Source organism: Vibrio scophthalmi LMG 19158 (genome assembly GCF_000222585.1).
In the GTDB taxonomy this organism is placed as follows: Bacteria; Pseudomonadota; Gammaproteobacteria; order Enterobacterales; family Vibrionaceae; genus Vibrio; species Vibrio scophthalmi.
In genome coordinates this window covers 1-101,054 of the sequence record NZ_AFWE01000175.1, presented here as the reverse complement: position 1 = coordinate 101,054, position 101,054 = coordinate 1, and the positions used below count along the sequence as shown (strand labels likewise).

Genomic DNA, 101,054 nt, shown 5'->3' with positions numbered 1-101,054 from the left:
GCTCACACTTCTCGCCCATAAAGCGGCTGATGAGCCTTTGGATTTTCAAGATTTAGCCCTGATAATAGCCAGTTAAGTTGTTGAGTTGAGATGTGTATATGACCCGATACTGTCGGTTTTGGCCATTTAAATCGACCTTTTTCTAGTCGGCGATAATAAAGCCAAAACCCATTGGTATCCCAAAAGAGAATTTTGATTTTGTCTCGGCCACAATAAGAGACAGACCATCAATCGACTTCCTCATATCCGTAATGCCAGAGACAAGATAGATGGCACCACTTGGGATCATTGCAGTGCCTTCAGCCAGATTTGAATTTGGGTTAATGAAAGTGAGGTTGGCAACTCCGCTCTCAGTCCATTGGGTAGATGTAAAATCACAGCCTCCGAACCAAGAGATGGCAGATCACTCATGACCACTTGGTGGGCGACTTGTTCATCATCGGTTTGTTTGAGTTTTTTTAGCCAATAATGAAAAGTGGGATAGCTGATGTCGTGCTCTTTACAAAAATTGGGAACAGAAAGCTCGCTTTCTTGCTGCTTAGTGACGATAGCCGTCCAGTATTGGTGTTTTTCTGATTGAGTCATAGTTCCTCCAGTAGGTTAGAAAAACTATGACAAAGTCTTGCTGGGATTAGAATGTGGGGTTAATTGCGCGCTTACTTTTCAACGAGGATTTTGTCGAATGTTCACCCAAACCAAAAAACGTTCTTAGCCCCAAAATCGTAACTGTTCTCCTACGAGACCTTGACACCAAAGTTCTGTGACCTAGTTAACTTGATCCCATATCCAACTTGAGTGATCTTTTCGTGGGGGCAATCTGGAAAAAACAAGGAGCTCAACCCGGGCATAAAGGCCAATGCCGCAACCTCATCGCTGAAGATCCTATGCTCTGGCGTTTTATGGATGACTCCGAATGTCTAATTACGAACAATGCTGCAGGGCGAGTTCTTCGAAATTGCATATTGATGAGAAAGTGCTGTTATGTAACTCGTTCATATCGTGGAGGCCTGTTCCGTGGGCGGATGTTCTCACTTATCGAGACCGCTAAACTTCAACAGCTCTCAGCTTATAAATAGCTGCATGCAATCGTCGAACATCATATGCTCAAAGTGGATTATCAAACGCCAGCATTCTTATCGTAAACCGTCGTCAATAGCTCACGGATGAATAGTTACACTGAGCATTACAAATCCCAACAAAAGGTCGAGCGCGGGTCTCGCTTTTGGTAAAGCCCTGGGTTCCTAACTTCATCCATCTTTCTAAAGAAACCGCAGCGTATTGAGGTGCTACTGATGATATGAGCCTAAGCCTCCTCGTTTACGCAAGTTTAAAGCACAAAATCAGAGCGCAGCTCGACAAAGTGGAAGAGCTCTTCTCGAGTATGGTGAAGAAGAAAACAACAACTAAACCAACAGCGCGCTGGGTATTCTTAAAATTCGAAGGCATCTACGCACTCTAATTAGGAAGTCATTGCTTCATAACCGGACTCCAAGAGCATCAGACCCGGCTACTCAAATGACTTAATTCTTTATATGAGCAATTTATTCCTAAATTGGCTGCGGAAACTCGGATTTAAGCGACAACAGTATTAATACTAGCATTGTTATTCGATGTAAACGCAAGTTCCAACATAATAAATGAAGTAAAGTTAACGGTTTGATCAATCAAACTTTAACAATGTAATTAATAAGTTGCTTCATAGGAAGACGAAATAATATCCCAGGTATATCTTTGACTGGCAATATTTTTCATGTCTTCAGCCATAGCAAGCAAATTTTCGCGTTTCTCTGGATCTTCTAGCATTAACTCATACAAATCGTTTGCATCTTTAAAATAAAATGCTTTATCTCCTGTTGTATAACGATTAAACAAACAGTCAAAAGCATATATAGGCATTGAAAATTGCATAGCTTCTACAAGAGAAGGATTAGTCCCCCCTGCAGAGTGCCCGTGTACGTAGCCTGCACAACGTGCCCGGAGCTGAAATAGTTCAGTCAGGTCATATATAGGATCCAAAAGTTGAATATTACCAATCATTGAATATTTCGCTTTCAAATTCCGGCCATAAACACTGTTGTTCCAATTGCCTACGAACTTCAATGGGTAACCAGATTTTTCAAATGTTTTCAAAATCATATCAACATTATTCTCCGGCTCTATCCTACATATAGATAGATAATAATCTTCCTTCTTAACCCCTGCCAAGTCTCCAGTTATCACATGATCACCTCCATAAGCTATAGTCTTACTACTAACTTGATATTCTTTTGCTACATAGTCACCAATAGCCTGATTATCTGTGATGATAACGTCTGAAAATTTAACTGCTAATTTCTCGGATAATTTCAGAAATTTTCTAGCTAGAGAAGACCATTTATCACGCTTCCATTCTAACCCGTCGATATTAGTTACAATTTTAGATCTACTAAGTAGCTTAAAAACAGGCAAAAAAATGCAACCAGAGACACCAAGAATAAGGACTGTATCGGGTTTTTTTATCACACAAAGTAGCAAACTAAATATGTCATAAAAGACACTTTGTATTCCATTCGCTTTAATTGGGATGTAAGTCAACTTTACATTATTATAGCTTGGTTCCTTCTTGCCGTAAGCTGCGGACGAACAGAAAACTTCATAGCAAATATTATTCGATGAATTAAGTACTATATTCTCTACCAAAGTTTCGAAACCACCATAACATGCAGGAATACCAACGGTTCCTATAACTGCTACTCTTTTCATTTTTTCCCTTAACACAAATTTAAATTCAATGCAAAATTAGCCACTCATTTAACGCGCGACTTTAAAAAAAGACAAATTTTTATTTTAAAAAATTTCAACATTGACAACTCATATTCCTTGCACATTTCAAAATACATCTTTCTATTTTTAAAAAAATTATTAAAAATCTTTTTAAAAACATTTCGTATTGTATTTGAGTCTGCGCCCACAACATTACTACCATGCTGTCTGTAATAAACAAAAGTGTCATTTATATAAACAACTTCTCCATATTTCTTTGCTAAGACAGATAGCCACTGGTCATGAAAAAATGCATCTGGGCAATTAGTAGATAACGCAAGATTTCTCAGTTCACGATTAAAACACATAGTACAACCGGTAACCATGCTAAAGGTTAGAAAATTATGCCAATGAACAAAAAAAGATTCCTTTATTCCTCTTTTTCCCCAATATGTTTCATCAAGACTTCTACCAACCTCATTAACGAGAAGCAAATCAGTAAAAAGTAGACGCGGTATTACTGAATTCGATCTATCTGACTTCATAATTTCAACAATCGACTTTTGTATTTTATCCTTTCTCCAAATATCATCTTGATCGCAAAAGAAATAGTAATCTGCATCGACTTCAGACAACATTTTCAAAAAGCTATGTTTTGCTCCCATGTTTTGGCCGGAACTATTAGATATCTTTACATTAACATTATTTTTCCTGAGATTATCAATCATAAATGTAGTATTATCTATTGAACCGTCATCTCTTATATAAATGTCGAAATCAAAATTCGTTTCTTGATCAAATAAAGAGGAAACTTGCTCGAGCAAAAATTTCTCCCCATTATATGCTGACAACAGAATTGCTATTTTCATCCTAATTCCTAGTGTGTGCTTTGATTGAATCCGCCGAAAGAAAATTAATATAAATGATCATTACGACCATCAAAGAATACCCCGCCCCCAAATAAAAAGGCCTTTGTAGTAGCATCAAGCACATCAATAAAGATACAAATATTTCGTTTTTTACCCACACTTGTTTAAAAAAGCTTCTTAATAACATAGCAAACAAAAAAAACTGAACAATAAGCCCCATCAAACCAAATTGTAGTATTGGAGTAATAGGAGATGCCCCCATATCACCATAGATGTGCCATAGCATTTTCTCATTTCCAAATAAATTATCGTATCCAGTATATATAACTTCTGGTTTTTCGCTAATTAATGAAATAAAATTCAACACTTGCTTTACTCTATTGTTATCGAATATTGCTTCAGAAGAAAGTGAAAACCTATCGAGTAAATGATCTAAAAACACTTGCCCGCTAACAAAGTAAAAAATAAGAAAGCTTGAAATTAATAATATTGCAACCCCCCTTTGCCTACTAGTCAAAGATATTAAAACGAAGCTTACCAATACAATAAAGTGCATTACACTAAGAGTAATACACCCTAAAAATAAAATGAAAAAGCTATGTTTATTATCCATATTTAATAGTAGACGACCGAAGCAAACAAAACATAAGAAAAATGAATAGGCACCTGGCTCATCATAAATAAATCCCGGCCTAATTATATTACCGTTCCATACATTAGAAAAAGATGCTATGTGAAAATAACTAATTCTTCCATCTAGCAGAGGGAAAGAATAAGATGATTCTCCTCCAACGTATGCATAAACAAATGATAATATTGAACAAGCCAAAGAAAGATAGGAAAAGATGGTTAAGCATTTAAATATACACACACAATCTCGTCGACTGGGCTTTAATAAACAAAAAGTCAATGAAGATAGTAATATTAGTGAAAAGCTTTTTAGAAAAACCAATGATTCTTTAAACAATCCAAGACTCAAGGTGGAAATAAAAAAAATCAACACCATAAATATCGAATTAACATTAACCTTCGAGTGAAAAAGCAAATGACGTGACAATATAAACAAAAGAGAGGAACAAAACCAAACATTTCCTTTAATCTGGGTTAAATAGCCAAATGGCTGACTCCAGCTAATTGCAACTGCGAAAATCAACAAAAACATAGTAAATTTTGTTGTACTATAGTTTTCTTGAAGAATCATTTATAAACCCAAATCCCTAAGCAGGTTAGTTAAGTCAACTTTACCATTTATACTTAACTCAATTAGATTTTTTTTCAGCTCTTTATTGTCGAACGAATCTAATGCCAATTTATTGTAGTCAAAATTTTGGTAATGAATACTCTTCATTCCCAAATCTTCAAAATCACCAATTGAGCAATCCCCAACAATCGGCACCAAATCAGAATTTATATACTCTATCAACTTTGTTGGACATGCTACTTGGTTTATCACAACGTCATCACGGATTATTAAACCAAAATGAGACTTGTTATATTCCGTGAATATTTCTTCTGGGGTCCCTGTTGATATAGTAACATTATCCATCAGAGTAATATCTGGATAGCTCGTTATAAAATCGCTCGGCGAAGGAAAGTATAGTTTGTAATTTAACCTTTTTTCATTTCGAATAAAACTCACCATTTTATCTATACATTGCCATTTTTGCATGCCTCCAGCATAGATAGCGGTTAATTTAGAGTCCTTACCAAGAGATGACTTGGTAATAATAGAAAATATTGGGACAACTATGAACCTTTTCTCAGATTGTCGATATTTTTTAGAAAAATGACTAGCCATCTTTCTTGTCACAACAACGTTCATTTTACTCTTTTTTACCGAAATCATCTCTATCCACCTATATAAGATTGATTTCCCATTTTTATTTATAAGGTTCAACTCTTCGGGTACAACACCATGGAGGTCAAGTATAATATTGTTAGAAAAGAAAAAAGCAGGTATTACTTTTACTGACTCAAAAACCGAATGTACATATACAACAGGTTTCTTTAGGATAAGAAAAAGAGATACAAATAGAGAATAAAGAAAATAATTCAATCTAACTTCAATTACTCCTTCAGCAACATTGAGTATTCGAGGTATAAAATTACCTCTGACAGTTAAATCTATATAACAACGAGAAACATCACTAATAATTGAATCAATCGCTTTAACTCTTTGCTGTTTTCCTTCTTTTTCATTTTTAATTGATGGAAAAGAATTTATCACATAAACTTCGCTTTTCAACATAGATTGCCTTTGAAAATAATCTAACGGTTAATTTTTATTATTTGATCTTTATATTTTTTAAATAAATCCCACGACTTCAACAGGGAAATTTTATCATCTATTTTTTTAACATCTTTTAAGTATAGCTCGCAATCTAGAATAGCTTTTTCAACTTTATTAATTGCGGTTTCGATCGAATGATTCTCATCATGGTGTTTTTTACATCTCTCTCCAATCTCAGCACTATTTTCTTTAAGTTGACTTAGTATACTAGGCATGGTGTGACCTAAGCTATGCAACAAACTATCCTTATCGATTATATCCCCTAAGGAATAACCTTCGCGTTGAAAAATCCAGATGAACCTATAATTTTCTGGATAATCTGAAAGGCAGCCATCTATATTTACTGTTGGTATAGCTAAGCTTGCGCCATCTAAAGCAGATGTGCCATTAGCAAATAGAATATCAGCTTTACGTACAAGTAATTCTTTGGCTTCATGTGACGGCATTACGCCATAAAATTCCATGTCTAGCTCTAAACTTGATATGTATTTTTTTAGATCATCAAATAATACACCATCGCCAATAATGTTAACTTTTATGTTTTGGTTTAATTTAGACAACTCTTTGCAAGTGTACATTATTGGTGGAACCTTACAATCTGACAATCTAGAAAGGAAAAAAACTTCTATTTTGTCTGAACTATTATCAAAGGTCCTATATTCTAGCTTCTTTCCATCAGTAAACACCGGAATATAATTTTCATTGATTTTCAATTTATATTCCTTTTCAATAGACAGCCTGCTTGCAGAGTCCATACAATATAGGCCTTTTTTTCTATTAAAAAGTTCAATCCTTTCTTTCATTAACTTCCAATCTAACAGCAATATTTTTCGCAAAAAATTATTATATATTTTAGACAAGACAGGGAATTTGATAAATCGCTCAGAGAAGATATACATGTTATATACATGCACTGACCAGAATATAACTCTACTATTTTTTGTTGGCAAAATCCAATTGAAAATATCAGAATATTTATTCGCGGTAGTGATAAGTATGTCGAAATCCACCTCTTGCGGTGAATATTTTTCAGACTTTACAATCTTTATATTTTCATGTTCAACAATCTTAGAAATAGTTCCATTGTCAACATCTATAACGGTTATTTTACAACCCTTCCTGCTCAATATTATTGCTACCCTAGACAGCAGTAACTCAGCGCCACCATAAAGATGACTTGGATAAAAAAACGCTATGCTATTCACTTTTCACCTTTAATTTAACTTTAAACAGAGCTGATTAATATATACCTACGATCATTATATGTTCGAGTTTAGCAAAGCCGAAAAATATATACTATATATCATAAATCTATATATTTAGAGTAAGCACTTAAAATAGGCGTGTCTGCCATTAGTAATAGTCGAATCGAAATTCCTATTAAAGCGCATAATATCATGGTTATGTTACTAGACAATGAATGCTCATTAATATATTCATATGGTATTCAAAACTATTGTACGCACCACTTTTTTAATCATTAAGTATATATAGACTCAACTATCTGAGCCCTTAAAGTTCTCTAAACTTTCCCTTTCTCTCGTTTTCGGTCAGCATCTTGAACGCAAGTGTAGTCAGTCTAGACAAAAGTTAACACTTTACGTTCACCAATTTTTTAAACTTGATTTATCTTATCGAGTACATTTCCAATAGTAAGGTCTGGCTTTCAGTCATACCTCCCTTCCAGATACCCCCCCCCCGGTGCAGCATCGAAATAACACTACTTAGCTTCAATAAATTATCTAGACCTCAAATATAGTGGTATTAATCACTACCACTTTGAATATGCACCCTAATAAGATTCAGTAATAGGAAAGCTTCAGCAACATATATGGCATGTTGCACATTTCACGTTCAAATAACTAATAAGTTTTATGGCAAGTAGCCAAAAAACTTATTAATTTCTCTATGTTTATGAGCATCCAACTAAATGTGCAAATCATATGATAGATTTACAGTGAAAATATATATCAAATCATGTGTCATGACAAAACATACTAATCAATTTTATCTATTAGATGCTGACATATTAAGTTAGATAAAGTTAATTATATTTAGCCGACTTTATCTAACAACAAATAAAAGAAATGCATAAAATTAAAAAATAACACAATTAACCCTATATCATTCTGCGATTGCATCTAATATTTTATTACATGCAAAACCATCACCATAAGGGTTGTGTGCAAAAGATACTTTGTCATATTCTTCTTGATCTGTTAATAATACATTTAGACTTTCAACGATTTTTTCTACCTCAGTTCCCACTAATCTAACCGTACCAGCTTTAATCGCCTCTGGTCGCTCAGTAGTATCTCGCATAACCAATACTGGTTTTCCAAGAGATGGAGCCTCTTCTTGAATACCCCCAGAGTCAGTTAGAATTATATGTGAACGTCCCATCAAGTAAATAAATGACAGGTATTGTTGAGGTTCAATTAAGTAAATGTTATCTATCTTAGATAACATTCTATTAACTGGCTCTCGCACATTAGGATTCATATGCATTGGATATAATATCTGGATATCCGGATGTTTGTGCGCAACCTCAGCTAGAGCTTGACAAATTCTTTCAAATCCATCACCAAAACTTTCTCGTCGATGCCCGGTTACCAGTATTAATTTTTTATTTCTATCTAAATAGGGAAATTGACTATCTAAACTTTCACTTAACTTTTCATCTCGGTCAATCTTATCCTTAACCATAAGAAGAGCATCAATAACTGTGTTTCCAGTAATATATATATCATCTGGTGTTACGTTTTCAGAAATTAGATTATCTTTGGAGCATTTTGTTGGCGCAAAGTGATATTTTGTAATCACACTAGTTAAACGTCTATTTGCTTCTTCAGGCCAAGGGGAGTATATATTACCAGTACGAAGGCCTGCTTCTACATGGCCTACAGCTATTTTTGCATAGTAAGCAGCTAAGCTTGCTGCGAATGTTGTCGCTGTATCACCATGAACTAAGATAATATCAGGTCTAAAATCTTTAAATACAGACTCTAATCCCAACAATATTTGAGTGGTAACTTCATTCAGAGTCTGCCCTGATTTCATAATATTTAAATCATAGTCAGGAGTTATTTCAAAAAGATGCAATACCTGATCTAACATTTCCCTATGTTGTGCAGTAACACAACATTTCGCATCGAAACGTTCATCTTTGTTTAACATATCAACAAGTGGAGCCATTTTAATTGCTTCGGGTCTTGTGCCAAAGATTGTTAATATTTTTTTCATATTTTTACCGATTGAATTTAATTACGACTAATTTGATTTATAGCATATATAAATCAATTACTAAGTTTAAATGAATGGGTTTTTAAACTCAGTTTACGGAATTTAATTAAAAACTTGCTTTCTCATTAATAACATAATAAAAAACATATACAAAATGTAATTAAGTGCATAGGCGTATGTAGCGCCGACAATACCAAATTTGTCGATAAGTACAATTGATAAGATAACAAAGCTAAAAGAAAAAACGACTTCAGTTATGATAAACATTTTACTCATAGCTTTTGCCAGCATCAAATATGCAACCAGCCAAGACGATATCTTAAAAACATCGCCAATTAACTGCCACTTAAATAGCATCCGCATAGGTTTAAATTCATCGTTAAATAAAAACCATATGATAAAGTCCTTTAGGAGGTATATCGTACCTGAAAGAAGAATAACTAAAGGAATAAGGATAAAATACCCTTTTTTTAATTCACTCCTAAGCTCCATCTTGTTTTCTATTTCTGACAACCGGGGTAGGAAGTAAGTAGATAGAGCTGTTGTTATTACCATTAAATACATCGATGATATATAGTTAATAGCTTGCCAATAACCAGCAGCATTCCATGAAATCGACTCTGCAATATAATTCCTTACCACCATCAAAGATACTGGCGCAGTAAAAGCAGTGACCAATGCCATTAAAGAATAGCTAAATAATTTTTTTGATTGATTCTCGTTGAATTTATCTCTGAAATTTTCAAAAATAATAAACTTATGATTTCTTAGTTTCCAAAGAATAACAAAAAGAATTACTGACTGGTTGGTAACCATAGCAATTAACGCACCATCCAACCCAAGAAAAACAATGAACAACGTACTAAAAACTAAACTGTAGCAACTTTGAATTATATTAATGGATATAAATGTTTTTATTTCCTTTAATCCATTTAATATTGACAATAATAATTGATTTATTGAAAAAAGAACTATAGTAAAAGCTAGAACAAAAAAAACATAACTAAATTCACAAGTATTAAAAACATACTCAGATATATAACTAGAAAAGACAAAAAGAAATAAACTAATGATTGATGAACATATCAGCGTTATTTTTAATGCATTACTCCATAATAACCTTCTTACCGAGAGATCATTATTTTCTGCAGTGTATTTTACTACCCCTGAATTAATTCCTCCCTGAGATAATACTTGAATTATACCCAGACAGTTCTGCAATTGTCCAATTGTAGCTAGGCCTGATGGTCCAATGAATATGGACACAAATTTGTTTATCACAAGAGCTGATAAGAGCTTTACTCCAGTAGCAACGAATGAAAGAAATGATGTTTTTATTAAGTTCACAACAACCTATTCTACCTTAAAGAATCTAAGTTTTGGAGTTTCAATGATAGTGCGTTACTGTCTTTTAATGACAAAATAGGCTGGTCGGAAATCGGCCAATCAATATCAATACTTGGATCATCCCATTTTATTGAAGCTTCATATTTAGGATTATAATAATCCGTACATTTATAAACAAACTCGGCTTCATCGCTCGTCACATAAAAACCATGTGCAAAACCTTCAGGCACCCATAATTGACGTTTGTTCTCAGCAGATAAATACTCTCCTATCCATTGACCAAACGTTGGAGAACTCTTTCGAATATCTACTGCCACATCAAATACCTCACCGGACACTACACGAACAAGCTTACCTTGTGTGTTTTCGGTTTGGTAATGCAAACCACGTAAAATCCCTTGTCTAGATTTGGAATGGTTATCTTGTACAAAGTGCGTCGGCTTCCCCGTCACCAATTCTTCAAATTGCTTTTGATTCCAGGTTTCCATAAAAAAACCACGCTCATCACCAAATACACTTGGCTCTATAATTTTTACATCAGGAATGCGAGTATCAATCACTTTCATTTTATTAACCTGTATACGCTTGAATATTCTTTAGCGCTGCCTTCCAATTACTCGCTTCTACACAGAAACCAGCAATGATTTTTTCGTTACTCAAGCGAGAGTTACTTGGACGCTTTGCTGTTGTCGGGTACTCATCAGTAGTAATACTTGTTAAGGTTAGCTCTTTTTCAAGAACCTTTTGCTCAACAGCAGCACCAAAAATAGCCTTGGCAAAATCAAACCAACTTACATGTGGTAAACCTGAGTAGTGGTAAACACCGAATTCAACGACATCACCTTGATTAATACGCTTAGCAATCTGAATAAGTGTATTAGCAATATCGCCCGCATAAGTAGGTCCACCAAACTGATCACCAACAATACTTAATGCGTCTCTGTTTTCTCCTAAACGCAGCATGGTTTTCACGAAATTATTGCCGCTCTCACCAAATACCCATGCAGTGCGAAGGATAATGTGTTTATCACACGCTTGCGCCACGGCAATTTCGCCGGCGAGCTTGCTTTTACCATAAACCCCTTGTGGGTTCGTAGTATCAGTTTCCACATATTCGCCCTTTTTGTTACCTTCAAAGACATAATCAGTCGAGATATGCAGTATTGCAGCACCAACACTCTGAGCGGCTTTCGCTAAATATTTAGGACCATCACAGTTTATCGCGTAAGAAAGGTCGACTTCCTCTTCAGCTTTATCAACCGCGGTATGTGCCGCCGCATTGATAATAATAGTTGGTTGAAACTCGGTCACAGCAGAGTAGACCGCCTCTTGATCAGTAATATCAAGATGCTCTCTATCCAAAGCGCTTACTGTAATATTTTCGTTGTTGGTCAATTGCTGAGTTAGGCAAGATCCTACTTGACCATGGCAACCAGTAATGAGTACTCGCATCATTTTACCGCCTTGTTTGAGTTTCGCTAACTAGTCGTGTTAAGTATTGGCCATATTCATTTTTCATCATAGGCTTAGCCAGCGTCAATACTTGCTCATCACTAAGCCAGCCGTTGCGCCATGAGATTTCTTCTAGGCATGCGACTTTTAAACCTTGAACATTCTCAATCGTTTGTACGAAAGACGAAGCTTCATGAAGGCTTTCGTGCGTGCCTGTATCTAACCACGCAAAACCACGACCAAGTAGCTCTACATTTAATGAGCCGTCGTTTAAGTACATTTCGTTTAGTGTCGTAATTTCTAGCTCACCACGATGAGATGGCTTCACTTGTTTCGCCATCTCAACTACTCGGTTATCGTAAAAATACAAGCCTGTTACGGCATAGTTAGATTTTGGCGATTCTGGCTTCTCTTCAATCGAGATAGCCTTCATTTCATCATTAAATTCGACCACACCAAAACGTTCCGGGTCTTTTACTTGGTAACCAAATACGGTTGAGCCTGACTCTCGGGAAGCAGCGCTTTGTAGTGTTTTTGAAAAAGATTGGCCGTAGAATATATTATCACCAAGCACTAAACAGACGCTGTCATCACCAATAAACTCTTCACCAATAATAAAAGCTTGGGCCAACCCATCAGGACTCGGTTGAATCGCATACTCTAGATTAATACCGAAATGAGAGCCATCACCAAGCAGGCGCTTAAAACTGGCATTGTCTTCTGGCGTCGTGATGATTAAGATATCTTTAATTCCAGCGAGCATTAATGTTGAGATTGGGTAAAACACCATAGGTTTGTCGTATATAGGCAATAACTGTTTAGATACGCCGCGAGTCAATGGGTATAAGCGAGTGCCAGAGCCACCCGCAAGAACAATACCTTTCATTACTTCTTCACCTTTGATTCTGTTGTTTCTACACCCAAACGCTCACGATGGTAGCTACCATCTTGTACATTTTGGCACCATGTTGAATTGTCTAGATACCATTGCACCGTTTTACGGAGACCGGTTTCAAACGTCTCTTCTGGTATCCAATCTAGTTCACGTTGCATTTTCGTTGAGTTAATAGCGTAACGTCTATCATGACCCGGACGATCTTGAACATAAGTGATCTGGTCTGCATACGCTGACTCTTTCGGTACTAGCATATCTAGGATCTCACAGATCGTATTGACGACTTCGAGGTTTTTCTTTTCGTTGTGGCCACCAATATTATATGTCTCACCCACTTTACCTTCAGTCACTACTTTGTAGAGCGCTCGTGCGTGGTCTTCGACAAATAGCCAGTCACGAATTTGGTCGCCTTTACCGTAGATAGGGAGGTCTTTTCCTTCCAACGCATTTAGGATAACTAATGGGATCAGCTTTTCAGGGAAGTGATAAGGGCCATAGTTATTTGAGCAGTTAGTGACGATAGTTGGCAGGCCGTAAGTACGCAACCATGCGCGAACTAAATGATCACTTGATGCTTTTGAAGCAGAATATGGACTAGATGGCTCATAAGATGTCGTCTCCAAGAACATTGGAAGCTCTGTGCCCGTAGGAGCTTCATCAGGGTGTGGCAGATCACCATAGACTTCATCTGTAGAGATATGATGAAAACGAAACTCTGACTTTGCATTTTCTTCAAGTGTATTCCAATACTCTCGTGTAGCTTCCAGTAACGTGTATGTTCCAAGTATATTGGTTTCAATAAATGCAGCAGGCCCAGTTATAGAACGATCTACGTGCGACTCCGCAGCTAGGTGCATTACCGCATCAGGTTTGTGCTGAGAAAAAACACGCTCAAGCTCTGAACGATTGCAGATATCCACTTGCTCGAACACATAACGTTCGTTCGAATCAACCTCCACAAGTGATTCTAAGTTACCTGCATAAGTGAGTTTGTCGACATTGATTACGCTGTCAAACGTATTATTAATAATGTGACGAACAACAGCAGAACCGATAAAACCGGCGCCACCTGTAACAAGTATTTTCATTATTTATCTCTATTTTTATCAACTATATTTATGATGAGTTCTAAGTTGACCATTATTATCCAAGCTTCACTGCGTATAAAAGGCTTACAAACATTCAAGTGCTAGCACGACAGTATTCACTTCAAACCTTTACCTTTAAATGATATAAACACATTTAAACGTCCATAGATGCATAACTCGAAAGACCTATATTTACACAATAAAGCCAGTTTTACAGAACAAATATAACAACCCTATCAGTTAGAGAAGTTATTAATCAAGTCAATGCAATATTGAGCATCCTCATCTTTAAGAACAGAACTGATAGGCAAGCTTAAGACTTGATTATGTAAATTTTCACTAATAGAAAGCCGTTCATCACACCACTCAGAATATGCATCTTGCTTATGCGGAGGAATCGGGTAATGAATCAATACTTGAACACCATTGTCATTCAGATATTGATGCAACTCTTGACGATAGGCCGTTTTTATAACAAAAAGATGCCAAACGTGCCCATCAGTATTAATAACTTCAGGAAGTTTAATTAAAGGATTATTTATGCCTTCTAAGTATTTCTTTGCTATAGCTTGTCGTAATCTTGTTTCTTTATTTAAAAACCTAAGTTTAACACGCAACATAGCTGCTTGAATTTCATCCAGCCGACTATTTACGCCTTTATACTTATTTCTATATTTTTCATGTGAACCATAATTACGTAAAGCACTTAAAATCTCAAAAAGCTCGTAATCATCTGTTGTAATAGCCCCAGCATCACCTAACGCACCAAGATTTTTTCCTGGGTAAAAACTAAATGCTCCAGCATCTCCCCAAGTTCCAGATTTTTTTCCATTAATTGTTGCACCATGTGCCTGTGCACAATCCTCGAGTATTAATAAATCATATTTTTCAGCTAACAGTCGAATATCTTGCATCGGTGAAATTTGGCCATACAAATGCACAGGAAGAATTACTTTTGTTTTATCCGTAATTGCAGCTTCAATACCCTTGGCAGTCAAGTTAAATGTATTAGCATCTGGTTCAACAAGAACTGGTGTTAAATTATTTTCTGAGATTGATAGAATTGATGCGATATAAGTATTAGATGGTACAATCACCTCATCGCCATCACTAAGTTTACCCAATTCTTTCCATGCCCTCAGTGTTAAAATCAGTGCATCTAAACCATTAGCAACACCAACGCAATATTTACTTCCACAATAGTTGGCAAACTCTTTTTCAAACTCAGATAGCTCATTTCCCATAATGTACCAACCAGAATCTATGACTCTTGAGCAAGCATCTTTTAGTTCTTTATGATATTGTTGATTTATTTCTCTTAAATCTAAAAATGGGATCATATTTATACCAGTGAATAAAACTTATGACTAACCGAACCAGCTCCAAATTGTCTCTTAAAACGGTAAAGAGTTTGGTTCAAAACCTTGCCTTGCTCTTCATTTGACGTTCCAAATGCAAGGTATCGTAATTTTTCTTGTTTTTGTATAAAACTCATAGCATTCTCAAAGAGAAAGTCAAGAGCACCTAAATCATAACCACTAGGTGATGATGTTATATACTGAGCATGCATAGTATGATTGATAAAAAAGAACAGCACTCCAGCTATTACTTTTCTGTTGGCATCTAAAACAGACCAGAGGACTATGTTATCGGGAAAACGTTGGTGTAAATTCCTTATTTCATCAAGAGTATGGACTGGCTCCGCTCCATGTTTAGATGCTAAATTTGACAATAATATATTGTAAAAATCCTCTATTTTTTCAAAATCATAATTAACCTCCAATGAAGCCTTTACCGCCTTCTTATAGCATCTTTTTCTCTGGTTACTTACTTTTAAGCGAGCATCTTTATCAATAATGGCATTAATATCAACCCTATCCAAGTTTGCATTCATCCGAAATAATGCATAAATATCATCTTCATCATTGGTGGCTTGATAAACACTCGGGGTACATTTGTAAATCAAACTTTCGTAGCCATTGTCCTTATAAAAACCAACGATAGCTCCCAATATTTCTATAGTTTTCTCACCATAAACAGAGGGGTCACTAATTAAACCACCATAAGTAGCACCAACATGGCTAATGACTTGCTTATCATTATTTGGTGCTTCCGCAGCAGGCAGAACGGCCAATAACTTATTTTCTTCATATACCATAACAGACCGATCAATAAATCTACTTTTATGGTAGCTCAGAAAGTGACGGCTGTGTAAGAAAGTAGCTTTGTGAGATGTCCCAACAAAATTATCCCATGTGGTCAGGCGTTCTTCAGAGTAAAATTCTATGTTCATAAGATAATATCTTGTTTAGTAATCACCTTGCCCTCGATAACCTCAGCAACACCAACTCCACCAGCTCCCATAAAGTTGCCGCTGTAAAACATTAATTGCTTACCAGAGCCATTGTCAATAATCTTGGGATAAGCTGTATTTACCGAATCCCAACCATGGGCACTTTTTAGTTCTGGAAAGTCTTCATCATTTCGATTCCACTCAAAACCATCGGTAGAATAAGCTAAGCCTGGCTCATAGTAATCAAGATCGTCCGTTCTTCCTCGAGTGTAGAGCATGACATAACCATCTTCAGATTCATAAACTGTTGGTTTACCTAACCTATACTCACATCCTTTAGTACTCACACATATTCTTTCATCACTAAATGTCATTGCATCTAAGTTGAATTCTGCACAATATGTTTCGTATTGAGGATAGTAATTATCGCCAATTTTTTCCCATCCATCACCAACAGCGTAATAAGCGAGAAGTTTATTCTCTACTTTATTTACACTGTGGATCGCTTTGATGGTTGATGCATTATATGCCCTATCAAGTATTGGCGTTTTTCTAAATCTTTCGAAGCTATTTCCACCGTCTTTTGATATGGCTAGTCCAGAAAAAGCCAAGAACTTAGCTTTCTTAACCATCTGGAATCCAACATAAAACATAAACACTTGACCATCGATAACTTTGATATCACCTAATATCATTCCATTATCATCAAAACAACCGCCCTCACCAATATCTAACACTGGTGTTTTTGATATGTTTTTTATATGTTGTGGATTTTTTGAATCTACGTCTATAAATCCAATACGAGACACACCGTCAGCATCTCTAAATCCTACAAAAACCCTAATAGTATCTTTATCTAACAAAAAGGGGGTAGGGGTTATTATGCCATTTATTTGCCAATCAGCTATCGGTGAAAAATCTATTTTCCCTATTTTGTTTATTTTCATTCTTAGAGCTCCACATCAAATGCTGATTTACGAGGGAAAGGCTTTGCTGGATTGCCCACATAAATAGTTTCCGCTTGCTTCAAATGCTTAGTAACTACCGCGCCGGAGCCTAAAATACAGTTTTCAGCTAATGAAGTTCGATCATTGCATGTTGAGTTAACACCAACAAAACTCCCACTCCCGATTTCACAGTAACCTGAAATAACAGCGTGAGAAGTAATAAAACAATTTTCTCTTATAATTGTACGATGCCCAATATGATTACCACTCCATAAAATAACATTATCCTCTATAGTAACGAACGGTTGGACGGTGTTATTTTCGAAGATAAAACAGTTCTCACCAATAATAGCATTATGCCATACAAATGAATGGGAACTGACATATGTCGCAAAGGTATACCCTTTATTTTTCAATTCATTAAATAATTTAGTTCTAGTTCGATTCAAATCAGTTGCAGGTATAGCCACAAAAACTTCAAAATCAATTGGTGGATATTTATCACATAGCGTTTCAAGCTCTACTATTGGCTTGCCACATAGGCTAGTATTTTGAATAAAATCTTTATGCACCGAAAATGCAACCACCTCATAATCTGAATCATGAGTGAAATACTCATAAGCAATCAGAGCAAACTCCCCTGCCCCTACAATAACTAACTGTTTTCCTTTAGACATAAATTTCCCCCACCTTTTCTAAGAACATGTTGTAATTACGTATATAATCAGATTCATCAAAATAATCACTAGCTAAGACCATTAATACGCAATCTTCGGAGAAGTCATGCATCTCTCGCCACTTGTAATTATCTATATATAACCCAATATTGGGAGAATCTAGCACAATTGACTCTCGACATTTACTGTCATCTAAGATAAACCGACATGAACCTCTCAGACAAATAGCGACTTGTTGTAATTTTTTATGTGCATGAAAACCACGAGCTACACCTTGCTCAGTATTAAAGATATAGTAAACACGTTTGATATTAAAAGGTATGTTTTTATTTTGTTCAAGTGAGACCAAACTCCCTCGCTCATCACCCAACAAATCGAACTCTATCGTTTTTATTAAACTCATTATTCACCTTCATACAAATCGATAAAATATTGCCATAGTTGTTATTTAAGCACTCAACTCAAATGGCTATTACTTGAGGCAGAGCGAGATATTCAAGCCTATGTCCTCCGAAGGCTCGCGAAAACAAGAAAGGACTCTAACTCCCCTTTCACCGTTTTCTTTTTACCCTTGACCCCACCTTAGATGTTTCTAACATCAGTAGGTGTACGCCATATTCCGCATTGCAGCTAAGCTTTCAAGCATGGCAATTTAAAAATTTCATCGTCCATCATTCCCAAATACCTAATTTTACTTTAATAGGAATCGCACTTCCCCCCAAAAAAACAAAACTCTCTCGGAACTAAATATTTAACGCGCATTTTAATTAGCGCCGTTCTAATGCCCCTACCATGTCCACAAGCTTAATAAAGTTCATGCACACTTGACGAATTCGAGATAAATTTCTGGATGCGTGCTTGTAGGTAATTCGGCTATCGTCTTCATTCATTACGGTGTCCAACCACCAGTGCATACTTTCACCCCCCAGTGACCTCGACATAAAGCTCCAAATTCTTTCGCTTTCATTTTTTAGATGAAATGAAGTACCTAATGCCAACACTCCTTGAATCATCGCCTTTCTTTTGCTGGTAAGTTGCCGCCACACATAAGCTTTTTAAACCTTTCCATTTAACAGTAAAATCGCCAAACTTCTCTGTGAACAGGATAACTATATAGCTTCTAAGCACCTTACGACCACGTTTACCGATTTCTTCCTCTTCATAAGCATATTCAGAATAATCGCTTAATTGCCCCAATGAAAAGTTATCTGTGAAGACTTTATGAAGGCTAGGTTGGTTGTCTTTCACAGATATTACATAATCACCTTTTCTATCAACAATCAGCTCTGCTATCGAACATTGACAGCCCATAGCATCCAGACTAATTACTCTGCCTTTAACCCGGAGCAATTTGAGCAGCTCTTGAATGGTCGTTATTTCGTTCGATTTAGAGCTCGTTATGAGTTGCCCGAAAACCAAACCTGTATCGAAAGAATAAGCATTCACCATATGTGTCAGGCATTTCTTCTCTCTGTTATCATACGTACCTTTCAAGGACTTTCCGTCAATGGCTATATGTATGGTTTCTAATAACTTTTCATGTTGAACCTCATTACACCATCGAGTAAAACAAAGAGAAAATTCATCTGGGTCAACCAATCCAATAATCCGAGCCATTATATCTTGGCTTGGAATACCTGATAAATAAGGACTGAACTTTCTAAACCATTCTAAGTTCAAGAAAAAATCATGAACATCCCCGTCAATAAAGGCTTGCCAGAACCTTTAAAAGATACTCACAATTCATCGCACACATGGCTCTTTTATGTTTAGTACTCGCTTTGAGAATCGTTTCACTCTTCAGCATGTTGAAACATATTTGCCTGATCCTAGCTGACCACATTGAAAAATCGAGTGCCTAACAAGCCACGAAGCCTTTAAGCATAGGCATGTTGATGATTTTTTCCTAATTCTAAGTTCTCTTCACCAAACGCTTCTATTTCATCCCACATAGCATAGCGGTCACCACTTGGAACATCACTTCGAAGAAGTCATAAGTGATTTTTCGTTCCTGACGACTATCACTCAATATGTTAAAATGGTCTTTGAATCCGTCGTAATTCATCTTTTTAATCTCACTCTGTTACCTGAACAGTATAAGATCACGTCAGATCATCGCAACGTCATAAAGGTGGTCATGAGAGACTCTGTTGGAAAGGTAATTTTTTCCAAAAATGAAGTGCAAAATTTAACCGATTTCATCTCAGTCTTTTTTACTACCTGAGACACTTTTTATTCATTTTGAGACACTCTATTTTAGACTATCCCTTATAAAACCTAGATTTTGCGATCCTTTTTAAAACCGCCCCAATAGGCTCGTTTACTTTCAAAACACGCTACCGCCCTTAGGTTGCAACCCCTAAAAGCTGATAGTTTTACCGTATTGTTTTGACTGAATCTCGGTTTACTTAGCAACTAATTCAATAGAGCCATTATCAACGCTCAGTTTTACTTGTTTATTTAGCAACTCAATAAGCAAGATACTTCGCTGTTCACTTTCCGCTTCTAAAAAAATAGCAGCTACATCTTCATAGCTACCATCGCTGAACATGACTCGGTCACCATTTTGTATCGTTAAATCAATGGCATGATCTTTTAGGTTTTTGGCTTCTTCAATTAGGCTATAACCATCTGTGGCTTGCCAGCAAAATTAACAAAACCATAAACACCAAAGGTATTATTCACTTTTGATGCATAGTTTGAAGAAATATCTAAATGAACAAAAAGATAACCAGGAAACAACGCTTCTTGTTTAAGTGTCGTTTTACCGCGACTCGTTTTTAGAACGCCGATGGTAGGGTAGTAAGAGGTAATCATTTGATTGCTAAAGTTCAAGCTTGCACGCTGCTCCTGCTTCGATTTACAACGAACAAGAAACCAACGCTTACAATCACTTGATGCTGAATATATCTCATCCATTATTGCTGAGCTCGACATCCTGTTACTTACCCTTATGTCATTTACAAACTAAAAATCATCTACGTCACAGAACTAGCTCAATTTTACATGAAAGAAATTTAAAAGACCACCTTCCTCCCCTGATAGCGTATGTAAAAACACCAACAAAAAAAACACTATAAATACATGATTTTTAATAACTAAAATTACATATTTTCATCAATGGCTTATGTCGTCATGGTAATGATATACTTATATAAATAATATCATTTTCAGGTAATCCAATGATCATCGTAACTGGCGGCGCTGGCATGATTGGCAGCAATATTATTAAGGCACTAAACGAACAAGGCATAACTGACATTCTGGTTGTCGACAACCTTAAAAATGGCAAAAAATTTCAAAACCTTGTTGATCTCAACATCGCTGATTACATGGATCGTGATGATTTTCTTGTGCAGATTATGTCAGGTGAGAACTTCGGTCCAATTGACGCTATTTTCCATGAAGGTGCATGCTCAGCCACCACTGAGTGGGATGGCAAATACATGATGCTCAATAACTATGAGTATTCTAAAGAATTGCTTCACTACTGTTTAGAACGTGAAATTCCATTCCTATACGCTTCATCAGCAGCAACCTACGGCGAAACCGACACCTTTATTGAAGAGCCGCAATATGAAGGTGCGCTCAACGTATACGGCTACTCAAAACAGCAGTTCGATAATTACGTACGTCGAATCTGGCAAGATGCCGAAGTGCATGGTGAAACACTGCCTCAAATTACCGGTTTCCGCTACTTCAACGTTTATGGCCCTCGCGAGCAGCATAAAGGTTCGATGGCCTCAGTTGCCTTTCACTTAAACAATCAAATGAATGCAGGCGAAAACCCAAAACTGTTCGCTGGCAGTGCGACCTTCCAACGCGATTTCGTTTATGTTGGCGATGTTGCAGCAGTAAACCTCTGGTTTATGGAAAACGGCGTGTCTGGGATCTTTAACCTAGGAACTGGCAATGCGGAATCTTTTGAGGAAGTCGCTAAAGCGGTGATCAAGCATCACGGTAAAGGTGAAATGGAAAACATTCCATTCCCTGAGCATTTAAAAGGTGCATATCAAGAATTTACCCAAGCGGATTTAACTAAACTTCGTGCGGCTGGTTGTGATCATGAATTTAAAACGGTTGCGGAAGGCGTTGCAGAATACATGGCGCTGATTAATCGTTAATATCGATAGTGTAAAAACCGTTACTAACCGTAGAGGATCGAACAGTGAAAGTTGCTATCGCAGGTACAGGCTATGTCGGCCTATCAAATGCAATGCTATTGGCGCAAAACAATAATGTTGTAGCTCTGGATATCATTGAAGAAAAGGTTACTTTACTAAACAAAAAACAATCTCCAATTGCTGATAGTGATATTGAGCGTTTTTTGTCAACCAAAGAACTTAACTTCAAGGCAACAACCAACCAAGAAGAAGCTTATAGAGATGCTGATTTTGTTGTTATTGCAACCCCCACTGATTACGATCCTCAAACGAACTACTTCAACACATCATCGGTTGGAGCTGTTATTCGTGATGTAATCGCCATCGCTCCATCAGCGGTGATGGTGATTAAGTCAACCGTACCGGTCGGTTATACAGAGCGAATCAAACAAGAATTGAGCTGTGAGAACATAATCTTCTCTCCAGAGTTTCTTCGTGAAGGCAAGTCTCTATACGACAATCTGTACCCATCACGGATTATTGTTGGTGAACAAAGTGAGCGAGCGCGAGGTTTTGCCAACTTGCTTCTCGAAGGAGCAGAAAAGGAAGACATTCCTGTACTCTTCACTAACTCCACTGAAGCTGAAGCGGTAAAGCTATTTTCTAATACCTACCTAGCCATGCGGGTAGCCTACTTCAATGAACTAGATTCCTACGCGGAAGCGCACGGCTTAGATGCACGACAAATCATTGAAGGTGTCGGGTTAGATCCTCGAATTGGTAATCACTATAACAACCCATCATTTGGTTACGGCGGTTACTGCTTACCCAAAGATACCAAACAACTGTTAGCTAACTACCAAGAAGTACCCAACAACATCATTGGTGCGATCGTAGACGCTAATCGAACTCGTAAAGATTTTGTTGCTGAAAGTATTCTCAAACGTAACCCGAAGACGGTGGGAATTTATCGCTTAGTAATGAAATCAGGTTCTGATAATTTCAGAGCATCGTCGATTCAAGGCATAATGAAGCGCCTGAAAGCAAAAGGTGTTGAAGTGGTTGTTTACGAACCCGCACTGCAAGAAACGCACTTCTTTAACTCCCGGGTCATCAGTGATTTTAATGAATTCATTCATTGTGCGGATACCATCGTATCTAATCGCATGAATGATGAGCTATTACCATTTGCTGATAAAGTCTACACTCGTGATTTATTTGGTAACGATTAAACCCAGTTGAACTCCAAACTGGTGAGTAAACCTTCAAATTACTCACCTTATCTATCTGTACTCTAGGAAGGGCCTTTTGTTGCGTGGTACACTTGCCCAAAACACATTCGACTAACTATTGCGCTAAGCGCCTATTGAGCAATCTATGTCAGCAGCTCCTCGCAACGATTTTGATGAAAAAGCCTATAACCCTACTTTTGAGTGGCACTTCTTAGCGCCTAAGTACTGGCCTACTTGGCTCGGTGTCATACTCTCGCTGCCTATAGCACTACTACCATTGTCTTTTCATCAATGGCTGGCGAAAAAGATAGCGAGTAAACTATCAAAATCAAACAAAGGCCCTGCGCATCGTACGCGAGTCAACTTGCAACTCTGCTTTCCAGAGATGAGTTTTGAGCAGCGTGAAGCGTTAGTCTATAAAACGCTCTTCACCGCAGGGGTGTTTATACTTCGTTTCGTATTACTCTCCTTACGTTCAAAGACATGGCTACAGCAGCAGTGTGAATTTGTAAATGAACATAACCTAACTCAGCTAACCGATGCCGGTGAGAATGTTATCTTGCTTGTACCTCACTCCTGGGCAATCGACATCCCAGCAATTTTATTAGCTTCTTTAAACTTACCTGTCTCTGCGATGGCAAAAAAACAAAAAAATCCGGTGGCAGACTGGTTAATGCATCGACAGCGAGTTCAATATGGCGGTCGAGTTTATGAGCGGTCAGGTGGCATTAAGCCATTTATTAAGTCGATAAAATCGGGTTATTTAGGCTATTACCTACCAGATCAAGACCACGGTGCTGAACTGAGTGAATTTGTCGATTTTTTTGCCACAACTAAAGCAACACTGCCAGGCTTAAGCAAGTTAGCCAAACTATCTAAAGCTCATATCGTTCCTCTGTTTGCGTCTATCGATCCGCAAACAGGAAAATTCTCGATTGAAGTGCTACCTGCTTTAGATCTTCAAGCTTCCGATCAAGCCGATGCGCGCGCCATGAATAAAGCTATTGAGCATTTTGTTGAACCAAAACCTGAGCAATACATGTGGATTTTGCAACTTTTACTGACTCAACAAGATGACAGTAATTATTACAATCTTTTTAAATCTCGCTACGATAGTGATTGGAAGGTTCGTTAATGAAAATTTTTGTGGTTAGTCTTGCTCGATCCCAAGAGCGCAGACAGCGAATGTCACAGCAATTGCTCGATGCTGGTATTAAATTTGAATTTTTTGATGCCGTTGATGCATCAAAGGCTGGTTTTCTTTTTTCAGATAAAGCATCGCCAAAACAAACGCTAAAACGTAAAGGTTATCAGCTTAAACCTGGAGAGATTGGATGCTTTGCTAGCCATTACAGCTTGTGGCAAAAATGCGTCGAACTACAAGCGCCTATCGTCATACTTGAAGATAATGTTGATATCCAACCGCTAGCACGAGATATCCTTCAACTCCTTGAACCCTATATTAATAAATATGGCTACGTAAAACTCGCGGCAACACAACCTAGTAAATTTACTCCGATTGAAGAGATAGCAACTCGTACACAACTCGGTCAATATGCAAAAAAAAGCTGTGGTACCACCGCTTATGCGCTTTCGCCTCAAGCAGCACAGGCATTTATTGCCAATGCTGAGTACTTTATTGAGCCTGTAGACGACTACATGGAAAAGCCATGGCGCCATCAGGTAAAAACCTATAGCGTGAAGCCTTCTCTATTTGAACGTGCTGAAATCATTTCAACCATCAGTAGTCAAAATACGAAACGCAAAGAAAAACACAAATTAGATGTGCCGCAAAAGGTCTACATTGAGATCTATCGAAGCTACGAATCCATCATGAAAAAGCTGTTTTGGAATCACAAATCATGAATAAAATTTTAGTGATCGGCCCCTCTTGGGTTGGCGATATGGTGATGTCTCAATCACTCTATATCACCTTAAGGGAACTACACCCTAACGCCATTATTGACGTGCTCGCTCCCGCTTGGTGCAAGCCTATCTTAGAGCGCATGCCCGAGGTAAACCAAGCAATTGAAATGCCTCTCGGCCATGGTGATTTAAATTTATGCGCTCGTTTCGATATGGGTAAAAAACTTCGCCTCGAAAATTACGAGCACGCATTTGTGTTACCAAAATCAGCTAAATCAGCCTTGATCCCTTGGTTTGCTAAAATTCCAGTTCGTACTGGCTGGAAAGGCGAAATGCGCTTTGGTTTGCTCAACGACATTCGTTGCAATATGAAGGCTTTCCAATTCATGGTTGAGCGTTATGTTGCTTTGGCTTATTCAAAGGATATCATGCTTGGTTCTAGCTCACTTGGTGGTCTCGAAAGTTTACTTAGACCAAAACTAACAATTGATCAAGAAAGCCAACAACAAGCCATTACCAAGTTTGGGTTAAGTATGGCGCAGGAAAGCATTGGCCTTTGCCCAGGCGCTGAATTTGGCCCAGCCAAAAAATGGCCTGAAGAAAAGTATGCTGAGGTTGCCGACTATGTGGCCAGTCAAGGACAGCAAGTGTGGTTATTTGGTTCACAAAAAGATATCGATACCTGTGAGAAAATCAGAAGCCTTGTGAATGAGGAAAATCGAACCTCGATTCATGTGTTAGCAGGTAAAACATCATTAATAGAAGCTGTCGACTTACTGGCGGCATGCCGCACTGTTGTTAGTAATGATTCAGGTTTGATGCACGTTGCTGCCGCTGTCGGTTGCCATGTTATTGGTGTTTATGGTTCTACATCACCTAAATACACACCACCACTCGCTAACTCTGTTGATATCGTCTCGATTGAATTAGAATGCCGCCCTTGCTTTAAACGAGAATGCCCTCTGGGGCATTTGCATTGTTTAAAAGAACTCTCAAGTTCAGTTGTCACAGAAAAACTATGAACATCAACAATCACTATAAGAAAAACACAATCCAATTTCTATTCGCTCTTCCGACCATATGGGCTTTTTCTGGACTTTTTTTATACGAGAAATCCGACAAACACTTTTTTACACTTTGTATCATAGTGTTCTTTTTAGGGTTATTTCAATTAGGCTTTAATGCCATTGTAGAACAAATAAAAAACAGAAAGTTAACATGGATATTATTGATAGCTGTAATTTTTAGCGCTTTCACAAAACTAACCATGGGGGGAAGTTCATCAGAATTAAGGGTTCTTGGTGCTATAGCATTATATTCAATGGTGCTACCTAACTATGTAATTGAAAAAATAAAATCAAATCTAATATTTCTAATAGCTTTAGCTTCTATCATATCTGTTAGTTACATAAGCTATCAAACTTTCGCATTACAAATAGACCGAGAATATTGGTCTATAAACGCTATACCCTACACCACTTTCAGCGCGGCGATAACATCGATTGCAATCTACTTAGCTTTCATATCATCAAAAAATAAACAACGGATTACTTCATTATTTTCAGCATGCTTAGGGCTATCGAGCATCATAATTAGTCAGACTAGAGGGACTCTACTTGCTGTAACTATTGCAGCATTACTAATAGCAGCTTTAATGATTATTAAGTATAAAAAAAACAGCATATTCATTGTTGCATCCATTATTGCCATAAGTTTAGTTTCTTTTTTAAATCATGAGAAAATTGAACAACGCATTATACAAACAAAACATGAATATCACGCAATTACCAGTGGCAACCTCAATACCTCTATTGGTTACAGATTACAAATGTGGAAAGCCGGATGGGAGCTAGCTAAATCACCGACTATTTTTGGCTTAGGGAAAAACCACGTAGAAGCAAAGCAAGAATTATATGAAAAAGGATTAATATCAAAGGCATCAATTGGTTTTAAGCACTACCACAACCAATACATATCCAGCCTAGTAATGAAAGGGATTGTTGGATTAATGATGACATTGGCATTTCTTCTAATGCCTCTATTTTATTATTTCTGGCATAATGATAAGTCAATCCTCATCGCTATACTATGTTCTACTGTATATGCCGTTTCCGGGTTGACTGACATCCCCTTAATGCAACCGCATCCATTGGCATTTTACTTAATCATTCTTTTGCTATTTTGCACGCAAAAAAATTATGACTCGAATACTATATAGCACCCTACTTTTTATTATCTGTCCATTTTTTTTGTATGGTCTCTTTAAAAGTAAACAAGGTAAGCCCTCATACAATTTTCGCTGGAAAGAGTTATTTGGTATAACGATGCCAACCAACGGCATGAATCCTCTATGGATTCATGCCGTATCTGTTGGAGAGGTCATTGCTGTAACTCCTTTAATTAGACGAATTAAAACTAAATACCCAGAATTACCAATTGTAGTTACGACAACAACGACAACTGGCGCCGCTCAAGTAGAAAAATTAGGTGCACTAGTTGAACATCGTTATATGCCTTTAGACTTTAGTTTTGCCGTAAATAGCTTCCTAAAAGCTGTTCAGCCTAGCCAATTGTTAATTATGGAGACTGAACTTTGGCCTAATACCCTTCACTACGTTTCTCGTCGAAAAACTCCAATAACAATATTAAATGCTCGACTATCTCAAAAATCGGCAAATAACTATCGAAAGATACTTCCTTTATTCAATATTGCTGCTTCAGCAGTAACTAGATTTTTATGCCAAAGCACCAGTGATTCACAAAGATTCGTTGAATTAGGAGTCCCAAGTGAAAAAATTCACGTAACCGGATCAATAAAATTCGATATCTCCATTAATAATAGATGTATCGAAGATGCGAAACAATTACGGGAAAAGTTAGGACAACAAAGGAAAATCTGGATAGCGGCTAGCACCCATCAAGGTGAAGATGAGCAAGTTCTCAACGCTCACAAGAGGATCCTTGACCAATTCCCCGACGCTTTACTGATATTGGTCCCTCGTCATCCAGAACGCTTTGGTTCTGTACATGAACTATGCCAGCAAGCCGGATTTTCGACCGTTCGTCGCTCATGTAAAACAGCTCTAACAGGCAGTACTCAAGTATACTTAGGTGATACGATGGGTGAGATGATGTTACTACTTGGGGCTGCCGACTTGTGCTTTATGGGTGGCAGTCTCGCTGGAAATAAGGTTGGGGGTCATAACATCATAGAACCAATGGCTCTGGGTAAGTACACACTCACTGGCCCAAGTTATTTTAACTTTCAGGCCATTATCGATGAGTTTCTTACTGAGAGTTTAATAAGTGTAGTTGATGATGAAAACGAGTTAAGTGATAAATTAATCAAACTTTTTTCTCAACCAGAATTCGTCCCTACTTCAAGTACAATTAAGCAAGCAGTAGAAAAGCAAGTTGGCGCTATAGATAGAACCATTCAGTATTTGAATCTTTCTTAGATATTATGTTGACCAAGTACTAAACAGCATATTGAAACCACAATGGTCAAATTCATGGTTTGCTTTCTTTGCTTCTTTTATAAAAGAGCGCTTTAAGCGAGCCATATTTTCGCTCTTCCAGTCATAACCCTCTTGCTGGTGACACTTATCAAAATCGATAATCCATACCTTATCTTGCTTATCTAGCAGTATATTATGGATATTGAGGTCGGTATGATTCACGCCAGCGTCATGCATTTTCCGAATTTCTAGGCCAATTCGTTGATAGATTTCCGTTGGTAATGGTTTTTCCTGCAAAATACTCACCAGATCTCTTGCAGCAGGAATACGTTCGCTCAAGAGATCGGCTTGATAGGTTAACCCTGATTTAACCGCACGTGCGGCAATCGGCTTAGGCACATTGACACCCGCTTCTCTCAAACTGAGTAGCAACGAAAACTCGGCTGCGCTGCGTGTTTTATCCCAGCCAGAAAACCAGTAATGGTCTTCAACCAGTTTGCCGAATAAGCCACCGCGTCGGTAATGACGCAGTGCACCTTGCATAGAGTCGAGTTGGACAAACCAAGTTGTCCCTCGGCCTTTTGCACTACCAACCACTTTGTTATTTGCCTGCCAATAGTTAGCGTCAAAAATTTCAGCGTCACTAGCATCAATAATATCGCTATCGAACCAAATGCACTGGTTTTCTGTTTTAATCGTCTCAATCATCGTGCACTCCGGCAATGGCTTAAAATACGTAGCGAGTTAAAATACATAATGGCTTAAAAGGATATAGCACCAAGTAAAAGCGGCAAAAATCAAAGCCACTAGCACTGCGGCTGAACCGATATCTTTTGCTCGTCCACTCAGCTCGTGATGCTCAATACCAATTCGGTCCACGACGGCCTCTATCGCTGAATTGAGCAATTCAACAATCAGAACTAAACAGGCAACACCAAGCATAAGAATACGTTCAACAACACCAACGTCAAAAACGCACACTAGAATCGATGCTACCAATAACAACGCCAACTCTTGACGTATCGCCGCTTCATACTTAAAAGCCGCTTTTAATCCTTGTATCGAGTATCCTGTTGCTTTGAAAATACGTTTTATTCCTGTGTTGCCCGGCTTGCCTGTCATTCTATCGTCTCACTTAAGTAATCTATGATAGGCCTTATGGTATCTCAGCCTTCAACGTTGGATATTTTACATTTATCTTAGGTATCTGCATAATCTAGCGAGTCGGTATCTTTACTCTTCAGGCATTTAATATGTTCGCTGCTCCACCTAAATCTCTATGCATACTTCGCCTCTCTGCTATCGGTGATGTGTGTAATACCATCGCAACGGTGCAAGCCATTCAAAAGCAATGGCCCAATACCCAAATAACTTGGATCACAGGCAAGCTTGAGGCGCAGTTGCTGGCAGCAGTAGCAAACATTGAAATCATTGTGTTTGATAAGAAAGCCGGTTGGCAAGGCTACAAAGCATTGTGGCAACAGCTGAAAGGCCGAGAATTCGACGCCTTATTACACATGCAATATGCGATTCGTGCCAGCATCGCTACCCTTGGAATTAAGGCCAAATATAAGCTCGGTTTTGATAAACAACGCAGCCAAGACTTTCAAACGCTGTTTACCAACTGCAAGGTGCCCTCTCCATCATCCTTACATGTGGTCGATGGCTTAATGGCCTTTGCCACACAAATTGGTGTTGAGCTCAATGAACCTGATTGGTCACTGCATTACGCTAATGCTGACAAACAGTGGGCAGAGTCAAATATTAACCTCGATAAACCGAATCTATTGGTTGTACCTGGAGCAAGTAAAGCTTACAAAAACTGGAACGCCCAAGGTTATGTAGAAGTAATTCAGCATGCTCGCCAACTCGGCTGGAATGTCATTCTAGCGGGCAGCCCAGCTCAAGTAGAAATCGATTTAGCGCAAGATATTCAAACATTACTTTCTGAACCATGCCTTAATTTAGTGGGAGAAAGCAGCATCATGCAAATGCTGGCTTTAATCGATATTGTTGATATTGTGATAGCGCCAGATACAGGACCAGCTCACATGGCAAACGCCATGCAAACACCTATTATTGGTCTATATGCTCACCATAACCCTAAACGTGTCGGCCCTTATCGCTACCTAAACTACACCGTTTCTGTTTATGAAGAGGTTATCTTTGATGAAACAGGAAAATACAGCGTGGATTTAGATTGGCGTACCAGAGCGAAAGATGAAAAAGCGATGAATCGCATCACGAGTGCTCAGGTGATCACAATGTTTGATCGCGTTGTAGAAGATTTGCATCGTCAAACTCAGTAAACTTAACGCTCTCAAATTGACTCAAAAGGAAGACTTTCTTGTCTAAACCAACTTTAGCCGTTGCTCTCATTGTCAAAAATGAAGCAAAGCACCTACAAGCATGCCTAGATACCGTAAAAGGTTGGGTTGACGAGATTGTTCTGCTCGATTCTGGTAGCACCGATGCTACAGAAGAAATTGCGCGTCAATACACCGACAAATTCTACACCAATTCAGAGTGGCCAGGATTTGGCAAGCAACGTCAACTCGCCCAGCAATACGTCACTGCTGATTATGTGCTTTGGCTTGATGCCGACGAACAGGTCACTCCTGAATTAAAAGCCAGTATCTTAGCGGCGGTAGAAGCAAACAAACCCAATGTGCTTTATAAAGTGAATCGCCTTAGTGCCGCCTTTGGCAAATTCATTTATCACTCTGGTTGGTCGCCTGACTGGATCGTGCGTTTATATCGCACCGAATATACTCATTACAATGACGCACTAGTGCATGAGAAAGTCGAAGATGATGGCTTCCAAACCATTAAGCTGGATGGACGTTTAAATCATTACACTTATGAGCATTTACATCACTACATCAATAAAACCACAGGCTACCTAAAAGCCTGGACAGATGAGCGCGAAGGAAAGAAAAAATCCGGCCTGACGACCGCGATTGTTCACGCCCTTGCCAGCTTTGTTAAAATGTACATTATCAAGCGTGGTTTTTTAGATGGTAAGCATGGCTTTATCCTCGCATGGCTTTGCATGCACTCAACCTTCGTCAAATACATCGATCTCTATTTACGTGAACAGGCTAAGAAGTCATGAAAACCACTTTAATTATTACCACTTATAATTGGAAAGAAGCCCTTAAAGCGGTACTTGAGAGTGTAAAACGCCAATCTGTTATGCCTGATGAAGTGATTGTTGCTGATGATGGTTCCCGCGAGGACACAAAACAGCTCATTGACCAATTTAGCTCAGACTTCCCCGTTCCATTAATTCACAGTTGGCACGAAGATAATGGCTTCCAGCTCGCAATGAGTCGTAATAGAGCAATAGCAAAAGCGAGTAGTGATTATCTGATCATGGTCGATGGTGATATGGTGCTATCTCCTACCTTCATTCAATCCCACCAACAAGTCGCACAGGCTAATCGTTTTGTTCAGGGTGGTCGAGTTCTGACAGACGAAGCCTGCAGCCAAGAAATAATGCATCACGGATTAGTACCCTCTATATTCACAAAGGGTATTCGCAACCGTAAAAACTGCATTACCAACCGTCTACTCAGTAAAGTATTCTCATACGTACGCAATAACGACAAAGCGACTCGAGGATGCAACATGGCATTTTGGCGAGCGGATGTGATCGAGGTGAATGGTTTCAATCAGGACTTTGTCGGTTGGGGTAGAGAAGACAGTGAATTCGTTCATCGCATGCTCAATGCGGGTAAAGAACGCTTATATCTTAAATTCTCCGGCGTGGGCTACCACCTTTACCATAACGAAAACTCTCGAGCCTCGTTAGCTGAAAACGACGCCATCTTAGAAAACACCATCCACAATAAACTCACTCGCTGTGAGAACGGCGTTGATCAATTTACAACAGGGGTATGTGATGAGTAAAAATGTTATTTATCCTGGAACATTCGATCCCATCACCAATGGTCATCTAAATTTAATTGAGCGCACCGCCGGTATGTTTGACTCCGTCACGATTGGCGTCGCGGCAAGCCCTTCTAAGAAAACCATGTTCACGTTAGAAGAGCGGGTTGCGCTGGTTAAAAGCTCATGCGCCCATCTTAGCAATGTCTCTGTCATTGGCTTTAGTGGCCTACTGGTTGATTTTGCAAAAGAACAGCAGAGTGACGTACTGATTCGTGGACTGCGCACCACAATGGACTTTGAGTACGAATTTGGCCTAACCAGTATGTACCGTAAATTACTACCCGGTTTAGAGAGCATATTTTTAACGCCGGCGGAAGAGTTTGCTTTCCTGTCTTCAACCATTGTCCGAGAAGTCGCGACCCATGGTGGCGATGTCGCCCAATTTGTGCCAAATTCAGTAAACAGTGCCATTTTAGCTAAACTAAAATCAGTATGAAAAAACTAAAATACTACTTATCAAATGGATTGCTGCCCCATCTACCAGCCGCTTTATTTCGATTTGCTAGAGTAAAAGTTATCGCTCAACGCGGTAATTTCAATCAATCTTACTTAAATGACCGCGTTAACTATTACTGCAAATACAACACAAACTTCTCGTTAAGCGATGTTGATTTAGTCAAAGTTAAAAATTTCAAACAAACAGGAGGCAGCGCTTACTACTATGATTTACTCAAAGTGATTCAGTGCTTCCCACAAAAATTCACCTTTAAGTATGTCAATGGGGATGTCATCGATGTCCCTTCAGAGCCAAGCTTTTTAAAAAGTCGTCCCATTGACGGTGACAATCAAAACTCAGTATTGTTGAAACTGAATGCTGTTCGACACTATGTCTTTATCGATAGTGATAAACCTTACCGTGAAAAGAAAGATATGCTGGTATGGCGAGGGACTGGTTTTAGGCCTAACCGACGATTGTTATTAGCCACACACTGCGCTAATCCACGCTGTAATGTTGGCCGTGTTGATATAAAAGACAGTGATCCGAGGCAACTCAACTATGTGAAAAAATCCATGACCATTGCTGAGCAGCTTGAATATAAGTTCATTCTCAGCCTTGAGGGAATGGATGTCGCTACCAATCTAAAATGGATCATGTCCTCAAATTCGCTGTGCTTCACACCCAAACTTCGTTATGAAACATGGTTTATGGAAGGTAGGCTGCAAGCGGGTAAGCATTTTGTTGAAGTCAAAGATGACTTTTCCGATCTGGATGAAAAAAATGGACTATTACCTCTCACACCCTGAAGAAGCAGAAGCCATTATCCAAAATGCTCAACAATGGGTAGCTCAATTCAAAGATACGAAACGTGAGCGTCTCATCTCACTTCTGGTGGCACAGAAATACTTTCAAAAATCAGGGCAAATGCTGTAACGATTTTAAAACCTCACAACTGACAGTGCGAACAAAAAAACGTATTTCTTTGGCCGATCTTGAGCGCTTCAATCTCTTCACCACAACTTGGGCAAGGCTTGCCTGCTTTGCCATAAACTTGCAGCTCTTGAGCAAAGTATCCCGGTTTACCATCGGCTTGAGCAAAGTCTTTTAAGGTTGTGCCGCCTTGCGTGATTGAGGTGGTCAAAACCTGTTTGATCTCAGCAACTAAACGATCCCATTCAACAAGTGCTAAGCTGCCAGCCGTGCGAGTGGGATGTACTTTCGCGCTAAACAAAGATTCACTGGCGTAAATGTTGCCCACACCCACCACGACTTTGTTATCCATAATAAACTGCTTTACTGCAACGCGTTTATTCAATGCTTTTTGCAGCATATATTCCGCATTAAACTCATCGGTTAGAGGCTCTGGCCCCATATGGCTAAGTACAGCATGTTCGCCATCTTGGCTAAACAGCCAAGCACCAAAACGACGTGGATCATTGTAGCGTAGTAACTTACCATTGGTTAACAGTAAATCCACATGATCGTGTTTGCTCGGCGGAAACTCCGCATCGAGTACCCGAAGCGAGCCAGACATGCCTAAATGTACAATCGCACAACCTGCATCAGTTTCAATGATTAAGTATTTTGCCCGACGGCGAATATCACGAATCACCTGCCCTTCCAGTTGTTTCAGTTCAGCAGGAATATCCCAACGTAGCTTAGGCGTGCGAAAATTCAGACTACGAATCGTTTCGCCGACCAAATGAGGCGAAATACCCATCCGGCTCACTTCAACTTCTGGTAATTCAGGCACAATAATCTCCGCTATTTCTCTGATGATGGGTTATAGATCGGCAATAGATAGCTTGATTCAACCGTCACAGCAATCCATTTGTCTTGCCAGTTCTTTAATAACCAAAACTGAGGTAACTGGTAATAAGTGATCCTTTGCGGCTCTTCTTGATCAACATACCAAGCTTCAATTGACTGCGGCGAGGTAAGATTAGCCTTTAAAGACTGATAATTTTCGTCGGTAATTTCAGTGCCTACGACCCCCTTCCAGCGTTGCGCTAACTCTTGGGCCGAAATCGATGATGGAATATTCAGTTGCCACACGCCTTGCTCGCTGGTTAACGACCATTGAGTAGCATTTAAGGCGTGTAGATCTTGGCTTGGATTGAGTAGATAAGGATGCTCACTTTCAGTAGAATCATCTAATAAGTAGGTTTTGATCAATGTGGGTAGGTTAAGCACCAACATAAAAATCAACACACCTAAAATCAATCTGTTATTCCAACGACGACGCCCTTGAGTCAGTTTGGACATATCAATTCCTTATGATTAGTAGCTAAAGCTAAAATACGGCTTAGTAAGCCTAAACCGTAATAAGAAAATGCTTTGCTTTATTTCGCTTTATAATTGAATCGGATCATCTCTCAATTCACCTAAGTCAATCAACTCTCCCTCACCATTATTCACTATCGGCTGATCTTGGTAGGATGAGAAAAAAGATGGCAATGCATCCAATCGTTGGCTAGAAACCCCCATGAGCTCCGAAAGCGCTTTAATGAGTGAGAAACCATTACGTGGCGACGAAATCAACTCTCTCGATTCAAATGAAGAACCGGTAATAAACAACGGCACTTGGTAAGATTGCTTAATCGCGGGATCGTGACGTAAATTTTGCCCGTTATCTCGATGCCCTAAACCATGATCAGAAACATACAGTAAGCGATAAGGCAGAGCTTGTTGCTGAGCCATTGAGTCAATATCGGCTAAAAGAGAGTCAGTCTGTTTAATCGATTCTATATAACAAGAAACTTTGTCACCATTGAAGTTAAATTTAACCTCACCCTCAATACGATCACAAAAGCGCGGATGCGAACCAATCAAGTGCACCACGATCAACTTGGACTTACCACTGCTGGCCAAAGCTTGCTGAATATTTGTCAGTAGTGTCGAGTCATAAACATTTGAATCTCTGAAACTACCGCTGCGAGTAAATGACACATGATCAGCGTAATTCGCAATTGCACTGATCCCAGTATCAAATTCACCCATCCGTCCTTGATTAGAGATCCAGAACGTTTCAATATCAGCAGCCTTTGCTAAGGTGTTAATATTATTATTTAACTCAATATTAAGCCCATCGTTCAACGTAACGAAACGCATTACCGAAGTAAATGTATTCGGCCCAGGAGAAAGAAAATCCTGCCAAAGCTCACCCTTTGCTGTCGACATAAATGGCGTATTATCTAGCGGAAAACCGTAGGCATTCATATAGTCTTTACGAACACTTTCGCCAATAACAAAAATGGTATTGCTCTCTTGTTGCGGCTTATTTGTGATCACCCAAGACGATGGAATCTCTTTTTGCGCCATAATCTGCGCATTGTATTGATGATACTTATCGTATGAGTCATACCAGTCGTAAAAAAAACGCACTGGTGCATAACGCATATTCGAGAGCAGTGCTTGGGTATAATTGTCCTCAATGTTTCGATCCATGATCGTTCTAATCGGTTTATCGAGCAATAAAAACGAAAACAAAACCAAACAAAATGCCGACGTTTTCACACCTTGGATTTTAGGAATAAACTTAAACAAGCCAAAAGATATCACTGCAAAAACTACAGCTATAGCCAACGTACTGATTTCTAAATCTTGGAAGAACTCTAAAGCTTCAGAGGAATTGGTTTCAATAAGGGAGGAGACAATGGTTAAATTAGGGTGAGCATAATTCCATGACACTGGAATGTAGAATGTAGCCGTAAGTACCAGAGCGGTGAACAGCCAAGAACCGAATCGGTTCGTTTTCATCCATGCAACCGTAATTGACAGTAAAATCAAACTGTCCAATTTAGCTTCATAACCCAACGCAATATTAATAATCCAAGCCAAAAAAACGAGTGCGCCCAGTTTTAAGCCACTTACCAACCATTTCATGCCAATCCATCCTTATGACTACTTAGTACATATAATAAAAAACCCAGCTCGAGAGCTGGGTTTTATCGTTCAAACTTCTAGTAGAAGCTTCAAAGAAGAATCAATTACTTGATTTTGCCTTCTTTGTACATAACGTGTTGGCGAACTACTGGATCAAATTTCTTGATCTCAAATTTGCCAGGCATGTTACGTTTGTTCTTGTCAGTTGTGTAGAAGTGACCAGTACCAGCAGATGATACTAGACGAATTTTCTCACGAACGCCTTTCTTTGCCATTGCCTATTTTCCTCTTAAACGTTTTCGCCACGTGCACGAATGTCAACAAGAACAGCATCGATGCCTTTCTTATCAATAATGCGCATACCTTTTGCAGTAAGGCGTAGTTTAACAAAACGTTTTTCGCTCTCTACCCAGAAACGATGAGTTTGTAGGTTCGGCAGAAAACGACGCTTAGTAGCATTTCGTGCGTGTGAACGGTTGTTACCCGTTACTGGACGCTTACCAGTTACTTGGCATACTCGTGACATATAATGTCTTCTCCAAAATCGTTTCAGCTCGATATCAACCTTGGTGGCCGAACCTCTTCTATTTCTTAAACAGAAGGATAGAGGTTTAGATCCGCTATAGAAAGTCTATACAAGGCTATCAAAGGTCGCGCATTATACTAACTTGGTTAGCATTGCTCAATACCCGAACAGATCCTTTTTGTAGATTTCTGTGATCTTTTTTTAAGCAGAGCTGAATTTAGTCTAAAAAATGTCGATGGATTGTACTTAGATTTAGCCGAACTCACAACTAAAATTGTGATTCATATCCACCCGCGCTCCGCAAAAGAAACCACTTCACCGTCCCCTACCACAAAATGGTCCAATACTCGCACCTCGACTAAAGCCAATGCATCGCTTAATCGGCGGGTAATGCGGCGATCTGATTGGCTGGGCTCAGCCACGCCTGAGGGATGGTTGTGCGCCAGAATCAATGCCGCTGCATTATGATCTAAGGTGCGCTTAACCACCTCTCTAGGGTAAACCGAGGCGGAATCTATCGTGCCTTCAAACATCAATTCACCGCGAATCACTCTATTCTGGCTATCGAGAAACAAGATATAGAAGCCTTCACGCTGGCGATCGCGCAATAAACTCGACAAAAATAACTTAGTTTGTTGCGGACTGGTCAGGGCATCGCCTCGCTTGAGCGTCTCATTAAGATAGCGCTGACTCATCTCCAAACTGGCTTGCAGTTGTACATACTTTGCTTTGCCCAGCCCTTTCTGAGTGCAGAACTGCTCTTCTGAGGCGGCAAACAAACTTCTCAACGAACCAAACTCACGTAGTAGCCGATCCGCCAACTCCAGCACATTAATCCCTTGGGTGCCGGTACGAAGAAAAATCGCCAGCAACTCAGTATCCGTTAAAGAGGCAGGGCCATGCGAAAGCAGTTTTTCACGCGGCATTACGTTATTGGGTAAACATTTTGTCGGCATGATGCTCAGCCACTCTCGATTGTGTGTCAGAGTGGTCATTGAACAAAATAAAAAGCGAAAGCGGTAATTGGCTTTCGCTTTTCCTATCAGAGATAACGAAACGATGTAATTGCGTGCGTCATCAAAGTTTGAAGTGCCCAACTAAGCGATGCATCTCATCGCCCGAGCTGGTCAATTGAGAACTGATCGACTCCGACTGCTGTAGAGTTTGATTAATTTCATTGACGATGTGCTGAATCTCAACCAAGTTGCGATTAATCTCTTCCGCTACTGCGCTTTGCTCTTCCGCCGCAGAAGCCGTTTGTAGCCCCATATCACGAATAGTGGATACTGAAAACTGCACCGCCGCCAACGTATCTTGGATCTGATTAGACTCCTGCGCCGTTTGCTCACCACGTTGTTGACTGGTTGCCATGGTCGTCACCGCACGCGAAACGCCACTTTGGAGCAGTTTCAACATATCGCCAATCTCATGGGTGCTGTTTTGCGTGCGGCTCGCCAGCGAACGCACCTCATCGGCCACGACGGCAAACCCACGGCCTTGCTCGCCAGCTCGCGCCGCTTCAATCGCCGCATTCAGTGCCAACAAGTTCGTTTGCTCTGCAATTTCACCAATCACTTGTAACACCTTGGTGATTTGCTCTGTTTGCGCACTTAAGTCTGAAACGGCTTCTGATGTGAGGTTAACGTCTTTGACTAATTGGTTGATGCCTTCAATCGCGTGGTTCACTTCTTGTTGGGCATCTGATATCTGATCATTGGCATCATCAATAGCTTGTGCAGTGGCATTGGTATTACTGGCCACTTCTTTGGCCGTCATGCTCATCTCGGTTACCGCAGTGACGACCTTATCGGTTTCTAGGCAGTGGCGCTGCATTTGTCCACTTGCTTGGCTCGTTTGCCCATCCAATTGCCCTGCAGCCGCTTTTACCGAACCGGCACTACCACGAATATCAGAAATAAGCGGGTGGAGTTTATCCATGAAGTCATTAAAGGCCTGCGCCACTTCTCCCACTTCATCCTGACTTTCAACTTTTAAACGCGCCGCTAAGTTACCTTCACCCGCTGCAACATCTTTCAGTGATTCCGCTATGTGTTGTAGCGGTCTCACACCACGAGAAATGACCACGCTTATCACGGCGCAAGTAATCAACAAACTAATAAAGGATAATACGATGGCAGAAAAAGTCTGCGAGTTGAGTGCTTGCATGCGTGATTCACGATACGCGGCGACTTGAAGATCGATATCATCAATATAGATACCGGTTCCCAACACCCAATCCCATTTTTTGAGATATTCGGCATAACCGAGCTTCGGTGCTTGAGCGTCAATCGTTGGTTTATGCCATGAGAAATAGAGGAAACCATCGCCATTTTTAGACGCATCAATCAAACCTGAAATCACGCCGACGCCGTTTTCATCTTTCATCCCCATAAGGTTCTTGCCTTCAAGCTCTGGCTTAATGGCATGTAAGGTATTAACCCCTTGTGAATCATAAGCAAAAAAGTAACCATCACTTTCAAAGCGCATCGCTTTGAGAATCTCTTTGGCTTGCTGCTTATTTTGACCATCAACATCGGTGTCATAGAGCGGTTTAATTGCCGTCACACCCATCATCAGAAACGCTTTCAGTTCACTTTTTTTTACTTCGATAAGCTCTTGGCGATAAGTGGTCAGCTGACTATCGAGGCTTTTTAAACCGTTGAAGTAATAAACCATCGTAATCAAGGTGGTGATCAATACCAATGGAATGATGGTAACCAGTGTCAACTTACTGCGGCTCTTAAGCGAAAATCCCATATTCTTTACCTGTCTTTTGTGTGCCCCCGCCCCAATCATGCAAGTTATCTGATTGGTTCACATACTTTTTATATTGCGTTAACTCTATTTTTTATCTGTGAAGTAAGTAACGAATTAGTACTAGTTAGGTGAACTATTGTTCACTAGTTTGACTTAGGTTTGTTTCGGCGGAGGTCATCACACTTAATCCCATCGGCGGTTGTGATATTATCGGCAGCAGAAATTTGGAGATTCAAACATGCAAACACTCGCAGGAAAAAAAATCCTACTTGGTATTAGTGGCGGTATTGCGGCTTATAAATGTGCCGAGTTAACCCGTCGCCTGATTGAGCGTGGCGCACAAGTGCAAGTCGTAATGACGCACGCAGCCAAAGAGTTCATTACCCCGCTCACCATGCAAGCCGTTTCGGGCAGACCTGTCTCTGATAGCTTATTAGATCCCGCAGCAGAAGCGTCAATGGGCCATATCGAGCTGGCTAAATGGGCGGATTTGGTGCTACTTGCTCCTGCAACGGCAGATCTAATTGCCCGTATGGCCGCTGGCATGGGGAATGATCTGCTGACAACGTTAGTACTTGCTAGCGATGCACCGATTGCTGTCTCTCCTGCGATGAATCAGCAGATGTACCTGAATTTAGCCACTCAAGAGAACATTGCGACGTTAAGTCGTCGTGGCATGCACATCTGGGGACCCGCAGCTGGCGAGCAAGCCTGTGGCGATGTCGGCCCAGGCCGCATGTTAGAGCCAATGCAATTAGTCGGTTTGTGTGAGCAATTTTTTGCCGATAAGCCACTCAAAGGCAAATCGATTCTGATCACCGCAGGCCCTACTCGTGAAGCGATCGATCCTGTGCGCTATATCAGTAACCACAGCTCAGGCAAGATGGGGTTCGCCTTGGCTGACATGGCACAAAAACTGGGCGCGGATGTAACACTTGTCAGCGGCCCGGTGGCATTAGCTACCCCACAAGGCTGCCAACGCGTGAACGTTGAAAGCGCTTTGGATATGCACCAAGCGGTGATGAATCACGCCCAGCAAAGTGATGTCTTCATTAGCTGTGCAGCAGTCGCCGATTATCGCCCAGAAACCGTAGCCGACAATAAGTTGAAGAAAACGGCAGATAATGATGCGATGACGGTGAAGATGATCAAGAACCCTGACATCGTGGCTAGCGTCGCCGCCATGACAGAAAATCGCCCATTTACCGTCGGCTTTGCTGCGGAAACGCAAAACGTAAAACAGTACGCACTAAGCAAACTTGAGCGTAAGAATCTCGATATGATCTGTGCGAATGATGTCTCGCTTGCTGGGCAAGGGTTCAATAGTAACGATAATGCCATTACCGTATACTGGAAAGAGGGTGAGCAATCACTTACTCTTGCATCAAAACAACAGATTGCGCAGCAAATTTTGCAGATGATTGCCGATAAACTGTAATCTGAAATTCTTAATTTTTTTGAGCTAATCACCCTGCTTTGATCCTGCTTTGCTTAAGTAGGAAGTAGGGTGAACATTTCTTTGCTAAATAAGTGGTAATAAAAGGAAGCGTTGATGGCTGTAACAAGAAAAACCAATCGCCGAGAAGAGATCTTACAAGCGTTGGCACAAATGTTGGAATCTAACGAGGGTGCCTCTCGTATTACAACTGCAAAACTGGCGAAACAAGTTGGCGTTTCTGAAGCAGCGCTTTACCGACACTTCCCAAGTAAAGCACGCATGTTTGAAGGCTTGATCGAATTTATCGAAGAGTCTTTAATGTCGCGCATCAACCGCATTTTAGATGAAGAAAAAGACACCCTTACACGCATTCGCTTGGTGCTACAATTAATACTCGCCTTTGCTGAGCGTAACCCGGGCCTTACCCGTATTCTCTCTGGTCACGCGCTGATGTTTGAAAATGAGCGTCTACGTGAGCGTATTAACCAGTTATTCGAGCGAATTGAAACCTCTTTGCGTCAGATTCTGCGTGAGCGTAAACTACGTGAAGGCAAATCGTTCCCGGTGGATGAAAGCATCCTCGCCGCGCAATTGCTAGGTCAGGTAGAAGGCAGCCTCAATCGCTTCGTGCGTTCTGACTTTAAATATCAACCGACCGCTAACTTTGATGAATACTGGGCCCTGCTAAAAAATCAAATTGAGTAACGGGTAGCCATCAATTATTCAAATCTAAACATGCAACTCTGTTTGGGATAGTGACTTATGAGTAACGATAAATACGCCAAGCCAACCTTTTCTTTATCACTATTACACCCGCGCAATTGGGGTGTTTGGTTGGGGTTTGGATGTTTAGCCATCATCGTCAATATACTTCCTTACTCACTGCTCTATCGCTTTGGTCGATTTATCGGCCACATCGGTATGAAATATGGCAAAAGCAGAGTTCATATCACGCAACGCAATCTTGAGCTCGCTTTTCCACAAAAGAGCGAGCAAGAGCGCCAAGCCATCGTCGAAGACAACTTCAAAAATACCGGCCTCGCCTTAATTGAAACCGGCATTACTTGGTTTTGGCCAACATGGCGATTCAAGCGCATCATTGTCGATAAAGACACTCAACTGCTACGCCAATACACCGCTGAAAAACAAGGCGTTCTGCTGTGCTGCGTACACGCGCTCAACTTAGAGATCACGGCTCGCGCATTAGGCGTAATGGGCTTAGGTGGCTACGGCGTTTTTCGCCCACACAATAACCCCGCTTACAACTTCATCCAATATTGGGGCCGCACCCACAATGGTAATAAACTGATTGATCGCAAAGACATCAAACAGATGATTCGTGTCTTGCGCGATGGTGAACATCTCTTCTATTTACCTGACCATGACTATGGTCGTAACAAATCCGTCTTCGTGCCATTTTTTGCCGTAGAAGATGCCTGTACCACCACTGGCACCAGCATTCTTGCCTACACCAGCAAATGCAAAATCATCCCGGGTTCTGGGTTTAGAAACGAGAAAGGTAAATATGAAATCATTGCCGATATCTCTATCGAACAAGATTACCCACAAAAAGACGAAACAGCCGCGGCGGCATACATGAACAAATACGTCGAGATGATTATCCTACGCGCACCATCGCAATGGATGTGGCTACACAAGCGTTTCAAAACCATGGCAGACCAAAGCAAGAAGAAAGCCTGTCGCTATCAGTAAGCACTATCAACACAGTAAGCAGCATCGAAACAATATACGACAGCAAAAAAACAAAAAGGGCCTGATGGATATCCATCAGCCCCTTTTCTTTTTTAATCAAACCAGATCCCCGACTCGTCGTTCCTGCTCTCTAGGATGACCAATGGACGATGAGCCATGAACAACGCTCTCATTGGCCGTCACTTGCAACAGTGAGCAACGAACGTAGTAGCAAATCTCGCTTAAAAAATTTGCTATTAGATGCCGTATTGTGCGCGGTACGCTTTGACAGCTTCTAGATGCTCTGCACTGGTGCCTTTTTCTTCAAGGTAAGTGATCAGATCGATCAAGCTCACAATTGAGATGATTTCACAGTTAAAATCACGCTCCACTTCTTGAATCGCAGACAACTCACCTTTGCCTTTCTCTTGACGGTCAATCGCAACCAATACGCCCGCAAGGTCGGCGCCATTCGCTTGAATGATTTCCATTGATTCACGAATCGCCGTACCTGCTGTGATCACATCGTCCACCAACATAATGCGGCCTTCAAGTGCGCTACCGACTAGGTTGCCACCTTCACCGTGATCTTTGGCTTCTTTACGGTTAAAGCAGTAAGGCTTATCCATATCATGGTGATCAGCCAGTGCAACCGCTGTCGTCGTCGCAATTGGAATGCCTTTGTAAGCAGGGCCAAACAACACATCAAACTCGATACCAGAGTCTGCTAGCGCCGCCGCATAAAAACGACCTAAACGCGCCAAATCACGGCCAGTATTAAACAGGCCAGCGTTAAAGAAATACGGGCTCTTACGGCCTGATTTCAAAGTAAACTCACCAAACTTTAAAACTTCCTTCTCTAATGCAAATTCAATAAATTCACGCTGGTATGCTTTCATCTCTTACTCTCTAAATAAAGGTCTAGTGCTCTAAACTATTCATAAACAATAACGAAACATTTTCTAAATAGATGGTTTCAAGGCTAGGCAGCAAGATTCCTCATCCCTATGAGCATACTCCAGTATGTGATTAGGGTGAGGAAGCGACGCTAACAACGCATTGATGCCATCTATGACGAAAATAAAAAAATAGCCTCCGAAAGGAAGCTATAAAATGATTATTCTGCCAACGCCGCCTTCTGCGCCGCGACAATATCTGCCACACCTTTGGTTGCCGACTCTAATAGCGCCAGCAATTGTAGATGAGTGAACGGTTCGCCTTCTGCCGTGCCTTGCACTTCGATCATGCGACCATCTTCGGTCATCACTACGTTCATATCAGTGTCTGCCGCTGAATCTTCAACGTACTCAAGATCACACAACACGTCATCACCCAGCAGACCCACTGAAACCGCCGCAACATGGCCTTTCATTGGGTTTTTCTTCAACTTGCCTTTTTCAATCAGGTGTTGGAATGCATCTGCTAGCGCAACACTTGCACCAGAGATAGACGCAGTACGTGTACCGCCATCTGCTTGGATAACATCACAGTCAACTGTGATCATAAACTCGCCCATCGCTTTTAGGTCAACCACAGCACGCAAGCTGCGCGCGATCAGGCGTTGAATTTCCATGGTACGGCCGCCCTGTTTACCGCTTGCCGCTTCACGACGGTTACGCGTATGCGTTGCACGTGGCAGCATGCCATATTCAGCCGTTACCCAGCCTTTACCCTTGCCTTTCATCCAATGCGGTACGTTTTCTTCAATAGAAGCGTTACAAAGAACCTTGGTGTTACCGAACTCTACGAGTACAGAGCCTTCTGCATACGCAGTATAGTTACGAGTAATTTTGATTGGGCGAATTTGATCCGCCTTGCGGTCATTTGGACGCATGGGCATGTACCTTAATAAGCAGGGGAAACGTTTGGTTGGGGCAAGATTATAGCGGAAAAGAGTGGGACTGGCGAGTAAAGCTACATGCTCAAATCCCTCTCATCCTCATAAAGCAATAATAGACCGCAAGATTGCTACGCCAACTGTGCTACTATCTCAGGGTTAATTTTCAGCATATATAAGACAGGAAAATTCGATGATCTACAGCATGACAGCTTATGCCCGTAAAGAAGTGAAAGGCGACTGGGGCACCGCAGTATGGGAAATTCGCAGCGTAAACCAACGCTACCTTGAAACCTACTTCCGCCTACCAGAACAGTTCCGTGGCCTTGAGCCAATTCTACGCGACCGTTTTCGCAAACGTCTAGCGCGCGGTAAAGTAGAGTGTCACCTACGTTTTGAAGCAAACCCTGCAGCGCAAGGCGATCTGACCATCAACGAAACGCTAGCCAAACAAGTAATCAATGCAGCAAAGCAAGTGATGGCATTAACCGGTGATGACAGCCGTATTAACCCATTCCAAGTCATGCAGTGGTCTGGTGTAATGGAAACCCCAGAGCAAGACATGGACAGCGTAAACAAAGACCTTCTTGCTGGCTTTGATGATGCCATCAACGAGTTTATCGAAGCGCGTGGCCGTGAAGGCGACAACATGAAAGCGCTGATCGAGCAGCGTTTAACCGCCATCACTGATGAAGTAGTGAAAGTACGTGCGCGCATGCCTGAAATTCTTGTGTGGCAACGTGAGCGCCTACTGGGTAAATTTGAAGATGCGAAAGTTGATCTTGATGGCTCACGCGTTGAACAAGAGCTGATCTTACTGGCGCAAAAATCAGATGTGGCGGAAGAGTTGGATCGCCTAGATTCTCACGTAAAAGAGACTTTGGCTGTAATGAAGAAAGGCGGCGCTTGTGGCCGTAAACTGGACTTCATGATGCAAGAGTTCAACCGTGAATCAAACACGCTAGCGTCAAAATCAATCAGCACTGATATCACCGCATCAGGTGTTGAACTAAAAGTTCTAATCGAACAGATGCGCGAACAGATCCAGAATATCGAGTAATCGTATTACGATATTCCAGAGAACAAAAAGCCCTGAACTGTTTTAAGCAACGGTGCAGGGCTTTTTAATTTTAGGCACGCTAGAATCTAACGCTCAATCTTTTGTGCTTTAAACGCCGGTTCGTCAGTGCTGGCAACCGCATCTTGCACAGGAACAATCTGCAATTCCCACTCATTACGTTCTGCAGTCTCTTTTAGCACGCTGTACACAGCTGTATTGCACAGCTCAAACGATAAGATTGGATCATTGTTGTTCAGATAGTGACCGGTAAAGATAGAAGTAATCAAATCACCCACGCCCACAGGCTGGCGCACAAAATCCAATAGTGGACGTGTAACCAAGAAGAGTCCTTCATCACACGCCATCAGCATGGTGAAATCTTGTTTAGAAGCGCAGTGTAGATGTTTAACCAAGACAATCTTTGGCCCCATGGTTAGCGCAAGCTGACACGCTTCAATCGCACTGTCCAAATCATGAATTTCAATGCCGGTAAAACGCGCTAATTCAAATTGGTTTGGCACAATGATGTCAGCTTTTTTCATGACTCGTTCACATAAGGCTTCAGTCACTTCAGGGCTGACAATACAACCTTTCTCCGGATCACCCATCACAGGATCGCACACGTAAAGCGCTTGTGGGTTGTGCTGCTTAACGCGCTCAACGGTTGCCAAAATTTCATCGGCTTGCACGCCGCTGCCCATGTAACCAGAGATCACTGCTTTTACTTTACGCGCGGCATCGATATTGATTAAACCATCGGCCAATGCCGTGATATCACCTTGCTGCATCACCTTACCCGTCCAACCTTGGGTGTATTGGGTATGGTTAGAGAATTGCACGGTGTGAATCGGCCACACGATATGCCCCAAACGTTGCAGTGGGAATACCGCTGAACTGTTGCCGGCACAGCCATAAACAACATGAGACTGGATGGAAAGAATACCTTGCATAACTACCTCAAAAGCGAGCTTTAACGCTCCTAACACTGACTATCTAGAGTACAGACGACTCACGTTGTGTTTTAAATGCGTATCAACGATATACCCGTCTTATCTGCAAATGCGTGCGGGTAACAAAATTAAATGTGAGTGATTAGTTTGAACCAAAAATTCGATGACGTCATCGCTTAGTGTCTGCGTTACCGCAACTATTCTGATTAATTCATCAATAACTCTAACTCACTCACTAAAAAGCCCCGCAATTGCGAGGCTCTAAGCGACCATGTTCGACTATTCGTCTTTTTCGGTGGTACGTCCGTCGATGTATGGCCAATAGTGGTGACCAACACGGATCAATAAGGTCGCGGCGGCAAGAATAAAGGCTGCCAGTGATAGCCATACAATCAAGGTGGCATCGAGCTCTTTCATCCCCAGAGTGATATAACGAGCAATCGCCATCATGGCGATATAGATTGGGTAGCGCACCGGGATCTTACCGTTCATCACAAACTGCTGCACCATCGCCAAGACTTCAAGATAGATAAACATCAACAAGATATCGGTTAACTGCACGCGTCTTTCGACAAAAACATGCACAAACTCTTCCACCATCGCGAATAAGGTGGCTAGCGTAATCGCGACCAAGAGTATCGCTTCCAAAATATGGAATACTTTTAAAAACGGTCGACTGAACGACTTAGGAAGATTAGAAGGCATGGTTCAAGCTCATCAATAATTAACATCTAATGGTTAATTTTATCACGGCTTTATGAAAGAGGGATGGCCTTGCAAAGCGCAAGGCCATTTATTTTGCAGTTTTAATACCAATAGCGGCTGTTCGGGTTACAACAACACTAAGTACGCAAGGAACACCAACGACAACACATAAATTGCTGGGTGTACTTCTTTCGCTCGGCCAGCCACAACCATGGCGAAACAGTAGCTAATAAAGCCCATCGCCATCCCGTTCGCTGGCGAGAAACTCAACACGGTAAACATGATGGTAAAGAAAGCTGAAATGCGTGACTCTTTCTGATCCCAGTTGATTTGGCCTAAACGACCAATCATGTAGATCCCAACCACAACCATCGCAGGGGCCACCATCGCTGCAGAGAAGATCGAGAACAGCGGGTAAAGGAATAGCGACAGCATGAACATGCCCGCCACCAATACTGCAGCTAAACCGGTCTTCGCGCCTTGCGAAGAAGCAATACCTGACTCAGAGAATGCCGTGATAGAGGTCGTGCCAAGAATAGAGCCAATTACGGTACCGCCCGCATCGGCAACCAGCGCAGAACGAGCGTTTGGCACTTTGCCATCTTCATCAATAATACCGGCATCACGGCCTACGCCAATGATGGTGCTAAGGCCATCAAAGAAATCGACAATTAGGAAGATCACCACGATAAACAGTAAATCAAACCACTTATCCATGGTAATACCCGATAAATCGAAAATCGCACCGAAAGTGCTGTCCATGCTCGGCGGCATTGACACGATTTGATCCGGAATTGGCGCGTAGTTGGTGCCTAGCATGACATCCGCGATGACCGTTAATACGATGGCTGATACAAAAGAGATAAAGGTCGCTAACTTAATATCACGCACCATACAACCGAGGGCGATAAAGATACTGATGTAGGCAATCAATACCTGCGGATTAGCGATATCACCCATGCTGACCAGAATGATTGGGTTAGAAACGATGATGCCTGCATTTTTCAAACCCAAAAACGCAATAAACAGACCCAAGGATACCGTGATCGACAGTTTCAGATCTTCAGGCAATGATTCAATCATCGCCTTACGAATATTGGTCATCGACAAAATCAGGTACAGCACACCAGAGAGGAAAATACCGAATAGTGCTTCGTGCCATACCACAGCCACTGAACCGCTGAGCAACATGCCTTTGAAAAAGCCATTCATACTCATGCCCGGTGCCAGCATCACTGGGTAGTTACCCCAAATACCCATAATCAAGGTCGCAATCGCCGCTGAGATTGCCGTCGCCGTAAACACCGCGCCTTTATCCATCCCCGGAATACCTCCCAAAATCGCTGGGTTGACCGCGAGAATGTAGCTCATCGCCAAGAAGGTAATAAAGCCAGCGTACAGCTCGGTGCTAACCGTGGTTTTTCGTTCTGAGATCTTAAAGATCGACTCTAGAATGCCAGAAGATTTCAGGGCTTTGAGGGTAGATTCGACACTCACAATGTAACCTTACAACTTAATTAAATAGAAGATGGGTACACATGCTGATATAGAGAAAGTTCGCCTAAAATAAGCCAACTTACTGTAGTCACCGAGATAGGCTCGATGGTAGAGACGTCCAGTCCAATTCACTAGACATATACAGCACGTAATCGTTTGCGCGGATTGTAAGGGTTTAGAGTAAAAGTTCAACGCTTTTTAACTTGTGATTGCGAAATAATGCAAACGATTGCTTTGATTGTTTCATTACATACACTATTTTTAATCAACCACACACATATCAATTCGCCACGCACTCCTTTTACCTAGCCACCAATGATGGCCATCAAGCGAAGATCCTTCTTCTGGCCATTTTTGCATGGCTTTAACCGGTGAAGCCATTTCTTTTCCTTGTTATGATCCTTGTGATCGTGCTACTCTTCGCCTCCATTTTTCTGACCTCATTTTCACTATTTACGTGATTCTTCTTGGTCAGTGCTATCTTTAAACAGTCGACTCTTCTTTCGGCACCATCCAACCAAATGTGGAACGTTACATATGGGCAAAGGTACTCTATATATCGTCTCGGCACCGAGCGGCGCTGGTAAATCTAGCTTGATCTCAGCGATGCTGGAAACCAATCCAACATACGCGATGAAAGTATCTGTATCTCACACGACGCGCGGTATGCGCCCAGGTGAGCAAGATGGCGTGCACTATCACTTTGTGCAAAAAGAACATTTTGAAGAGTTGATTGAAAAATCAGAATTTCTTGAGTATGCCGAAGTATTCGGTAACTACTACGGCACTTCTCGTGTATGGATCGAAGAAAACCTTGAAAAAGGCATCGACGTATTCCTTGATATTGACTGGCAAGGCGCTCGTCAAATCCGTGAGCAAATGCCACTAGCGCAAAGCATCTTCATTCTACCGCCATCAAATGGTGAGTTAGAGCGCCGCCTAAACGCACGCGGCCAAGATAGCGAAGCCGTGATTGCAAAACGCATGGCAGAAGCAAAAGCAGAAATTTCTCACTATAACGAGTACGACTACGTTATTGTGAATGATGACTTTGATACTGCATTGATGGACTTTAAAGCTATCATCCGTGCAGAAAGATTGAAGCAAGATAAGCAAGCTGCTAAATATAAAGGCATGCTTGACGCTTTACTGGCTGAGTAAGGGTCTCCCAAAAGCCATTCACAGATGAGACAGCGCTGTGGCTAGAATATAGTCGCGTAAGCCTGTATAATTTCTCGTCATTCAAAATTTTAGTTAACTATTTGGAGTCCTCATGGCACGCGTAACTGTTCAAGACGCTGTTGAAAAAGTTGGCAACCGTTTCGACCTAGTACTGATTGCGGCTCGCCGCGCTCGTCAAATGCAAACTGGCATGAAAGATTCACTAGTGCCAGAAGAGAACGATAAACCGACGGTTATCGCTCTACGCGAAATCGAAGAAGGTCTTATCACTAAAGACATCCTTGATGCACGCGAGCGTCAAGAGCAACAAGAGCAAGAAGCAGCAGAACTAGCAGCAGTAAGCAGCATCGCTCACACTCGCTAATCTGACTTTCTCTACAACTCTTTCCTAGGCCTAAAGTTTGTATCTATTCGATAGCCTCAAAGACGTTGCCCAAGAATATCTAACAGAGCCTCAAATTGAGGCTCTGCGTCAATCTTATGTGGTAGCGAAAGATGCCCATGAAGGGCAAACTCGCTCTAGCGGCGAGCCTTATATCATCCACCCTGTTGCGGTTTCTCGCATCTTGGCCGAAATGCGCCTTGATATTGAAACGCTCCAAGCGGCTCTACTTCACGATGTCATCGAAGATTGTGATGTCACCAAAGAAGATCTAGAAGAAAAATTTGGCACAACCGTTGCCGAACTTGTGGATGGTGTTTCTAAGCTGGATAAGCTTAAATTTCGTGATCGCAAAGAAGCGCAAGCAGAAAACTTTCGCAAAATGGTCCTTGCCATGGTGCAAGACATTCGCGTTATTCTGATCAAACTCGCTGACCGAACCCACAACATGCGTACGCTCGGTGCTCTCCGCCCGGATAAAAAACGTCGCATCGCTCGTGAAACCCTTGAGATCTACTCTCCTCTTGCCCACCGCCTTGGTATCCACAACATTAAAACCGAATTGGAAGAGCTTGGCTTTGAAGCGCTCTACCCAAATCGTTATCGTGTTTTAAAAGAAGTGGTCAAATCGGCGCGCGGTAATCGTAAAGAGATGATCCAGCGTATTCATAGCGAGATTGAAGGCCGCCTTGAAGAAGTAGGCCTGACTGCACGTGTTGTCGGCCGCGAAAAAAACTTGTTTTCCATCTACAACAAGATGAAAACCAAGGACCAGCGATTCCATACCATCATGGATATCTACGCTTTCCGTGTGATTGTTGATGCTGCCGATACTTGTTATCGCGTACTTGGCCAAGTCCATAGCCTCTACAAGCCACGTCCGGGACGTGTTAAAGATTACATCGCGGTACCAAAAGCCAACGGCTACCAATCTATTCATACTTCAATGGTCGGCCCTCACGGCGTACCGGTTGAAGTGCAGATCCGTACTGAAGATATGGATCAAATGGCGGATAAAGGTGTTGCGGCGCACTGGTCTTATAAAGGCAATGGCGATCGCACGGGCACCACAGCGCAAGTCAAAGCTCAGCGCTGGATGCAAAGCCTACTTGAGCTACAGCAAAGTGCTGGCAACTCATTTGAATTTATTGAAAACGTAAAATCCGATCTATTCCCAGATGAGATTTACGTCTTCACACCAAAAGGTCGTATTGTTGAATTGCCTGTCGGCGCAACCGCGGTCGATTTTGCTTATGCGGTGCATACCGATGTCGGTAATACCTGTGTGGGTGCGCGTGTTGATCGCAATCCATACCCACTAAGCAAATCGCTGAAAAACGGCCAAACGATTGAGATTATTTCCGCCCCTGGCGCACGCCCGAATGCCGCTTGGTTGAACTATGTCGTCACCTCACGTGCGCGTACTAAGATCCGTCAAGTGCTGAAAACCATGCGTCGTGAAGAGTCGATCACTCTCGGTCGTCGCTTGCTCAATCATGCTTTGGGTGAACTATCGCTCTCAGACATCAGCGATGAAAATATCAACCATGTACTGAAAGAGCTGAAGATCAATACGGTGCAAGATCTGCTGGCCGATATTGGTTTGGGTGAATTGATGAGTATCGTCGTTGCTCGCCGCCTATTGGGCGATGCAGACGAACTGACTGAAGTCGAATCCACCAGCGATACACCGAAGAAGAAAATGCCAATTCGTGGTTCAGAAGGCATTTTGCTCACCTTCGCTAACTGTTGTCACCCAATTCCAGATGACCACATCATCGCTCACGTATCGCCAGGCCGTGGCCTAGTGGTGCACCGCGAGACTTGTCCAAATGTACGTGGTTACCAACGTGAACCAGATAAGTACATGGCGGTTGAATGGTCTGACGATTATGATCAAGAGTTCAGCACCGAACTTCGTGTTGACGTACAAAACCGTCAAGGCGCTTTGGCTGAGCTAACCAACGTGATCTCAAAAACCGGTTCTAATATTCACGGCCTTTCTACAGAAGAGCGTGATGGACGTTTGTATACCGTTACGGTACTACTCACCACCAAAGACCGTGTTCATTTGGCTGGCATTATGCGCCGGATTAAATCGATGCCGTACACTCTCAAAGTTCGCCGTCGTAAGAACTGATTTAATATCTTTACTGGCCCTTGAAATTACCCCATTTCAAGGGCTTTTATTTTTAGTGCGTAGATTATGAATTTAGAACGATATAACCGTATCCAACAAGTGCTCAAAGCACGCCAAACCGACCTAACTTTCTGCTTAGAAGAAGTGCATAAGCCAAATAACGTTTCTGCGGTAATTCGTACCGCCGACGCAACAGGCATCCATAAAATCCATGCGGTATGGCCAGCTAAAATGCGCACCCTCACGCACACCTCCGCTGGCGCGCGCAATTGGGTCGAAGTGGATACGCACAGCTCCATCGATGATGCTATTGGCGAGCTAAAAGCCCAAGGCATGCAGATTTTGGTGACCAACTTGTCGGACACGGCTGTCGATTTTCGCCAGATTGATTACACCAAGCCAACCGCCATTATTCTTGGTAGCGAGAAAGTCGGCGCATCTGCTCGTGCGAAAGCGTTAGCAGATCAAGACATCATCATCCCGATGATGGGCATGGTGCAATCGCTCAACGTTTCCGTTGCCAGTGCGGTGATCATGTACGAAGCGCAGCGCCAACGTGAAGCGGCCGGTATGTACGATCGCGAAACCAGCCCGCTGTCTGAAGAAGTGATCAATCGCATTCTGTTTGAACGCGGCCACCCCGTTCTAGCCAAAGTCGCTAAGCGTAAAAAGATGCCTTACCCACCATTGGATGACGAAGGCCAAATCGTCGCCGATGACGATTGGTGGGCAGAGATGCAGAAGAAATAGAAGCTAGAATCGAGAGGCGAGAAAAAGCCTGAATCGAGAAAGAGCGAGAATTGAGAGCGCTTCGATTCGAGAAATAGATTTAGAAGCGATAGCATTTCGTTACGAGAATTGGGAATTTCTAGCCCCTTCTCGCCTCTCGATTCTTTACCTTTCTCCCGCTTCTCAACTCTTAGCCCTTCTCTCAATTCTCAACTCTTAGCTTTTCTCTCGCTTCTCAGCTCTGCTTTTGCGCACTCACTTTCCCCTGTACAAAAACACAGCCAAATGGTTAACTAGCTTTATCTTCGTTAACGAGCCTGTGTTATGTCGCAACTTCTTTCTGCTGTTCCTCTTACTTCCCTGACGGGTGTTGGCGCCAAGGTGGCCGAGAAGCTCGAAAAAGTTGGCCTCAACAGCGTGCAAGATCTGCTGTTTCACCTACCACTGCGTTACGAAGATCGCACTCGCGTTTACCCAATGATCAAACTGCATGCCGGCCTATGGGCAGCGGTGCAAGGTAAAGTGATGAGCGCTGATACCCTGTTTGGTAAACGCAAAATGCTGACGGTGAAAATCAGTGATGGCAATGGCACGGTTGCACTGAAGTTTTTTAACTTTACCGCCGGCATGAAAAACAATTTTACGGAAGGCAAAATTGTCCACGCCTATGGCGAAATCAAACGCGGTAACTACGGTTTGGAAATTATCCATCCCGACTACAAGTTCTACGCGCCCAACCAGCCAGCAGAAACCGAACAAAGCTTAACGCCCGTCTATCCAACCACTGATGGTCTACGCCAACTGACCTTGCGGAACTTAACCGATCAAGCGCTCGCTTTATTAGACAAAGCCGCGGTGCAAGAACTACTGCCCAATGGGCTCTACCCACAGCAAATCACTCTTGCTCACGCATTGCATACCATTCATCGTCCAACACCAGATATCGACTTGGTGCAGTTTGATGAAGGCAAACATCCCGCGCAGATTCGTTTGATCATGGAAGAGCTGCTGGCTCAAAATCTCTCGATGCTCGCCGTGCGTAGCAAAGGCCAACAAGATGTGGCGCTCGCGCTGCCTGCGGTCAATCAACTTAAACAGCAATTGTTAGCGCAACTGCCCTTCTCGCCCACCAATGCGCAAGCGCGAGTGGTGGCTGAAATTGAACAAGATCTGGCAAAGCCACATCCTATGATGCGCCTAGTGCAAGGCGATGTTGGCTCAGGTAAAACCTTAGTCGCAGCATTAGCGGCGGTGCGTGCGATAGAACACGGCTACCAAGTGGCGTTGATGGCTCCGACTGAACTACTGGCCGAACAACACGCGATCAACTTTGCTCAATGGTTCGACTCAATGGGCATCAAGGTCGGTTGGCTGGCTGGTAAACTCAAAGGCAAAGCCAAAGAGGCGCAACTGGCTACGATCGCCAGTGGAGAGGCACAAATGGTGGTTGGTACTCATGCTCTGTTCCAAGAGCATGTCGCTTTCCATAATCTGGCTTTAGTTATTATTGATGAACAGCACCGTTTTGGTGTCCACCAGCGTTTGGAGCTGCGCGCCAAAGGCGAAAAGCAAGGCAGTTTCCCGCATCAGTTGATCATGACCGCGACACCAATTCCGCGTACTTTAGCGATGACTGCCTATGCTGATCTAGAAACCTCGGTGATTGATGAACTACCACCGGGCAGAACCCCAATTCAAACTGTCGTGATCCCTGATACCAAACGTGATGACATCATCGAACGCGTACGTAATGCCTGCTTAAACGAAGGTAAACAAGCTTATTGGGTATGTACCTTGATTGATGAGTCAGAAGTACTCGAAGCACAAGCGGCAGCGGATACCGCCGAAGAGCTGCAACGTATCCTACCTGATGTCAAAATTGGTTTGGTGCATGGCCGCATGAAGCCAGCAGAGAAACAGGCTGTAATGAAGGCGTTCAAAGATAACGAGTTGCACCTTCTGGTTGCCACCACCGTGATTGAAGTCGGTGTGGACGTGCCAAACGCCAGTTTGATGATCATTGAAAACCCAGAGCGCTTAGGTCTGGCACAATTACACCAGTTACGCGGCCGTGTAGGCCGAGGAACCGTCGCAAGCCATTGTGTATTGCTGTATCACTCCCCACTATCAAAAACCGCTCAGAAGCGCTTAGGCGTGCTGCGAGAAAGTAACGATGGCTTTGTGATTGCACAGCGTGATTTGGAAATTCGAGGTCCGGGCGAGCTGCTTGGCACCAAACAGACTGGTATGGCCGACTTTAAGATCGCTGATTTAGTGCGTGATCAACGCTTAATCCTCGAAGTTCAGCGCATTGCACGTCATATTCACGACCAATACCCACACAATGCCAGCGCGATCATCGAACGTTGGCTAGGTGAGCGCGACATTTACGCCAAAGCTTAGAGTATAGCTAAAACGCTAAAGCAAACATTTTGTCATTCCCTACCGCGTGATAGGGAATCTCAGGCTTAATTCAGCCCCCGATACAGCTAAACAGATTCCCTATCACGTTCGTTCCTCACTGTAGGGAATGACATTGATAACCAAGATACGCCTACGTGTATGCAAGATGCAGAGAGTAGAGGCACTTTTTAATTTCCAATCGCCATTTAGCCGAACTTGACCACCTGTACAGCCTAAACAGATTCCCTATCACATTCGTTCCTCACTGTAGGGAATGACATTAATGGAACCTCAAACCGAACCGCGCACCATCATTCTGCACAACTGGCTCAGTCCGCATTGTTTCACACATAAAAAAAGGCCCTGCATTAAGCAGGGCCTTGGCTTACCAACAACATAAATTTGCTTGTTCAGTGATTACTTCACTGATGTCACGCGGCTTGCTTTCTCACCGGTGGCTGAAACAGAACGAATGAAGACTTCACCTGTTACTGCAGGACGTTGACTGTCTGCGTAAGTTAACCAGTTGTCACCATCGATTGAGTATTGCAGCTCAATACCAGGGAACGGACTGTTCATCGCCAACTTGCCGTTTTCAATTTTCGCACCCGGTACTGGTAGACGGTAATCAATGCCCGCTTTTTCCAGTTTCGCCAGTTCACGTTGGCCTAATACGTTCGCAAAGCGGTTGTAATCTTGATTACGTGCTTCTTTGTCGACTAGGTTGGTGTTTTGCGAGTATTCAACGCCCACTTGGTAGTCGTTTTCCCACTCAGCTTCATGCCAAGCACGCTCAGCGGCTGCAAGTACGCGAGGGAAGACCATGTATTCGTATTGCTCATCAGTACGCACAGTTTCAGACCAAAGTTGCGCTGATAGACCGTAGAACGGTTTCGCTTCAATGGTGCCTTTACCAGTGAAACCATTGCCATCACGGTCTAAAGAGGTTTCCGCGTTTTGTGGCATGTTTTCCGGTGCAAAGCCAAACATCTTACGAGTATCGGTTGCACGTGTGGCCCAGTAATAACCGCGCTCTTGAGGATCCGCTTCGTATGGCATATCCATGTAAACGTAGTCTGGGTTAGAAACAATTACGTCGTAGCCTTTTTCAGACCATTCATACACTGAAGACGTACCGCCCCAGTAAAGAACATCCCAGAAGTTTACGCGGGTATTTTCGGTTGCGAAGGCTTTCTCGCCACCTTCACTGTATTTCAAACCATCTTGCCAAGCTTGGAAGTTCGGAATGCCTTTCTCGGCAACAATCTTCGACACTTCTTCCGCAAAGTAACTTGGTAGATGGCCGTAATCGCTCACTGTACCGTTTTCAATTAGGGTCTTACATTGTGGCGATTTGGCGAATGGCTTGTCTTGTTGAGACAGGTCAATCGTGCCTTTCCAGTTTACTTTATCTTGTGCATTTACATCTTGGAAGCCTGCGCCTAACTTGATGTTCTTCGCTTCATCACCACCAAAGTGCCATGTGGTTAGAGGCGCACCAGCCTCGGTGTGCATCGCCGCAACTTCAGAGATCACTTTGTCGACAAAACGCGTTGAAGAATCAAGACACGGGTTGATAAAGCTGTGCTTATCGTAGAACTGAACCGTGGTGACGTTCGAGCTATCTTGCGGGTCCATCAAACGGTATTCGTTCGCTTGTTCTGTTTGGCCAGCAGCCATCAGGCGATCGTAACGCGCTTCCATTGATACAACCGCAGAACGCGCGTGCGCTGGCATATCAATTTCAGGAATCACTTCAATATTACGAGCTTTCGCGTACTTCAGGATTTCAACGTAATCGGCTTTGCTAAAGTAGCCTGAGCCAAAGTTATCCGAAGTAGGACCAGAGCCTAACTGTGGTAACAGACATTGTTGCTCATCAAGGTCAAAGCAACGCTGGCCGCCGATATCAGTTAACTCAGGAAGGCCTGGAATTTCTAAACGCCAACCTTCATCATCCGTTAAGTGAAGGTGCAGCTTGTTCATCTTGTAAGCCGCCATTTGGTCTAGCGTGGCTAGAATGGCATCTTTACTGTGGAAGTTACGCGCCACATCCACCATCACACCACGGTAATCAAAGCGTGGCGCATCAATGATGCGGATTTCTGGTAGTGTCGCCTCTTCGCCAACAAGGCCAAAGATTGATTGTACGCCGTAGAACAGACCTGCTTGGTCAAAAGCAACAATCTTAATGCCCTGCTCGCCAATCACTAACTCGTAAGCACCCGCTTTCGCTAGGTTCTCTGGGAATTCACTCGGAACAATCTGGGTCTCAACCGCAAGCTCACCTGCAAGGTTGATATCTAATAGTGCACCGCGTGCTTGTAATGCTTTAAATTGCTCAGCGCTGAACAACGCACTTGGTAGTGCAATGCCTTTCGCAACACTGACTGAACCTGTGCCCGCTTCAACATGTAGCGGTGTTGGCAGCAATGTGGTTGATACGTCTTGCTGAGCAAGATCAGCGTTCTTCTCAAAGCGCGTCACAGCATTAGCAAAAACGTTATTGTCATCTGGTGTACGTTTTAGGTTGTCACCTTCAAGGCCAGAAACAAAGCTAGAGACATCTTCTGTATTCAGCGATGCAATCATCTTTGGCTCAGCATCAGGTGCAGTGACAAACGCGCCCGGCATAAAGTCGGTCGCAAATAATTGCCAGTACTCACCAATCAAACCCAATTCAACTTTTTCACCAGCGGCGAAACCGTCGAACTTATCGGTTGGCTCAAGCTTGTGCAGATCACCCGTAACTCGAGTAACTTTGAACTGATCGCTATCCACGTCCAAAATCAAACGAATACTGTGGAAATAAATCGTCCAATCTTTTGCGTTAACCGCTTCACCTTGGTTTTCTAAGGTCATCATCACTTTATTACATGATGCCCATTCTGCGCCAAGAGCATCACAAGCTAAACCATCGTTAGCACCGTGATTGGTCAACACTTGATAATTGATATCTAAGTTATCTGCTAGTGAATCTACCACTTGTTGTGGGTTTTGCAGTGAAGAACAACCGGCCAAAGTTGCTAACACTGAAACTGCGATCAAAGTTGGTTTCAACATCTTACTCACCCTGTAAACACTTACCTAAACAAACAGCTAAAACAGCTGCACTTACCAAAAAAAGTAAATCCAATGACGTCAAAATATAGGGAGTTATTTTTCGCCGTAAAATTAATCGACGAAATTTGGTGATCCAGTTCAAATTGGCCAGTTAGACAAAAATATAAAAACTTTACTTTCAACAACTTAAAAGCAACGTCAAAATCATTAAAAATCTTTTGACGATATTTCTGCGATCCACATCACTCCCACTGATACATCAATCAATAACTTAACGCGTGAATTACGCCATTTTTACTTAATCAAAACGGCTTCTCGTTAAATTCTCTCAACAAAAACGTGAATAAGATCGCCATTTTGGCGTCGTCAACGCTCGTCAATATTATGATTTTGACGGTTTTTCTGGCTAAAAATATCAAGTTAAGCATGGTGGGATAGGACTTTTGTAGCAGTGTTGATGGGGAGATTAGCGCATAAAAAAGCTCGCCGCAGCGAGCTTATTGAACATAGTTACTGAGCATAATTACTAAGTATAGTTACTAAACATAGGTATTAAATGAAAGCGATAAACGACGACTCAGTCTTTGACCAATAAAATATCGTGCCATGGCAGCTGTTCATCGCCCAGTACAATAAAGTTGGGGTTTTCTAATGTATCGCGCTCATTGTAAGAGAGCGGTTCAAGCAAGGTACTTAAAATACGACCGCCCGCTTCTTCAACGATACATTGCGTCGCAGCAGTATCCCACTCACCGGTAGGACCTAGACGTAAGTAACAATCAACCGCGCCTTCAGCAACCAAGCAGGCTTTCAATGCGGCCGAGCCCAACGGCACCAAATCGTAGTTCCACGCGCTACTCATGCGATCGGTAATACGATTGATATCTTGGCGGCGACTGATCGCTATCGCGATAGGTTGCTGTGGCCCTTGATGTTTATGAGTGGTAATGCGGACGCTCTCACTCATATCCGGAATTTTCCACGCACCTTTGCCTTGGTAGGCATAGTAAGTCACGCCCGAAACAGGCCCATACACCACGCCCATGATTGGTTTATTATTTTCAATCAACGCAATGATGGTGGCGAAATCGCCACTACGCGCAATAAACTCTTGTGTACCATCGAGCGGATCCACCAGCCAGTAACGATTCCATTGCGAGCGTTGTTCTAAGCTAATATCCGCCGCCTCTTCCGACAGCACGGGAATGTCTGGTGTCAACTCAGACAACTTCTCAACAATAAACTTGTGCGCGGCAAGATCAGCACTGGTAACAGGTGTCGAGTCACTCTTGGTGTACGCTTCATACTGCTTAGTCTGATAGATATCTAAGATCAACTGACCTGCAGTACGCGCAATATCAATGACGGCTGGGAGGTGATGAGAAAGATCTGGGCTTATCGGCATAATAGTTCCTTGGGCTATGCACGTATTATGATTTTAAATATCGTAGAGCGAGCATCAATGCAGTAATACTGCGCGCTTCGCTAAAGTCGAGATGTGTTAGCAACTCTTCAGCTTGAGCCAATGGCCAGCGTACAACTTCAAGTGGCTCTGGCTCATCACCCACCAATTGTTCGGCGTAGAGATTTTGGCCAATAAATAGCGTCATCTTGCTCGAGAAATACGATGGCGCGAGCACCACTTCTTTTAATGGCACCAGTTGCTCAGCACCAAAACCAATCTCTTCTTTTAATTCGCGATTCGCCGCTTCAATAGCGCTTTCACCGGGATCGATCAATCCTTTCGGAAAACCTAATTCATAGCGCTCAGTACCGGCAGCGTATTCGCGCACCAACAAGAGATCACCCTGCTCTGTCACAGGCACAATCATCACCGCATGGCGGCCACTTGGGCGCATGCGCTCATAAGTGCGCTCTTCACCGTTACTAAAACGTAGCTCAAGCGCTTCAATCGAAAACAGTCGTGATTGTGCGACGGTCTGCTTAGCCAGAATTTCTGGTGGTGTCCGTTTGGCCACAATGTTTCTCCTTCTCTAAGCAATAGATTCTTAATATATGAGAAGACAATACGTTAGACCAGTTTCTCGGCCATCTAATTTGTATAAATCCGTACCAGTCGCCACATATCTCCCCCAGCCATGGTGAGATTCCATCATTTGGAGAGCCAAAACACGCAACAAATACTAGATACAAAAATGGAGCCCTAAGAGCTCCATTTGCACATTGTTTCATCCTCGTTTAACGAGGATTGGTAGTGACTCATTAGTAATATGAGTGCTCACCACGGTCATGCTCAGTCGCATCGCGTACTGCAGTCAGTTCACCTTCGAACTGTTGTAGTAGCTCTTTTTCAATGCCATCTTTTAAGGTTACATCAACCATTGAACAACCGTTACAACCACCACCGAAAGCAACAATCGCAATGCCTTCTTCTGTGATTTCAACTAAGTTTACGTGACCACCGTGGCCCGCTAGTTGAGGGTTCACTTGGGTTTGAATCGCGTATTCAACACGCTCAACCAGTGGTGCATCGTCAGCCACTTTACGCATTTTCGCGTTCGGTGCTTTTAGAGTTAGCTGTGAACCCATCTTGTCAGTGACATAATCAATTTCTGCATCGTCTAAGAATGGCAGGCTTAGCTCATCTACATAGGCAGATAGCATTGGGAATGTCAGTTCAGTATCAGTAGCTTCTACGGCTTCTGGCGGACAGTAAGAGACACCACACTCAGCATTTTGAGTTCCTGGATTTACCACGAACACACGAATGTTAGTGCCTTCAGGCTGCTGTGCAAGCAACTTGGCAAAGTGTTCTTGAGCGCTTTCAGTAATAGTAATTGTATTTGACACGACGAATACCTGAGTAATTTTGTAGGCTATTTGTTCACCATTCTACTCCTGAAAATTCTGAGATCTAGCCTTTTACGCATAATTGATCGTGCTGAGCTATAACCGAATCATTCAGGAGTACGGCAGATACAGTAAATATCAACACTTTTAACTCCAGCATCAAGTAGTAATTTGCATAATTGCTGCACAGTACTCCCTGTCGTCACTACATCATCAACAATCGCGACGGATTGAAGTTCAGTAACACTTTTCGTCAGCGTAAATGCGCCACGTAAATTACGTTGTCGTTGCCGGCGATCCATCCCCCGTTGCGAACGAGTAGCACGAGTACGCTTAAACAATGCTCGGCAAGGAAGACCGAGTCGCTGCGCCAACGCTCGCGCTAGAAATTCACTTTGATTAAAGCCACGCCACAATTGCCGATGCCAGTGTAACGGTACATAAGTGATCATCTGAATATTTGGTTGGACTTGTAGAGCAAGCAGATCGGCCAATACCTCAACATAATGCAGCTGACGAGCAAACTTTAATTGCTGAACATAATCGGACAATGGCGGTGTGTAGTCACCCACACAATAGAGTTGCCGCCAAGGTGGCGGTTGCGACAAACAATGACCACATTGAGCAAGCGGATGAAGCGTTGTCATACCACAACACTGGCAACGAGACGGTATGCTTAGTCCTTCCAAGCACGCTTGGCACAATAACCAAGACCCAGAGTCTGGCTGGTCACGCCCCTCTATCGGCAGCAAACAGTGTTGGCAATAATGAGCCAGCACATGCTGTCTGTTTTTCTGCCACCATTGGATTAACATGAGTTGGGAGTTAACATAAGCAGGCTCCACTAATAAGTTACGTACGTCGATGAATCACGTGGAATCACTTAGATAGAAACTTGATAGTGCCGCTTACTGCGCAGTCAAAAGGATGAATAAAGTGCGAGATACCGAGACAACCACACCAGCATTGCATTGGCAAACTCACGGCTCAGGGCCCGATCTGGTTTTGCTGCATGGCTGGGGAATGAATGGGGCCGTTTGGCAGCAAACCGTCGCGACACTAAGCCAACACTACTGCGTTCATGTGGTCGACTTGCCCGGGTTTGGCCTGAGTCATCAAAGCCACTTTTCCACCATGGCAGATTTAACGGCACAAGTGCTGCGTGATGCGCCGAAACAAGCAATATGGCTCGGTTGGTCTTTAGGCGGCTTGGTGGCCTCACACATTGCTTTGTACCATCCAGAACGCGCCTTAGGTTTAATCAGTGTTGCCAGCTCCCCCTGCTTCTCAGCCAAGCAAGCTAGTCGCGTTGATGAACACGGCGATTACTCTGAACCGTGGCGAGGCATTCAAGCGAAAGTACTCAGCGCTTTTACCGCGCAACTGATGGATGATTTTCAACTGACGATCGAGCGCTTTATGGCACTACAAGCCATGGGAAGTCCTTCAGCAAGACAAGATGTCAAAGCGCTGAAAAAAGCGGTACTGTCGCGCCCATCTCCAAACCAACAATCGTTACTGTCCGGCTTAAATTTATTGGCTGAAATCGACTATCGTAGTCAACTCGCCAGCATTCGCGTTCCGACACTACGCTTGTATGGTCGCTTAGATGGTTTGGTGCCTATCAAGGTGGCGGAAGACGTGACAAAATTGATGCCCAATAGCCAAAGCTTTGTCTTTAATCAGTCATCTCACGCGCCTTTCATGACTGAGCCTGAGGCCTTTTGCGCTCAAGTAATCGCCTTCCAAACGAACAAATTATTTGCATAAAACGCTAAATTTTTGACTCTCTCAGCCGATAGCTTATTCAACTGACAGAACGATAGCCATGTCAGTGGGCGAAGCTGAGGAGGTCTCGGTTATGATCGTGTCACCCACCAACGTGAGTGTGCCACTTATCGCCCCATCGGTTAACGTGCAAACAGAGCAAGCGGCGCGTGATAATAAAATTCGCGAGCCGATTATAGCCACGGTTGCACCAGCCAGAACTAATGCTGAACGCAAAATCAATTCAGATGATAAACGACGTCGCAATGCGGCTTGGGACCCATCTGAACATCCGAACTATGGCGCCGATGATGAGCACGCGATACTCGCCCCTCAACATGACCCGCCAGACAGTCCGTTAGATCGGTTGTTTGAACTGCTGTCTTTGGCCAGCTATAGCGAACAGCAAGGAAAAGGCTACGCAATGCGGTTTCGCTTACCAAAGCGCGTAATCGATGCAGCGATAACCGAAGGAAGAATGGCTAAACGGCGCGTAGTGATTAAGTTTCACTATGGACATGCTGTGGCACCAAACACACCTTCAGAGGTCATTGCGGTGTTGTAGTCGCTATATGTATCGGCCTAAATCCAAAAGATTGAATCCATACTCAGTGAATACCAAAAGACAAAAGCCCCACTCATTTGAGCGGGGCTTTTTTTTATTTTTAACCTGCGCGAAGGCGCGAGCTAAGCCAATTAGCGTTTCGCTTTGGCAAAGGCAGCAGCAAACGCGCCACCCATAGCATTGTTGCCTGCCGGTTCTTCACGACGACGCTGTTGACCACCTTGTGGACGCGCTTGGTTTTGATTGCTACGCGGCTCAGAACTACGCTGAGTGCGATTGTCTTGTCCCGGCTCATCGTTAAGGCGCATGGAAAGGGCGATACGCTTACGCTGCACATCCACTTCCATCACTTTCACTTTCACAATGTCACCCGCTTTAACCACTTCACGCGGATCGGCAACATAACGATCGGTCAATGCAGAAATATGCACGAGACCATCTTGGTGAACACCGATATCGACGAAGGCACCAAAGTTGGCTACGTTAGAAACCACACCTTCCAACACCATGCCGACTTCAAGATCCGATACCTTTTCAACGCCTTCGGCAAAGGTTGCTGTTTTAAACTCAGGACGCGGATCGCGACCCGGCTTATCCAACTCTTTGATGATGTCGGTCACCGTTGGCAAACCAAAGCTGTCATTGGTGTAATCAACCGCATGCAGACCACGTAAGAATTCTGTATCACCAATCAAGCTCTTAACCGCTTTACTGTTCTTTTCAACAATCGCTTTAACCACTGGGTAGGCTTCCGGGTGAACTGAAGACGCATCTAGTGGGTTTTTACCATCCATAATACGTAGGAAACCAGCACACTGTTCAAATGCTTTTGGCCCCAAACGTGCCACTTTTTTCAGCGTAGTGCGCGCTTCAAAGCGACCATTCTCGTCACGGTAATCAACAATGTTTTGCGCCATGGTGGTAGACAGACCTGCCACGCGTGTCAACAAAGCGGCCGACGCAGTATTCACATCCACACCCACGGCGTTTACACAGTCTTCAACCACAGCATCAAGACGTTTTGCCAACATTGATTGGCTGACATCATGTTGGTACTGGCCTACACCGATCGATTTAGGATCGATTTTCACCAGTTCCGCCAATGGGTCTTGCAAGCGACGAGCGATCGATACTGCACCACGCAGCGACACGTCCATATTCGGGAACTCTTTCGCTGCCAATTCAGATGCCGAATACACCGATGCACCCGCTTCACTGACCATGATTTTTTGCACTTTCAGATTGCCACGTGCAATCAGATCGCCAACAAAACTATCGGTTTCACGTGAAGCAGTCCCGTTACCAATCGCAATCAAGTCAACGTTGAACTTACGCACCAACTTATCGACCACTGCCATCGCTTGGTCGTACTGTTTTTGTGGTGGATGTGGGTAAATGGTTTCCGTCGTCAGCACTTTACCAGTCGCATCAACCACGGCAATTTTAGAACCAGTACGTAAACCCGGATCTAAGCCTAGTGTGGCGCGAGGGCCAGCAGGCGCTGCCATCAATAAATCTTTTAGGTTGGTGGCGAACACTTCAATTGCTTCGATTTCAGAACGCTCTTTTAGCGCCCCCATCAATTCGGTTTCCATGTGCATCGAAACTTTGATGCGCCACGCCCAACTGATCACCTGCTTACGCCATGTATCAGCCGGTGCTTGGCTCAACGAAATGCCATAGTGATCGGCAATTAACGTTTCGCAGTAAGATTGGCGTACGCCTTCTTCTTGCGCCGGATCAGCATTCATTGCCAGAGTCAGGAAACCTTCATTACGACCACGTAGCATTGCTAGTGCACGGTGTGATGGCACCTTGTTCAACGCTTCATTGTGCGCAAAGTAATCTTTGAACTTCTCGCCCGCTTGCTCTTGGCCTGTCACCACGCGCGAGACCAATTCCGCATGGCGCGTTAAGTAGCTGCGTACTTTTTCCAGTAAATTGGCATCTTCCGCAATGCGCTCCATGATGATCGCACGAGCGCCGTCGAGTGCCGATTTATTATCCGCGATACCTTTATCGGCAGAGACGTATTTTGCCGCTTCGCTCTCAGGTTCAGTTTGTGGGTGATTCCAAAGCGCATCCGCTAATGGCTCAAGGCCCGCTTCAATTGCAATTTGACCTTTAGTACGGCGCTTAGGCTTGTATGGCAGGTATAAATCTTCCAAACGGGTTTTGCTGTCCGCTTGTTGAATCTCTTGCTCTAACGCGGCCGTTAGTTTGCCTTGATCTTGAATCGATTTCAGAATCGTCTGGCGACGATCGTCCAACTCACGCAGATAGGACAAGCGGCTATCTAAATTACGTAATTGGGTATCATCCAATCCACCCGTTACTTCTTTGCGGTAACGAGCAATAAAGGGAACCGTATTGCCGTCGTCAATTAAGTTAACCGCGGCAGTCACTTGCTCAGGGCGAACATTCAGTTCTTGAGCAATCAATTTACAGATAGCTTGGCTCATCCGTTGAATCTCTATTTTAAAAGGTGTTTGAGTATATATTAGGGCGAATCGTAAAAAATCCACCGCTTTGATTACCGAGTAATAACGCAATCGTAATCTATGTGACACCTGACGGGTCACGACAAAGTAAAATTATCGCTTTATTACCGGGTAAAATGGTTATTCCTGAACCCGTGTATCGTATTCAATCAAATTGATAAACCACTCTTTTTCACCTTCTGGTGTGCGCACGACAAATTCATCATCGATTTCTTTTTTCAATAACGCCCGCGCCATCGGTGAATCAATCGAGATATAACCTTTCGCATCACCATAGATTTCATCTGGCCCAACGATGCGGAATTTTTTACAGTCTCCCGCTTCGTTCTCAATCTCCACCCAAGCGCCGAAGAACACTTTACCTTCCTGTTGAGGAGAGTAGTCGACCACCGTGACCTGCTCTAAACGCTTACGTAAAAATCGCACCCGACGGTCTATCTCACGCAAACGCTTTTTGTTGTACTGATAGTCTGCGTTTTCGCTGCGATCGCCTAAGCTCGCCGCCCAAGTCACTTTTTTAGTCACTTCAGGACGATCTTCACGCCAGAGGTAGTCGAGCTCTTTTTTAAGGCGATTGTAGCCTTCACGGGTGATCAGGTTAGTTCTCACGATTGTTATCCATCACGATTAGTATCTGTTGATTGTCGCTTTTTTTTTACCACAGGCAATAGCTAGCATGTTGTTGAGCTTCAAATTCAGCGATAAATCGCGGTGAACAATGCAACCAAGCGAAGTAAAACCGCCATTATTTCACTACGTTAACGAGAAAACATGAACAATAAACCAACAAAAACTCGCCGCTGACTTTTCGGCACCGTGAGCTGACTCAGTAAAACGTAAGCCGACGCTAAAATTGTAACAATTTGGGCAAGCACGCTTGGCCAAACAGTGATACATTTTTGTTTATATGCTTTGCTTTTGATTAAGGTGTTTCAATGCAAGAAATTCATAAAATTCTGGTCGTAGATGACGATGCCCGTTTACGTGCGCTATTGGAGCGATACCTATCTGAGCAAGGTTTTCAGGTACGTAGCGTTGCCAACGGCGAACAGATGGATCGCCTGCTAACGCGTGAAAACTTCCACCTTATGGTGCTGGATTTGATGCTGCCGGGTGAAGATGGCCTATCGATTTGTCGTCGCCTACGCAATGCCAACAATGAACTTCCTATTCTTATGCTAACGGCAAAAGGCGATGAAATTGATCGCATCGTCGGCTTAGAAGTGGGCGCAGATGATTACCTGCCAAAACCATTTAACCCACGCGAACTGCTCGCACGCATCAAAGCGGTATTGCGTCGCCAAACCATTGAACTGCCTGGCGCGCCAAGCTCTGAAGAGTCGATTGTTGAGTTTGGTGAGTTCCGCCTAAACTTAGGTACGCGTGAAATGTATCGTGGTGATGAAGCGATGCCACTGACGTCTGGTGAGTTTGCGGTATTAAAAGCCCTAGTAACCAACGCTCGCGAACCGCTTTCTCGCGATAAGTTAATGAACATGGCTCGTGGCCGTGAATACTCGGCGATGGAACGCTCTATCGATGTTCAGATCTCGCGTCTACGTCGCATGCTGGAAGTTGACCCAAGCAAACCACGCTATATTCAAACCGTGTGGGGCTTAGGTTATGTGTTTGTCCCTGATGGCAAAGAAGCATAAACCACATTGATTCAATCTAGTGCGAGCTTTAGGCTCGCACTTTTTATCTTGCTGGACGAAAACCCAATAATAACTCCTATCACCAATAGGCGACGACTATGCGCATTCGCAGCTCCTTTACTCAATCCATTGTCCTGTTCATCACATTACTGATTGCTAGCCAAGTCTATTCTTACTACGCGGTCTTCAACTATGCATTACTGCCTAGTTTGCAGCAGTTTAATAAAATCCTCAGCTATGAAATCAACTTGATGTTGGATAACTCTGACGATCTTGAAAATGGCTTGGTGATGGATGCGCCGCTGCGCCGACAAATTCTCGAACAGCTCGGGGTGACCATTCACGCCAAAGACAGCGATCTGGCCGATGAATTTCGTCATGCGATCAGTATTGATTTGATGAGTGAAGAGATGACGCAAACACTCGGCACGCAAGCAGATGTGCGCATGGTCTTGGGTGAAGAAAGTTATGTGTTATGGATGAGCCTTGAGTCACTGCCTGATTCTCTGATCCGTATTCCACTCTCCGAGCTACAAGAAGAAGATTTTGCGCCACTGTTTCGCAATAGCTTAGTGATGGCGCTGCTGATCATTGCCGGTGGTTGGTTATTTATTCGCTTACAAAACCGGCCTCTGCTCGCACTTGAGCGCGCGGCAAAAGGGGTTGGCCGTGGCGAAATCCCACCGCCGTTGGCAGAAAAAGGCACCTCAGAGATCCGCTCCGTGACGCGTGCTTTCAACCAAATGTCGAAAGGCATTCAAGCGTTAGAAGAAGATCGCGCCTTGTTAATGGCCGGTATCAGCCACGACTTACGCACGCCGTTGACTCGTATTCGCTTAGCGACGGAAATGATGTCACCACAAGATAGCTACCTTGCAGAAGGGATTATCAGCGATACCGAAGAGTGTAATGAAATCATTAGCCAATTTATGGATTACCTCAAACCGGTTAATCGTGAATCTTTTGGCGAAGTAGACCTCAACGATATCTCTCAAGACTTAGCGAACTCGGAAGGCAACCGCCATCATATTGAGATTGAAACGCTGTTAAGCAACTTAAAACCGGCTTTTGGTAGCCCAATCGCAATCAAGCGCGCAGTGAGTAACTTAGTGGTCAACGCCGTACGCTACGGCAATGGTTGGGTGAAAATCTCGACCGGAATGACCGCAGACAACAAACTGTGCTGGGTGTGTATTGAAGATAATGGCCCAGGGATTGCCAAAGACCAAGTGGCGAAACTGTTTGAACCCTTTACTCGTGGTGACACTGCGCGTGGCAGCGAAGGAACAGGGCTTGGCCTCGCCATCGTCAAACGCATTGTTAGCCAACACAATGGTTCCGTGGTGGTTAACAATCGCAGCGAAGGCGGCTTAAAAGTACAAGTGAGCTTCCCTACCCGCTAGTTTGATTCATTGCCTGAAGCGCATAAAACAAACCCCAGTCTCACTGGGGTTTGTTGTTTTCAGTACTCAGATAGCCGCTATAAGCGACCTTGCTGATTAAACTGGTAACGCCCTTGCGCATCCGGCTTTGGCAACCATTGCAACTGATCTGACAGCGCCGTTGGCATCGCGGCTTGCGGGATAAACCACGCCTTGGCACTAAACCGTTGATCCGGCATTAACTCTGCGGAAAATTCGCTACGCACTTGTGCGCTTTGCTGAGTGCCTTTCACACTGATTTGGCTATCTTGGCAGTCTAGCTCCGCAATCACCGGCCCTAGTTGCAGATCCGCTAATGGCGTGCCGACCACATCAGTGTTCCACACCAAGCTACCCGTACCTTGCGCACAATAGGGCGCAGCATAGCTCAGTTGCTTCACATTCAGCTCTAATTGGCCCTCTAGCGTCAAGGGGATCGGTAATGCAGGGGCCAACTTTAACGCTTCGATGACAGGCATCGAGGCAAGTAAGTTTTCGGCATAAGCGCCTTTTAAACCGTAGCCGACAATACCGCGACCTTGCAGCTGCCACTGGCTGCCACGGCCAAAGCGAACCTTGGCTTCGGCATTACCACTCAATAGCGCACTTGGCGCAAACTGCCAAGAGACCTGGCCAAGTTGGTAGCGCTGCCATCGAACTTGCTGTGCTTGGCCTTGCCATAACGTTCCGCTGGCTTGGCTAATTTTCAGTTGTGTCGGCAGTGGCGCGTATGCCAGTAGCACTTGAATCGGAAGATGGACGATGGCACTGACGATAAACGTCAGCAGTAACACCACCATCAAGGTTATCTTTTTTTTCACTGGCGACTATCCTTTGCTCAGTTGCAGGCGCTTAACATCAACCACCCCAACGCGCTCGTTCTTATCAATATCAAGAAATTGTGCTTCGACACCATGATTCTGTTGTAAGTACTCCAACCAACTAACCAATTGATTAAATGGCAATGGCTGCACCCAAACTTGCATCTCTTCACCACGTGGTTGCACACGTACAAGTTCGATATTAAAGCGACGCGCTGACGAAGAAACCGCTTGGTTAAACGGCAGTGGTGATAACGCTCTAGCGCCATTACCACGCAAGGCGACAATGTCATCCGCTTTATTCTGTACCCAGCTCAATAACTGCTTTTCGGTGCGCAGTTGATTTTGCGCCAATTCGGCACGCTGCACCATCGGTTGGTAAATTCCCCAAAATAGGATACCGATGATCAATGCCACACCACCCACCATCACTAAACGCTGTTCACGCGGTGTAATACGAAGCCACCAAACTTGCAACGAGGCTAATAATTTATTCATGCTTGCTTCCTCATCGCGGCTTTAAAGTCAGGTCGCCAACCACAAGTTGACCGGATTTACTCAACTGACCTTGCTGCACGGAAAATTGCTCTTCTAGCTTCGCGCGTGCTTGTTCAAAGGCTTGAAAATCTTGACTGCTGGCTTGCAGTTGAATTTCACCACGTTGGCGATCAAACTTAATCCCAGTCAGAGTAAAATCAGGCACCGATTTGATTGCCGATGGCAGTTTTGCCATCCACACCAATAACGACTCATCGCTATTACCACCCGACAGACGCTTGGCTTCATTATCCAATTCACGCTTTAAATAGCTGACGGTCGGGATCTTCGTTTTTCCTACCAGAACGGAGCGGAAAATACGCTCACTTTCAGCACGATACTTAGCGGCTTGTTGTTCTGCTTGATAGGTTTGAATTAGGTTTTGCGCCACCAATACCACCGCGACAACGCCAGCGGCAATAGCCGCCTTTCGCCATACTTTGAGGTAACGACCGACACCCGACTTCGGTTTAAAGCAGCCCGTCAACAAGTTCACTGGCGTAAACATCGCTTGGCGCCCCAGCAACTGCATCACCAATTGTGGCTCCGCTTGTTGCCAATCTTGCGCTGGTGCTAAATTCAGCTCCGGCAGTGGCGAATAGGCATGCAGCGCTAGCCAATCATCACCTTGCTTGACCCATTCAGATTGAGCCACTATCGCCAACCAATCAGATTCAATAGTCAGCGCTTGGTATGCTTGTTTCTTCAATAACCATTGGCCCGCCAATTCAACCGCTGAAATGCCGTCAACATCTGGCAATGCCAGCGCATCTGGCAGAACTTTAGTCACGTTAAAGCCTGCTTGTTTGAGCGTCTCTAATTCACGCGCTAACCATTCACAGTCTACACCAGCAACATGGGCAATCTGACCTTGCTTAGCCAGCACCGTAAAATGCATACCATCGACATCTTGTGCGACGTCATCTTCGACCAAGTACGGTAGCATCGCATCAAATTGACGCGCACCACCAGCGGGAATGTTGACCTCTTTCAACAGCACATCAGCACTGTTTAATAACACGATGGTGTGACGTGCTTGCGCGTAGCTCGCGATCTCATCAAGCGCTTGCTCAGCGCTTAATTCACCACTGGCGATCACTTCTTGCTGGCTTTCAGACCAAACCAACCACGGCTTTTTTGCCTGGCGATTATTGCTCAGTCGAACGATTAAGTACTCGCTCACCGATTCCTCCAAAGCGACGGCTTATCACCGTTGCGGTTTCTCTATTTGCACTGAACAGTTGGCTGCGAATACGCACTTGCGATTCCCCCACCACGATTCGTGCATCCAATTCAAAATAAGCACTGTCTACCGTGAGATAGGCTTTAACTCGTTTTTTAACTTCATCGCTTAATGAGGCGAGTTGTGACTCGGCCAAAAACTGATCAACATCGCCCCAGCCATCGAAAGGGCGATTTTCTAGTAAACTTTGTGCATCGCTGTCGCTTAACTGATCACCAAACATCGCCACTAACAAGCGAGATTGTTCCGCAGGCAAAGTGTTCACATTAAGACGGAACTCCGCGGTAGGCAGCGCACAGATATAAGGCTCTAGCTTCGTCATCACCTCACCAGACACCAGGTTGACCGCGCGTAATTCACTCGCCTCAGCCAACACGCCATCCGCCGTCATATAAGCGGGAGCCATTGATTCATAATGGCTATCTTCCACGCCCGTTACCGAGTTGATGTGATTATTGGTATCAATAAACTCCCAACTGGAATGCGCGACCACTTCAGCGACATGACTATCGATATCCAATTCAGACATGAGCTGTTGCAAGACGGTCACTAAATAAGGTGCACTGTCCGAGCCCGCTTCCGCCTCAAGATCCACCAACGCATTGATATTGAAACAAGCTTGGCGATCACGCAGCTGCCCAGTAAGGCTGCCGTAATCCAGCGGAAAGTTTTGCTCTTCCAACGCCCAAGGCTGCGACATATTGATGGTGTCACTGTCTTGGTAACTCTGCTCGATGCCTTCCACTGCCAAGGCTTCCGCACCAATGCTATACCAGTAAGCTTGTTGATAATTTAACTGATTGGATGAGCGCTTAAACTGCCCAAACAAACGTTCCGACATGGTCGCTGCCACTCCCGTCATCAAGGCTAAAATCAGCAGCACCACTAATAAAGCCACGCCACGCTGACTACTCTTCATCGCGACTCTCCACCGCAATCGATCCACCACCCGTCAGATAAATGCGTTCAATTTCGCCATAATCACTAAAGGTCAGTGAGACTTGCACCGCCTTGGGCAGTGTCATGGTTTTGTCCCACTGCTTGAGCCATTGTTTGCCATCAAAAAAACGCATATCAAAACTGTCAACTTGATCAATCAACGGCATAATCATGCCTTCTTGACCTGCTGGCGTATCTACGTAGCGCCACCACACTCGCTGCAATTGATTATCCTTGATGCGATAACCTACTTTGGTGACTTCACCACGCGGGAATTGCTGCTGTGGGTTATGCCAACCGGCACGCGCAAACATCACGCCTTTACCATCCGAATCGAGTAAGTAGTCTTTCCATTCAACTAACTTAGTGCTTGGCTCTTCCCCATTGGTGCGCATTTGACGCAAAGCCATTTGGCGAAAGTCGTTATCCATAAAGACCAGCGTACGCTGCAAGGTTTTGAGGCGCTCGCTACGCTCTTGCGAAATCGCATTGCTGCGATACATCTGATTCAATACCTGCTGAGCCCCTGCGGCAAGGAAAGCAAAAATCGACATCGCCACCAGCACTTCAATCAAGGTAAAGCCCGCACGTTTGCCGCCACGCGATCTAAATAAGCGTTTATTTAGCGACATAGCTTCTCACCGTTAAAATCGGCGTCCCTTGTCGCGAACTCGCCACTGAAACATCAAAAGCACGAATCAAGCCGCCAGAAGTCGATACCGGATCAACCGTCCAGTACCAAGTGCGTTCTGCCAATTGGTCTTTACCACTCTGTTTTTTCAATGCTTGCGGGTTGAGCATCACTTTGGCCATTTGGTTATCCACCACCATGGCCGCAAAGGCTTTTTCTTCCATCAACGTAAGAGTATTTATGTGCTGGCTCACCGAGCGCACCAAGGCCATCGCTGACATGGCGAAAATCGCTAACGCAACGAGCACCTCAAGTAAGGTAAAGCCACGTCGCTGGCGTTTGCTTGAGCCAGGTTTGCTTAAGCAAGGTTGGCTTGAGTTATCTCTCATCGGCTAATTCCTCTTGCTCTCCCGGTTGCAACAAGACAATTTGGCCATTTTCTTTTGCCACTACCTGCCATGCACTCTGCTCTAAATCAGCGTCGCTTGGATAAATAGCAATAGAGAATAGGGTGACTTCACCACTCGACATCACGAATACCTGCGGGGCGGGTAACTTTTTCTCTTCTTCTAGATCGGCAAACATCTCCTCATCAAACAGTGAGGTAGGATTAAACAAGCGTTCTTGATCCTGCCATGCCGAACCACCCAGATTAAATTCCATCTTCAATGAGTCGACCAACTGTGTTTCGTAAGGTAAGCGATCTAACTTAAGTGGTTGCCAGCCCTCATTTTCGAGCTGCTGCAAGAAGTAACGCCCTTTGGCTTGCTCAATGCGCAGCCCAAAATCACGGCCACTGAGCATCGCTTCCTCATTGAGTAGCTGTAAGCGTAACCAAAGCGATTTGGCTTGGTGCTCCGCTTCATCACGGCTGTTATCAGGTAAAGAAAACACCACTGTTGAAGCCATGATGGCAATCAACGCCACCACCAATAACACTTCGATTAGGGTAAAGCCTTTACTTTTCGACATGCCACGCACTATTTAAATTCAACCAACATCAGAGTGAAAAACTCATCCAGTGAAGAGAGAGATGGCGGCCTATGCCGCCAAACTCATCAATAAGAAGATTATTGGAAATCTTGTAGATTCCAGTTGCCGACATCGGCATTAACACCATCACCACCTTCTTGGCCATCAGCGCCTAGCGTGAAGACATCAATGTTGCCGTTATCGCCTGGGCTTAGGTATTGGTAATCGTTGCCCCATGGGTCTTGCGGTAGACGCTTGATGTAACCATCTTGTGGGTAGTTACGTGGCGTTGGGTTGCTTGGCTCAGTCACCAAAGCTTCCAAACCTTGATCGGTGGTTGGATAAACGTTGTGGTTAAGTTTGTACGTATCAAGAGCCGTTTCCAGCGCTTTAATATCAACCGTGGCTTTCTTCTGTGCCGCGGTGTCTTTACTGCCGAGCAAGTTTGGCGCAACCACACTGGCTAAGATACTTAAAATAACCACCACCACCATCAACTCTAACAAGGTGAAGCCAGACTGTTTTTTATTATGTTGTTTTTTCATTATTGTCTCCAAGAAGTCTCTTTCTGGTCAGCGTTATTTGCCGCTCATTAAGTTATTCATTTCTAAAATAGGCATCATAGTGGCCATTACAATAAACAGCACCAATCCCGCCAATACAGCAATCATTAATGGGGTAAAGATCCCCAACGAAATATTCACCATTGACTCAAAGTTGGCATCTTGGTTATCTGCCGCGCGAGTCAACATACTCTCTAATTCACCACTTTGCTCACCCGAGGCAATCATATGCAGCATCATCGGAGGAAATAGTTTGGTTTGATCCAACGATTTTCGCAGGCTAGCGCCTTCACGTACCCGATCCGATGCTAGCAACACTTGTTGTTTGACGTATTGATTCGACATCACGTCAACCGCGACTTTCATGCCATCCAAAATGGGAATAGCACTCGAGGTACAGATCGACAACGTACGCGCGAAACGGGCGGTATTGAGGCCGCGAGCAATCTTACCGATCACTGGCATCGCGATCACTTTGCGATCCCAACTCAAACGAATGGAAGGCTTCGATAAGGCGTAACGCACCAAATAAGCCAACGCAATCAGGGCTATCGCAATGGTGATCCACCAATGCTGCACAAACTCACTGGCGCTAATCAAAATGCGGGTAGAAAGAGGCAGTTCTTGGCCCATCTGGACAAATTGGCCAACAATTTTAGGCACCACCGAAGCCAACAAGAACGCGACAATCGCAATCGCAAACACCACCAGCACCACTGGATAGATCAATGCTTGTTGTAGTTTGCTGCGCATCTTCTGGCGATTCTCTGCGTAGTCGGCAAGGCGCTCAAGCACACCATCAAGGTGGCCCGATTTTTCACCCGCGGCGACCATCGAACGAAACAGTTCATCAAAGACATGAGGGTAATCCCCCAAGCCGTCTGCCAAGGTGTGTCCTTCAACCACTTTAGCTCGTACCGCCATTAACATGGTACGAATACGCGGTTTTTCCGCTTGCTCAGACACCGCACGCAAACACTCTTCGAGCGGCATACCCGATTGCACTAACGTAGACAGCTGACGAGTAATCAACGCCAAATCTGGCGTGCTGATCCCGCGCTTAAAAGTGAGAGCTTCGGTTTCTGGCGTGTTGGCTTGCTGCTTCGCGCGCGTCGCCACCACATCAATCGGCACTAAGCCTTGCTCTTTAAGGCGTGAACGGACTTGGCGGGCATTGTCGCCTTCCATCACCCCTTTTTGTGATTTGCCTTTCGCATTGAGTGCTTTGTATTCGAACGCCGCCATTAGCCTTCCTTGGTTACTCGCATCACTTCTTCAAGTGATGTTACGCCTTGGCGAACTCTTGCTAGGCCGTCACTACGAATCGAAGGTGTGTGCTGACGAACCACTTTTTCCATCGCCTGCTCACCCGCTTCATTATGGATCAGCTCTTGAACTTGTTCGTTAACCATCAATAACTCATAAATACCGGTTCGGCCGCGGTAACCCTTGTGGTTACACTTTTCACAACCGGCTGGTTTGTACAGCGTTAAAGAGGCATCTTCATTCAGATCGAACAGCGCTTTTTGTGCTGTATCCGCTTGGTAGCTTTGTTTGCAACTTGGGCACAATGTGCGTACCAAACGTTGCGCGAGGACGCCCAATAGTGAAGAGGAAATCAAAAACGGTTCGATGCCCATATCACGCAGGCGAGTAATCGCACCTACCGCGGTATTGGTGTGCAGCGTCGACATCACTAAGTGACCAGTCAATGAGGCTTGCACGGCAATTTGCGCTGTTTCTAAGTCACGAATTTCACCAACCATCACCACATCAGGGTCTTGACGCAAAATCGCACGCAAACCACGAGCAAACGTCATGTCCACCTTAGGGTTCACTTGCGTTTGGCCAATGCCATCGATATCAAATTCAATCGGGTCTTCAACGGTAAGAATGTTGCGCTCGTTACTGTTGATCTCTTGCAAGCCCGCATACAAGGTGGTCGACTTACCCGAACCGGTCGGGCCCGTCACCAAAATAATGCCGTGCGGTCGAGCAATCATCGCTTGGAACTGTTGATGCGTTTTCGCTTCCATCCCAAGGCTGTGCAAATCAAGACGTGTGGCATTTTTATCCAGCAAACGCATAACCACACGCTCACCATGTGAAGACGGCATCGTAGAAACACGCACATCAACCGCTCGGCCACCAATACGCAGTGAAATACGGCCATCTTGCGGGACACGTTTCTCTGCAATATCGAGCTTCGCCATGACCTTCACGCGAGACACCAATAACGGTGCCAACTTGCGACTTGGCGATAAAACATCACGCAATACACCATCGACGCGGAAACGAATCGATAAGCTCTTCTCGAACGTTTCGATATGGATATCCGACGCACCTTCTTTGATCGCTTCGCCCAACATGGCATTGATCAGTTTGATGATCGGTGCATCGTCTTCTGACTCTAACAAATCTTCATCGTGCGGCAGATCTTCTGCCAACGAGAAAAAGTCATCGCTATCGGCGCCAATATCTTCCATTAACTGACGCGCTTCCGAAGAATCGCGTTGATAGGCCGTGGTTAGCTTTTTCTCAAAAATTTCTTTGCTCACCGCCTGCAAAATAAAGTTCACCGAGGTGGTGCGCTTTACTTCTAACAGCGCTTCAATCGACAACGGCTCAACGTAAAATAACGTCAAACCCGCTGGCTCTTGCTCTAGCACCAAGTTAAAACGTTTGGCAAAACCAAACGGTAAGCGGCGATGCAGATGCACCGCATCTAACTCCATCATTGCACGCTTTCCATTTGATCGATAAAGGCTTGAATCTCAGCCGGGTGCTGACGCTCGTGGCCAAATTCTGGTAAGACCGGAATGTGGCTGTCATCCATCAACTTCAAACCCTGTTCTGATTTGAACAACTGCTCAGCACGAATGAAATTGTATTTACGTTGAGTAATACCATCGGCGGTCACACCATCGCGAATGATGGTTGGTTTGATAAACACCATCAGGTTCTTTTTCTCAACCTGAGTACTGGTTGATTTGAACAAGTGACCAAGCACAGGGATATCACCCAATAGCGGCACTTTCGATTCGCTTTCCATCGCACGCTCATCAATCAAACCGCCTAAGACAATCATCTGACCATCTTCAACAATCACTGAGGTGTTCAACTGACGCTTAGCAAAACGCACGTCCACCGCGCCATTAGCACCAAGTACGTTGGAGACTTCTTGCTCAATATTCAGTTGTACTGAATTACCTTCGTTGATTTGTGGCACCACTTTCAGTTTGATGCCGACTTCTTTACGATCAACGGTTTGGAATGGGTTATCGTTATTAGAACCGGCGGTAGAACCGGTTAATACCGGTACTTCTTCACCGACGATGAATGAGGCTTCGCCGTTATCCATCACCGTAATACTTGGTGATGAAAGAATATTAGAGTTCGAGTCGGTTGATACCGCAGTTAATAGCGCGGTCCAGTCACCCATCATAATGCTCACCGCCGCACCATTAACGCCCGACAGAGCAGAAGCTAACGTACTGTAGTCGCCAGATTCGGTCACGGTATAAGGCACGCGATTACCATTGCTATCGTTGTAATATTCGGTGCTTGTTTGATCTTTTGCCTCTTCCAAGCCGACCATCACTTGGCCAATTGGTGCTCCCGTGTTGCCATATTGAATGGTCGCTCCAGTTTCTAACGAGCCCCACTGCACACCAAGATTGATGCCGTCACCTTCCGCCATTTCGACAATCAAGGCTTCAATCAATACTTGCGCACGACGAATATCAAGCTGAGCAATGACGTTTTGCAGCGCGGTCATGATGGATGGTGGCGCAGTGATCACCAATGCGTTGGTGGATACGTGCGCGGCAATCATCACTTGGTCAGAATTGGATTTCGCCCCTTTGCCGCCAGACGACTTTTCCGCTTGCAGATTGTCCGAGACGCCTTTCAGCACATCGACCAAGTCTTCCGCTTTGGCGTATTTAAGGTAAACCACTTGGTTGTTACCACGGCTGGCCATTTCAACGTCAAGTTGTTGGATCAATTTACGCAGACGCTTACGCACCTGTGGGTCACCAGAAATCAGTACTGAGTTAGTGCGATCATCGGCCACCAGCTTAGGCTGTAAAAATCCTGGGGTGTTTTTGCTGTCACTGCTCTTATTCAATGCATCAACAATGCGCACCATTTCAGCGGCAGAAGCATTTTTCAGATCCACCACTTCAATTTCTTTGTCACCCGCTTGGTCAACGCGCTTGATGATATCGGCTAAACGGTTCACTACCGCGGCACGGCCAGTGATCAAGATAATATTGGCCGGATCATAGTGAACAACGTTACCCGCACCGGCATTATCATTCAGTTGGCGTAGCAGCGGAGAAAGCTCACGCACCGAGACATTACGCACCGTGACCACGCGAGTGACCACTTCGTCGCCTTTCACGTCGCCATCACCCACCACTGGGATCGCCGATGTTTTAGCATCTTTCGACTTAATCACTTTAAGGATGCCGTTATCCATCTCGATCACAGCGTAGCCATACACTTCTAATACATTGAGGAAGAAGCTGTAGTACTGCTCTTCGCTCAAGGTGTCATAGCTACGGACATCAATTTTTCCACGCACAGACGGATCAACAATGATGGTTTTTTCTAAGTTTCGACCAACAATATTAATAAACTCTTGAATGTCGGTGCCCTTAAAGCTGGCGCTGTATTCGCTGGCCATCGCTACTGGAGAAACCACTAAGGTTGCGGCTAATAGCCATGCGCTTTTCTTAAGCCAATGCTTCACTTGATACTCCTCAAAGGATAATTTTTTCTGCGCGTTTTATAATTCAATGTAGATATCGTATGGCTGGCCATTACGCTCTACCGTTAAATTCAATTCGGTTAACTCCGACAGACGGCTGAATATTTCACCCATCGCTGCGGCATTACGTAAATCTTGTCCATTTAAGTGGGTGGCAACATCGCCATTTTTTAATCCCACCGAGTCAAACAACTCGCGGCTTTTACCGGCACTTAAACGATAGCCCACAACCTCGCCATCCTGCTTCATTTGCGACATGCGAACGTATTGGAAAATTTGTTTTGGATCTTTGGTGATTTCGGCGCGAATTTGTTCCAGCTTATCTTTGGTATTGGCGCTTAAGGCAGGGGATGATTGCGCCGCGCGTTGCACCGGCTTGGAGTACTTAATTCCTTCGAGCATCACGGTTTCATTACGGCCAGAGTTATCAACAATAATGCGATCGGCTTGTACTTGCACAACCTTCGCCTGTGTCCCCACAATCACTTCGTTAATACCATAAGTGGCTTGCTTGCCACCCTTGGCGACGACCGCCAAGCTTTTTCCCGCATCACTACTGGTCACGACACCCACCAAGACCACATTCAAACGGCTCTTCGGCGCATCTTCTAGTTTAGGCTTGGCAACAGGAGCGACGACATCGGCTTGATAGCGACCAAACAAATGGCTGTTTTGTAATGTTGATAAATCAAGGCGAGCTTGCTGACTACCAGCAGGCATATTGCGACTGGATGGCTGCCACGTGACGACATCCACTTGTTGATACGGAAACCAGATCAATTTCCCGGCAACCCAAGCCGCCGAGAGCAAAAGAATGACGGTAACCCAAGCGCTAATCACCGCTTGATTGGCTACGAGCTTTTGCAAAGAGGGAGAACGAAAGCTGAACGGCTTCACTGCATTTCCTTGATGATGATTGATCCATATCGACACTCTGTAGCGATATAAACATGAATAAAAAGATGTATATAACCCACGACTGTTAATTCTAACAAACTATATTATGGCTCTATATAAAAATGTTCCGTCGCCACCCCTTTAAAGTCTATTTTCTAACCTTACCTTGAAAAGTGCGCACAACATCACCATTGTTAGGGCGATAGTTAACCTAGTTAGAGGGTAAAGAGTGCAATGGGTTCCCCAATAGACACGGTAAGATTGGATAAATGGCTTTGGGCTGCGCGCTTTTACAAAACGCGTTCCATCGCACGAGATATGGTCGATGGTGGCAAAGTTCACTATAATGGACAACGCAGCAAACCAAGTAAGAATGTAGAACTTGGTGCGGTGCTCACTTTACGTCAAGCCAACGAAGAAAAAACGATCATTATCGAAAAGATCTCTGGCCAACGTCGTGGCGCGCCAGAAGCGCAAACTCTTTACTCTGAGACGACGGAAAGCATAGCAAAACGTGAAGAATATGCACGCCAGCGTAAACTGAACGCTCATAATCCTAGCCCTGAACGCCGCCCTGATAAAAAGCAGCGCCGCGATATCATTAAGTTTAAACATCAATAAGCCGGACTGTCCTAATGACTGATACTGTAATCACAAACAACGTTTTAAATCGCTACCTATTTGAAGATCTATCAGTACGTGGCGAAATGGTGCAACTGGATGAAGCATACCAACAAATTATCGCAAGCAAGGAATACCCGGTTGCACTGCAAAAACTGCTGGGTGAGCTGCTGGTATCAACCACACTTTTAACCGCAACGTTGAAATTTGAAGGTTCGATTACCATTCAACTACAAGGTGACGGCCCGGTATCTCTTGCGGTTATCAACGGCGATCACGATCAAAAGATCCGTGGTGTTGCGCGCTGGGAAGGTGACATTGCTGATAATGCCACACTGCATGAGATGATGGGTAAAGGTTACCTAGTGATCACCATTGAGCCGAAAAAAGGCGAACGCTACCAAGGCGTGGTTGGTCTAGAAGGTGAAAACCTAACGCAAGTGATTGAAAACTACTTTGCGAACTCAGAACAACTTAAAACTCGCTTGTGGATTCGTACTGGCGAATTAAACGGTAAAGCACATGCTGCTGGTATGTTGATTCAAATCATGCCAGATGGCACCGGTTCAGCAGAAGACTTTGAACACCTAGAGCAGCTAACCAACACAGTAAAAGATGAAGAGCTATTTGGCCTAGAAGCGCAAGAGCTACTTTACCGCCTTTACAACCAAGATAAAGTTCGCCTATTTGAACCTCAACCAGTGGTATTCCACTGTGGCTGTTCACGTGAGCGTAGTGGTGCGGCGATTATTACCGTCGATCGTACTGAAATTAATGACATTTTGGCAGAGGAAGGATCGGTTTCTTTACATTGTGATTACTGCGGTACAACATATTCATTTAATGAATCTGAAGTAGAAGAACTGTTTATCAACGCACAGAGCGGTGATAAAACTGTGCATTAATTTGCACAACTTAACAAGCACGTAAAATCCCGCACAAGCCAGCATCTCGCTGGCTTTTTTTGTGACCTAAACCCAATAATAACGGGTGGTTATACAACAGTACGCTGTACTTAATTTCTGTATATTATTAATCCATTTGATCTAGCGCAAACCTTTGCCTCCGCGATAAAATATCACTAGCAATATGTGACGGGTTACCTAAAACCACGTAAAAATCATGGTTAATATTTGAGCTACATCCCTGTTTTATCCCAGCCTCGTTGCTAGCATGGTTAACAGACAAAAATAAAACATTATTACAAAATCCCTACAAAAAACTTCCCACAAGGAGCACCTATGACCGTTATGGAACATACAAAGGCTGCAACAATTGATCTAACCAAGCATGGGCTTCATGACGTAAAAGAGGTTGTACGCAACCCAAGTTACGAAATGTTGTTCGAAGAAGAAACGCGTGCTGATCTAGAAGGCTACGAACGTGGAGTAGTCACTGAACTTGGCGCCGTCGCTGTCGACACTGGTATTTTCACCGGTCGCTCCCCAAAAGATAAATATATCGTTAAAGATGCCACTACAGAGGAACATATGTGGTGGACGTCAGACGCGGTTAAAAACGATAACAAACCAATCAACCAAGCGGTTTGGAATGAGCTGAAGCAATTGGTAACTAACCAGCTGTCAGGTAAGCGTTTATTTGTGATTGATGGCTACTGTGGTGCGAACCCAGATACCCGTCTGAGCATTCGTGTTATCACTGAAGTGGCGTGGCAAGCGCACTTTGTGAAAAACATGTTCTTGCGCCCAACAGAAGAAGAGTTGGCATCGTTTGAACCGGATTTTGTGGTAATGAACGGCGCGAAGTGCACCAACCAGAAATGGGAAGAGCACGGTCTTAACTCTGAAAACTTCACCGTATTTAACCTAACTGAGCGCACTCAGTTGATTGGTGGTACTTGGTACGGCGGCGAAATGAAGAAAGGCATGTTCGCCATGATGAACTACTTCCTGCCTTTGAAAGATATCGCTTCAATGCACTGTAGTGCCAACATGGGTGAAGACGGTGATGTTGCAGTATTCTTTGGTCTATCAGGTACTGGTAAAACGACTCTATCAACGGATCCTAAGCGCGCACTGATTGGTGATGATGAGCATGGTTGGGATGATGACGGCGTGTTCAACTTTGAAGGCGGCTGTTACGCGAAAACCATCAAACTATCGAAAGAAGCAGAGCCTGATATCTATAATGCGATTCGTCGCGATGCGCTACTGGAAAACGTTACAGTACGTGGCGATGGCTCAATCAACTTTGATGATGGTTCAAAAACCGAAAACACACGTGTTTCTTACCCGATTCATCATATCGACAACATCGTTAAACCAGTATCAAAAGGTGGCCATGCCAATAAGGTGATCTTCCTATCTGCTGATGCATTTGGGGTGCTACCGCCAGTGTCTAAATTGACACCAGAGCAAACTAAGTACCACTTCCTATCTGGCTTTACTGCCAAGCTAGCGGGTACTGAGCGTGGCATTACAGAGCCAACACCAACGTTCTCAGCTTGTTTTGGCGCTGCGTTCCTAACGCTTCACCCAACCAAGTATGCAGAAGTGCTAGTAAAACGTATGGAAGCGGCAGGCGCAGAAGCCTACCTAGTGAACACTGGTTGGAATGGTTCTGGTAAACGTATTTCTATCCAAGATACGCGTGGCATCATTGATGCGATTTTGGATGGTTCGATTGAAAATGCGAAAACCACTCATATTCCAATCTTCAACCTTGAAGTTCCGACATCTCTGCCAGGTGTTGATCCAGCGATCCTTGATCCGCGTGATACCTATGTTGACCCGCTACAATGGGAAAGCAAAGCACACGATCTTGCCCAGCGCTTTATCAACAACTTTGATAAATACACCGACAATGCAGAAGGTAAAGCACTCGTCGCCGCTGGCCCACAGCTAGATTAGTGACGTTTGCTTAAATATCCGCTATTAGCCCCTCAATGAGGGGCTTTTTTGTTGCAGAGCGCCTAGTTTGCCGACAGAATCATAACTCACCCTCATTATGGATTGGGCCTTGTGAAAAAACGACTTAGCTACCTATTGCTTGCTGTGCTGCTGCTTATTTCTCTTTCCATTGCCATTTTCTATGCCGTGATGCGCAGCCACTATGCAACGCAGGTCGTCAATCAAGCCTTAGCGCAGTTTTCAACCCAACCCATGCAGGTTGAACAAGCCGAATTTACCCCGCCATTGCAGCTCACTTTACACGGTCTTACCATTGGGGAAGATGCACCGCTCTATTTACCTAAAGTGGCATTGTGGTTGCACCCGTCGTTACCAACCGAGCAAACATGGCGCTTTGATGCGATCGTGATTGAGCAGGCCAATCTCAACCTCTCTCAACCCGCTTGGGTGACGCTACGCCAATTTGAAATCGCTCAACTCGCCTTTAAACAGAGTGAGTTAGTCGCGGAAGATTGGTCAGCACGCGGCGTCAATCTGCAGATCGACCAGCCAACTTGGCAAGATGAGCAGCAAGTGCTGCCTTATGGTGATATGCAGTTTTCTGCCGATCAGCTTTATGTCGCAGGTCATGCTCTCGATAATCTCCTAATCGATGCCCGTTACCAAGCCGAAAATAGCACGGTGTATGGCGCTTCCTTCAACTGGAATGGTGCGCAGATTTCCGGCCAAGCAGAACAATACCCGCAAGGCTGGTCGCTGATCAATGTCACTATCGACAAGCTTAATCTTGATGATAAGCAGCCCATTGATAGCTGGTTACAGCAATTGGATAAAACCGGTTGGATACGCGATATCAATAGCCTTGATGTCTTGAAGAGCAACCTCACCTATCAAGGCGTGCGCGTAGTAAACCTCGATCTGTCGGCCGAAAACATCACGCCAAATCAGTCGCTTTGGCAGCAAGACAACGGCTATCTTTCTTTTGATGCTGACTCGGTTAACTATCAGAATCAGCAATGGGTCGAGCCAAGTACAACGTTCTATTTCACCCCAAACCAAATCAAAGTGGCGGAATTAGATAGTGACTGGCACCAAGGCCGCTTGCAGTTACAGGGCGTGTTTACTCCTGAGTCAGTGCACCTTAAGCAACTGTCGTTATCTGGGGTTAAATGGTTAGAAGAGGCCCAGTACGATCTCGCTAACGCATGGCATTGGAGCCAATCAGTGCAAAACCTGGCGATTGATAAGCTCGACATCAATAACCTCCAAATTATCCAGCTCAATCAAAAACCATTTTGGCAGATTTCAGGTCTCAACATCGATGGTAGCGATTTAGTGGTTAAGCAGCATGGGGAATTAGGCTTATGGCAAGGTGAGCTTAGTGCCAGCGCCAACAGTGCCAGTATCGACAAGCACCTCACTACCCAAGCAACGATTGAAATGAATGCTAAGCAGAACAAATGGCATCTAACGCGTCTATTTGTGCCTCTGGACCAAGGCTATATTGAAGCGGAAGGGGTATGGAATAGAGCCGAACTCAGTGCACCATGGCAGCTTAATGCCACCATGGATGGCTTACCGTTAGATAGCCAAATAGAAACCCATCAATTACCGATTAACATCCGCGCGCTTGCCGAGGTGCACATGGAACTGTCGGGCCTTGCGGGCGATTATTCGATGCTAGCACACTCGTTGAGCGGCACGGTATCGGCGGCATTACGCCAAGGCTATCTCAATGTTGGTGAACATGGTGAGCAAAGCTTACTAGAACAGAACTTTGAGCTAGATAACCTCTCAATCGATGCTGATCGCGGCAGAATCACCCTACAATCGCCACCACTAATGCAAGGAATACAAGTGGCTGGCAATATCGACCTCACTCAACCGTCGCTGGCGACACTGCTATTACACAGCCAGACCCAATGCCAAACATTGCAATGGGATATCGCCGCGAAGATTTATCAGTTGCGAGAGACTTGCCAGGCAGAGCCAACTCAAACATCTAATCTTGAATCGAGCACCGACTTGTAATTCGGCAATAGCATGTACGTACCGATAAACTCGACGGCGGCCGTTTTTCCGCTGTAAATCGTCACATGAATGACAATGCGCGCTTTACGGCCACTGGCTAAACGGTCTAAATCGCCACTGATGCCATCTAATGAAGTTTGTGCAACCGGATTTTGCTCGACCGGGTGACGATAGCGAATTCGACTGTCTGCCAGAACAATATCACCATGCAGACTGCGCTCTTTGAGGAGTAACCATGCCATACCCCAACCCGTTAAGGTTGCGAGCGTAAAAGCCGAACCAGCAAAGAGAGTGTTGTGAGGATTAAGGTTGGGATTGAGTTGCGCGCTACATTCAAACTGATAACCCGTGTACTGGTTTATCTTAATGCCCATTTTGTCACTGATCGGGATATGGTGTGCCCAGCGTTCTTGCAGATCAGTGCACCACTCTGGCTTGCGCAGTACATTAGCCATCGGATCAAGTGGCTTTACCATTTGTAAATGGCGTGTCGGCCCGCGTTCATCAGAGAGATCGCCGCGACGTTCAAAGCCATTGCGCTCATAAAAATCGATCGCCTCTTCCCGAGCATTACACACCAAGCGCTTCACGCCATCTTGGCGAGCAAGAGATTCAAGTGCCACCAGCAATAGTGAGCCCATGCCTTTGCTACGGCGATTACTTTTCACCGCCATGTAGCGGATCTGCCCTTCGTGGTCGGGCGTCACATACAAGCGACCAATCGCCATTGGGCGGCCTCGCCCATCAACGATCATGCGATGATGACTCATCGCATCAAACTCATCGCGCTCTGAGCCTGCTGGCATACGCCAAGGCTCACGCAGCATTTGCCAGCGAAAGTGGTAATACTTTTTAAGTTGATTGTCGGTATTTGGCGTAATCAGCTTAAACATAAAATTCCTTTTTCATTGCCGCTCACTCTCCGGTGAGCCTGCCAATTAAGTGCTTATGTCGCGCTTATGGCGGTAAATTAATACGGTGTGTACCGCAGCAGCAAACCTGCTAGACCTGCAGCCAAAACGTCACTGGGCCATCATTGACCAAAGAGACTTTCATATCCGCAGCGAAGCGGCCACGCTCCGTCGGCAGAACCATTGCACACTGATCGGCGAAGTAGTCATATAGGCGTTCAGCATCAACCGGATGGGCACCACGAGAGAAACCCGCACGTGTCCCTTTGTTGGTGTCAGCTGGCAGAGTAAACTGAGAAACCACCAACACTTTACCTTCCACTTGTTTAACGTTGAGGTTCATCTTGCCTTCTTCATCGCCAAATACGCGGTAAGTGGTGACACGCTCCATCAAACGCTTTGCTTTGGCTTCATCATCGTCTTTCTCGACGCCAAGCAAGACTAATAACCCATGTTCAATTTCACCCACAACGTCGCCATCAACACGCACCGTTGCTTCACTCACTCGTTGAATTAGAGCTATCACTCTGACTTCCTTCTGGTTTACTACTTAGGTATTTTCCGCTTGAGTGTACCACGCTTGTCTCGTCACTCCACTGTTCCTGCTCGCCTAATGCCGCAGTAACTTCCGCCCCCACTAATACAATCAACCAACACAAATAGACCCAGATAAACAGGATCGGAATCGCTGCCAATGCGCCGTAAATCACTTGATAGGATGGAAACTGAGTGATGTAGGCAGCAAAGCCTTTTTTACTCAGTTCAAACAACAGTGCCGCCACAAGTGCCCCTATCATGGCATGGGAAAGTTTCACTTTTTTGTTCGGCACCACCATGTAGAGACTGACAAACGCAAGGAAGGATAAAATCAGCGGTAGCCAGCGTAAAAACTCATCATACGCGCTGGATAAAACATGACTCTCCAAGACACGTAATGAGGTGACATACGAGCTCACCGCAATGCTCGCACCAACGAGAATCGGCCCCAAGGTAAGGAACATCCAGTACATTGAAAAAGAGAACACCACGCGGCGCTTTTTGGTCACTCGCCAAATGTAGTTGAGGTTGTTATCAATATTTGAAATCAGCATCACAGCGGCGACAAACAAGAAAGCACCACCGACCGCGGTCATCTTGCCGGTATTGCTAATGAATTCCAGTAACGCGTTTTTCACCACATCGCCCGCCGTTGGAACGAAATGGGTAATAACAAAATCCTGAATGGTGTTGCCGACATCGGCGAAAATTGAGAAAGAAGACAATACAGAAAGTAATACTGTCAGCATTGGCACAATGGAAAGCAAGGTAATGTAGGCCAAATAGCCCGCATTGACATTAATTCGATCGTGCAACATACGCGCTAGGAGGTAACGCGCAAATTGAATACACTGTTGAATGAAGGGGGTCATTTTCAACTTGTATCTCCCTATCATCTGATTCATCCTAATTCTGTTATTGCTCAATTTTATTATTAATCGCTTAAAGGGACGCTACGATGCCTTATCTGATTGCTTTGCTGGTTGCACTGACGACCTTGACTGGATGCCAATCCACCTATTATGCGGCGATGGAACAAGTCGGCGTACATAAACGCGATATCATGGTCGATCGCGTCGAAGACGCTAAGCTCTCACAACAAGAAGCACAACAAGAGTTTACCAGCGCACTGGATGCACTGTCAGCCCTAACCCAGTTTGATGGTGGTGAGCTAGAGGCCGTTTACAATCAAATCAATGATAAATATGAAGCCAGTGAAGACGCCGCGCAAGAAGTAAGTGATCGAATTGCGGCGATTGAAGATGTCTCAGCTGCACTCTTTAGCGAGTGGGAACAAGAACTCGATCTCTACACCAATGCTTCTCTACGTCGCTCTAGTGAACAAAAGCTACGTGAGACACGTACATCCTACAATACTATGATTAAGGCGATGCAGCGTGCTGAGCAGCGTATGACACCGGTTCTCAATGCCCTACGCGACAATACCTTATTCTTAAAACATAACCTCAATGCCAGCGCGATTGGTTCCTTGCAAGGTGAGTTTGTCAGTCTCGAAAAAGAAATTGAACAAGCGATTAAACAAATGAACCAAGCGATCACCGAATCCGATAAATTCCTCAATAAGCTACAAGCGAAATAAGCGCTATTCAGTGACAATCGAGAGTGCCAGTGCGCTCTCGATGAACCTCACTCGCTCATCCAACGTCCCCCAAGGCACTTCCACTACCTGATAACCTAGTTGCTGATATATTGCCACCAGTGAGTCATGAATCGCTAATGCCCCATCAAATGGATACGGGCGAACGTCATCTTGCACATAGATCGCTTGGTGCGGACGACAGAAAAATACCTGCGCATGATAGCCTGCACTCGCCTGACGATAACGCGCATCAATCTCTAACTCTGCTTGCGCTAAATAACCACAAATATCGGGAATAGCTCGATCCAAAAACGCCACTTCCTGCAAACTTGCTTGCTGCTTTTGCTCGCCCATGCTGTCTAAACACAACGCGGCAAAACCGGGCAAGTCATGCCAAGGTAAGATGCCATTCTCTAATTGCGCTTGCTGCTCGATTAACGTGCGAGAAACTTCCGAGAAAGTCGCATAGCCTTTACTTGCCAAGGCATTAATTAAGCTGGTTTTCCCTGCACCCGGGCCACCGGTAATAATGATCGGTAACATCTCAATTCCTGAATTTTAAGACCAAACTAATCTGGCTGCTGTCGCGAGCCAAAGCGTGCTTTCACTTGCGATATGACAGCTATAAAAAAGGCCCTGATATTATCAGAGCCTTTGATTTAATCGACTAGCGACTAATTATTTTGGTGCACGACCTGCGCGTTTACGATCGTTTTCAGTCAGGTGACGTTTACGAATACGAATGCTTTCAGGTGTTACTTCTACTAGTTCATCTTCATCGATAAACTCAAGAGCTTGCTCTAGCGTGTATTTGATTGCTGGAGAAAGAACTTGCGCTTCATCTGTACCAGATGCACGAACGTTGGTTAGCTGCTTACCTTTTAGACAGTTTACAGTCAGGTCGTTTGAACGGTTGTGGATACCGATAACTTGACCTTCGTATACTTCGTCAGCGTGCTCTGTAAATAAACGACCACGATCTTGTAGGTTGAACAGTGCGTAAGTCAGTGCTTTACCTGTTGCGTTTGAAATTAGTACGCCGTTGTTACGCATACCGATTACGCCACCTTTGTGTGGACCGTAGTGATCAAACGTATGGTAAAGAAGACCAGAACCAGAAGTTAGCGTCATGAATTCAGTTTGGAAACCGATTAGACCACGTGAAGGCATCATAAAGTCCATGCGAACACGGCCTTTACCATCTGGAGCCATATCTGTTAGCTCACCTTTACGTAGACCGATTTTCTCCATGATGCCGCCTTGATGCTCTTCCATAACATCAATCGTTACCACTTCAAATGGTTCAGACAGATCGCCGTTCTCATCTTTCTTGATGATTACTTCTGGACGAGATACTGCTAGCTCGAAACCTTCACGACGCATGTTTTCGATCAGGATAGATAGGTGAAGCTCACCACGGCCTGATACGCGGAAACGGTCTGGGTTGTCAGTTTCTTCAACACGTAGTGCAACGTTGTGTACTAGTTCTTTTTGCAGACGCTCAAGAATGTTACGTGACGTTACGAACTTACCTTCTTTACCCGCGAACGGAGAAGTGTTTACTTGGAATGTCATCGTTACTGTTGGTTCATCAACAGAAAGCGGAGTCATTGCTTCAACCGCGTTTTGGTCACAGATAGTGTCTGAAATCTTCAGCTCACCAAGACCTGTGATTGCGATGATGTCGCCCGCGTTCGCTTGCTCGATCTCGTGACGGTTAAGACCTAGGTAGCCCATTACTGTGCCAACTTTGCCGTTACGTTTGCTGCCATCAGCACCAACGATAGTGACTTGTTGGTTTGCACGAACGCTACCACGAGTAACACGAGCAACACCGATAACACCTACGTATGAGCTGTAATCTAGCTGAGAGATTTGCATCTGTAGTGGACCATCAAGGTCAACGTTTGGCGCGTCAACAGTATCAACTACTGCTTGGAACAATGGTTCCATGTTCTCGCCAGTTTCGCCTTCTTCAAGCGTTGCCCAGCCGTTTAGTGCTGATGCGTAAACGACTTGGAAGTCTAGCTGTTCGTCAGTTGCGCCTAGGTTGTCGAATAGGTCGAACACTTGGTCCATTACCCACTCAGGACGTGCGCCTGGACGGTCAATCTTGTTGATTACAACGATTGGCTTAAGACCGTGAGCAAATGCTTTTTGCGTTACGAAACGAGTTTGAGGCATTGGGCCATCAACTGCGTCTACGATAAGCAATACAGAGTCAACCATTGACATGATACGCTCAACTTCACCACCGAAGTCCGCGTGTCCCGGAGTATCTACGATGTTGATGCGGTAGTCGTTCCAGTTGATTGCTGTGTTCTTAGCAAGAATGGTAATACCACGTTCTTTTTCGATGTCGTTCGAGTCCATGACACGCTCTTCAGCTTCGCCACGAGACTCCAAGGTACCTGATTGCTGTAGCAGTTTATCAACCAGTGTTGTTTTACCGTGGTCAACGTGCGCGATGATCGCGATATTTCTCAATTTATCAATCTGTGTAGTAGCCATGGATTATGATTCACTTATAAAAGAAATGACCCTCAGCGGATATAATTCAGCCAAGCATCACTTATTTGATTAAAAAAACGTCCGTAATGTACCAGATTTTAGCGAAAAACCTAGAAATATGTGATCCATCCCCGAGGTTTTCGACAATATTAGGCGTTTTAAGCAGCTAACTTTTTACTCAACTCGCCGCAACACCCTAAGCATAGTCAACAATCTCGGCGTCTTGGGCGAAATTATTGACGAAATAATGGAAATCGCTCTCCAGTTTAATCGTAAAATCGTTGACATCTTGTGCAAACGGCGGCTGAATGGAATCGCCTTTTTTGCTGCATTATTGTGCACCACACTTTTATTGCACCAATGCAGTGCAATCGCAAACCAAAGTGGTGCAACAAAATAGCGCAAATACAAGGTAAATCACATAATGCATTGAAATTAATGGATTAATTTTTTTGGCACGAATTTGGCTTAGTATAAATCAGCATCGATTAATTAACTCTATTCAAGATTAATCAATGCTAGATTACCCAAATCGAGCTAATACCGCTTTAATAACACTGGAGGTTATCCAAGATGTCAGTTGAAAACGTTCTATCGCTGATCCAAGAAAACGAAGTTAAGTTTGTTGACCTACGCTTTACTGATACAAAAGGTAAAGAGCAACACATCTCTATCCCTTCTCACCAAGTCGATGCAGACTTCTTTGAAGACGGTAAGATGTTTGATGGTTCTTCAGTTGCTGGCTGGAAAGGCATTAACGAATCAGACATGGTGATGATGCCTGACGCAACATCAGCTGTTCTTGACCCGTTCACAGAAGATGCAACGCTAAACATCCGTTGTGACATCCTTGAACCTGCAACAATGCAAGGTTACGACCGTGACCCTCGCTCTATCGCAAAACGCGCTGAAGATTACATGCGTGCAACGGGTCTAGCTGACACAGTTCTTGTTGGTCCAGAGCCAGAATTCTTCCTATTTGACGATGTTAAATACTCAAATGACATGTCTGGTTCTTTCTTTAAGATCGATGACGTGGAAGCAGCATGGAACACGGGTTCAGATTTCGAAGGCGGTAACAAAGGTCACCGTCCAGGCGTTAAAGGCGGTTACTTCCCAGTAGCACCAGTTGACTCTTCACAAGACATCCGTTCTGCAATGTGTCTAATCATGGAAGAGATGGGCCTTGTTGTTGAAGCTCACCACCACGAAGTAGCGACTGCGGGTCAAAACGAAATCGCTACTCGCTTCAACACGCTAACAACTAAAGCCGATGAGATCCAAATCTACAAGTACGTGGTACACAACGTAGCACACGCATTTGGCAAGACAGCGACATTCATGCCTAAGCCACTGGTTGGTGACAACGGTAGCGGCATGCACGTTCACATGTCTCTAAACAAAGATGGTCAAAACCTGTTTGCTGGTGACAAGTACGGCGGCCTATCTGAGATGGCTCTGAACTTCATCGGTGGTATCATCAAACACGCTCGTGCAATCAACGCATTTGCTAACCCATCAACGAACTCATACAAGCGTCTAGTCCCAGGCTATGAAGCACCAGTTATGCTTGCATACTCTGCACGTAACCGTTCTGCTTCTATCCGTATCCCAGTGGTACCAAGCCCGAAAGCGCGTCGTATCGAAGCTCGCTTCCCAGATCCAGCAGCAAACCCATACCTAGCGTTTGCTTGTCTACTAATGGCTGGTCTTGACGGTATCAAGAACAAGATCCACCCAGGCGAAGCGATGGATAAAGACTTGTACGACCTACCAGCAGAAGAAGCAGCTGAGATTCCAAAAGTAGCAGAATCACTAGAAGTGGCTCTAAAAGCACTAGACGAAGATCGTGAATTCCTGACTTCTGGCGGCGTATTCTCTGATGACTTCATCGATTCTTACATCAAGCTAAAAATGCAAGATGTTGAGAAAGTGAACATGGCAACACACCCACTTGAGTTTGAACTTTACTACTCAGTGTAATTTGTTTGCATCAATACCAAGGCTCGCCTAATGGCGGGCCTTTGTTTTTTCCCGCTTAATGTAAACTCATCCTCCTTCGCAGCAATCCACTAACTTCAAGTCACTGTACTGCATTTCCATCACAGCTTGAGACACGCCAAAGCGGCAAGCAAATTGCATTATCTCTTACTATTACAGAGCCCCTTTAACGCGCGAAACTTCAACAGCAAAAAGCGTGATTTAAAGCGCTCTAAACGGCACTTTCGCTTTCTCTTCAATAGGGAATACGCCATACTTGATTTACCATGCACCACATTGGTGCATTGATGGACCAGTATGATGTGAATGGAGAATATAGGTGAGTCACGATCTCGATACGGTAATACTTAATCATCAAGTCACTGCGATTTTGATCATGGATGAGTCACTGTGTATTCAGTATGCCAATCCGGCTGCCGAACAACTGTTCTCACAAAGTGCCAAACGTCTGATCAATACCGAACTTCAGCAACACATCCAACACGCATCGCTCGAATTGAGCTTGCTCTCTCAACCGCTGCAAAGTGGTCAAAGTATTACCGACAGCGATGTAACGTTTATTGTCGATGGCAAACCTTTAATGCTCGAAGTTACGGTGAGTCCGGTGAGCTGGCAAAAACAGTTATTACTCTTGGTCGAAATGCGCAAAATCGATCAGCAACGCCGTTTATCCCAAGAGATCAACCAACATGCCCAGCAACAAGCGGCAAAATTATTGGTGCGCGGATTGGCCCATGAAATAAAAAACCCGCTCGGCGGACTTCGCGGTGCGGCGCAATTACTCGAAAGGTGCTTACCCGAGCAAAGTTTAAAAGAGTACACCCAGATCATCATCGAGCAAGCCGATCGTCTGCGTTCTCTGGTTGATCGCCTGCTTGGCCCACAGCGGCCTGGGGTTAAAAAAGCCGAAAACCTGCATCTGATTTTGGAAAAGGTACGTCAATTGGTGGCATTGGATGTCGGCAGCCAAATTGTGATTGAGCGCGACTACGATCCCAGCCTGCCTGACATTATGATGGATGTGGAGCAAATCGAGCAGGCATTACTCAACATTGTCAGCAATGCCGGACAGATCCTCAGTAAACAAGAGCTCGGCCAGATCACCATTCGCACCAGAACAGTGCATCAAGCCAATATCCATGGTCAACGCTACAAATTAGCCGCCAGTATTGAGGTGATTGATAACGGTCCCGGCATTCCTGCCGATCTACAAGACACCCTATTTTATCCAATGGTTAGTGGCCGAGAAGGGGGGACAGGTTTAGGCCTCTCGATTTCACAAAATTTGATCGACCAACATAAAGGCAAAATTGACGTGGAAAGCTGGCCAGGTCGTACATGCTTTACCATTTATCTGCCAATTACATAATACATAACGTGACACGCACTGCCGTGAGGAACAAAAAATATGAGCAAAGGATACGTTTGGGTTGTAGATGACGATAGTTCCATTCGCTGGGTGATGGAAAAAACGCTCTCATCGGCCAATATAAAATGTGAAACCTTCGCCGATGCGGAAAGCGTGTTGCTAGCACTGGAGCGGGAAACCCCTGATGTGCTCATTTCCGATATTCGTATGCCCGGAATCAGTGGTATTGAGCTGTTGAATCAAGTCAATGAACGTTCACCAGATTTACCTGTGATCATCATGACGGCGCACTCCGATCTCGATGCTGCGGTCAATGCCTACCAACAAGGCGCGTTTGAATACCTGCCAAAACCGTTCGATGTGGATGAAACTCTTACCTTGGTTGAGCGTGCGATTGCCCACAATCAAGAACAACGCCAACAACAAGCGAAAGCGGATAATCAGCTTCAACCTACTCCAGAAATTATTGGTGAAGCACCCGCAATGCAAGAGGTGTTTCGCGCGATTGGTCGTCTCTCTCGCTCTTCTATTTCGGTGTTAATTAATGGCGAATCCGGTACTGGTAAAGAGTTGGTTGCCCACGCTTTGCATCGCCATAGTCCACGTGCTAAAAGCCCGTTCATTGCCCTTAACATGGCGGCAATTCCCAAGGACTTGATTGAATCGGAACTGTTTGGCCATGAAAAAGGCGCGTTTACCGGCGCAAATAGCGTGCGCCAAGGACGCTTTGAACAAGCCAATGGCGGCACACTGTTCTTAGATGAAATTGGTGATATGCCACTGGATATCCAAACGCGTTTGTTACGCGTATTAGCCGATGGTCAGTTCTACCGTGTTGGTGGAATTTCGCCAATCAAAGTCGATGTTCGTATCGTCGCAGCAACTCACCAAAACCTCGAGAAATTGGTGCAACAAGGCGATTTTCGTGAAGATCTTTTTCACCGCCTCAATGTTATTCGCATTCAAATCCCATCGCTAAGAGAGCGACGCCAAGACATCGAAAAACTCACCCTACACTTTCTGCAACTGGCCTCAGAAGAGCTCAGTGTCGATGTTAAAACCTTACACCCAACGACCGTTGAAACGTTATCCAAACTCGATTGGCCGGGTAACGTGCGTCAACTGGAGAATATCTGTCGTTGGCTTACGGTGATGGCCAGTGGCAGTGAAGTTCTGCCCAACGATCTACCGGCCGAATTAATGGAAGTGAAACCAGCCTTAGCCAACAGCGCGAGTGATAACTGGCAGCAGCAGTTGTCTGATTGGGCTAAAGAAGCACTGGCGAACGGCGATTCAGAATTGCTCAGTTACGCCCTGCCAGAATTTGAACGTATTCTACTAGAAGCGGCATTGGATCATACCAATGGCCACAAACAAGATGCCGCAAAGGTGTTAGGTTGGGGCCGAAATACTCTGACCCGAAAACTCAAAGAGCTGTATTAGCCATGCTTTGAGCCATCAACAAGCAAAAACAATAACTCTCTAACTGAAAAAGATGTTTTTGTTTTTGCTTGTACCGCCATACATCACTGTTCTCAATTAAACACCTCGCTCATATACAGTAAAGAATATATCATTACAGAATGGTATACCTGAATATTTAATCCCATGCCGGCGACCACCCAAATCTCACTTAAAACCGCTGTTATACTGCCTTTTGTATTGATATTTCTCTTTACTATTGGCGTCATCACTGCAGTACAAAATAACAGCTATGAAGATATGGTGTCTGATATCAGCCGCTCACAGCTCAATACACTCAGCGATAACGTAAGACTAGAGCTAGATTCATTCTTAAACCGCCCATTCCAAGCCAGTGTTGCGTTACGCCACACCATTGAATCGAATCAACTTTACAGCAGTGATGATCTGTCAGCGATGCAAAACGTCATGTTTGCAAACTTCCAAGCACTCTACTCTGATATTCCGCAACTGGATAATATTGGCTTTGGCGGCGAAGGGGGTGAGTATGTCGGCCTACGCAAAGAAGATGCCGAGCACTATTCATTGATGCTGCAAGATCACCGTACCGACAACACACTGATCATTTTTAAAGACCATCAACCAAGCAACAACATTCGCTCAGTGATCGCCGATTATGATCCACGAGAGCGCCCTTGGTACACTGCGGTTGCTAACAACCGTCGTACGCACTGGTCATCCATCTATACAAATGCCGATGAACGCCAAGAGATCACCCTCTCCGCGATCAGTCCTGTGTGGTATCAGCAAGCCTTTCAAGGTGTGGTCGTTAGTGACATCAAGCTAGAAACGTTTAATGTCTTTCTGCGCAACCAACAACAAAAAACCGCGGCGATCATCTACCTCTTTGATGAACAGCAGCGCCTTGTGGCGCATTCTGAAGAAGGTAGTATTGTCTCTTGGGGAACCGAACTGAGCCAGCAAGGCCAACGTCTTTTGGCACAAGAAAGTAATAACCCGGTTATCAAAGCCACCGCGCATTATGTAAGTCACCGCACGTTACCTACTGAGGCCAACTACCTGACCAACAATGTATTAGGTGAGCGCTACTTTAAATACATTACCCCTTACCATGACCAATATGGCTTGAAGTGGTACATCGGCGTCGCGATCTCAGAACATGCCTTGCTCGGAACAATGCCTGAAGCACAACAACATAGCTGGATCATCGCCCTTATCATTAGTACATTAGGGATTATTCTGGGTCTTATCACCTTTAACCGTGTCGTGACCCCGATTACTTCTACCGCCACAGCAGCCAAACAGCTTTCCACTGGCGATTGGGATAGCGAATTACCTAAAGCTGGTCATGTTTATGAAACCACAATGCTGGTGCAAGCTTTTAACGAAATGACTGATAACCTCAAAATTTCGTTTCATAAAATCCAATCACAACTGCTGTATGACTCACTGACCAAACTCTACAGCCGCGAAGGCTTAGTCGACACTTGCGATAAGATTGGCCCAATGAATGGCTGTTTGTTGCTTATTGGCATTAATAAATTCCGCGAAATTAATGACAGCATGGGGCATATTCGCGGAGATCAGTTGCTGGTGATTATTGCCGAACGCCTAAAATCTGCTTTTGATGACCATGTACTGATTGCTCGCATTGGCGGTGATGAATTTGCTCTTTATCTTACTGAGCCCCAATCACAAGAAGCGATCTCTCAGGCAATCAGTCGTATTCAACAAATTTTTTCAGCGCCCTATACCATCGAAAAAGAGAGTGTCTTAATTCAAGTTTCACTTGGCATCGTAACGGCGGTTGAATCCGATAATATGACACTCTGGTTGCGTAATGGCAGTATCGCTCTGAGTAATGCTAAACAAGACCAAACCATGTTCAGCCACTACAAGCCTGAAATGGCAGATATTTCACGCAAGCGAACGCAGATGCACGCAAAAATGAAAGAGGCTTTGGAACAAGATGAATTTGTTCCTTTCTACCAACCGATTGTCGACCTGAATACTGGAAAAATAATTGGTGCAGAAGCACTTGCTCGTTGGATATCGCCTACTGAAGGGCTCATTTCGCCACTCGACTTTATTCCCATAGCAGAAGAAAGCGGCTTTATTAGTGCTATTGGTAAACAGATTTTAACTCAAGCATGTAACGACACCGTAAGAGGCATTAAGGAGAGTAAATGGGATGAGAACTTCCATCTGCATGTAAACCTTTCGGTAAATCAACTCTCTCAACATGATTTGATCGCGATGCTCAAACAGATTCTCACTTCATCTGGTCTTGAGGCGAATAACTTAACGCTGGAAATCACCGAGTCGCGCTTGGTCGATAATGATCCCATGACCATTGAAAATATGCAGGCGATTCGCGATCTCGGCATCCATATTGCCATTGATGATTTTGGCACTGGCTATAGCTCTTTAGCTTACTTACACAAACTGCCTTTTGATTGCCTGAAAATCGATAGAATCTTCGTCAACAAACTGAATCAAGAGCAGTTAGACAACTCGATTGTTGCCGCCATCATCAACATGACGCGTGGCATGAAAGTGGAATTAGTCGCCGAAGGCATAGAAACCATCGAACAAGCGGAGCTACTTAAACAACTGCACTGCCCTCAAGGACAAGGATTCCTCTACAGCAGACCCCTTCCGTATGATGAGTGGCCAACAGATTTAGTTAACATGAAGTAAAACTCATCAAAATCAGATGAGTTTTAGCGCTTTCTGGGCTGACACTGATCAATTTGATTCTTATACTTAGCTCAATTTACACCATTGAGATAAGTATAATGATAACTAAGAATTTGCCGCTCACTGATTTGCATCGCCACTTAGATGGCAACATCCGCACTCAAACCATTCTCGAACTGGGTCAGAAGTTTGGTGTAGCGTTGCCTGCGTATGATATTGCAGGCTTAACACCCCATGTACAAATCGTTGAGGCGGAACCTTCGCTTGTCGCTTTCTTATCTAAATTGGATTGGGGCGTAGCGGTTCTCGGTGATCTAGAAGCCTGTCGACGTGTCGCCTACGAAAACGTAGAAGATGCTCTCAATGCACAAATCGATTATGCCGAGCTACGCTTTTCTCCTTACTACATGGCGATGAAACATAACTTGCCAGTGGCTGGCGTTGTTGAAGCGGTTGTCGATGGCGTACAAGCGGGTGTGCGTGATTTTGGTGTTAAGGCTAACCTGATTGGCATCATGAGCCGTACGTTCGGTACAGACGCTTGCCAACAAGAGCTTGATGCCATTCTTTCGCAGAAAGATCATATCGTTGCTGTTGATCTTGCCGGTGATGAACTTGGCCAACCTGGCGATCGTTTTGTTAGCCACTTTACTCAAGTTAAAAATGCCGGTCTTAATGTCACCGTTCATGCTGGTGAAGCCGCTGGCGCAGAAAGTATGTGGCAAGCCATTCGTGAGCTTGGCGCAACGCGTATTGGTCATGGCGTAAAAGCGATTCACGATCCAAAATTAATGGATTACCTAGCGGCTAACCGCATTGGTATTGAATCTTGCTTAACTTCGAACTTCCAAACCAGCACGGTTGAATCACTGGCTCATCACCCAATCAAACAGTTCCTTGATCATGGCGTTTTAGCGTGTCTAAACACCGACGACCCAGCTGTAGAAGGCATCGAGCTGCCGTACGAATATGAAGTGGCTGCACCGCAAGCAGGCCTATCTCAAGCGCAAATTCGTCAAGCACAGATCAACGGTTTAGAGTTGGCATTCTTGTCTGATGCAGAGAAACAAGCACTGCGCGATATGGCAGCCAAACGCGTTTAAGCGATGACATAAATTGAACTTCAAAGCCGGCCTTAGGGTCGGTTTTTTTGTATCTGCACCAATTGAGAATTGAGAATTGAGAATTGAGAATTGAGAATTGAGAATTGAGAATTGAGAAT

Annotated in this window: 96 protein-coding genes, 3 pseudogenes and 1 riboswitch; of the genes and pseudogenes, 37 read left to right on the top strand and 62 right to left on the bottom strand. The window is 44.0% G+C overall.

What is annotated here, in order from left to right:
- Positions 1 to 2: 2 nt before the first annotated feature.
- The 3 genes from tnpB to tnpA are packed head-to-tail and all read right to left on the bottom strand — an operon-like array spanning position 3 to position 585.
- Positions 3 to 191, bottom strand: coding sequence for an IS66 family insertion sequence element accessory protein TnpB (gene tnpB / locus RH88_RS24135; RefSeq protein WP_420895770.1), 189 nt, complete (start codon positions 189 to 191; stop codon positions 3 to 5).
- Positions 143 to 289, bottom strand: a complete 147-nt coding sequence (locus tag RH88_RS23455) for a hypothetical protein (RefSeq protein ID WP_005597052.1) — start codon at positions 287 to 289, stop codon at positions 143 to 145. Before RH88_RS23455 ends, tnpB begins: the two co-directional genes overlap by 49 nt.
- Complete coding sequence (gene tnpA, locus RH88_RS13875; RefSeq protein ID WP_005597051.1) at positions 286 to 585, bottom strand: IS66 family insertion sequence element accessory protein TnpA; 300 nt, start codon at positions 583 to 585, stop codon at positions 286 to 288. Before tnpA ends, RH88_RS23455 begins: the two co-directional genes overlap by 4 nt.
- 221 nt (positions 586 to 806) lie before the next feature.
- Between tnpA and RH88_RS23950 the strand changes: the two genes are divergently transcribed.
- Both RH88_RS23950 and RH88_RS23030 read left to right on the top strand, forming a co-directional pair.
- A complete protein-coding gene (locus RH88_RS23950; RefSeq protein ID WP_277422384.1) occupies positions 807 to 1,076 on the top strand; it encodes an IS66 family transposase in 270 nt (89 codons plus the stop codon).
- Positions 1,077 to 1,178: 102 nt separating this feature from the next.
- Positions 1,179 to 1,519: pseudogene (locus RH88_RS23030) on the top strand (IS1634 family transposase); the annotation flags it as partial.
- A gap of 164 nt (positions 1,520 to 1,683) precedes the next feature.
- Here RH88_RS23030 and RH88_RS13870 read toward each other — a convergent pair.
- The 21 genes and pseudogenes from RH88_RS13870 to RH88_RS23930 all read right to left on the bottom strand — a co-directional run bounded on the left by RH88_RS13870 (position 1,684) and on the right by RH88_RS23930 (position 20,780).
- Positions 1,684 to 2,742, bottom strand: a complete 1,059-nt coding sequence (locus RH88_RS13870; protein WP_005597049.1) for a DUF1972 domain-containing protein — start codon at positions 2,740 to 2,742, stop codon at positions 1,684 to 1,686.
- Positions 2,743 to 2,786: 44 nt separating this feature from the next.
- The gene (locus RH88_RS13865) at positions 2,787 to 3,611 is read right to left on the bottom strand and encodes a glycosyltransferase family 2 protein (RefSeq protein ID WP_005597047.1); all 825 of its coding nucleotides are present in this window, start codon (positions 3,609 to 3,611) and stop codon (positions 2,787 to 2,789) included.
- Position 3,612: 1 nt separating this feature from the next.
- Positions 3,613 to 4,812, bottom strand: coding sequence for a hypothetical protein (locus RH88_RS23450; protein WP_138944299.1), 1,200 nt, complete (start codon positions 4,810 to 4,812; stop codon positions 3,613 to 3,615).
- Positions 4,813 to 5,859 (bottom strand): glycosyltransferase family protein, encoded by a 1,047-nt coding sequence (locus tag RH88_RS13850; RefSeq protein WP_005597043.1) that lies wholly within the window; start codon positions 5,857 to 5,859, stop codon positions 4,813 to 4,815. It abuts the gene before it with no gap.
- 20 nt (positions 5,860 to 5,879) lie between these two features.
- Positions 5,880 to 7,106, bottom strand: coding sequence for a glycosyltransferase family protein (locus RH88_RS13845; protein ID WP_005597041.1), 1,227 nt, complete (start codon positions 7,104 to 7,106; stop codon positions 5,880 to 5,882).
- A 919-nt stretch (positions 7,107 to 8,025) separates the two neighbouring features.
- Positions 8,026 to 9,144, bottom strand: coding sequence for a non-hydrolyzing UDP-N-acetylglucosamine 2-epimerase (wecB, locus tag RH88_RS13840; RefSeq protein ID WP_005597039.1), 1,119 nt, complete (start codon positions 9,142 to 9,144; stop codon positions 8,026 to 8,028).
- Between the two features lie 102 nt (positions 9,145 to 9,246).
- Positions 9,247 to 10,491, bottom strand: coding sequence for an O-antigen translocase (locus RH88_RS13835; protein ID WP_005597037.1), 1,245 nt, complete (start codon positions 10,489 to 10,491; stop codon positions 9,247 to 9,249).
- A gap of 11 nt (positions 10,492 to 10,502) precedes the next feature.
- Positions 10,503 to 11,057 carry a dTDP-4-dehydrorhamnose 3,5-epimerase gene (gene rfbC / locus RH88_RS13830; RefSeq protein ID WP_005597034.1) on the bottom strand — a complete coding sequence of 185 codons (555 nt, stop codon included), beginning with the start codon at positions 11,055 to 11,057 and terminating at the stop codon, positions 10,503 to 10,505.
- 4 nt (positions 11,058 to 11,061) lie between these two features.
- Positions 11,062 to 11,943 (bottom strand): dTDP-4-dehydrorhamnose reductase, encoded by an 882-nt coding sequence (gene rfbD / locus RH88_RS13825; RefSeq protein WP_005597032.1) that lies wholly within the window; start codon positions 11,941 to 11,943, stop codon positions 11,062 to 11,064.
- 4 nt (positions 11,944 to 11,947) lie between these two features.
- Positions 11,948 to 12,829, bottom strand: coding sequence for a glucose-1-phosphate thymidylyltransferase RfbA (gene rfbA / locus RH88_RS13820; protein WP_005597030.1), 882 nt, complete (start codon positions 12,827 to 12,829; stop codon positions 11,948 to 11,950).
- Positions 12,829 to 13,926 (bottom strand): dTDP-glucose 4,6-dehydratase, encoded by a 1,098-nt coding sequence (gene rfbB, locus RH88_RS13815; RefSeq protein ID WP_005597029.1) that lies wholly within the window; start codon positions 13,924 to 13,926, stop codon positions 12,829 to 12,831. The genes rfbA and rfbB overlap by 1 nt, the downstream gene beginning before the upstream one ends.
- A gap of 236 nt (positions 13,927 to 14,162) precedes the next feature.
- Entirely contained in the window at positions 14,163 to 15,266 is a 1,104-nt protein-coding gene (locus RH88_RS13810) for a DegT/DnrJ/EryC1/StrS family aminotransferase (protein ID WP_005597028.1), read from the bottom strand.
- A gap of 2 nt (positions 15,267 to 15,268) precedes the next feature.
- Complete coding sequence (locus RH88_RS13805; RefSeq protein ID WP_005597026.1) at positions 15,269 to 16,219, bottom strand: GNAT family N-acetyltransferase; 951 nt, start codon at positions 16,217 to 16,219, stop codon at positions 15,269 to 15,271.
- Complete coding sequence (locus RH88_RS13800; protein ID WP_005597024.1) at positions 16,216 to 17,166, bottom strand: glycoside hydrolase family protein; 951 nt, start codon at positions 17,164 to 17,166, stop codon at positions 16,216 to 16,218. Before RH88_RS13800 ends, RH88_RS13805 begins: the two co-directional genes overlap by 4 nt.
- 2 nt (positions 17,167 to 17,168) lie before the next feature.
- Complete coding sequence (locus tag RH88_RS13795; protein ID WP_005597022.1) at positions 17,169 to 17,843, bottom strand: acetyltransferase; 675 nt, start codon at positions 17,841 to 17,843, stop codon at positions 17,169 to 17,171.
- Complete coding sequence (locus tag RH88_RS13790) at positions 17,836 to 18,246, bottom strand: sugar 3,4-ketoisomerase (RefSeq protein ID WP_005597020.1); 411 nt, start codon at positions 18,244 to 18,246, stop codon at positions 17,836 to 17,838. Before RH88_RS13790 ends, RH88_RS13795 begins: the two co-directional genes overlap by 8 nt.
- Before the next feature lie 560 nt (positions 18,247 to 18,806).
- Positions 18,807 to 19,523, bottom strand: a complete 717-nt coding sequence (locus RH88_RS23025) for an ISAs1 family transposase (RefSeq protein ID WP_160162588.1) — start codon at positions 19,521 to 19,523, stop codon at positions 18,807 to 18,809.
- A 22-nt stretch (positions 19,524 to 19,545) separates the two neighbouring features.
- Positions 19,546 to 19,677: pseudogene (locus tag RH88_RS23945) on the bottom strand (ISAs1 family transposase); the annotation flags it as partial.
- Positions 19,678 to 19,779: 102 nt separating this feature from the next.
- Positions 19,780 to 19,908, bottom strand: coding sequence for a hypothetical protein (locus RH88_RS23940; protein ID WP_005597016.1), 129 nt, complete (start codon positions 19,906 to 19,908; stop codon positions 19,780 to 19,782).
- A gap of 339 nt (positions 19,909 to 20,247) precedes the next feature.
- Complete coding sequence (locus tag RH88_RS23935) at positions 20,248 to 20,394, bottom strand: hypothetical protein (protein WP_005597013.1); 147 nt, start codon at positions 20,392 to 20,394, stop codon at positions 20,248 to 20,250.
- A gap of 65 nt (positions 20,395 to 20,459) precedes the next feature.
- Positions 20,460 to 20,780, bottom strand: coding sequence for a transcription termination/antitermination NusG family protein (locus tag RH88_RS23930; protein ID WP_241212195.1), 321 nt, complete (start codon positions 20,778 to 20,780; stop codon positions 20,460 to 20,462).
- A gap of 245 nt (positions 20,781 to 21,025) precedes the next feature.
- Between RH88_RS23930 and rfaD the strand changes: the two genes are divergently transcribed.
- The 7 genes from rfaD (at position 21,026) to waaA (ending at position 28,502) form a co-directional block, all read left to right on the top strand.
- Positions 21,026 to 21,967: an ADP-glyceromanno-heptose 6-epimerase gene (gene rfaD / locus RH88_RS13775; protein WP_005597010.1), complete on the top strand. Its 942-nt coding sequence runs from the start codon at positions 21,026 to 21,028 to the stop codon at positions 21,965 to 21,967.
- 44 nt (positions 21,968 to 22,011) lie between these two features.
- Positions 22,012 to 23,178: a nucleotide sugar dehydrogenase gene (locus RH88_RS13770; RefSeq protein ID WP_005597008.1), complete on the top strand. Its 1,167-nt coding sequence runs from the start codon at positions 22,012 to 22,014 to the stop codon at positions 23,176 to 23,178.
- Between the two features lie 145 nt (positions 23,179 to 23,323).
- The gene (lpxM, locus tag RH88_RS13765; protein WP_005597006.1) at positions 23,324 to 24,313 is read left to right on the top strand and encodes a lauroyl-Kdo(2)-lipid IV(A) myristoyltransferase; all 990 of its coding nucleotides are present in this window, start codon (positions 23,324 to 23,326) and stop codon (positions 24,311 to 24,313) included.
- Positions 24,313 to 25,044: a glycosyltransferase family 25 protein gene (locus RH88_RS13760; protein WP_005597004.1), complete on the top strand. Its 732-nt coding sequence runs from the start codon at positions 24,313 to 24,315 to the stop codon at positions 25,042 to 25,044. Before lpxM ends, RH88_RS13760 begins: the two co-directional genes overlap by 1 nt.
- Complete coding sequence (gene waaF, locus RH88_RS13755) at positions 25,041 to 26,066, top strand: lipopolysaccharide heptosyltransferase II (RefSeq protein WP_005597002.1); 1,026 nt, start codon at positions 25,041 to 25,043, stop codon at positions 26,064 to 26,066. Before RH88_RS13760 ends, waaF begins: the two co-directional genes overlap by 4 nt.
- Positions 26,063 to 27,262 carry an O-antigen ligase family protein gene (locus RH88_RS13750; RefSeq protein ID WP_005597000.1) on the top strand — a complete coding sequence of 400 codons (1,200 nt, stop codon included), beginning with the start codon at positions 26,063 to 26,065 and terminating at the stop codon, positions 27,260 to 27,262. The genes waaF and RH88_RS13750 overlap by 4 nt, the downstream gene beginning before the upstream one ends.
- Positions 27,243 to 28,502, top strand: coding sequence for a lipid IV(A) 3-deoxy-D-manno-octulosonic acid transferase (waaA, locus tag RH88_RS13745; RefSeq protein WP_005596998.1), 1,260 nt, complete (start codon positions 27,243 to 27,245; stop codon positions 28,500 to 28,502). The genes RH88_RS13750 and waaA overlap by 20 nt, the downstream gene beginning before the upstream one ends.
- 3 nt (positions 28,503 to 28,505) lie before the next feature.
- Here waaA and RH88_RS13740 read toward each other — a convergent pair whose 3' ends face one another.
- Together RH88_RS13740 and RH88_RS13735 are read right to left on the bottom strand one after the other, a co-directional pair.
- The gene (locus RH88_RS13740) at positions 28,506 to 29,210 is read right to left on the bottom strand and encodes a 3-deoxy-D-manno-octulosonic acid kinase (protein WP_005596996.1); all 705 of its coding nucleotides are present in this window, start codon (positions 29,208 to 29,210) and stop codon (positions 28,506 to 28,508) included.
- A gap of 36 nt (positions 29,211 to 29,246) precedes the next feature.
- Positions 29,247 to 29,624: a diacylglycerol kinase gene (locus RH88_RS13735; RefSeq protein WP_005596995.1), complete on the bottom strand. Its 378-nt coding sequence runs from the start codon at positions 29,622 to 29,624 to the stop codon at positions 29,247 to 29,249.
- Between the two features lie 131 nt (positions 29,625 to 29,755).
- Between RH88_RS13735 and RH88_RS13730 the strand changes: the two genes are divergently transcribed.
- From RH88_RS13730 to RH88_RS13710, 5 genes and pseudogenes are all read left to right on the top strand, one after another.
- Entirely contained in the window at positions 29,756 to 30,811 is a 1,056-nt protein-coding gene (locus RH88_RS13730; RefSeq protein WP_005596993.1) for a glycosyltransferase family 9 protein, read from the top strand.
- A 38-nt stretch (positions 30,812 to 30,849) separates the two neighbouring features.
- Positions 30,850 to 31,617 (top strand): glycosyltransferase family 2 protein, encoded by a 768-nt coding sequence (locus RH88_RS13725; protein ID WP_005596991.1) that lies wholly within the window; start codon positions 30,850 to 30,852, stop codon positions 31,615 to 31,617.
- A complete protein-coding gene (locus tag RH88_RS13720; RefSeq protein ID WP_005596990.1) occupies positions 31,614 to 32,414 on the top strand; it encodes a glycosyltransferase family 2 protein in 801 nt (266 codons plus the stop codon). Before RH88_RS13725 ends, RH88_RS13720 begins: the two co-directional genes overlap by 4 nt.
- Positions 32,407 to 32,892, top strand: coding sequence for a pantetheine-phosphate adenylyltransferase (gene coaD / locus RH88_RS13715; RefSeq protein ID WP_005596988.1), 486 nt, complete (start codon positions 32,407 to 32,409; stop codon positions 32,890 to 32,892). The genes RH88_RS13720 and coaD overlap by 8 nt, the downstream gene beginning before the upstream one ends.
- Positions 32,889 to 33,828, top strand: a pseudogene (locus tag RH88_RS13710) (glycosyl transferase family 90). The gene coaD and the pseudogene RH88_RS13710 overlap by 4 nt, the downstream one beginning before the upstream one ends.
- Before the next feature lie 13 nt (positions 33,829 to 33,841).
- Here RH88_RS13710 and mutM read toward each other — a convergent pair.
- The 7 genes from mutM to RH88_RS13675 all read right to left on the bottom strand — a co-directional run bounded on the left by mutM (position 33,842) and on the right by RH88_RS13675 (position 40,063).
- Complete coding sequence (gene mutM / locus RH88_RS13705; RefSeq protein WP_005596986.1) at positions 33,842 to 34,648, bottom strand: bifunctional DNA-formamidopyrimidine glycosylase/DNA-(apurinic or apyrimidinic site) lyase; 807 nt, start codon at positions 34,646 to 34,648, stop codon at positions 33,842 to 33,844.
- 11 nt (positions 34,649 to 34,659) lie between these two features.
- Complete coding sequence (locus tag RH88_RS13700) at positions 34,660 to 35,160, bottom strand: hypothetical protein (RefSeq protein WP_005596984.1); 501 nt, start codon at positions 35,158 to 35,160, stop codon at positions 34,660 to 34,662.
- An 87-nt stretch (positions 35,161 to 35,247) separates the two neighbouring features.
- Complete coding sequence (locus RH88_RS13695; protein WP_005596981.1) at positions 35,248 to 36,780, bottom strand: phosphoethanolamine transferase; 1,533 nt, start codon at positions 36,778 to 36,780, stop codon at positions 35,248 to 35,250.
- Between the two features lie 104 nt (positions 36,781 to 36,884).
- The gene (rpmG, locus tag RH88_RS13690) at positions 36,885 to 37,055 is read right to left on the bottom strand and encodes a 50S ribosomal protein L33 (protein ID WP_005596979.1); all 171 of its coding nucleotides are present in this window, start codon (positions 37,053 to 37,055) and stop codon (positions 36,885 to 36,887) included.
- A gap of 14 nt (positions 37,056 to 37,069) precedes the next feature.
- Positions 37,070 to 37,306 carry a 50S ribosomal protein L28 gene (rpmB, locus tag RH88_RS13685; protein ID WP_004728407.1) on the bottom strand — a complete coding sequence of 79 codons (237 nt, stop codon included), beginning with the start codon at positions 37,304 to 37,306 and terminating at the stop codon, positions 37,070 to 37,072.
- 281 nt (positions 37,307 to 37,587) lie between these two features.
- Positions 37,588 to 38,262 carry a RadC family protein gene (gene radC, locus RH88_RS13680; protein ID WP_005596977.1) on the bottom strand — a complete coding sequence of 225 codons (675 nt, stop codon included), beginning with the start codon at positions 38,260 to 38,262 and terminating at the stop codon, positions 37,588 to 37,590.
- A gap of 121 nt (positions 38,263 to 38,383) precedes the next feature.
- Entirely contained in the window at positions 38,384 to 40,063 is a 1,680-nt protein-coding gene (locus RH88_RS13675) for a methyl-accepting chemotaxis protein (RefSeq protein WP_005596975.1), read from the bottom strand.
- A gap of 238 nt (positions 40,064 to 40,301) precedes the next feature.
- Here RH88_RS13675 and coaBC point away from each other — a divergent pair, with 238 nt between their 5' ends.
- From coaBC to RH88_RS13660, 3 genes are all read left to right on the top strand, one after another.
- Positions 40,302 to 41,501, top strand: a complete 1,200-nt coding sequence (gene coaBC / locus RH88_RS13670; RefSeq protein ID WP_005596973.1) for a bifunctional phosphopantothenoylcysteine decarboxylase/phosphopantothenate--cysteine ligase CoaBC — start codon at positions 40,302 to 40,304, stop codon at positions 41,499 to 41,501.
- Positions 41,502 to 41,615: 114 nt separating this feature from the next.
- A complete protein-coding gene (gene slmA / locus RH88_RS13665; protein WP_005596971.1) occupies positions 41,616 to 42,206 on the top strand; it encodes a nucleoid occlusion factor SlmA in 591 nt (196 codons plus the stop codon).
- 57 nt (positions 42,207 to 42,263) lie between these two features.
- Complete coding sequence (locus RH88_RS13660; RefSeq protein ID WP_005596969.1) at positions 42,264 to 43,214, top strand: Kdo(2)-lipid IV(A) acyltransferase; 951 nt, start codon at positions 42,264 to 42,266, stop codon at positions 43,212 to 43,214.
- A gap of 236 nt (positions 43,215 to 43,450) precedes the next feature.
- Here RH88_RS13660 and pyrE read toward each other — a convergent pair whose 3' ends face one another.
- Positions 43,451 to 44,092, bottom strand: coding sequence for an orotate phosphoribosyltransferase (pyrE, locus tag RH88_RS13655; protein WP_005596966.1), 642 nt, complete (start codon positions 44,090 to 44,092; stop codon positions 43,451 to 43,453).
- 218 nt (positions 44,093 to 44,310) lie between these two features.
- A complete protein-coding gene (gene rph / locus RH88_RS13650) occupies positions 44,311 to 45,027 on the bottom strand; it encodes a ribonuclease PH (RefSeq protein ID WP_005596964.1) in 717 nt (238 codons plus the stop codon).
- A gap of 196 nt (positions 45,028 to 45,223) precedes the next feature.
- On the opposite strand from rph, the gene RH88_RS13645 reads away from it, so the two are divergent.
- Positions 45,224 to 46,090: a YicC/YloC family endoribonuclease gene (locus RH88_RS13645; protein ID WP_005596962.1), complete on the top strand. Its 867-nt coding sequence runs from the start codon at positions 45,224 to 45,226 to the stop codon at positions 46,088 to 46,090.
- Between the two features lie 86 nt (positions 46,091 to 46,176).
- On the opposite strand, the gene pdxY is transcribed toward RH88_RS13645, so the two are convergent.
- The 3 genes from pdxY to RH88_RS13630 form a co-directional block, all read right to left on the bottom strand.
- Positions 46,177 to 47,040 carry a pyridoxal kinase PdxY gene (gene pdxY, locus RH88_RS13640; RefSeq protein WP_005596960.1) on the bottom strand — a complete coding sequence of 288 codons (864 nt, stop codon included), beginning with the start codon at positions 47,038 to 47,040 and terminating at the stop codon, positions 46,177 to 46,179.
- A 279-nt stretch (positions 47,041 to 47,319) separates the two neighbouring features.
- Positions 47,320 to 47,745 carry a phosphate-starvation-inducible protein PsiE gene (locus tag RH88_RS13635; protein ID WP_005596958.1) on the bottom strand — a complete coding sequence of 142 codons (426 nt, stop codon included), beginning with the start codon at positions 47,743 to 47,745 and terminating at the stop codon, positions 47,320 to 47,322.
- Between the two features lie 126 nt (positions 47,746 to 47,871).
- Positions 47,872 to 49,242 (bottom strand): NCS2 family permease, encoded by a 1,371-nt coding sequence (locus RH88_RS13630; protein WP_005596956.1) that lies wholly within the window; start codon positions 49,240 to 49,242, stop codon positions 47,872 to 47,874.
- 65 nt (positions 49,243 to 49,307) lie between these two features.
- A riboswitch (purine riboswitch) is annotated at positions 49,308 to 49,407 on the bottom strand.
- Positions 49,408 to 49,779: 372 nt separating this feature from the next.
- Between RH88_RS13630 and gmk the strand changes: the two genes are divergently transcribed.
- The 5 genes from gmk (at position 49,780) to recG (ending at position 56,078) form a co-directional block, all read left to right on the top strand.
- Complete coding sequence (gene gmk, locus RH88_RS13625; RefSeq protein WP_005596953.1) at positions 49,780 to 50,403, top strand: guanylate kinase; 624 nt, start codon at positions 49,780 to 49,782, stop codon at positions 50,401 to 50,403.
- Positions 50,404 to 50,515: 112 nt separating this feature from the next.
- On the top strand, positions 50,516 to 50,788 hold the full coding sequence (gene rpoZ / locus RH88_RS13620; protein WP_005596951.1) for a DNA-directed RNA polymerase subunit omega: 273 nt from the start codon (positions 50,516 to 50,518) through the stop codon (positions 50,786 to 50,788).
- Positions 50,789 to 50,825: 37 nt separating this feature from the next.
- A complete protein-coding gene (gene spoT / locus RH88_RS13615; RefSeq protein WP_005596949.1) occupies positions 50,826 to 52,946 on the top strand; it encodes a bifunctional GTP diphosphokinase/guanosine-3',5'-bis pyrophosphate 3'-pyrophosphohydrolase in 2,121 nt (706 codons plus the stop codon).
- A gap of 66 nt (positions 52,947 to 53,012) precedes the next feature.
- Positions 53,013 to 53,696 carry a tRNA (guanosine(18)-2'-O)-methyltransferase TrmH gene (trmH, locus tag RH88_RS13610; protein ID WP_005596947.1) on the top strand — a complete coding sequence of 228 codons (684 nt, stop codon included), beginning with the start codon at positions 53,013 to 53,015 and terminating at the stop codon, positions 53,694 to 53,696.
- A 303-nt stretch (positions 53,697 to 53,999) separates the two neighbouring features.
- Positions 54,000 to 56,078, top strand: a complete 2,079-nt coding sequence (gene recG, locus RH88_RS13605; RefSeq protein WP_005596945.1) for an ATP-dependent DNA helicase RecG — start codon at positions 54,000 to 54,002, stop codon at positions 56,076 to 56,078.
- A gap of 417 nt (positions 56,079 to 56,495) precedes the next feature.
- Here recG and RH88_RS13600 read toward each other — a convergent pair whose 3' ends face one another.
- The 5 genes from RH88_RS13600 to RH88_RS13580 all read right to left on the bottom strand — a co-directional run bounded on the left by RH88_RS13600 (position 56,496) and on the right by RH88_RS13580 (position 62,767).
- A complete protein-coding gene (locus RH88_RS13600; protein WP_005596943.1) occupies positions 56,496 to 59,141 on the bottom strand; it encodes a beta-N-acetylhexosaminidase in 2,646 nt (881 codons plus the stop codon).
- A gap of 577 nt (positions 59,142 to 59,718) precedes the next feature.
- Positions 59,719 to 60,546 carry a 3'(2'),5'-bisphosphate nucleotidase CysQ gene (gene cysQ / locus RH88_RS13595; RefSeq protein WP_005596941.1) on the bottom strand — a complete coding sequence of 276 codons (828 nt, stop codon included), beginning with the start codon at positions 60,544 to 60,546 and terminating at the stop codon, positions 59,719 to 59,721.
- A gap of 25 nt (positions 60,547 to 60,571) precedes the next feature.
- Entirely contained in the window at positions 60,572 to 61,120 is a 549-nt protein-coding gene (gene nudE / locus RH88_RS13590) for an ADP compounds hydrolase NudE (RefSeq protein WP_005596939.1), read from the bottom strand.
- A gap of 244 nt (positions 61,121 to 61,364) precedes the next feature.
- Positions 61,365 to 61,952, bottom strand: a complete 588-nt coding sequence (gene nfuA, locus RH88_RS13585) for a Fe-S biogenesis protein NfuA (protein ID WP_005596938.1) — start codon at positions 61,950 to 61,952, stop codon at positions 61,365 to 61,367.
- Between the two features lie 107 nt (positions 61,953 to 62,059).
- A complete protein-coding gene (locus RH88_RS13580) occupies positions 62,060 to 62,767 on the bottom strand; it encodes a ComF family protein (protein ID WP_420895769.1) in 708 nt (235 codons plus the stop codon).
- Between the two features lie 112 nt (positions 62,768 to 62,879).
- Between RH88_RS13580 and bioH the strand changes: the two genes are divergently transcribed.
- Together bioH and RH88_RS13565 are read left to right on the top strand one after the other, a co-directional pair.
- Positions 62,880 to 63,722 carry a pimeloyl-ACP methyl ester esterase BioH gene (bioH, locus tag RH88_RS13570; protein ID WP_040757975.1) on the top strand — a complete coding sequence of 281 codons (843 nt, stop codon included), beginning with the start codon at positions 62,880 to 62,882 and terminating at the stop codon, positions 63,720 to 63,722.
- A gap of 91 nt (positions 63,723 to 63,813) precedes the next feature.
- A complete protein-coding gene (locus tag RH88_RS13565) occupies positions 63,814 to 64,284 on the top strand; it encodes a hypothetical protein (RefSeq protein ID WP_005596930.1) in 471 nt (156 codons plus the stop codon).
- Positions 64,285 to 64,415: 131 nt separating this feature from the next.
- Here the strand turns inward: RH88_RS13565 and RH88_RS13560 are convergent, their stop codons facing one another.
- Positions 64,416 to 66,746, bottom strand: coding sequence for a Tex family protein (locus tag RH88_RS13560; RefSeq protein WP_005596928.1), 2,331 nt, complete (start codon positions 66,744 to 66,746; stop codon positions 64,416 to 64,418).
- Positions 66,747 to 66,905: 159 nt separating this feature from the next.
- On the bottom strand, positions 66,906 to 67,394 hold the full coding sequence (gene greB / locus RH88_RS13555) for a transcription elongation factor GreB (protein ID WP_005596926.1): 489 nt from the start codon (positions 67,392 to 67,394) through the stop codon (positions 66,906 to 66,908).
- 326 nt (positions 67,395 to 67,720) lie between these two features.
- Here greB and ompR point away from each other — a divergent pair, with 326 nt between their 5' ends.
- Entirely contained in the window at positions 67,721 to 68,440 is a 720-nt protein-coding gene (ompR, locus tag RH88_RS13550; RefSeq protein ID WP_005596925.1) for an osmolarity response regulator transcription factor OmpR, read from the top strand.
- A gap of 98 nt (positions 68,441 to 68,538) precedes the next feature.
- Positions 68,539 to 69,843, top strand: coding sequence for a two-component system sensor histidine kinase EnvZ (gene envZ, locus RH88_RS13545; protein WP_005596923.1), 1,305 nt, complete (start codon positions 68,539 to 68,541; stop codon positions 69,841 to 69,843).
- A 77-nt stretch (positions 69,844 to 69,920) separates the two neighbouring features.
- Here the strand turns inward: envZ and RH88_RS13540 are convergent, their stop codons facing one another.
- From RH88_RS13540 to gspC, 12 genes are all read right to left on the bottom strand, one after another.
- Entirely contained in the window at positions 69,921 to 70,682 is a 762-nt protein-coding gene (locus RH88_RS13540; protein ID WP_005596921.1) for a type II secretion system protein N, read from the bottom strand.
- Positions 70,683 to 70,688: 6 nt separating this feature from the next.
- Entirely contained in the window at positions 70,689 to 71,180 is a 492-nt protein-coding gene (locus tag RH88_RS13535; protein ID WP_005596919.1) for a type II secretion system protein M, read from the bottom strand.
- Between the two features lie 10 nt (positions 71,181 to 71,190).
- A complete protein-coding gene (gene gspL / locus RH88_RS13530; RefSeq protein ID WP_005596917.1) occupies positions 71,191 to 72,402 on the bottom strand; it encodes a type II secretion system protein GspL in 1,212 nt (403 codons plus the stop codon).
- Positions 72,368 to 73,381, bottom strand: coding sequence for a type II secretion system minor pseudopilin GspK (gene gspK, locus RH88_RS13525; protein ID WP_005596915.1), 1,014 nt, complete (start codon positions 73,379 to 73,381; stop codon positions 72,368 to 72,370). The genes gspL and gspK overlap by 35 nt, the downstream gene beginning before the upstream one ends.
- On the bottom strand, positions 73,371 to 74,033 hold the full coding sequence (gene gspJ, locus RH88_RS13520) for a type II secretion system minor pseudopilin GspJ (RefSeq protein ID WP_005596914.1): 663 nt from the start codon (positions 74,031 to 74,033) through the stop codon (positions 73,371 to 73,373). Before gspJ ends, gspK begins: the two co-directional genes overlap by 11 nt.
- Positions 74,020 to 74,421 carry a type II secretion system minor pseudopilin GspI gene (gspI, locus tag RH88_RS13515; RefSeq protein ID WP_005596911.1) on the bottom strand — a complete coding sequence of 134 codons (402 nt, stop codon included), beginning with the start codon at positions 74,419 to 74,421 and terminating at the stop codon, positions 74,020 to 74,022. The genes gspJ and gspI overlap by 14 nt, the downstream gene beginning before the upstream one ends.
- Positions 74,411 to 75,004, bottom strand: a complete 594-nt coding sequence (gene gspH, locus RH88_RS13510) for a type II secretion system minor pseudopilin GspH (RefSeq protein WP_005596909.1) — start codon at positions 75,002 to 75,004, stop codon at positions 74,411 to 74,413. The genes gspI and gspH overlap by 11 nt, the downstream gene beginning before the upstream one ends.
- Positions 75,005 to 75,102: 98 nt before the next feature.
- Positions 75,103 to 75,549 carry a type II secretion system major pseudopilin GspG gene (gspG, locus tag RH88_RS13505; protein WP_005596907.1) on the bottom strand — a complete coding sequence of 149 codons (447 nt, stop codon included), beginning with the start codon at positions 75,547 to 75,549 and terminating at the stop codon, positions 75,103 to 75,105.
- Between the two features lie 33 nt (positions 75,550 to 75,582).
- The gene (gspF, locus tag RH88_RS13500; RefSeq protein WP_005596905.1) at positions 75,583 to 76,812 is read right to left on the bottom strand and encodes a type II secretion system inner membrane protein GspF; all 1,230 of its coding nucleotides are present in this window, start codon (positions 76,810 to 76,812) and stop codon (positions 75,583 to 75,585) included.
- Positions 76,812 to 78,305, bottom strand: a complete 1,494-nt coding sequence (gene gspE / locus RH88_RS13495) for a type II secretion system ATPase GspE (protein WP_005596903.1) — start codon at positions 78,303 to 78,305, stop codon at positions 76,812 to 76,814. Before gspE ends, gspF begins: the two co-directional genes overlap by 1 nt.
- Positions 78,302 to 80,323 (bottom strand): type II secretion system secretin GspD, encoded by a 2,022-nt coding sequence (gspD, locus tag RH88_RS13490; RefSeq protein WP_005596901.1) that lies wholly within the window; start codon positions 80,321 to 80,323, stop codon positions 78,302 to 78,304. The genes gspE and gspD overlap by 4 nt, the downstream gene beginning before the upstream one ends.
- A gap of 36 nt (positions 80,324 to 80,359) precedes the next feature.
- Entirely contained in the window at positions 80,360 to 81,238 is an 879-nt protein-coding gene (gspC, locus tag RH88_RS13485; protein WP_005596900.1) for a type II secretion system protein GspC, read from the bottom strand.
- A 234-nt stretch (positions 81,239 to 81,472) separates the two neighbouring features.
- Between gspC and hslR the strand changes: the two genes are divergently transcribed.
- The 4 genes from hslR (at position 81,473) to RH88_RS13465 (ending at position 86,760) form a co-directional block, all read left to right on the top strand.
- The gene (hslR, locus tag RH88_RS13480) at positions 81,473 to 81,859 is read left to right on the top strand and encodes a ribosome-associated heat shock protein Hsp15 (RefSeq protein WP_005596898.1); all 387 of its coding nucleotides are present in this window, start codon (positions 81,473 to 81,475) and stop codon (positions 81,857 to 81,859) included.
- A gap of 29 nt (positions 81,860 to 81,888) precedes the next feature.
- Positions 81,889 to 82,764 (top strand): Hsp33 family molecular chaperone HslO, encoded by an 876-nt coding sequence (gene hslO, locus RH88_RS13475; RefSeq protein WP_086027406.1) that lies wholly within the window; start codon positions 81,889 to 81,891, stop codon positions 82,762 to 82,764.
- A 336-nt stretch (positions 82,765 to 83,100) separates the two neighbouring features.
- The gene (gene pckA, locus RH88_RS13470) at positions 83,101 to 84,729 is read left to right on the top strand and encodes a phosphoenolpyruvate carboxykinase (ATP) (RefSeq protein WP_005596894.1); all 1,629 of its coding nucleotides are present in this window, start codon (positions 83,101 to 83,103) and stop codon (positions 84,727 to 84,729) included.
- A 111-nt stretch (positions 84,730 to 84,840) separates the two neighbouring features.
- Positions 84,841 to 86,760, top strand: a complete 1,920-nt coding sequence (locus RH88_RS13465; RefSeq protein ID WP_005596892.1) for an AsmA family protein — start codon at positions 84,841 to 84,843, stop codon at positions 86,758 to 86,760.
- Here the strand turns inward: RH88_RS13465 and RH88_RS13460 are convergent.
- The 3 genes from RH88_RS13460 to RH88_RS13450 form a co-directional block, all read right to left on the bottom strand.
- Entirely contained in the window at positions 86,724 to 87,653 is a 930-nt protein-coding gene (locus RH88_RS13460; RefSeq protein ID WP_005596890.1) for a bifunctional GNAT family N-acetyltransferase/hotdog fold thioesterase, read from the bottom strand. The two genes, RH88_RS13465 and RH88_RS13460, sit on opposite strands and share 37 nt — an antisense overlap.
- Positions 87,654 to 87,762: 109 nt before the next feature.
- A complete protein-coding gene (dtd, locus tag RH88_RS13455) occupies positions 87,763 to 88,197 on the bottom strand; it encodes a D-aminoacyl-tRNA deacylase (RefSeq protein WP_005596889.1) in 435 nt (144 codons plus the stop codon).
- Positions 88,169 to 89,080 carry a virulence factor BrkB family protein gene (locus tag RH88_RS13450; RefSeq protein ID WP_005596887.1) on the bottom strand — a complete coding sequence of 304 codons (912 nt, stop codon included), beginning with the start codon at positions 89,078 to 89,080 and terminating at the stop codon, positions 88,169 to 88,171. Before RH88_RS13450 ends, dtd begins: the two co-directional genes overlap by 29 nt.
- A gap of 86 nt (positions 89,081 to 89,166) precedes the next feature.
- Between RH88_RS13450 and RH88_RS13445 the strand changes: the two genes are divergently transcribed.
- Positions 89,167 to 89,808 (top strand): DUF2959 domain-containing protein, encoded by a 642-nt coding sequence (locus RH88_RS13445; protein ID WP_005596885.1) that lies wholly within the window; start codon positions 89,167 to 89,169, stop codon positions 89,806 to 89,808.
- Positions 89,809 to 89,811: 3 nt separating this feature from the next.
- Here RH88_RS13445 and RH88_RS13440 read toward each other — a convergent pair whose 3' ends face one another.
- Both RH88_RS13440 and typA read right to left on the bottom strand, forming a co-directional pair.
- Positions 89,812 to 90,351: an AAA family ATPase gene (locus tag RH88_RS13440; RefSeq protein WP_005596884.1), complete on the bottom strand. Its 540-nt coding sequence runs from the start codon at positions 90,349 to 90,351 to the stop codon at positions 89,812 to 89,814.
- 135 nt (positions 90,352 to 90,486) lie between these two features.
- Positions 90,487 to 92,319 (bottom strand): translational GTPase TypA, encoded by a 1,833-nt coding sequence (typA, locus tag RH88_RS13435; protein WP_005596882.1) that lies wholly within the window; start codon positions 92,317 to 92,319, stop codon positions 90,487 to 90,489.
- Positions 92,320 to 92,892: 573 nt separating this feature from the next.
- Between typA and glnA the strand changes: the two genes are divergently transcribed.
- The 5 genes from glnA (at position 92,893) to add (ending at position 100,935) form a co-directional block, all read left to right on the top strand.
- A complete protein-coding gene (gene glnA / locus RH88_RS13430; RefSeq protein ID WP_005596880.1) occupies positions 92,893 to 94,302 on the top strand; it encodes a glutamate--ammonia ligase in 1,410 nt (469 codons plus the stop codon).
- A gap of 337 nt (positions 94,303 to 94,639) precedes the next feature.
- Positions 94,640 to 95,689: a nitrogen regulation protein NR(II) gene (gene glnL / locus RH88_RS13425; protein WP_005596878.1), complete on the top strand. Its 1,050-nt coding sequence runs from the start codon at positions 94,640 to 94,642 to the stop codon at positions 95,687 to 95,689.
- Between the two features lie 39 nt (positions 95,690 to 95,728).
- Positions 95,729 to 97,132 (top strand): nitrogen regulation protein NR(I), encoded by a 1,404-nt coding sequence (gene glnG, locus RH88_RS13420; RefSeq protein WP_005596877.1) that lies wholly within the window; start codon positions 95,729 to 95,731, stop codon positions 97,130 to 97,132.
- A gap of 165 nt (positions 97,133 to 97,297) precedes the next feature.
- Positions 97,298 to 99,832: a phosphodiesterase GepA gene (gene gepA / locus RH88_RS13415; protein WP_005596876.1), complete on the top strand. Its 2,535-nt coding sequence runs from the start codon at positions 97,298 to 97,300 to the stop codon at positions 99,830 to 99,832.
- Positions 99,833 to 99,930: 98 nt separating this feature from the next.
- Positions 99,931 to 100,935, top strand: coding sequence for an adenosine deaminase (add, locus tag RH88_RS13410; RefSeq protein WP_005596874.1), 1,005 nt, complete (start codon positions 99,931 to 99,933; stop codon positions 100,933 to 100,935).
- Positions 100,936 to 101,054: the final 119 nt, after the last annotated feature.

What these genes read in the sequence shown, in the direction of transcription:
- RH88_RS13445 (WP_005596885.1), top strand. Translation starts at nt 89,167, where the DNA reads ATGCCTTATCTGATTGCTTTGCTGGTTGCACTGACGACCTTGACTGGA.
- gspI (WP_005596911.1), bottom strand. Translation starts at nt 74,421, where the DNA reads ATGAGAGATAACTCAAGCCAACCTTGCTTAAGCAAACCTGGCTCAAGC.
- RH88_RS13565 (WP_005596930.1), top strand. Translation starts at nt 63,814, where the DNA reads ATGATCGTGTCACCCACCAACGTGAGTGTGCCACTTATCGCCCCATCG.
- RH88_RS13800 (WP_005597024.1), bottom strand. Translation starts at nt 17,166, where the DNA reads ATGAAAATAAACAAAATAGGGAAAATAGATTTTTCACCGATAGCTGAT.
- RH88_RS13730 (WP_005596993.1), top strand. Translation starts at nt 29,756, where the DNA reads ATGTTCGCTGCTCCACCTAAATCTCTATGCATACTTCGCCTCTCTGCT.
- RH88_RS13695 (WP_005596981.1), bottom strand. Translation starts at nt 36,780, where the DNA reads ATGAAATGGTTGGTAAGTGGCTTAAAACTGGGCGCACTCGTTTTTTTG.
- rfaD (WP_005597010.1), top strand. Translation starts at nt 21,026, where the DNA reads ATGATCATCGTAACTGGCGGCGCTGGCATGATTGGCAGCAATATTATT.
- RH88_RS23940 (WP_005597016.1), bottom strand. Translation starts at nt 19,908, where the DNA reads ATGAATTACGACGGATTCAAAGACCATTTTAACATATTGAGTGATAGT.
- RH88_RS13870 (WP_005597049.1), bottom strand. Translation starts at nt 2,742, where the DNA reads ATGAAAAGAGTAGCAGTTATAGGAACCGTTGGTATTCCTGCATGTTAT.
- RH88_RS13805 (WP_005597026.1), bottom strand. Translation starts at nt 16,219, where the DNA reads ATGAACATAGAATTTTACTCTGAAGAACGCCTGACCACATGGGATAAT.
- RH88_RS13850 (WP_005597043.1), bottom strand. Translation starts at nt 5,859, where the DNA reads ATGTTGAAAAGCGAAGTTTATGTGATAAATTCTTTTCCATCAATTAAA.
- bioH (WP_040757975.1), top strand. Translation starts at nt 62,880, where the DNA reads ATGAATAAAGTGCGAGATACCGAGACAACCACACCAGCATTGCATTGG.
- coaD (WP_005596988.1), top strand. Translation starts at nt 32,407, where the DNA reads ATGAGTAAAAATGTTATTTATCCTGGAACATTCGATCCCATCACCAAT.
- RH88_RS13535 (WP_005596919.1), bottom strand. Translation starts at nt 71,180, where the DNA reads ATGAATAAATTATTAGCCTCGTTGCAAGTTTGGTGGCTTCGTATTACA.
- gspG (WP_005596907.1), bottom strand. Translation starts at nt 75,549, where the DNA reads ATGAAAAAACAACATAATAAAAAACAGTCTGGCTTCACCTTGTTAGAG.
- gspF (WP_005596905.1), bottom strand. Translation starts at nt 76,812, where the DNA reads ATGGCGGCGTTCGAATACAAAGCACTCAATGCGAAAGGCAAATCACAA.
- envZ (WP_005596923.1), top strand. Translation starts at nt 68,539, where the DNA reads ATGCGCATTCGCAGCTCCTTTACTCAATCCATTGTCCTGTTCATCACA.
- rfbC (WP_005597034.1), bottom strand. Translation starts at nt 11,057, where the DNA reads ATGAAAGTGATTGATACTCGCATTCCTGATGTAAAAATTATAGAGCCA.
- hslR (WP_005596898.1), top strand. Translation starts at nt 81,473, where the DNA reads ATGGGTTCCCCAATAGACACGGTAAGATTGGATAAATGGCTTTGGGCT.
- RH88_RS13460 (WP_005596890.1), bottom strand. Translation starts at nt 87,653, where the DNA reads ATGTTTAAGCTGATTACGCCAAATACCGACAATCAACTTAAAAAGTAT.
- pdxY (WP_005596960.1), bottom strand. Translation starts at nt 47,040, where the DNA reads ATGCAAGGTATTCTTTCCATCCAGTCTCATGTTGTTTATGGCTGTGCC.
- RH88_RS23930 (WP_241212195.1), bottom strand. Translation starts at nt 20,780, where the DNA reads ATGTCGAGCTCAGCAATAATGGATGAGATATATTCAGCATCAAGTGAT.
- waaF (WP_005597002.1), top strand. Translation starts at nt 25,041, where the DNA reads ATGAATAAAATTTTAGTGATCGGCCCCTCTTGGGTTGGCGATATGGTG.
- pckA (WP_005596894.1), top strand. Translation starts at nt 83,101, where the DNA reads ATGACCGTTATGGAACATACAAAGGCTGCAACAATTGATCTAACCAAG.
- gspK (WP_005596915.1), bottom strand. Translation starts at nt 73,381, where the DNA reads ATGAAGAGTAGTCAGCGTGGCGTGGCTTTATTAGTGGTGCTGCTGATT.
- RH88_RS23455 (WP_005597052.1), bottom strand. Translation starts at nt 289, where the DNA reads ATGATCCCAAGTGGTGCCATCTATCTTGTCTCTGGCATTACGGATATG.
- add (WP_005596874.1), top strand. Translation starts at nt 99,931, where the DNA reads ATGATAACTAAGAATTTGCCGCTCACTGATTTGCATCGCCACTTAGAT.
- RH88_RS13865 (WP_005597047.1), bottom strand. Translation starts at nt 3,611, where the DNA reads ATGAAAATAGCAATTCTGTTGTCAGCATATAATGGGGAGAAATTTTTG.
- coaBC (WP_005596973.1), top strand. Translation starts at nt 40,302, where the DNA reads ATGCAAACACTCGCAGGAAAAAAAATCCTACTTGGTATTAGTGGCGGT.
- RH88_RS13735 (WP_005596995.1), bottom strand. Translation starts at nt 29,624, where the DNA reads ATGACAGGCAAGCCGGGCAACACAGGAATAAAACGTATTTTCAAAGCA.
- slmA (WP_005596971.1), top strand. Translation starts at nt 41,616, where the DNA reads ATGGCTGTAACAAGAAAAACCAATCGCCGAGAAGAGATCTTACAAGCG.
- cysQ (WP_005596941.1), bottom strand. Translation starts at nt 60,546, where the DNA reads ATGCCGATAAGCCCAGATCTTTCTCATCACCTCCCAGCCGTCATTGAT.
- RH88_RS13700 (WP_005596984.1), bottom strand. Translation starts at nt 35,160, where the DNA reads ATGTCCAAACTGACTCAAGGGCGTCGTCGTTGGAATAACAGATTGATT.
- pyrE (WP_005596966.1), bottom strand. Translation starts at nt 44,092, where the DNA reads ATGAAAGCATACCAGCGTGAATTTATTGAATTTGCATTAGAGAAGGAA.
- rpmG (WP_005596979.1), bottom strand. Translation starts at nt 37,055, where the DNA reads ATGGCAAAGAAAGGCGTTCGTGAGAAAATTCGTCTAGTATCATCTGCT.
- RH88_RS13440 (WP_005596884.1), bottom strand. Translation starts at nt 90,351, where the DNA reads ATGTTACCGATCATTATTACCGGTGGCCCGGGTGCAGGGAAAACCAGC.
- RH88_RS13675 (WP_005596975.1), bottom strand. Translation starts at nt 40,063, where the DNA reads ATGGGATTTTCGCTTAAGAGCCGCAGTAAGTTGACACTGGTTACCATC.
- rfbD (WP_005597032.1), bottom strand. Translation starts at nt 11,943, where the DNA reads ATGCGAGTACTCATTACTGGTTGCCATGGTCAAGTAGGATCTTGCCTA.
- trmH (WP_005596947.1), top strand. Translation starts at nt 53,013, where the DNA reads ATGAATTTAGAACGATATAACCGTATCCAACAAGTGCTCAAAGCACGC.
- gspJ (WP_005596914.1), bottom strand. Translation starts at nt 74,033, where the DNA reads ATGTCGCTAAATAAACGCTTATTTAGATCGCGTGGCGGCAAACGTGCG.
- RH88_RS13740 (WP_005596996.1), bottom strand. Translation starts at nt 29,210, where the DNA reads ATGATTGAGACGATTAAAACAGAAAACCAGTGCATTTGGTTCGATAGC.
- waaA (WP_005596998.1), top strand. Translation starts at nt 27,243, where the DNA reads ATGACTCGAATACTATATAGCACCCTACTTTTTATTATCTGTCCATTT.
- RH88_RS13795 (WP_005597022.1), bottom strand. Translation starts at nt 17,843, where the DNA reads ATGTCTAAAGGAAAACAGTTAGTTATTGTAGGGGCAGGGGAGTTTGCT.
- RH88_RS13580 (WP_420895769.1), bottom strand. Translation starts at nt 62,767, where the DNA reads ATGTTAATCCAATGGTGGCAGAAAAACAGACAGCATGTGCTGGCTCAT.
- RH88_RS13810 (WP_005597028.1), bottom strand. Translation starts at nt 15,266, where the DNA reads ATGATCCCATTTTTAGATTTAAGAGAAATAAATCAACAATATCATAAA.
- RH88_RS13760 (WP_005597004.1), top strand. Translation starts at nt 24,313, where the DNA reads ATGAAAATTTTTGTGGTTAGTCTTGCTCGATCCCAAGAGCGCAGACAG.
- RH88_RS13645 (WP_005596962.1), top strand. Translation starts at nt 45,224, where the DNA reads ATGATCTACAGCATGACAGCTTATGCCCGTAAAGAAGTGAAAGGCGAC.
- rfbA (WP_005597030.1), bottom strand. Translation starts at nt 12,829, where the DNA reads ATGAAAGGTATTGTTCTTGCGGGTGGCTCTGGCACTCGCTTATACCCA.
- RH88_RS13600 (WP_005596943.1), bottom strand. Translation starts at nt 59,141, where the DNA reads ATGTTGAAACCAACTTTGATCGCAGTTTCAGTGTTAGCAACTTTGGCC.
- RH88_RS13750 (WP_005597000.1), top strand. Translation starts at nt 26,063, where the DNA reads ATGAACATCAACAATCACTATAAGAAAAACACAATCCAATTTCTATTC.
- RH88_RS13560 (WP_005596928.1), bottom strand. Translation starts at nt 66,746, where the DNA reads ATGAGCCAAGCTATCTGTAAATTGATTGCTCAAGAACTGAATGTTCGC.
- rpmB (WP_004728407.1), bottom strand. Translation starts at nt 37,306, where the DNA reads ATGTCACGAGTATGCCAAGTAACTGGTAAGCGTCCAGTAACGGGTAAC.
- RH88_RS13450 (WP_005596887.1), bottom strand. Translation starts at nt 89,080, where the DNA reads ATGACCCCCTTCATTCAACAGTGTATTCAATTTGCGCGTTACCTCCTA.
- lpxM (WP_005597006.1), top strand. Translation starts at nt 23,324, where the DNA reads ATGTCAGCAGCTCCTCGCAACGATTTTGATGAAAAAGCCTATAACCCT.
- RH88_RS13720 (WP_005596990.1), top strand. Translation starts at nt 31,614, where the DNA reads ATGAAAACCACTTTAATTATTACCACTTATAATTGGAAAGAAGCCCTT.
- rfbB (WP_005597029.1), bottom strand. Translation starts at nt 13,926, where the DNA reads ATGAAAATACTTGTTACAGGTGGCGCCGGTTTTATCGGTTCTGCTGTT.
- gepA (WP_005596876.1), top strand. Translation starts at nt 97,298, where the DNA reads ATGCCGGCGACCACCCAAATCTCACTTAAAACCGCTGTTATACTGCCT.
- gmk (WP_005596953.1), top strand. Translation starts at nt 49,780, where the DNA reads ATGGGCAAAGGTACTCTATATATCGTCTCGGCACCGAGCGGCGCTGGT.
- radC (WP_005596977.1), bottom strand. Translation starts at nt 38,262, where the DNA reads ATGCCGACAAAATGTTTACCCAATAACGTAATGCCGCGTGAAAAACTG.
- RH88_RS13790 (WP_005597020.1), bottom strand. Translation starts at nt 18,246, where the DNA reads ATGAGTTTAATAAAAACGATAGAGTTCGATTTGTTGGGTGATGAGCGA.
- gspH (WP_005596909.1), bottom strand. Translation starts at nt 75,004, where the DNA reads ATGTCGAAAAGTAAAGGCTTTACCCTAATCGAAGTGTTATTGGTGGTG.
- recG (WP_005596945.1), top strand. Translation starts at nt 54,000, where the DNA reads ATGTCGCAACTTCTTTCTGCTGTTCCTCTTACTTCCCTGACGGGTGTT.
- RH88_RS13635 (WP_005596958.1), bottom strand. Translation starts at nt 47,745, where the DNA reads ATGCCTTCTAATCTTCCTAAGTCGTTCAGTCGACCGTTTTTAAAAGTA.
- glnG (WP_005596877.1), top strand. Translation starts at nt 95,729, where the DNA reads ATGAGCAAAGGATACGTTTGGGTTGTAGATGACGATAGTTCCATTCGC.
- glnA (WP_005596880.1), top strand. Translation starts at nt 92,893, where the DNA reads ATGTCAGTTGAAAACGTTCTATCGCTGATCCAAGAAAACGAAGTTAAG.
- RH88_RS23450 (WP_138944299.1), bottom strand. Translation starts at nt 4,812, where the DNA reads ATGATTCTTCAAGAAAACTATAGTACAACAAAATTTACTATGTTTTTG.
- wecB (WP_005597039.1), bottom strand. Translation starts at nt 9,144, where the DNA reads ATGAAAAAAATATTAACAATCTTTGGCACAAGACCCGAAGCAATTAAA.
- gspE (WP_005596903.1), bottom strand. Translation starts at nt 78,305, where the DNA reads ATGATGGAGTTAGATGCGGTGCATCTGCATCGCCGCTTACCGTTTGGT.
- typA (WP_005596882.1), bottom strand. Translation starts at nt 92,319, where the DNA reads ATGGCTACTACACAGATTGATAAATTGAGAAATATCGCGATCATCGCG.
- RH88_RS13660 (WP_005596969.1), top strand. Translation starts at nt 42,264, where the DNA reads ATGAGTAACGATAAATACGCCAAGCCAACCTTTTCTTTATCACTATTA.
- rpoZ (WP_005596951.1), top strand. Translation starts at nt 50,516, where the DNA reads ATGGCACGCGTAACTGTTCAAGACGCTGTTGAAAAAGTTGGCAACCGT.
- ompR (WP_005596925.1), top strand. Translation starts at nt 67,721, where the DNA reads ATGCAAGAAATTCATAAAATTCTGGTCGTAGATGACGATGCCCGTTTA.
- rph (WP_005596964.1), bottom strand. Translation starts at nt 45,027, where the DNA reads ATGCGTCCAAATGACCGCAAGGCGGATCAAATTCGCCCAATCAAAATT.
- tnpA (WP_005597051.1), bottom strand. Translation starts at nt 585, where the DNA reads ATGACTCAATCAGAAAAACACCAATACTGGACGGCTATCGTCACTAAG.
- RH88_RS23935 (WP_005597013.1), bottom strand. Translation starts at nt 20,394, where the DNA reads ATGTTCAGCGATGGTAGCTATGAAGATGTAGCTGCTATTTTTTTAGAA.